Source organism: uncultured Alsobacter sp. (assembly GCF_945952055.1).
GTDB lineage: Bacteria > Pseudomonadota > Alphaproteobacteria > Rhizobiales > Beijerinckiaceae > Alsobacter.
The window spans coordinates 54677-167770 of the sequence record NZ_CAMFHB010000003.1 but is presented as its reverse complement, the minus strand read 5'-3'; the positions used below and the strand labels follow the sequence as shown (position 1 = coordinate 167770).

At 68.6% G+C, this 113094-nt stretch carries 100 protein-coding genes, 1 tRNA gene and 4 pseudogenes (2 of these 105 only partly in view); 53 read left to right on the top strand and 52 right to left on the bottom strand.

The window, feature by feature from the left end:
• Both Q0Q47_RS03620 and dnaK read right to left on the bottom strand, forming a co-directional pair.
• Nucleotides 1-98, bottom strand: partial view of a nucleotidyltransferase family protein gene (locus tag Q0Q47_RS03620; protein WP_293854515.1) — the start only. It extends 193 nt beyond the left edge of the window; only the first 98 of its 291 coding nucleotides appear in the window; its start codon is at nt 96-98; its stop codon lies beyond the left edge, outside the window.
• A 56-nt stretch (nt 99-154) separates the two neighbouring features.
• On the bottom strand, nt 155-2065 hold the full coding sequence (gene dnaK / locus Q0Q47_RS03615) for a molecular chaperone DnaK (RefSeq protein WP_293854512.1): 1911 nt from the start codon (nt 2063-2065) through the stop codon (nt 155-157).
• A gap of 275 nt (nt 2066-2340) precedes the next feature.
• Between dnaK and Q0Q47_RS03610 the strand changes: the two genes are divergently transcribed.
• Both Q0Q47_RS03610 and Q0Q47_RS03605 read left to right on the top strand, forming a co-directional pair.
• Nucleotides 2341-3357 (top strand): hypothetical protein, encoded by a 1017-nt coding sequence (locus Q0Q47_RS03610; RefSeq protein WP_293854510.1) that lies wholly within the window; start codon nt 2341-2343, stop codon nt 3355-3357.
• A gap of 71 nt (nt 3358-3428) precedes the next feature.
• Complete coding sequence (locus Q0Q47_RS03605) at nt 3429-6236, top strand: [protein-PII] uridylyltransferase (RefSeq protein WP_293854506.1); 2808 nt, start codon at nt 3429-3431, stop codon at nt 6234-6236.
• A 24-nt stretch (nt 6237-6260) separates the two neighbouring features.
• Here Q0Q47_RS03605 and gshB read toward each other — a convergent pair whose 3' ends face one another.
• From gshB to rsmI, 3 genes are all read right to left on the bottom strand, one after another.
• Complete coding sequence (gene gshB / locus Q0Q47_RS03600) at nt 6261-7208, bottom strand: glutathione synthase (RefSeq protein WP_293854503.1); 948 nt, start codon at nt 7206-7208, stop codon at nt 6261-6263.
• Nucleotides 7209-7284: 76 nt separating this feature from the next.
• Nucleotides 7285-7665, bottom strand: coding sequence for a YraN family protein (locus Q0Q47_RS03595; RefSeq protein WP_293854500.1), 381 nt, complete (start codon nt 7663-7665; stop codon nt 7285-7287).
• Nucleotides 7666-7669: 4 nt separating this feature from the next.
• Nucleotides 7670-8581, bottom strand: a complete 912-nt coding sequence (gene rsmI, locus Q0Q47_RS03590; protein WP_293854497.1) for a 16S rRNA (cytidine(1402)-2'-O)-methyltransferase — start codon at nt 8579-8581, stop codon at nt 7670-7672.
• A gap of 229 nt (nt 8582-8810) precedes the next feature.
• On the opposite strand from rsmI, the gene Q0Q47_RS03585 reads away from it, so the two are divergent.
• Nucleotides 8811-9962 (top strand): penicillin-binding protein activator, encoded by a 1152-nt coding sequence (locus Q0Q47_RS03585; RefSeq protein WP_293854494.1) that lies wholly within the window; start codon nt 8811-8813, stop codon nt 9960-9962.
• A gap of 19 nt (nt 9963-9981) precedes the next feature.
• Here Q0Q47_RS03585 and Q0Q47_RS03580 read toward each other — a convergent pair whose 3' ends face one another.
• The 4 genes from Q0Q47_RS03580 to rph form a co-directional block, all read right to left on the bottom strand.
• Nucleotides 9982-10248 carry a hypothetical protein gene (locus tag Q0Q47_RS03580; protein WP_293854492.1) on the bottom strand — a complete coding sequence of 89 codons (267 nt, stop codon included), beginning with the start codon at nt 10246-10248 and terminating at the stop codon, nt 9982-9984.
• Between the two features lie 82 nt (nt 10249-10330).
• Nucleotides 10331-11494 (bottom strand): radical SAM family heme chaperone HemW, encoded by a 1164-nt coding sequence (gene hemW / locus Q0Q47_RS03575; protein ID WP_293854489.1) that lies wholly within the window; start codon nt 11492-11494, stop codon nt 10331-10333.
• Between the two features lie 129 nt (nt 11495-11623).
• Nucleotides 11624-12256, bottom strand: coding sequence for an RdgB/HAM1 family non-canonical purine NTP pyrophosphatase (rdgB, locus tag Q0Q47_RS03570; RefSeq protein ID WP_293854486.1), 633 nt, complete (start codon nt 12254-12256; stop codon nt 11624-11626).
• A gap of 32 nt (nt 12257-12288) precedes the next feature.
• Nucleotides 12289-13002 (bottom strand): ribonuclease PH, encoded by a 714-nt coding sequence (gene rph, locus Q0Q47_RS03565; protein WP_293854484.1) that lies wholly within the window; start codon nt 13000-13002, stop codon nt 12289-12291.
• 253 nt (nt 13003-13255) lie between these two features.
• Between rph and hrcA the strand changes: the two genes are divergently transcribed.
• Nucleotides 13256-14338 carry a heat-inducible transcriptional repressor HrcA gene (gene hrcA / locus Q0Q47_RS03560; RefSeq protein WP_293854481.1) on the top strand — a complete coding sequence of 361 codons (1083 nt, stop codon included), beginning with the start codon at nt 13256-13258 and terminating at the stop codon, nt 14336-14338.
• Between the two features lie 4 nt (nt 14339-14342).
• Here hrcA and Q0Q47_RS03555 read toward each other — a convergent pair whose 3' ends face one another.
• Entirely contained in the window at nt 14343-15158 is an 816-nt protein-coding gene (locus tag Q0Q47_RS03555) for an undecaprenyl-diphosphate phosphatase (protein WP_293854478.1), read from the bottom strand.
• A gap of 156 nt (nt 15159-15314) precedes the next feature.
• Between Q0Q47_RS03555 and Q0Q47_RS03550 the strand changes: the two genes are divergently transcribed.
• From Q0Q47_RS03550 to Q0Q47_RS03540, 3 genes are read left to right on the top strand one after another with little or no spacing between them, the layout of a single operon-like run.
• On the top strand, nt 15315-16007 hold the full coding sequence (locus Q0Q47_RS03550; protein ID WP_293854474.1) for a glutathione S-transferase family protein: 693 nt from the start codon (nt 15315-15317) through the stop codon (nt 16005-16007).
• Nucleotides 16008-16030: 23 nt separating this feature from the next.
• Nucleotides 16031-17128: a tRNA epoxyqueuosine(34) reductase QueG gene (queG, locus tag Q0Q47_RS03545; RefSeq protein WP_293854471.1), complete on the top strand. Its 1098-nt coding sequence runs from the start codon at nt 16031-16033 to the stop codon at nt 17126-17128.
• Entirely contained in the window at nt 17125-18009 is an 885-nt protein-coding gene (locus tag Q0Q47_RS03540; RefSeq protein ID WP_293854468.1) for an SDR family oxidoreductase, read from the top strand. The genes queG and Q0Q47_RS03540 overlap by 4 nt, the downstream gene beginning before the upstream one ends.
• 7 nt (nt 18010-18016) lie before the next feature.
• On the opposite strand, the gene Q0Q47_RS03535 is transcribed toward Q0Q47_RS03540, so the two are convergent.
• The 15 genes and pseudogenes from Q0Q47_RS03535 to Q0Q47_RS03465 all read right to left on the bottom strand — a co-directional run bounded on the left by Q0Q47_RS03535 (nt 18017) and on the right by Q0Q47_RS03465 (nt 34495).
• Nucleotides 18017-18952, bottom strand: coding sequence for a GNAT family N-acyltransferase (locus tag Q0Q47_RS03535; RefSeq protein ID WP_293854465.1), 936 nt, complete (start codon nt 18950-18952; stop codon nt 18017-18019).
• 114 nt (nt 18953-19066) lie between these two features.
• A complete protein-coding gene (locus tag Q0Q47_RS03530; RefSeq protein WP_293854463.1) occupies nt 19067-21214 on the bottom strand; it encodes a PAS domain-containing hybrid sensor histidine kinase/response regulator in 2148 nt (715 codons plus the stop codon).
• Between the two features lie 92 nt (nt 21215-21306).
• A pseudogene (locus Q0Q47_RS03525) lies at nt 21307-22206 on the bottom strand (YifB family Mg chelatase-like AAA ATPase); the annotation flags it as partial.
• A 15-nt stretch (nt 22207-22221) separates the two neighbouring features.
• Complete coding sequence (locus tag Q0Q47_RS03520; RefSeq protein ID WP_293854460.1) at nt 22222-22605, bottom strand: hypothetical protein; 384 nt, start codon at nt 22603-22605, stop codon at nt 22222-22224.
• 109 nt (nt 22606-22714) lie between these two features.
• Complete coding sequence (locus Q0Q47_RS03515) at nt 22715-26707, bottom strand: phage tail tip lysozyme (protein ID WP_293854780.1); 3993 nt, start codon at nt 26705-26707, stop codon at nt 22715-22717.
• Between the two features lie 2 nt (nt 26708-26709).
• Nucleotides 26710-28860, bottom strand: coding sequence for a hypothetical protein (locus tag Q0Q47_RS03510; RefSeq protein WP_293854457.1), 2151 nt, complete (start codon nt 28858-28860; stop codon nt 26710-26712).
• Between the two features lie 239 nt (nt 28861-29099).
• Nucleotides 29100-29312, bottom strand: coding sequence for a hypothetical protein (locus Q0Q47_RS03505; protein WP_293854455.1), 213 nt, complete (start codon nt 29310-29312; stop codon nt 29100-29102).
• The gene (locus Q0Q47_RS03500) at nt 29309-29608 is read right to left on the bottom strand and encodes a hypothetical protein (protein WP_293854452.1); all 300 of its coding nucleotides are present in this window, start codon (nt 29606-29608) and stop codon (nt 29309-29311) included. Before Q0Q47_RS03500 ends, Q0Q47_RS03505 begins: the two co-directional genes overlap by 4 nt.
• An 87-nt stretch (nt 29609-29695) precedes the next feature.
• On the bottom strand, nt 29696-29854 hold the full coding sequence (locus tag Q0Q47_RS03495) for a hypothetical protein (RefSeq protein ID WP_293854449.1): 159 nt from the start codon (nt 29852-29854) through the stop codon (nt 29696-29698).
• Between the two features lie 101 nt (nt 29855-29955).
• Nucleotides 29956-31026 (bottom strand): hypothetical protein, encoded by a 1071-nt coding sequence (locus Q0Q47_RS03490; protein ID WP_293854446.1) that lies wholly within the window; start codon nt 31024-31026, stop codon nt 29956-29958.
• Nucleotides 31027-31037: 11 nt separating this feature from the next.
• On the bottom strand, nt 31038-31379 hold the full coding sequence (locus tag Q0Q47_RS03485) for a hypothetical protein (RefSeq protein ID WP_293854444.1): 342 nt from the start codon (nt 31377-31379) through the stop codon (nt 31038-31040).
• Nucleotides 31376-31702: a hypothetical protein gene (locus tag Q0Q47_RS03480; RefSeq protein WP_293854441.1), complete on the bottom strand. Its 327-nt coding sequence runs from the start codon at nt 31700-31702 to the stop codon at nt 31376-31378. The genes Q0Q47_RS03485 and Q0Q47_RS03480 overlap by 4 nt, the downstream gene beginning before the upstream one ends.
• Nucleotides 31699-32217, bottom strand: coding sequence for a hypothetical protein (locus Q0Q47_RS03475; protein WP_293854438.1), 519 nt, complete (start codon nt 32215-32217; stop codon nt 31699-31701). The genes Q0Q47_RS03480 and Q0Q47_RS03475 overlap by 4 nt, the downstream gene beginning before the upstream one ends.
• A 36-nt stretch (nt 32218-32253) precedes the next feature.
• Nucleotides 32254-32961, bottom strand: a complete 708-nt coding sequence (locus Q0Q47_RS03470; RefSeq protein ID WP_293854436.1) for a hypothetical protein — start codon at nt 32959-32961, stop codon at nt 32254-32256.
• Between the two features lie 562 nt (nt 32962-33523).
• The gene (locus Q0Q47_RS03465) at nt 33524-34495 is read right to left on the bottom strand and encodes a hypothetical protein (RefSeq protein WP_293854433.1); all 972 of its coding nucleotides are present in this window, start codon (nt 34493-34495) and stop codon (nt 33524-33526) included.
• Nucleotides 34496-35215: 720 nt separating this feature from the next.
• Between Q0Q47_RS03465 and Q0Q47_RS03460 the strand changes: the two genes are divergently transcribed.
• Both Q0Q47_RS03460 and Q0Q47_RS03455 read left to right on the top strand, forming a co-directional pair.
• A complete protein-coding gene (locus tag Q0Q47_RS03460; protein WP_293854430.1) occupies nt 35216-35611 on the top strand; it encodes a hypothetical protein in 396 nt (131 codons plus the stop codon).
• Between the two features lie 393 nt (nt 35612-36004).
• Nucleotides 36005-36655, top strand: coding sequence for a helix-turn-helix transcriptional regulator (locus tag Q0Q47_RS03455; RefSeq protein ID WP_293854427.1), 651 nt, complete (start codon nt 36005-36007; stop codon nt 36653-36655).
• Between the two features lie 8 nt (nt 36656-36663).
• Here the strand turns inward: Q0Q47_RS03455 and Q0Q47_RS03450 are convergent, their stop codons facing one another.
• The 3 genes and pseudogenes from Q0Q47_RS03450 to Q0Q47_RS03440 form a co-directional block, all read right to left on the bottom strand.
• Nucleotides 36664-38136 carry a recombinase family protein gene (locus Q0Q47_RS03450; RefSeq protein WP_293854424.1) on the bottom strand — a complete coding sequence of 491 codons (1473 nt, stop codon included), beginning with the start codon at nt 38134-38136 and terminating at the stop codon, nt 36664-36666.
• A gap of 39 nt (nt 38137-38175) precedes the next feature.
• Nucleotides 38176-38817, bottom strand: a pseudogene (locus Q0Q47_RS03445) (magnesium chelatase domain-containing protein); the annotation flags it as partial.
• 155 nt (nt 38818-38972) lie between these two features.
• The gene (locus Q0Q47_RS03440; protein WP_293854422.1) at nt 38973-40190 is read right to left on the bottom strand and encodes a PQQ-dependent sugar dehydrogenase; all 1218 of its coding nucleotides are present in this window, start codon (nt 40188-40190) and stop codon (nt 38973-38975) included.
• Between the two features lie 180 nt (nt 40191-40370).
• Here Q0Q47_RS03440 and Q0Q47_RS03435 point away from each other — a divergent pair, with 180 nt between their 5' ends.
• Together Q0Q47_RS03435 and Q0Q47_RS03430 are read left to right on the top strand one after the other, a co-directional pair.
• Nucleotides 40371-41249, top strand: a complete 879-nt coding sequence (locus tag Q0Q47_RS03435) for a DMT family transporter (protein ID WP_293854419.1) — start codon at nt 40371-40373, stop codon at nt 41247-41249.
• A gap of 89 nt (nt 41250-41338) precedes the next feature.
• Nucleotides 41339-42220 carry a DMT family transporter gene (locus Q0Q47_RS03430; RefSeq protein WP_293854416.1) on the top strand — a complete coding sequence of 294 codons (882 nt, stop codon included), beginning with the start codon at nt 41339-41341 and terminating at the stop codon, nt 42218-42220.
• A gap of 97 nt (nt 42221-42317) precedes the next feature.
• Here Q0Q47_RS03430 and Q0Q47_RS03425 read toward each other — a convergent pair whose 3' ends face one another.
• From Q0Q47_RS03425 to Q0Q47_RS03395, 7 genes are all read right to left on the bottom strand, one after another.
• A complete protein-coding gene (locus tag Q0Q47_RS03425) occupies nt 42318-43046 on the bottom strand; it encodes an SDR family oxidoreductase (protein ID WP_293854414.1) in 729 nt (242 codons plus the stop codon).
• Between the two features lie 13 nt (nt 43047-43059).
• Nucleotides 43060-44691: an FGGY-family carbohydrate kinase gene (locus Q0Q47_RS03420; RefSeq protein WP_293854411.1), complete on the bottom strand. Its 1632-nt coding sequence runs from the start codon at nt 44689-44691 to the stop codon at nt 43060-43062.
• A gap of 17 nt (nt 44692-44708) precedes the next feature.
• A complete protein-coding gene (locus Q0Q47_RS03415) occupies nt 44709-46151 on the bottom strand; it encodes an FAD-dependent oxidoreductase (protein ID WP_293854408.1) in 1443 nt (480 codons plus the stop codon).
• Nucleotides 46152-46228: 77 nt separating this feature from the next.
• Nucleotides 46229-47524, bottom strand: coding sequence for an ABC transporter substrate-binding protein (locus Q0Q47_RS03410; protein WP_293854406.1), 1296 nt, complete (start codon nt 47522-47524; stop codon nt 46229-46231).
• Between the two features lie 14 nt (nt 47525-47538).
• Nucleotides 47539-48372, bottom strand: coding sequence for a carbohydrate ABC transporter permease (locus Q0Q47_RS03405; protein WP_293854403.1), 834 nt, complete (start codon nt 48370-48372; stop codon nt 47539-47541).
• Nucleotides 48362-49237 (bottom strand): carbohydrate ABC transporter permease, encoded by an 876-nt coding sequence (locus Q0Q47_RS03400; RefSeq protein WP_293854400.1) that lies wholly within the window; start codon nt 49235-49237, stop codon nt 48362-48364. Before Q0Q47_RS03400 ends, Q0Q47_RS03405 begins: the two co-directional genes overlap by 11 nt.
• Before the next feature lie 52 nt (nt 49238-49289).
• A complete protein-coding gene (locus tag Q0Q47_RS03395; RefSeq protein ID WP_293854396.1) occupies nt 49290-50345 on the bottom strand; it encodes a LacI family DNA-binding transcriptional regulator in 1056 nt (351 codons plus the stop codon).
• A gap of 180 nt (nt 50346-50525) precedes the next feature.
• Between Q0Q47_RS03395 and Q0Q47_RS03390 the strand changes: the two genes are divergently transcribed.
• From Q0Q47_RS03390 to Q0Q47_RS03370, 5 genes are all read left to right on the top strand, one after another.
• Complete coding sequence (locus tag Q0Q47_RS03390; RefSeq protein ID WP_293854393.1) at nt 50526-51755, top strand: MFS transporter; 1230 nt, start codon at nt 50526-50528, stop codon at nt 51753-51755.
• 143 nt (nt 51756-51898) lie between these two features.
• Nucleotides 51899-52786 (top strand): transporter substrate-binding domain-containing protein, encoded by an 888-nt coding sequence (locus Q0Q47_RS03385; RefSeq protein ID WP_293854391.1) that lies wholly within the window; start codon nt 51899-51901, stop codon nt 52784-52786.
• A gap of 46 nt (nt 52787-52832) precedes the next feature.
• Complete coding sequence (locus Q0Q47_RS03380; RefSeq protein ID WP_293854388.1) at nt 52833-53504, top strand: amino acid ABC transporter permease; 672 nt, start codon at nt 52833-52835, stop codon at nt 53502-53504.
• Nucleotides 53501-54160 (top strand): amino acid ABC transporter permease, encoded by a 660-nt coding sequence (locus Q0Q47_RS03375; protein ID WP_293854385.1) that lies wholly within the window; start codon nt 53501-53503, stop codon nt 54158-54160. The genes Q0Q47_RS03380 and Q0Q47_RS03375 overlap by 4 nt, the downstream gene beginning before the upstream one ends.
• A gap of 2 nt (nt 54161-54162) precedes the next feature.
• Nucleotides 54163-54945, top strand: a complete 783-nt coding sequence (locus Q0Q47_RS03370; RefSeq protein WP_293854382.1) for an amino acid ABC transporter ATP-binding protein — start codon at nt 54163-54165, stop codon at nt 54943-54945.
• Nucleotides 54946-54959: 14 nt separating this feature from the next.
• On the opposite strand, the gene Q0Q47_RS03365 is transcribed toward Q0Q47_RS03370, so the two are convergent.
• A complete protein-coding gene (locus Q0Q47_RS03365) occupies nt 54960-55748 on the bottom strand; it encodes a hypothetical protein (protein WP_293854379.1) in 789 nt (262 codons plus the stop codon).
• A 179-nt stretch (nt 55749-55927) separates the two neighbouring features.
• On the opposite strand from Q0Q47_RS03365, the gene Q0Q47_RS03360 reads away from it, so the two are divergent.
• From Q0Q47_RS03360 to Q0Q47_RS03350, 3 genes are all read left to right on the top strand, one after another.
• The gene (locus tag Q0Q47_RS03360; RefSeq protein ID WP_293854377.1) at nt 55928-56377 is read left to right on the top strand and encodes a cupin domain-containing protein; all 450 of its coding nucleotides are present in this window, start codon (nt 55928-55930) and stop codon (nt 56375-56377) included.
• 153 nt (nt 56378-56530) lie between these two features.
• The gene (locus tag Q0Q47_RS03355) at nt 56531-58078 is read left to right on the top strand and encodes a 5'-nucleotidase C-terminal domain-containing protein (protein WP_293854374.1); all 1548 of its coding nucleotides are present in this window, start codon (nt 56531-56533) and stop codon (nt 58076-58078) included.
• Between the two features lie 72 nt (nt 58079-58150).
• Nucleotides 58151-58564 carry a hypothetical protein gene (locus Q0Q47_RS03350; protein WP_293854371.1) on the top strand — a complete coding sequence of 138 codons (414 nt, stop codon included), beginning with the start codon at nt 58151-58153 and terminating at the stop codon, nt 58562-58564.
• A 6-nt stretch (nt 58565-58570) separates the two neighbouring features.
• Here Q0Q47_RS03350 and Q0Q47_RS03345 read toward each other — a convergent pair whose 3' ends face one another.
• Complete coding sequence (locus tag Q0Q47_RS03345; protein ID WP_293854369.1) at nt 58571-59962, bottom strand: MFS transporter; 1392 nt, start codon at nt 59960-59962, stop codon at nt 58571-58573.
• Between the two features lie 123 nt (nt 59963-60085).
• Here Q0Q47_RS03345 and Q0Q47_RS03340 point away from each other — a divergent pair, with 123 nt between their 5' ends.
• From Q0Q47_RS03340 to Q0Q47_RS03320, 5 genes are all read left to right on the top strand, one after another.
• The gene (locus Q0Q47_RS03340; protein ID WP_293854366.1) at nt 60086-61009 is read left to right on the top strand and encodes a LysR family transcriptional regulator; all 924 of its coding nucleotides are present in this window, start codon (nt 60086-60088) and stop codon (nt 61007-61009) included.
• A gap of 87 nt (nt 61010-61096) precedes the next feature.
• Nucleotides 61097-62323, top strand: coding sequence for an FAD-dependent oxidoreductase (locus Q0Q47_RS03335; RefSeq protein WP_293854364.1), 1227 nt, complete (start codon nt 61097-61099; stop codon nt 62321-62323).
• A 418-nt stretch (nt 62324-62741) separates the two neighbouring features.
• Nucleotides 62742-63875 (top strand): TRAP transporter substrate-binding protein, encoded by a 1134-nt coding sequence (locus Q0Q47_RS03330; protein WP_293854361.1) that lies wholly within the window; start codon nt 62742-62744, stop codon nt 63873-63875.
• 107 nt (nt 63876-63982) lie between these two features.
• Complete coding sequence (locus tag Q0Q47_RS03325) at nt 63983-64516, top strand: TRAP transporter small permease subunit (RefSeq protein WP_293854358.1); 534 nt, start codon at nt 63983-63985, stop codon at nt 64514-64516.
• 25 nt (nt 64517-64541) lie between these two features.
• Entirely contained in the window at nt 64542-66200 is a 1659-nt protein-coding gene (locus tag Q0Q47_RS03320; RefSeq protein WP_293854354.1) for a TRAP transporter large permease subunit, read from the top strand.
• A 151-nt stretch (nt 66201-66351) separates the two neighbouring features.
• Here the strand turns inward: Q0Q47_RS03320 and Q0Q47_RS03315 are convergent.
• Nucleotides 66352-67116, bottom strand: a pseudogene (locus Q0Q47_RS03315) (glycerophosphodiester phosphodiesterase).
• Nucleotides 67117-67410: 294 nt separating this feature from the next.
• Between Q0Q47_RS03315 and Q0Q47_RS03310 the strand changes: the two are divergent.
• The 3 genes from Q0Q47_RS03310 to Q0Q47_RS03300 all read left to right on the top strand — a co-directional run bounded on the left by Q0Q47_RS03310 (nt 67411) and on the right by Q0Q47_RS03300 (nt 69083).
• Nucleotides 67411-68376 carry an ABC transporter substrate-binding protein gene (locus Q0Q47_RS03310; RefSeq protein ID WP_293854351.1) on the top strand — a complete coding sequence of 322 codons (966 nt, stop codon included), beginning with the start codon at nt 67411-67413 and terminating at the stop codon, nt 68374-68376.
• A gap of 224 nt (nt 68377-68600) precedes the next feature.
• Nucleotides 68601-68677 (top strand) — tRNA-Arg (locus tag Q0Q47_RS03305).
• Between the two features lie 175 nt (nt 68678-68852).
• On the top strand, nt 68853-69083 hold the full coding sequence (locus Q0Q47_RS03300; protein WP_293854348.1) for a hypothetical protein: 231 nt from the start codon (nt 68853-68855) through the stop codon (nt 69081-69083).
• A gap of 29 nt (nt 69084-69112) precedes the next feature.
• Here Q0Q47_RS03300 and Q0Q47_RS03295 read toward each other — a convergent pair whose 3' ends face one another.
• The 5 genes and pseudogenes from Q0Q47_RS03295 to Q0Q47_RS03275 all read right to left on the bottom strand — a co-directional run bounded on the left by Q0Q47_RS03295 (nt 69113) and on the right by Q0Q47_RS03275 (nt 74044).
• Nucleotides 69113-69475 carry a hypothetical protein gene (locus Q0Q47_RS03295; protein WP_293854346.1) on the bottom strand — a complete coding sequence of 121 codons (363 nt, stop codon included), beginning with the start codon at nt 69473-69475 and terminating at the stop codon, nt 69113-69115.
• Nucleotides 69476-69787: 312 nt separating this feature from the next.
• Nucleotides 69788-70842, bottom strand: a pseudogene (locus Q0Q47_RS03290) (IS256 family transposase).
• A gap of 326 nt (nt 70843-71168) precedes the next feature.
• Nucleotides 71169-72497, bottom strand: a complete 1329-nt coding sequence (locus Q0Q47_RS03285) for a type II toxin-antitoxin system HipA family toxin (protein WP_293854343.1) — start codon at nt 72495-72497, stop codon at nt 71169-71171.
• A complete protein-coding gene (locus Q0Q47_RS03280) occupies nt 72497-72751 on the bottom strand; it encodes a helix-turn-helix transcriptional regulator (protein WP_293854340.1) in 255 nt (84 codons plus the stop codon). Before Q0Q47_RS03280 ends, Q0Q47_RS03285 begins: the two co-directional genes overlap by 1 nt.
• A 186-nt stretch (nt 72752-72937) precedes the next feature.
• A complete protein-coding gene (locus Q0Q47_RS03275; protein ID WP_293854338.1) occupies nt 72938-74044 on the bottom strand; it encodes an alpha/beta hydrolase in 1107 nt (368 codons plus the stop codon).
• Between the two features lie 167 nt (nt 74045-74211).
• Between Q0Q47_RS03275 and Q0Q47_RS03270 the strand changes: the two genes are divergently transcribed.
• Nucleotides 74212-74805 carry a septation protein IspZ gene (locus Q0Q47_RS03270; RefSeq protein WP_293854335.1) on the top strand — a complete coding sequence of 198 codons (594 nt, stop codon included), beginning with the start codon at nt 74212-74214 and terminating at the stop codon, nt 74803-74805.
• A gap of 32 nt (nt 74806-74837) precedes the next feature.
• Here Q0Q47_RS03270 and Q0Q47_RS03265 read toward each other — a convergent pair whose 3' ends face one another.
• Entirely contained in the window at nt 74838-75431 is a 594-nt protein-coding gene (locus tag Q0Q47_RS03265; RefSeq protein ID WP_293854332.1) for a thiamine pyrophosphate-dependent enzyme, read from the bottom strand.
• A 4-nt stretch (nt 75432-75435) separates the two neighbouring features.
• Complete coding sequence (locus Q0Q47_RS03260; protein WP_293854330.1) at nt 75436-75969, bottom strand: thiamine pyrophosphate-binding protein; 534 nt, start codon at nt 75967-75969, stop codon at nt 75436-75438.
• Nucleotides 75970-76291: 322 nt separating this feature from the next.
• Here Q0Q47_RS03260 and bcsA point away from each other — a divergent pair, with 322 nt between their 5' ends.
• Genes bcsA through Q0Q47_RS03240 form a run of 4 tightly spaced genes read left to right on the top strand, consistent with a single transcriptional unit; the run spans nt 76292 to nt 83646 of the window.
• Nucleotides 76292-78466: a UDP-forming cellulose synthase catalytic subunit gene (gene bcsA, locus Q0Q47_RS03255; protein ID WP_293854326.1), complete on the top strand. Its 2175-nt coding sequence runs from the start codon at nt 76292-76294 to the stop codon at nt 78464-78466.
• A gap of 37 nt (nt 78467-78503) precedes the next feature.
• Entirely contained in the window at nt 78504-80828 is a 2325-nt protein-coding gene (locus tag Q0Q47_RS03250; protein ID WP_293854323.1) for a cellulose biosynthesis cyclic di-GMP-binding regulatory protein BcsB, read from the top strand.
• A complete protein-coding gene (locus Q0Q47_RS03245) occupies nt 80825-81967 on the top strand; it encodes a glycosyl hydrolase family 8 (RefSeq protein WP_293854321.1) in 1143 nt (380 codons plus the stop codon). Before Q0Q47_RS03250 ends, Q0Q47_RS03245 begins: the two co-directional genes overlap by 4 nt.
• Nucleotides 81946-83646 carry a tetratricopeptide repeat protein gene (locus Q0Q47_RS03240; RefSeq protein WP_293854318.1) on the top strand — a complete coding sequence of 567 codons (1701 nt, stop codon included), beginning with the start codon at nt 81946-81948 and terminating at the stop codon, nt 83644-83646. Before Q0Q47_RS03245 ends, Q0Q47_RS03240 begins: the two co-directional genes overlap by 22 nt.
• A 197-nt stretch (nt 83647-83843) precedes the next feature.
• On the opposite strand, the gene Q0Q47_RS03235 is transcribed toward Q0Q47_RS03240, so the two are convergent.
• The 4 genes from Q0Q47_RS03235 to Q0Q47_RS03220 form a co-directional block, all read right to left on the bottom strand.
• Entirely contained in the window at nt 83844-84761 is a 918-nt protein-coding gene (locus Q0Q47_RS03235) for a LysR family transcriptional regulator (RefSeq protein ID WP_293854315.1), read from the bottom strand.
• A gap of 62 nt (nt 84762-84823) precedes the next feature.
• On the bottom strand, nt 84824-85780 hold the full coding sequence (locus Q0Q47_RS03230; RefSeq protein ID WP_293854313.1) for a glutathione S-transferase family protein: 957 nt from the start codon (nt 85778-85780) through the stop codon (nt 84824-84826).
• A 27-nt stretch (nt 85781-85807) separates the two neighbouring features.
• A complete protein-coding gene (locus tag Q0Q47_RS03225) occupies nt 85808-86653 on the bottom strand; it encodes a VOC family protein (protein ID WP_293854310.1) in 846 nt (281 codons plus the stop codon).
• A 103-nt stretch (nt 86654-86756) separates the two neighbouring features.
• Nucleotides 86757-87152, bottom strand: a complete 396-nt coding sequence (locus Q0Q47_RS03220) for a carboxymuconolactone decarboxylase family protein (protein WP_293854306.1) — start codon at nt 87150-87152, stop codon at nt 86757-86759.
• A 171-nt stretch (nt 87153-87323) separates the two neighbouring features.
• On the opposite strand from Q0Q47_RS03220, the gene Q0Q47_RS03215 reads away from it, so the two are divergent.
• The 8 genes from Q0Q47_RS03215 (at nt 87324) to Q0Q47_RS03180 (ending at nt 95550) form a co-directional block, all read left to right on the top strand.
• On the top strand, nt 87324-87947 hold the full coding sequence (locus Q0Q47_RS03215) for a class I SAM-dependent methyltransferase (RefSeq protein WP_293854303.1): 624 nt from the start codon (nt 87324-87326) through the stop codon (nt 87945-87947).
• 146 nt (nt 87948-88093) lie between these two features.
• The gene (locus Q0Q47_RS03210) at nt 88094-89062 is read left to right on the top strand and encodes a helix-turn-helix domain-containing protein (protein WP_293854301.1); all 969 of its coding nucleotides are present in this window, start codon (nt 88094-88096) and stop codon (nt 89060-89062) included.
• A gap of 132 nt (nt 89063-89194) precedes the next feature.
• Nucleotides 89195-90712, top strand: a complete 1518-nt coding sequence (gene adh, locus Q0Q47_RS03205; protein WP_293854298.1) for an aldehyde dehydrogenase — start codon at nt 89195-89197, stop codon at nt 90710-90712.
• A gap of 148 nt (nt 90713-90860) precedes the next feature.
• The gene (locus tag Q0Q47_RS03200) at nt 90861-91637 is read left to right on the top strand and encodes an alpha/beta hydrolase (RefSeq protein WP_293854295.1); all 777 of its coding nucleotides are present in this window, start codon (nt 90861-90863) and stop codon (nt 91635-91637) included.
• 117 nt (nt 91638-91754) lie between these two features.
• Nucleotides 91755-92126: a hypothetical protein gene (locus tag Q0Q47_RS03195; protein WP_293854293.1), complete on the top strand. Its 372-nt coding sequence runs from the start codon at nt 91755-91757 to the stop codon at nt 92124-92126.
• 25 nt (nt 92127-92151) lie between these two features.
• On the top strand, nt 92152-92961 hold the full coding sequence (locus Q0Q47_RS03190) for a hypothetical protein (protein ID WP_293854289.1): 810 nt from the start codon (nt 92152-92154) through the stop codon (nt 92959-92961).
• A 49-nt stretch (nt 92962-93010) separates the two neighbouring features.
• Nucleotides 93011-94441 carry an arylsulfatase gene (locus Q0Q47_RS03185; protein ID WP_293854286.1) on the top strand — a complete coding sequence of 477 codons (1431 nt, stop codon included), beginning with the start codon at nt 93011-93013 and terminating at the stop codon, nt 94439-94441.
• 98 nt (nt 94442-94539) lie between these two features.
• Nucleotides 94540-95550 (top strand): AraC family transcriptional regulator, encoded by a 1011-nt coding sequence (locus Q0Q47_RS03180; RefSeq protein WP_293854283.1) that lies wholly within the window; start codon nt 94540-94542, stop codon nt 95548-95550.
• A gap of 115 nt (nt 95551-95665) precedes the next feature.
• Here the strand turns inward: Q0Q47_RS03180 and Q0Q47_RS03175 are convergent, their stop codons facing one another.
• Entirely contained in the window at nt 95666-97963 is a 2298-nt protein-coding gene (locus Q0Q47_RS03175) for a cytochrome c3 family protein (RefSeq protein ID WP_293854280.1), read from the bottom strand.
• Between the two features lie 102 nt (nt 97964-98065).
• Nucleotides 98066-98779, bottom strand: a complete 714-nt coding sequence (locus tag Q0Q47_RS03170; protein WP_293854277.1) for a TetR/AcrR family transcriptional regulator — start codon at nt 98777-98779, stop codon at nt 98066-98068.
• A 162-nt stretch (nt 98780-98941) separates the two neighbouring features.
• Between Q0Q47_RS03170 and Q0Q47_RS03165 the strand changes: the two genes are divergently transcribed.
• The 9 genes from Q0Q47_RS03165 (at nt 98942) to Q0Q47_RS03125 (ending at nt 107253) form a co-directional block, all read left to right on the top strand.
• Nucleotides 98942-99847, top strand: coding sequence for a shikimate dehydrogenase (locus tag Q0Q47_RS03165; protein ID WP_293854274.1), 906 nt, complete (start codon nt 98942-98944; stop codon nt 99845-99847).
• A complete protein-coding gene (locus tag Q0Q47_RS03160) occupies nt 99844-100386 on the top strand; it encodes a TRAP transporter small permease (RefSeq protein ID WP_293854272.1) in 543 nt (180 codons plus the stop codon). The genes Q0Q47_RS03165 and Q0Q47_RS03160 overlap by 4 nt, the downstream gene beginning before the upstream one ends.
• Before the next feature lie 5 nt (nt 100387-100391).
• On the top strand, nt 100392-101675 hold the full coding sequence (locus Q0Q47_RS03155; RefSeq protein ID WP_293854777.1) for a TRAP transporter large permease subunit: 1284 nt from the start codon (nt 100392-100394) through the stop codon (nt 101673-101675).
• 47 nt (nt 101676-101722) lie between these two features.
• Nucleotides 101723-102730, top strand: coding sequence for a DctP family TRAP transporter solute-binding subunit (locus tag Q0Q47_RS03150; RefSeq protein WP_293854269.1), 1008 nt, complete (start codon nt 101723-101725; stop codon nt 102728-102730).
• Between the two features lie 165 nt (nt 102731-102895).
• Nucleotides 102896-103828, top strand: coding sequence for an alpha/beta hydrolase (locus Q0Q47_RS03145; protein WP_293854267.1), 933 nt, complete (start codon nt 102896-102898; stop codon nt 103826-103828).
• Between the two features lie 136 nt (nt 103829-103964).
• A complete protein-coding gene (locus Q0Q47_RS03140; protein WP_293854264.1) occupies nt 103965-104687 on the top strand; it encodes a PIG-L deacetylase family protein in 723 nt (240 codons plus the stop codon).
• Nucleotides 104684-105376, top strand: coding sequence for a 4-carboxy-4-hydroxy-2-oxoadipate aldolase/oxaloacetate decarboxylase (locus Q0Q47_RS03135; RefSeq protein WP_293854260.1), 693 nt, complete (start codon nt 104684-104686; stop codon nt 105374-105376). The genes Q0Q47_RS03140 and Q0Q47_RS03135 overlap by 4 nt, the downstream gene beginning before the upstream one ends.
• A gap of 28 nt (nt 105377-105404) precedes the next feature.
• On the top strand, nt 105405-106310 hold the full coding sequence (locus tag Q0Q47_RS03130; RefSeq protein ID WP_293854257.1) for an NAD(P)-binding domain-containing protein: 906 nt from the start codon (nt 105405-105407) through the stop codon (nt 106308-106310).
• Nucleotides 106300-107253 (top strand): catechol 2,3-dioxygenase, encoded by a 954-nt coding sequence (locus tag Q0Q47_RS03125; protein ID WP_293854255.1) that lies wholly within the window; start codon nt 106300-106302, stop codon nt 107251-107253. Before Q0Q47_RS03130 ends, Q0Q47_RS03125 begins: the two co-directional genes overlap by 11 nt.
• A 190-nt stretch (nt 107254-107443) precedes the next feature.
• Here Q0Q47_RS03125 and Q0Q47_RS03120 read toward each other — a convergent pair whose 3' ends face one another.
• Nucleotides 107444-108286, bottom strand: coding sequence for a DUF1194 domain-containing protein (locus Q0Q47_RS03120; RefSeq protein WP_293854252.1), 843 nt, complete (start codon nt 108284-108286; stop codon nt 107444-107446).
• A 180-nt stretch (nt 108287-108466) separates the two neighbouring features.
• Between Q0Q47_RS03120 and Q0Q47_RS03115 the strand changes: the two genes are divergently transcribed.
• The 4 genes in view from Q0Q47_RS03115 to Q0Q47_RS03100 are tightly spaced (at most 46 nt apart) and all read left to right on the top strand, a layout consistent with a single transcriptional unit that may run on beyond the window.
• Nucleotides 108467-109459 (top strand): BMP family ABC transporter substrate-binding protein, encoded by a 993-nt coding sequence (locus tag Q0Q47_RS03115; RefSeq protein WP_293854249.1) that lies wholly within the window; start codon nt 108467-108469, stop codon nt 109457-109459.
• A 46-nt stretch (nt 109460-109505) separates the two neighbouring features.
• Nucleotides 109506-111044, top strand: a complete 1539-nt coding sequence (locus Q0Q47_RS03110) for an ABC transporter ATP-binding protein (protein ID WP_293854246.1) — start codon at nt 109506-109508, stop codon at nt 111042-111044.
• Nucleotides 111041-112141 carry an ABC transporter permease gene (locus Q0Q47_RS03105; RefSeq protein ID WP_293854244.1) on the top strand — a complete coding sequence of 367 codons (1101 nt, stop codon included), beginning with the start codon at nt 111041-111043 and terminating at the stop codon, nt 112139-112141. The genes Q0Q47_RS03110 and Q0Q47_RS03105 overlap by 4 nt, the downstream gene beginning before the upstream one ends.
• A 1-nt stretch (nt 112142) precedes the next feature.
• A protein-coding gene (locus Q0Q47_RS03100; RefSeq protein WP_293854241.1) for an ABC transporter permease crosses the window boundary here: on the top strand, nt 112143-113094 show its 5' portion. It continues 20 nt past the right edge of the window; the window shows 952 of its 972 coding nt (coding positions 1-952); the start codon lies at nt 112143-112145; its stop codon lies beyond the right edge, outside the window.

Sequence of the window (113094 nt, the reverse complement as noted above, 5' to 3'; positions counted from 1 at the left end):
GCCACGGACCCGAAGACACGAGGGTTCTGGACCCGGTAGCGCGTGAACGCTTCCCGGATGGCTTCGCGCTTTTCATTCAACGCGACCGAGGGTTTCAAGCCCCACCCCCTGCAGAGAACGGCCGGCCGGATCACTCCGGCCGGCCGTGGCCGTTTTACGCCCGCTTCTTCTTGTCGTCGTCGCCGACCTCGCGGAAGTCCGCGTCGATGACGTCGTCCTTTTCGCCGCCCTGAGCACCGGCGTCACCGCCGGCGGCGCCCTGGGAGGCTTCGTACATGGCCTGGCCGAGCTTCATCGAGAGCTGGACGAGGTCGTTCGTCTTGGCCTTGATGTCCTCGACGTCCTCGGTGGCGAGCGACGCCCGGAGCGCCGTCACGGCCGACTCGACCGCCGACTTGTCCGCCGCGCCGGCCTTGTCGCCGAGCTCGGACAGGGACTTCTCGGTCTGGTGGATCATGCTTTCGCCCTGGTTGCGGGCCTCCACCAACTCGCGCCTCTTCTTGTCGTCCGCGGCATGCGCCTCGGCGTCCTTCACCATCTTGTCGATGTCGGACTCGCTGAGGCCGCCCGACGCCTGGATGCGGATCACCTGCTCCTTGCCCGTCGCCTTGTCCTTGGCGGACACGTTGACGATGCCGTTGGCGTCGATGTCGAAGGTGACTTCCACCTGCGGCACGCCGCGCGGCGCCGGCGGCAGGCCGACGAGGTCGAACTGGCCGAGCAGCTTGTTGTCTGCGGCCATCTCGCGTTCGCCCTGGAACACCCGGATCGTCACGGCGGTCTGGTTGTCCTCGGCGGTCGAGAAGACCTGGCTCTTCTTCGTCGGGATGGTCGTGTTGCGGTCGATCAGGCGCGTGAACACACCGCCCAGCGTCTCGATGCCCAGCGACAGCGGGGTCACGTCGAGCAGCAGCACGTCCTTCACGTCACCCTGCAGCACGCCCGCCTGGACGGCGGCGCCGATGGCGACCACTTCGTCCGGGTTGACGCCCTTGTGGGGCTCCTTGCCGAAGAACTGCTTCACGACGTCCTGGACCTTCGGCATGCGGGTCTGGCCGCCGACGAGGATGACCTCGTCGATCTCGGCCGCCGTCAGGCCGGCGTCCTTGAGCGCCTTGCGGCAGGGCTCGATGGTCTTCTGCACGAGATCGTCCACCAGCGCCTCGAACTTGGCGCGGGTGAGCTTCAGCGTCAGGTGCTTCGGACCGGAGGCATCCGCCGTGATGTAGGGCAGGTTGATCTCGGTCTGCTGCGCGGACGACAGCTCGATCTTCGCCTTCTCGGCCGCCTCCTTGAGGCGCTGCAGGGCGAGCTTGTCCTTCTTCAGGTCGATGCCGTTTTCCTTGCGGAACTCCTCCGCCAGGTATTCGACGAGACGCATGTCGAAGTCTTCACCACCGAGGAACGTGTCGCCGTTCGTCGACTTCACCTCGAACACGCCGTCGCCGATCTCGAGGATCGACACGTCGAAGGTGCCGCCGCCGAGGTCGTAGACCGCCACGGTGCCCGTCTTCTTCTTGTCGAGGCCGTAGGCGAGCGCAGCCGCCGTCGGCTCGTTGATGATGCGCAGCACCTCGAGGCCGGCGATCTTGCCGGCATCCTTGGTGGCCTGGCGCTGAGCGTCGTTGAAGTAGGCCGGGACGGTGATGACCGCCTGCGTGATGCCGGTGCCGACGAAGGCCTCGGCCGTCTCCTTCATCTTCTGCAGGATGAAGGCGGAAATCTGGGACGGAGAATAGGGCTTGCCGTCCGACTCGACCCACGCGTCGCCGTTGCCGGCCCGCGAGATCTTGTAGGGAACGAGACCCTTGTCCTTCTGCGTCATCGGATCGTCGTAGGTGCGCCCGATGAGACGCTTGATCGCGAAGAAGGTGCGCTCCGGATTCGTCACCGCCTGGCGCTTGGCCGGCTGGCCGACGAGGCGCTCGCCTTCGTCCGTGAAGGCGACGATGGACGGTGTCGTCCGTGCGCCTTCCGCATTCTCGATGACCTTCGGTGACGTGCCTTCCATGATGGCCACGCACGAGTTGGTCGTACCGAGGTCGATTCCAATGACTTTTGCCATGTTCTATCCCCTTTCGCGGCGAGACCACCGGGCCCCGTAGGCGCTCCGGCCGTGGCCGCCCTCCTGGCCGTCTGACGACGGCTTTCGGGGCGGTCGGTCCCCTCAGAATTCGCGGTTTCCCGCGTTCCGGCGGTATATAAGGAGGGGCCTATTAGCGTGCAAGGCGCGCCGACAGCAAAGCTTCGCCAATCTGACCGGGACGTGATGGACGGCGGATGTTCGCGCGCAGGCTTCACTATCGCAGGATTGCACTCGGCTTGATAAAGGTTGGGACCATGTCGTCTCGCTCCCTGATTCCCGCCCACGCGGCCCGGCTCGTCCTCCTCCTCGCGGTCACGCCGTTCCTGCAGGTTTCCTCCGCCACGGCGCAGCTCCTGCTGCCCGGGTCGCAGCCCCCCGTGCCGCCGGCCTCGGTTCCGGGCGGGGCACCCGTCCCGGCTCCCGGCCAGGTCCCGGGCGGCGGGGTGCCCGGGGTCCCGCAACAGCCCCCGAAACCCAGGCCCCCGGCGGCGCCCCCCAAGGTCGCGGCCGAGACGTCCGTTATCGGCAAGACCCTGGCCTTCAACGGCACCAAGGGCCGCCTGATCATCGACCGGCGGGACAAGACCAACCTCCAGGTCACGCTGATCGCCGTCGGAGACAAGATCTCCAGGCCCGGCGAGGCCTGCGGCATCGACCTCGGCGCGGGCAAGCCGCTCGAGCTCACCCCGGCCGGCAAGCCCGAGGGCGTTCCGCGCTACCGCGTGGCGATCCCGGCCTGCGGGATGGACCTCGACCTTCTCGACGGCGCGGTCCTCGTTTCGGGGCCGGCCGCGGCCTGCCCGTTCCCGGAAGGCGACTGCAAGATCGACGTCCGCGGCCTGTGGGGCCCCTCGCCAGGAACCCTGGAGAGCCAGGCCCGTGCCATCGAGAGCGACCGGGCGCGCGCCGACAAGGCCGTCCAGGAGAACTTCCGGGCTCTTCTGGCGCGCACCCAGGGCAAGAACGAGGTCAAGTCGGTCGCCGCCGAGCAGGCGGGCTTCACCTCGGAGCGCGAGACGGTCTGCCGGGACTATTCGCGCGAGTCGGTGCACGGTTTCTGCGCCGCCCGGTTCACCGAGCTGCGCGCATCGGAGCTCGCGGCCCGGGTCGTCGCACTGGGCGGCCCACCTCCCGCACCCAAGCCGGCGCGTCCCCGCCCGCCGGCCGCGCAGCCGGACCAGGCAGCCGGTGCGGCCCCGCCGCCGCCCGTCGCCGCCGCCCCCGCACCGCCCCCGCCGAAGCCGAAATCGTTCTTCGACATCTTCCGGTGAGATCCCGGCGCCGGGAATTTGACGGGTCCTGACAAAGCGGGCACCTATGCCGCAGCGTCAGGACCACGACCATGCCCGCCCCCAAGCTGCTCACCGCCCACCCGCCGCCCGTCTTCGATCGCAAGGCCCTGCAGAGCGGCGTCCGGCGAGCCATCGAGGAGGCCGGGCCGGACGGAGCGGCCCGCCGCGCCGCGATCGTCGGCGTGCTGCGCGAGGTCCTGGGCGAGGGACGGCAGCAGGCACGCACCCTCCTCGAGAAGGAGCGGCACGGACTGGCCTGCGCCTGGCGCCTGTCGGACCTCATGGATGCCCTGGTCACCACGCTGTTCGACGTGGCCGTGGGCGAGCTCTACCCCGCCGTCAACCCGTCGACGGCCGAAAGGATGGCCATCGTGGCGGTCGGCGGCTACGGGCGCGGGACGCTGGCCCCGGGATCCGACGTCGACCTCCTGATCCTGCTGCCCTACAAGGCCTCGCCCTGGTCCGAGAGCGTGGTGGAGGTCATCCTCTACGCGCTGTGGGACCTCAAGCTGAAGGTGGGGCACTCGGTCCGCACGGTCGAGGAATGCGTGCGCGAGGCGCGCACGGACATGACCATCCGCACCGCGCTGCTGGAGGCGCGACTGCTGTGCGGCGACACCGCGCTCTACGCGGACTTCCAGCAGCGCTACGAGCGGGAAGTCGTCCAGGGCACCGCCGCGGCCTTCGTGACGGAGAAGCTCGCCGAGCGTGAGCGTCGCGTCTCGCGGGCGGGCACATCGCGCTACCTCGTCGAGCCCAACGTCAAGGACGGCAAGGGCGGCCTGCGCGACCTCAACACGCTCTTCTGGATCGCGAAATACGTCTACCGCGTGAAGACCTCGGCCGATCTCGTGTCCGCGGGCCTCTTCGACCAGGAGGAGAGCGAACTCTTCTCGCGCTGCGAGGAGTTCCTGTGGCGCGTGCGCTGCGAGATGCACTTCGTCACCGGCCGGGCGGAGGAGCGCCTGAGCTTCGACCTGCAGCGGCAGATCGCCGAGAAGATCGGCTATGCGGGCCACGGCGGCCTGTCCTCCGTCGAACGCTTCATGAAGCGCTACTTCCTCGTCGCCAAGGACGTGGGTGACCTCACCGCCATCGTCTGCGCCGCCCTGGAGGCCCGCCACGCCAAGCCGCGGGCCATGCTCGACCGCCTCGTCGGCCGCTTCCGGCGCACCGGGCGGGCCATCGCCGAGAGCCGCGACTTCGTCATCGACAACGACCGGCTCAGCGTCGCCAGCGAGGACGTCTTCGTCCGCGACCCGGTGAACCTGGTCCGGCTGTTCCACCTGGCCGATCGCCTCAACCGCGCCATCCACCCGGATGCCACGCGCCTCGTGACGAGGTCGCTCAAGCTCGTCGACGCGCGGCTGCGCAACGATCAGGAAGCCAATCGCCTCCTGGTCGACATCCTGCTCTCCAAGAACGCGCCCGAGGTCATCCTGAGGCGCATGAACGAATCCGGGCTGCTCGGCCGGTTCGTGCCGGAATTCGGCCGGGTCGTGGCGATGATGCAGTTCAACATGTACCACCACTACACGGTGGACGAGCATCTCATCCGCTCGATCGGCATCCTCCACGAACTGGAGGCGGGGCGGCTGAAGGACGAGACGCCGGTCGCCCACGAGATCTTGCCGACCATCCGCAGCCGGCCCGTGCTGGCGGTCGCGCTGTTCATCCACGACATCGCCAAGGGACGTCCCGAGGATCACTCGACCGCCGGCGCCCGCATCGCGCGCAAGCTCTGCCCACGGCTGGGCATGAGCGAGGCCGAGACCGACGCCGTGAGCTGGCTGGTGGAGTATCACCTGCTGATGTCGACGGTCGCGCAGAGCCGCGACCTGTCGGACCCTCGGACGATCGAGACCTTCGCCGCCACGGTTCAGACGCTGGAGCGGCTCAAGATGCTGCTCGTGCTCACCGTCTGCGACATCAAGGCGGTGGGACCCGGCGTGTGGAACGGCTGGAAGGGCCAGCTCCTGCGCACGCTCTATTGGGAGACGGAAATCGTCCTGGCGGGAGGTCACTCCGCCATCGACCGCGCGCAGCGCGTCAAGCGCGCCCAGGACGAGCTGCGCCGCGCCCTGCCGAACTGGTCAGACCCCGACCTCGACGCCTATGTCGGGCGCCACTATCCGGCCTACTGGCTCAAGGTCGACATCGCCCGCAAGATCAAGCACGCGGCATTCCTGCACGCGGCCGAGCAGCAGATGCGCTCGCTGGCGACCGAGGTGGCGACCGACGGCTTCCGCGGCGTCACCGAACTCACCATCGCGGCGCCCGACCATCCGCGCCTGCTGGCCATCATCACGGGGGCCTGCGCCGCGGCCGGCGCCAACATCGTCGACGCTCAGATCTACACCACCACGGACGGCCTGGCGCTGGACACGATCTTCGTCTCGCGCGCCTTCGACCGGGACGAGGACGAGCTGCGCCGCGCCGCCCGCGTGGCCCAGCACATCGAGCGGGCGCTCAAGGGCGAAATCCGCATCGCCGAGGCGGTCGCCGCGCGCACCCCCGACAAGGCCCACTCGAAGGCCTTCAGCGTGCCGCCCGAAGTGCTGCTCGATAACCAGCTCTCGACCCGCTACACGGTGCTCGAGGTTTCTGGCCTCGACCGGCCGGGCCTGCTCTATGAGCTCACCACCGCGCTCGGCAAACTCAACCTCAACATCGCCTCCGCCCACATCGCCACCTTCGGCGAGAAGGCCGTCGACGTGTTCTATGTCACCGACCTCACCGGCACCAAGGTGATGAACGCCACCCGCCAGGCGGCCATCCGCCGCGGCCTGCTCGACGTGCTGCAGGCCGTTCCGGTCGCCAGGGATGCGGCCAAGGCGAAGGCGGTGGCGGGGCGGTGAGACCGCCGATCGACTGAAGCGGTCTCAGCTGCGCCCGACCTTGTCCTCGATGCACTCCCAGATCGACACCGCGAGGTCCGGGCCGCCGAGGCGCTTGATGGCGCGAAGGCCCGTGGGCGATGTCACGTTGATCTCGGTGAGGTTGCCGTGGATCACGTCGATGCCGACGAAGAGGAGCCCCTTGGCCTTGAGATAGGGGCCGATGCGCGCGCAGATCTCCTGCTCACGTGGCGTGAGATGTGTCGTCTCGGCGGCTCCGCCGCGCACCATGTTGGAGCGGATGTCGTTGGCCGCGGGCACGCGGTTGACCGCGCCCAGCGCCACGCCGTCGACAAGGATGATGCGCTTGTCGCCCTCGGTGACCTCCGGGAGGAATCGCTGGCACACCCAGGGCTCGCGGAACGTGACCGAGAACAGGTCGAAGAGCGAGCCGAAGTTCGGGTCGTTGTGGCCGACCTTGAACACCGCCGCGCCGCCGTTGCCGTAGAGCGGCTTCATGACGATCTCGCCATGCTCGGCCCGGAACGACTCGATGGCCGCCTTGTCGCGCGTGATCAGGGTCGGCGGCATCAGGTCGGGGAATTCGGTGACGAAGATCTTCTCGGGCGCGTTGCGCACCTCGGCCGGATTGTTGACCACGAGCGTCTTGGGATGGATGCGCTCGAGAATGTGCGTCGTCGTGATGTAGGCGAGATCGAAGGGGGGGTCCTGGCGCAGCAGCACCACGTCGAAGGTCGAGAGGTCGCGCACCTCGCTCTCGCCGAACGAGACGTGGTTGCCCTTGACGTCCTGGACCGTCACGGGCTGGACCGGTGCCGTGACCTTGCCGTCGCGCATCGAGAGCTTGTCGGGCGTGTAGTAGAAGAGCTTGTGGCCGCGCGCCTGGGCTTCGAGCATCAGCGCGAACGTGCTGTCGCCCGTGATGTTGATCTTCTCGATCGGGTCCATCTGGACGGCGACGGAAAGCGGCATGGCGGTCGTCCTTCTCGAGGTCTTGGGCGGGCGCACCTTCCTCCGCTTCGCGCCGGGAGGCAACTCCCGGAGACGCTCAGTCGTCCATCGCCAGGGCATCGACGATGTGGCGGGGCCAGCGCCATGGCGCGACCAGGACCACGTCGCAGCGCAGGACGAAGCTCTCCGACCAGGGGTTGCGGGCGCACCAGCGGGAGATGGCCCGCATGATCCTGCGCCGCTTCTCCTCGCCGATGGCGTCGGCGGCGGCCCCGAAATCGCCGCGCGCCTTCACCTCGACGAAGGCGATGGTGCGTCCGCGGCGCACGACGAGGTCGATCTCGCCGCCGGCCGCCGTGTAGCGCCGGGCGAGCACCGCATAGAACTTCAACGAGAGAAAGACCGCAGCGACCACTTCCGCTTGCAGGCCCCAGCGCAGCGCGGCCCGGCGGCTGGCCGGGTCGCGCCGGGGGGCCATCGGGCTAGTCCTTCACCAGGGCGACGGCGCGGGCGTAGACGCGCTTGCGCGGCAGGCCGGTCTCCTGCGCCACCACCGCCACCGCGTCCTTCACGGAGAGGGTCTTGAGCTGCTTGGCGAGCAGGGCGTCGAGATCCGTGTCGTCGCGGGGTTCCGATCCGCCCGCCGGCGCGGGTCCGATCAGCACCACGATCTCCCCCTTCGGCGTGGGCTCCTGCGCATAGGTCGCGGCGAGATCGGGAAGCGCGCCCCGGCGCACGCTCTCGAAGAGCTTGGTGAGTTCGCGCGCCACGGCCGCGGGGCGGGCGCCCAGGACCTCGGCCGCGTCGGCCAGCATCTCCGCGACGCGCCGCGGGCTTTCGAAGAACACGAGGGTGCCGGGGATGTCGCGCAAGGCCTCGAGCCGCTCGCGCCGCGCGGTCGCCTTGGGCGGCAGGAAGCCCTCGAAGAAGAACCGGTCGGTCGGCAGGCCCGCCACGACCAGCGCGGCGAGCACCGCGGAAGGGCCCGGCACGGTGGTCACGGCATGGCCCGCCTCGACCGCCGCACCGACGAGCTTGAACCCGGGATCCGACACCAGCGGCGTGCCGGCGTCGGAGACCAGCGCCAGCGCCTCGCCCGCGGCCAGGCGCGCCAGGACCTTCGGCCTCATCTCCTCGGCATTGTGCTCGTGGTAGGGCAGCAACGGCGTCGTGATCCCGTAGTGCGCAAGAAGCGTGCGCGTGACCCGGGTGTCCTCGGCCAGGATCGCGCTGGCCGCCGCAAGGGTCGACAGCGCGCGGAACGACACGTCGCCCAGGTTTCCGATCGGCGTCGCGACGACATGCAGCCCCGCGGCGATGCCCTGGGCCTCGGCGCGGATGCCGAAGGCGGTGAAGGCGGACGGAGCCCCCCCTGTGGCCCGGCTGCTGCTCATGGAACGATTCTCGTCATGGGCGGACCATGCCACGAGGTCCGGGGCTTCGCAAAAGCGTATCGATCAGGTTAACTCACCGCGTGTGGTCTCCAGGATACGGCTGCACCTTGGACGAGCAGAGACCGGGATCGCGGCGGATTCCGGCCGGGCGAGGAGGAAGAGCGTGCGCATCGAGAGCTGGACCGGTCACGCCGGAATACCCATAGCCCGGCGCCTGAAGGCCTTTGGCATGGCCGCCTTCGCGGCGATTGGCCTCGCCGGATGCAACACGAGCGGCCTCCCGGGCCTGGATTCGCTCAGCAGCAACCCGGCTCCGCAGACCGCGCCCCAGCAGGCGGAGATTCCGGTGATCCCGGGCAAGGTCCGCGTGGGCCTGATCCTGCCGCTGACGGCGCCGGGCAATGCCGGCGTCGCGGGCGCAGCGCTCAAGAACGCCGCCGACATGGCCATCGCCGAGTTCAATGGCTCGAAGGTCCAGCTCCTGGTCAAGGATGATCGCGGCACGCCCGACGGCGCGCGCGAGGCGGCGCAGCAGGCCTTGGCCGAGGGCGCCGAGATCATCGTCGGACCGCTGCTCGCGCCCTCCGTCCAGGCCGTCGGCCAGGTGGCGCGCGGCGCCAACCGGTCCGTCATCGCCTTCTCGACGGACGCCACCGTGGCCAGCCGCGGCGTCTACCTCCTGAGCTTCATGCCGGAGTCGGACGTCGACCGCATCGTCGAGTTCGCCGTGTCGCGCGGGAAGAAGTCGATCGCCGCGCTCATCCCGAACTCCGCCTACGGCAACGTGGTCGCCGCCGCGTTCCAGGAGGCGGCCGCAAGGCGCAATGTCCGCGTGCCGGCGCTCGAGCGCTACGACCGCGGGACCCTGGACGGCGCCGTCCGTCGCATCGCCGCCGTGGGCGACCAGGCCGACGCCCTGTTCGTGCCCGAGAGCGGCGACGGCATGGCCGCGGTGGGCCAGGCCCTGACCACGGCCGGCATCTCGTCCCAGCGGCTGCAGCCGCTCGGCACCGGCGTGTGGGACGACCCGCGCGTGCTGTCGGTGAAGGCCATCCAGGGGGGCTGGTTCTCGGCCCCGGAAAAGGCCGGCTTCAACGCCTTCGCCAGTCGCTATCGCGCCCGCTTCGGCACGGAACCGACGCGCATCGCCTCTCTCGCCTACGACGCCGTGTTCCTGGTGGACGCACTCTACGGCAAGCTCGGCTCGCAGGGCTTCAGCGATGCCACCCTCACCAACCCCGAAGGCATCGTGGGCACCGACGGGCTGTTCCGCTTCCGGCAGGACGGCACCAACCAGCGCGGTCTCGCCGTGCTGCAGGTCGGAGGAGGCTCGGCCCAGACGATCAGCCCGGCCCCCAGGGCCTTCTCTCCGGGAACGTGAGCGCCGGCACCCTGTCCGACTACTTGAGCCAGCCAGGCATCGCGGTGGCCACGACGCCCAGCGTGATCATGTAGCAGAGGAGGAGACCCAGCTCTCCGACGTCCCTCCTCGGGTTCAAGCGGAAGAGCCTGTCATCGTCGTCCGTGTCGGGGAGCCATGCGAAGGTCTTGCGCAGATAGGCGCCGATCGACGCGGTCGCCCACCTGTAGAGGACCAGAAGCACCAGCCAGAGAATGAAAGAGGCTGCGAGGACGGGCAGCCACATCAGGAACGTCTTGATCGTCATGGCTCAAAACAACGTCTGAAAACAGACGGATCCTGAACGTGACGCGGTTGAGAAACCGTCTACGAGGCGCTCTGCGGAACGGTCAGGCTGCGAGGTCCGCCACGATCGCGTCGAGCACCGGGAACCCCTCCCGGGTGACGCGGATGCGGCCGTCCTCGGTCGTCTCGACCAGGTCGTCCGCCTTGAGCTCCGCGATCCGGGCCCCGTCGAGCGGACGCCCGGCCAGCAGGGCGAAGCGGGTCGGGTCGATCCCCTCGGTCAGCCGAAGCCCCATGAGCAGGAACTCGTCGCCCTCCGCCTCGGCGGAGAGGCGCTCGGCGTCGACGACGCCATGGCCCACCCGCTCGACCTGCGCGAGCCAGGTTTCCGGATCGAGTTCGGTCGCGAGCGCGAAGCGGCCCGTGGGCGTGGCCAGCCGGGCATGGGCACCGGGCCCCACGCCGGCATATTCGCCATAGCGCCAGTAGACGAGATTGTGCCGGCATTCGGCGCCCGGGCGGGCATGGTTGGAGATCTCGTAGGCCGGCATGCCGTGCTTCTCGCAGATCTCGCGGGTCACGTCGTAGAGGGCGCGGGCAGCGTCGGCCTTCGGCATATCGAGCTTGCCGGCGTCGCGCAGGCGCTCGAACACCGTGCCGGGCTCGATCGTCAGCTGGTAGAGCGACAGATGCTCGGCAGCCCTCGCGATCGCCTCCTCCAGTTCCGCGGCCCAGGCGGCCGGGGTCTGGTGGGGACGGGCATAGATGAGGTCGAAGGAATAGCGGTCGAAGATCGAGGAGGCCGTCTCGACGGCCGCCATCGCCTCGCGCGCGGAATGCAGCCGGCCGAGCGCCCGCAGATCGGGATCGTTGAGGGCCTGCACGCCGAGCGAGACGCGGTTGACCCCCGCCGCCCGGTAGCCACGCAGCCGGTTCGCCTCGACGCTGGTGGGATTGGCCTCGAGCGTCACCTCGACCCTCGGATCGACGGACCAGTGGGCCGCGATGGCGTCCAGGACGCCCGCGACCGTCTCGGGCTTCATCAGGGACGGCGTACCACCCCCCAGGAAGATGCTGGTGACGGTGCGCCCGGGGGTCATTTCCGCCTGGTGCGCGATCTCGCGCTCGAAGGCGGCGACGTAGCGCGGCTCGTCGATGCGCTCGCGGCGAACGTGGCTGTTGAAATCGCAATAGGGGCACTTCGACGCGCAAAACGGCCAATGGACGTAGACGCCGAAGCCCGCGTCGAACGGGAGATGATGGGTCATGGGCGGAGGTGTGGGCCTTCTGCGCCGCGAAGGCAAGGTCGTAAAAGCATCAGGATTGAACGCCGCGCCGTCGCGACGGGACAGCGTTCACCCCCGGTAACCGTCCTCGCGCAAATCGACGCTGGCGGCTCAGCGCGCGAGGCATTTTTCCGACAGGAGCACGAAGGCCCTCGCCCGATGCGACAGGCCGAGCCCCAGCGGGGGCAGCCCGTGCTTCTCCTCGGCGGTCATCTCGCCGAAGGTCCGCGCATGGCCGTCGGGCAGGAACATCGGATCGTAGCCGAAGCCGGCATCGCCCCGCGGCGGCCAGATCATGACGCCGTCGACGCGTCCCTCGACCTCTTCCAGATGCCCGTCGGGCCAGGCGACGCACAGCGCCGAGACGAACCACGCCTTGCGGTCGCCGGGCGTGAACGCGTCGCGCTCCCGCAGCGCCGCTTCCACCTTCTCCATGGCATGGGCGAAGTCCTTGCCCGGACCGGCCCAGCGGGCCGAGTAGATGCCCGGGGCCCCGTCGAGCGCGGCGACGCAGATGCCGCTGTCGTCGGAGATGGCCGGCAGGCCGCTGGCCTGCGTTGCGGCCTCGGCCTTGATGCGGGCGTTGGCGCGGAAGGTGTCGCCCGTCTCGTCGGGCTCGGGCAGGCCGAGCTGGCCGGCCGAAACGGCCTCCACGCCGTAGGGCGCCAGGAGATGCTGCATCTCGACGAGCTTGCCGGCGTTGTGCGTCGCGATGACGACGCGACCCGTCAGGATACGGCCCATGGCGGAACCTCTCGTGGTGAACGGCCGCGCCCTCAGGCGACGGCGAGCTTCTGCAGGTCGACCAGACGCGAGATGCCGCCGCGGGCGAGCGCCATCAGCGCCAGGAACTGCTGTTCGCTGAACGGCTTGCCTTCCGCCGTGCCCTGCACCTCGACGATGCCGCCCGTGCCGGTCATGACGAAATTGGCGTCCGTCTCGGCGCCGGAGTCCTCGGCGTAGTCGAGGTCCAGCACCGGATTGCCGTTCGCGATGCCGCAGGAAATGGCGGCGACGTGGTCCTTGAGGACGCCGGAGCCGATCATCGAGCGGCCGCGCATCCATTCCAGGCAATCGTGCAGGGCGACCCAGCCGCCCGTGATCGACGCGGTCCGCGTGCCACCGTCGGCCTGCAGCACGTCGCAGTCGACGACGATCTGCCGCTCGCCGAGGCCACCGAGGTCGACGACGGCCCGCAGCGAACGCCCGATCAGCCGCTGGATCTCATGCGTGCGCCCGGACGGCTTGCCCGAGGTGACCTCGCGGCGGGTGCGCTCATGGGTCGCGCGCGGCAGCATGGCGTACTCGGCCGTCACCCAGCCCTTCCCCGTCCCGCGCAGCCACGGCGGACCACGCTCCTCGAGGCTCGCCGTGCACAGCACGTGGGTTTCCCCGAACTTCACCAGGCACGATCCTTCGGCGTAGCGGGCGACGCCACGTTCGAGGCTCACGCGGCGCAGTTCGTCGGCGGCTCGTTTGGACGGGCGCATGATCACTCCCCGGGGTCCGGCGCGAACCGGACGGGCCCGCGCGACGGCGCCCTTCTAGAACATGCCGCGGCGTCGCGAAACCCGGCTTTTCGTGCCTGGGACTTGGCACGAATCCGTTCCTGGTCCGAAAGTGTCGGGCGCAATCGCCCTCAACCGGCCCTGGACGTCTTGATCGCGGGCGTCCGCATCCCCAATCTTGGATCGCCGCCACCGCGGCCAAACCGCGGCCAAGACCGACCGCCAGGACAGGACCATGACCGGAGACGTCCCGCTTCGCCCCCGGAGCGCCCTCGTCGACATCAACGAGCGTTCGCGCGAGATCTTCCGGCGCATCGTGGAGAGCTATCTCGCCACCGGCGAGCCCGTGGGCTCGCGCAATCTGTCGCGCATCCTGCCGATGACGCTGTCTCCGGCCTCCGTCCGCAACGTCATGTCGGACCTGGAAGCCGCCGGCCTCATCTACGCGCCCCACACCAGTGCCGGCCGGCTGCCGACCGAGGTCGGCCTTCGCTTCTTCGTCGATGCGCTGATGCAGGTCGGCGACGTCTCGACGGAGGACCGGTCCCGGATCGAGGCCGAGGTCCGGGCCGCGGGCCAGGGCAAGACCACCGAGGGGCTGCTGTCGGAAGCCTCGGCCCTTCTCTCGGGCCTGTCGCGCGGCGCCGGCGTCGTGGTGACGACCAAGGCGACGGCGCGGCTCAAGCACATCGAGTTCGTGCGCCTGGACGCGACGCGGGCGCTGGTGGTTCTCGTCAGCGACGACGGCAGCGTCGAGAACCGCCTGCTGGACCTGCCGCCCGGCCTGCCCGCCTCGGCCCTCGTGGAAGCCTCGAACTACCTGTCCGCCCGCGTGCGCGGGAAGACCCTGATCGAACTCGCCGGGGAGTTGGAGACGGAGCAGCGCCGCGCCGAGACCGAACTCGACACGTTGACCGCGCGGCTCGTGGAGAGCGGGCTGGCCAGTTGGAGCGGCCAGTCCGAGACGCGCCAGCTCATCGTGCGCGGCCAGGCCAACCTGCTCGACGACCTGCGTGCGGTCGAGGACCTGGAGCGCATCCGCCTCCTGTTCGCCGACCTGGAGACCAAGAAGGACGTGATCGACCTGCTGTCGCGCGCCGAGCAGGGCGAAGGCGTGCGGATCTTCATCGGGTCGGAGAACAAGCTGTTCTCGCTGTCCGGCTCGTCGATGATCGCCGCGCCGTTCCGCGACGCCAGCCACCAGATCGTGGGGGTCGTGGGCGTGATCGGCCCGACGCGGCTGAACTATGCCCGCATCGTCCCGATGGTCGACTACACGGCGAAGGTGGTGAGCCGGCTGCTCGAAAGCGGGCGCTGAGCGTTCAGCCGACCACGATCCAGGCGGCCAGGCCCAGCGAGCCGACGAGGATGCGCCACCAGGCGAAGAGCCCGAAGCCGCGGGCCGAGACGTAGCCGAGCAGACCGCGCACGACGATCAGGCCCGACACGAAGGCGGCGACGAAGCCGATGCCGATGACCGTGAGGTTGTGGACGTCGAGGGTCTTGTAGCTCTTGAAGAGGTCGAGCGCGAAGGCGCCGACCATCGTCGGCATGGCCAGGAAGAACGAGAACTCGGCGGCCGCGCGCTTGTCCGCGCCCAGCAGCATGGCCCCGACGATCGTGGCGCCCGAGCGCGACACGCCTGGAACCATGGCCAGGCATTGGCAAAGGCCAATCTTCAGGTACATCGACAGGGGAAAGCGCGTCGCGTCCTTCTGCTCGCCCTTCAGGGGAAGCTGGTCCACGACGATCAGCACGAAGCCGCCGACGATCAGCGCGATGCTGACGATGAGCGGGTTGAACAGCACGTTCTTGATGAAGTCGCGGAGCACGAAGCCGATGATCGCGGCGGGCAGGAACGCGATCAGGACCCCGATCACGAAATTGCGTGCGTCCCGGCTTGACGGAAGGGCGATGGCGATGTCCAGCAGCTTCCGGAAGTACACGAGCAGCAGGGCCAGGATCGACCCGAGCTGGATCAGGACCGCGAATGTCTTGTCGAACACCGGATCCGCGAAACTGAGACCCAGGAAATGCTCGGCGAGGAGCAGGTGGCCCGTCGAGGAGACGGGGAGGTACTCGGTGAGCCCCTCCAGGATGCCGAGCAGGATGGCCTTCACTTCGGGCATGAGTTCCATGGGACATCCGCCGGTTGGGTTCGTCGATTCGCGCCACGAATCGGTTGTCGTCGCAGCGTGGCGGTTTTATACGGGGGCCCCGCACCGCGCCAACCTCTTCGGGCGGCGCGCGCCCATGCCACGCTCCCGCCCTTGTTGGAGTCCAGAGCCGCAGCCATGGCGACGCTCTTCCACCACCCGTTGTGTCCGCACTCGCGCTTCATCCGGCTCGTGCTGGGGGAGTTCGGCCTCGAGGCGGGTCTCGTCGAGGAGCGCACCTTCGAGCGCCGCGAGGAGTTCCTGCAGATCAACCCGGCCTGCACCACGCCGGTTTTCGTGGAAGAGCAGATCGGTCCCGTTCCGGGCGCCACGGTGATCGCGGAGTATCTCGACGAGACGCGCGGCCTGGCTCTGGGCGAACGGCGCCTGCTCCCCTCCGACCCTGCCGGACGGGTCGAGGTGCGGCGCCTGGTGGAATGGTTCAATCACAAGATGTTCGACGAGGTCAGCAATTATCTCGTCACCGAGAAGGTCATGAAGCGCTTCATGCCGACCGACCTCGGGGGCGGCGCGCCGGACATGAGCGCCATCCGCGCGGCGCGCTCCAACATCCGCTATCATCTCGCCTATGTCGGCTGGCTCACCGGCAAGCGCAACTGGCTTGCCGGCGACCGCCTCAGCTATGCGGACCTCGCCGCGGCGGCCCAGCTCTCGGTCGCCGACTACCTGGGCGACGTGCCGTGGCACGAGAACGAGATGGCGAAGCAGTGGTACGCCCGGATCAAGTCCCGCCCCTCTTTCCGGCCGCTGCTGGCGGACCGGGTGCTGGGCTCGGAACCGTCGGCCCACTACGCGGACCTGGACTTCTGACGCCCGCCGACCTGCGCGCCTTCGTGGCGCAGACGGCCCAGCGCGAAGGATTCGACGCCTTCGGCGTGACGATACCCGACGCCATTCCCGACGCGCCCGCGCGTCTGGCGGCCGCCCTCGCGGCCGGGTACCACGGCGACATGGCGTGGATGGAGGAAGCCCCCGAACGCCGCGCCGCGCCCGCGCAGCTGTGGAGCGAGGTCCGCAGCATCGTCATGCTGGGCATGAGCTACGCCCCAGCGTCCGATCCCATGGCGACGCTGGAGCGGCCGGACCGCGGCACGATTTCCGTCTATGCGCGCTCGCGCGACTATCATGACGTGATCAAGGGCAAGCTGAAGCAGGTCGCCGGCGCCCTCGCCGCCCGGGCCGGGGCGCAGGTGAAGGTGTTCGTCGACACGGCGCCGGTGATGGAAAAGCCCCTCGCGGCGGCGGCGGGGCTCGGCTGGCAGGGCAAGCACAGCGTGCTCGTGTCGCGCCAGAACGGATCCTGGCTGTTCCTCGGCGCCATCTACACCACCGCCGAACTTCCCCCCGACGATCCCGGCCGCGACCATTGCGGCACCTGCCGGCGCTGCCTCGCGATCTGTCCGACGGATGCGTTTCCGCAGCCCTACGTGCTGGATGCGCGGCGGTGCATCGCCTACCTCACCATCGAGCACAAGGGACCGATCCCGCGCGAACTGCGATCAGGGATAGGCAACCGGATCTTCGGCTGCGACGACTGCCTCGCCGTGTGCCCGTGGAACCGCTTCGCGCGGTCGGCCCGGGAGCAGAAGCTCGCCGCGCGCGACGACCTCGACGCCCTGCCGCTGGCCGACCTCGCCGCCCTGGACGACGCCGCCTTCCGGCGGCTCTTCGCGGGAACGCCGGTCAAGCGCACCGGCCGCGACCGCTTCGTGCGCAACGTGCTCGTCGCGATCGGAAACAGCGGTGAGAAGGATCTCGCGGCGGCGGCCGAGGCTAGGCTCGACGATGCGTCGCCCCTCGTGCGGGGGGCAGCGGTCTGGGCACTCTCCCGGCTCGTACCTGGAGACACCTTCGCCGGCCTGCGGGCCGCGCGCGAGCCCGTGGAAACCGATCCCGCCGTGCGGGACGAATGGATGAGCGCAACCGCATGAACCTCGTCGTCTTCGGCCATGGCTATTCGGCCGCCCGCTTCGTCGCCCTCAACCGCGCCCGCTTCTCCGCCGTGTCCGTGACCACGCGCTCGGCGGAGCGGGCCTCCGCCCTGCAGGGCGGCGGGCTGTCCGCGCGACGCTTCGGACCCGACGGCACCGATCCCGGCCTGGCCGACGACGTCGCGGCAGCCGGCGCGATCCTCGTCTCCGTGCCGCCCGACGCGCAGGGCGATCCCGTGCTGCGGAGCTTCGGGGAGGCGATCGCGGCGGCCAGAGGCCTGCGTTGGATCGGCTATCTGTCGACGGTCGGGGTCTATGGCGACCACGCCGGCGCGTGGGTGGACGAGACCACGCCGTGCCGGCCGGTGAGCGAGCGATCGGTGCGCCGCGTCGAGGCGGAAGAGGGCTGGCTCGCCCTGGGCCGCGAGGCGGGCATTCCGGTCCACGTGCTGCGGCTCGGCGGCATCTACGGGCCCGGCCAGAACGCCCTGGTGAACCTGCGCGACGGAACCGCCCGACGCATCGTCAAGGCCGGGCAGGTCTTCAGCCGCATCCACGTCGACGACATCGCCGGGGCCACCGCCGCATCGCTCGACCTCGCGCTGGCCCGCCCCGACCAGGCCGGTGTCTGCAACGTCGTCGACGACGAGCCCGCCCCGCCGCAGGACGTGGTCGAATACGCGGCCCGCCTCATGGGCCTGCCCGTGCCGCCCGACCTGCCGTTCGAGACGGCCACGCTGAGCCCGATGGCGCGCAGCTTCTATGGCGAGAACAAGCGGGTGGCCAACCGTCGCCTGCACGAGGTCTTGGGCTACGCCCTGCTCTACCCGACCTACCGGGAGGCCCTGCGCGCCCTCTGGGAGGCTGGCGAGGGCCGCTGATCCCGCGTCAGGCCGCGTGGCGCGTGGCGTCGGCCCCGAAGTGGCCGATGTAGCGCGGATTGATGAAGGACACGGGCAGCACGATCAGCACGTCGGTCGTGCCGAACTGGCGGTCGATCACCGCCTGCTCGCCCACGCGGGCGCCGATGCGCAGGTAACCCTTCACCAGCGGCGGCAGCGCGTGCAGCGCCTTGCGCTGGTCGACGGCGGAGGCCGGCAGCAGGTCCATCGGCTCGCCGCGCCCCGGCAGGGCCGTCGCCCTCCAGGCCTCGGGGGCCCGCGCGTGATGGTGCAGGAACGACAGCGCCAGGGCGTGCTTCGACGGATCCACGCCCTCGAGGCTGGCACAGCCGAACATGACGTCGATGCGGTGGTGGCGCACATAGGTCCAGATGCCGTGCCACAGCAGCTCGACCGTGCGCTTGTCGCGGTAGGGCGCCAGCACGCACGAGCGACCGAGCTCGAGAAAGCGCTGGCCGGGATTGGCGGCGAGCAGCGGCGCCACGTCGAACTCGACCTGGGTGTAGAAACCGCTGTAGCGCTCGGCCATCTCCTGCCGCAGCAGCCGGTAGGTGCCCACGATCCTGGGCTTGCGCAGGCCCGTACCGGAGGGCGCGTCATGGTCGATGACGAGCAGGTGGTCGCAGATGAGGTCGAAGGCATCGATGTCGCGGCGCTTCAGCCGGGACATCATGTCGGGGATGGCCGACATCTCCTCGAAGAACACGCGGTAGCGCAGCCGCTGGGCCTTCTTGACCTCCTTGCGCGTGACCGCGAGGCGCACCTCCAGCGAACCGATGCGGCCCAGCGTCCCGGTGAGGCCACCGGCCCGCTCGAGCGGCTCGGCGAAGACACGGGCCAAGCCGCCATGGGCCGGAGCAACGCCCGGCCCCTCGTCGCGACGGGCCGAGAACGGACGCGGCAGGCGGGGGCGAGGGAACATGGCGTTTCGTCATCCTGGCAGCGCCGCGAGTCGGCGCCTGAACGCAAGGTAAGCTGAAGCACGGCTCTCGGACAGGATTGTGACAGTGTGACGGGCGCGTGAAGCGCCGCGGCGTCAGGCGCTGAGCGCCTCCGGCGTCTTGGCGGCCACGGCGGCCACCAGCGAGGGCTCGTCCACCGGCTTGGCGACCACCTCGTCCATGCCGGCCGCCAGGGCCTCGCGCCGGTCGTCCTCGCTGGCGTTGGCCGTGAGCGCGACGATGCGGGCGGGCGGCAGGCCGTATTCGGTTTCGATGCCGCGGATCCGGCGCGAGGCCTCGTGTCCGTCGAGCCCGGGCATGCGCACGTCCATGAGGATCGCGTCGAACCCGCGCACGCCCGTCTCCAGGCTGTCGCGGAAGCGATCGACCGCGAGCAGGCCGTCGCGGGCCCACGTCACGGAGGCCCCGTGACGCTGCAGCAGCCGCGTCGCCAGGAGGGCGTTGATGTCGTTGTCCTCGGCGAGGAGGATCGAGAGGCCCGCGAGCGCCGTGCCGGTGACGGTTGGAGACGCGGCGGGCCGCGAGGCGGTCCGGACCTTCGGGGCGATCGGGTGCACCGAGTCGAGCTGCTGCAACAGGGAGCGCTCGCGCACCGGCTTCACCAGATAGCCGTCGAATCCGGCCGCGGCCGGGGGCCCGAACGAGCGCCGCTCGAACGGGGAGAGCAGCACGATGCGGCGCGGCACGCCCGCGGCGCTGGCGGCCGCGGCGAGCCGGCGCGCATCGTCCTCGCCGACGGCCCCGTCCACGACCATGATGTCGAAGGGCGCCTTGGGCGTGAGCGTGGCGAGCGCGGTGGCGACGTCCGGCTGCAAATCGATCCGCAACCCGGCGGCCGCGAGGCGGGTGCGCAGGTAGGGAGCCTCGAAGGGCGCGCGCGACACGATGAGCACGCGGCGGCCGTGCAGGTCGGGGGCCGGCGGCCGCTCGCGGATGCCGGGAGCCTGCGGGAGCAAAATGGCGAAGCTGAAGGTAGAGCCGCGGCCCGTCTCGCTGGTGACCGTGAGCTCGCCGCCCATGCCGGCGACGAGACGGCGCGAGATGGCGAGCCCGAGCCCGGTTCCCTCGTGGCGGCGCGAGGCGGATCCGTCGACCTGCTCGAACTCCTCGAAGATGCGGTCGAGCCTGTCGGCCGGGATCCCCGGACCGGTGTCGGAGACGGAGAAGCGGACGCGATCGCCGTCGCGCGACACGCTCACGCCGACGCCGCCCTGGTCGGTGAACTTCACCGCGTTGCCGGCGAGGTTCAGGATCACCTGGCGCAGGCGTGCCGCGTCCCCCACCACCTCGCGGCTGAGGTCGCTGCGGATCAGGCTGGCGATCTCGATGCCCTTGCCCTGCGCGCGCGGCGCCAGGAGCTCGACGGTGCCCTCGACCAGCGCCGCCAGGTCGAAGGGCTGCTCGACCAGGTCGAGCTTTCCCGCCTCGATCTTCGAGAAGTCGAGGATCTCGTCGAGGATCGACAGCAGCGCCTGGCCCGATGTCCGCACCGCCTGGACATAGGTCTGCTGTTCCAGGTCGATCCGCGTGGCGAGCAGGAGGTCCGTCATGCCGAGAATGCCGTTCAGCGGCGTGCGGATCTCGTGGCTGACGGTGGCCAGGAAGCGGGACTTGGCCTCGTTGGCGGCCTCGGCCTTGCGCCTGGCCTCCGCGAGTTCGGCCTCGGCGAGGCGGCGGTCGGTGACGTCGCGACCCACCCACTGGGTCTCCCGTCCCAGGCGGCCGTTCTCGGCATGGGTCTCGATCCATGAGATCCAGCGCAGCCCCGTCGCGGTCTCGACCTGCTGGTCGATGGCCACCGCGCCGCCGTCGGCCGGCCTGGGCGGCAGGGTCTCGCGGATGGGCAGGGCATGACGGGTGCCGATGAGGCTGGCGGACGTCTTGCCGGCCGCCGTGGCGTAGGCCGCGTTGACGAAGGTGAGGCGGCCATAGCCGTCGCGCCGGACGATGAGGTCGTCCTGCCCTTCCACGAGGCTGCGGTAGCGCTCGGCGCTCTCGGAGAGATGGAGCGCTTCCTGTTCCAGCGCGTCCTGGTCCTGCCTGAGCTTGGCGGCATGGCGTTCGAGGCGCACGTGGTCGCGGATCAGGATCACGAGCCCGGCCAGCGCGGCCACGGCTACCGCGGCGAGCACGTAGAGGGCCAGCGACGTCCAGCCGCCGTCGGTCGCGGCGGCGATCGTGCCACGCAACACGGGCTGGAGGTCGGGGGCGGTCGCATCCATCGGCATAGCTCTCTGCCGCGACAATCCCTGGTTTTGATTGAGAAATCGTGAGAGCGGCCGATCGACTGCCGTTCAGCGTGCGGGCCGGTGGCTCAGGCGCCCACCATGTCCGCGGCCCCGCGGTAGGACAGCGCCTCCGCCAGGTGGGCCCGGCCGACCTTCGCGTCGCCATCGAGATCCGCGAGGGTCCGGGCGACCTTGAGCACCCGGTGATAGCCCCGCGCCGTCATGCGCAGCTGGTCGGCCGCCTCGCGCAGGAGGCGGACGCCGGAGGGTTCCGCCGCACAGACAACGTCCAGGGCGCCCACCGGGCAATCGGCGTTGGTGCGCACGCCGTCGAGCCCGAGGTCGCGATAGCGCGCCGTCTGCGCGGCGCGGGCGCGCGCCACCCGGGCCGCGACGGCGGCGCTGTCCTCGGCGGCGGGGGGCAGCAGCAGGTCGGCGGGACTCACGGCCGGCACCTCGAGCCGCAGGTCGATGCGGTCGAGGAGCGGGCCCGAGAGGCGCGCCTGGTATTGCGCCATGCAGCGATCGTTCTCCTGCCGCTTGCAGGTGTAGCCAGGTTCTCGGGCGTAGCCGCACCGGCACGGATTCATCGCCGCCACGAGCTGGAACCGCGCCGGATAGACCACCCGCCGGTTGGCGCGCGACAGCCAGATCTCGCCCGTCTCCAGCGGCTGGCGCAGGCTGTCGAGCGCCTGCGGGGCGAACTCCGGCAGCTCGTCGAGGAACAGCACGCCGTGGTGCGCGAGCGAGGCCTCGCCGGGCTTGGCATGGAGACCGCCGCCGGTCAGCGCGGCCATCGACGCGGAATGATGGGGGGCCCGGAAGGGGCGACGGTCGGTGAGGGCCCCGCCCGCGATGAGGCCGCCGACCGAATGCACCATCGACACCTCCAGGAGCTCGGCCGGCTCCAGGGGCGGCAGGATGGACGGCAGGCGCGTGGCCAGCATGGACTTGCCGGCCCCCGGCGGTCCGGACAAAAGCCTGTTGAGGTCAATGGACCCCTACGGTTGAGGGGGTAAGCCGGCCTCCGCTCGGTACTTGTTGATCGCTGTTCGGCATAGCCGCTTCACTTCGTCGTAGACGATCCACGCGGCTGGCTTGTCCCAATCGACCGTCTGCTGCTGGTAACGAGTCTCGACCAGTTGGCGAAGCATCGAACTATCTAACTTCAAGCTGATGGTGCAGTCGCGTATTCCAGCCCAAAGCGACATGGCATCGGAGTCATTCGGCTTTACGATGCCAAACGCGCCATCGAAGGCGCCAATGGCTACCCCTTCCTTCTGCGCTGTACCCATGCCACGCCATGCTGCGTAGTTCTCGACGTACATCGCTTCCGCCGACGATGAAGCGAGACAAAGTGCAAGAACGATCCAGTGGGCCTTCATGGTAGTCTCCTAACTGCTTGGCTTGCCTATCATCGCTGAGAGGCAGCAAAAAAACAGGGGGACCACCAGCCCCCTCTCGGAAAGCCAGTGATCCCCCTGCGGGTCTTCTTCAGCGCCGCTTGGCGTCGTTGTGTTCCGGCAGCCCGTCGATGAGCATCCCGAACAGTTCGGACAGCCCAAGCGCGTTCTGGAACGGCAGCAACTGCCACAGCCCCTTCGCCTCGGCCTGGGTGAACTTGTCCCCGAACGGCGCCTGAGCCAGCCCACCGATGCCCTTGAGGCCCTTGTCCACCATCGACACCACCGGGTTGCCCGAGACGGCACCGGAGGCCAGCCCCGAGTTGCGGAAGCCGTCGAAGGTCGGCTTGAAGCCCACCACCCCGGTGAGGGTGTCCCAGGCTGCCGGGATGACGGATGCCTGTCCCGACAGGTTGAACCCTGCCAGCGCCATCCGGCTCCACGAACCCTCCTTCTCCCAAAGCTCGTTGACCTTGTCCGTAGCGCCGGAGGCGTTCAGGGCAGCGGCCTTGATGCCGAGCTTGGTGGTGTGGACGACAGCGCCCAGGGCCATGGAGAGGGCGAAGGAGGCAGCCGCCTCCCCGTCCCGCATGTTCAGGGAGTACAGGGTCTGCTTCGACCATGCGCCGGCCATGAAGGAGCGAAACTGGGTCAGGAGCTTGAACGTGTCCCCGTGCATGAACAGCGGCAGGTTGCCGATGTCGTTCTGCTGAACGATCTTCCGGGTTGCCCGGTAGGCAGCCATCTCGAAGGCAGCGCGGGCCTCCTGGTCCGTCCAGTTGTCCAGGCCCAGGGTCCTGATGTTGGTGCCCGAGACGGCTCCCTCGACGCTCCCCGCGTGCTTCTCGGCCTGGGCCTTGATGCGCTTGAACAGGTCGTCGTCGATCCCGAAGGAGTTCAAGCGGGTCATGGAGAAGCTGGGACCGGTGTCGAAGATCGTATCCACCATCTTCGCCACGAAGCCACGGGCGGCGAGGTTCTGGAGCGCGCTGTCCACGTGCCGGAACCCCGAGATGGTCGAGGTGACCCGCTTGCCGTACTGAAGCGCCGTGTCGATGCCCTGCTCCACCCGGTTGCCAGCCAAGAGGTTGTCACCGTGGACATCGGCCACCCTGTCCCTTGCCAGCGACCGGAGATGGTCGGTGCCAGGAGACAGCATGTGGTCGAGTTCCGCGATGAACTGGGGATCGAGCTTCCCACCCTTGGCGTCCGAGATGATCTTCCGCACGACCGGGAGGGAGCCAACGGTGGCCCTCACGCCAAGCGTGCCCACCACGTTGCCCAGTTCGGGGACCTGAGCGAGACCCACCCGGTTCATGAGGCGGATGTAGTTCAGGTCACGGACACGGCGTGCCCATTGGGAGGCGGTGGCGTTCTTCCACTGCCCATCGATCGGTCCCCCGGTGATGAGGCCATAGACGGTCTGGAGACGATCCACGTCCGTCATGGCAGCGTCCACCTTCGAGGGGTCCATCTCGTCCTGAACCTGCTTCACGCGGTTCATGAGGGTGTCCCACTCGCCGCGTGAGGTGACCCCATCCACGAGGAACTCGGGGACGGTGGGATCAGCGTCCACCTCGACCTCACGGGTGGCCCTCACGAGCTTCCCATTCTCGATCTTCGTGAACTCCTCCGTCTTCTTCACGGTCCCCTTCGCGAACTTCGGGTTCTTGATCCGAAGCAGCGACATGGCGACCTGACCGGACATCAGGCGGGCGTACTGGTTGAACAGGTTCCCGGCGTCCTTCTCGAAGAAGTCGGCCACCCTCAGGTCCACAGTCTGGCCCGTGTGGCGGTCACGGACAGCCATCGTGAAGTTCTCATCGATGGGCGTCCTGCGCTTGGCACGGGACACCTTCCCGGCATCGCTGTCGTCCCTCTTGGACATGGCCGCGATGATGCGCTCCACATCCCCGTCCGTGGCACCGTCGATGCCGTGGAGGAGGTCACGGAGGGCCTCGTAGTCGCCACCCTTGAGGGTCTTGGCGGCGCCACCTTCCAGCCCCGCCTTCATCTCCGAGATGCGCTTCACGTAGCCCTTGGCGACACGGCGGGCGATCTCGTCATCGAGGTCAGGGGTGAAGCCCCGGATAGCCTGATGGAAGAGGTCTTCCACCTGTCGCGTCCCGAAGCGGTCGATGTTCTCGGCCACGGCGGTGCGGTCCACGATGCGGGGGACGTAGTTCGGGTTCTCCTCGATCTCATCGAAGCCCTTCACGGCCCTACGGGTGGTCCCATCGAGCACGCCAGGATTGCGGGCGGTGTCCGCGATCTCCGCGAAGAGCTTCCGGTACACGTCGGCAGCCTTGGCGATGTGAGGGTCCACGGGAGTGGTCGGGTCGGTGGCACGGATGGCGTCAACAACGGCCTCGTTGAAGGCCGAGCGACCCTTCTCCTTCTCGAACCAGTTCCAGCCCTTGGCCTCCGCGAACTTCTCGAAGAGGGGCTCCACCTCCGATGCGGCGGTGTGCTCCCACGAGCGGAGGAGCTTGCCCTGCCACTCGCTCACCGCGATGGCCGAGACCTCTCCCCGCTTGCCCACCGCGTCTTCCACGAGGTTGGCGCCGAGGGCACGGGTGACGGGGTTCTCGGACCTTTGGAGGGTGGCCGAGACATCGTATCGAGCCTTGCCAAAGGCAGGACCCGAGAAGCTCTCAGCCGAGGCAATCCAATCCGCTGCGTTGGCGTTCAGGCTGTCCACGCCATGGGCGAAGGCGGCGCCAGCATCACCGGCAGAGCCAGCGGTGGGCAGACCGGCAGCACGTCGTCCGATCTCCTCCAAGGCAGCGGCCTCACGGGCCACGCTCTTTGACGAGAGGAACCCTGAGCCAGCGCCCAGGACGAGCCCCAGCCCAGCGGCAACCGCGATGTCCGAGGTTTCCCCGAGCGGGTTCCCGAAGGCCGAGGGGACCTCCGAGACAGCATTCCCCAAGGCGGCACCGAGTGCCTCCCGAGCGATGATCGCCCGGCGGGTGGAGGCACCAATGGCAGCCACCTTGCCCACCCCGAGACCCAGAGCGAGAGACGGGATGTCGGCTGCTCCTTCGAGGAGGTTCATCCCGAAGGCATAGCCACCACCACCGGATGCGTACCGGCGTTGGCGGTCCATCTCCTTCTCAAGCTCTTGCCTGATCCACGCCGCGTGGCTCTCTGAGCGAGCATCGGAGAACTTGCCCCAGTACTCCTCGGGGAGCCCCTTCGTGACCTCCTTGTGGAGATCCTTGGTCATGCGGAAGTTGGGGTCTTCCTCATAGCTGTTGCCGGTGATGAGGCGCCCAGTGTCGCGGATGGTGGGCTGCTGAGAGACGGCATCCCACGTGTCCTCATACCAAGCCCGGCCCCACTTCTTCTCGTTCTCCCGCTCGATGTCTCGCCGTTCATAGTCGGGCATCACTGAGGGGGACTTCACATCACCCGAGGTGGTCGGGAGGACAGCCCCGGTGCCCAGGGAAGCCCGCTTGGCAGCCTCGGCCTCACGAGCCGTGCGCCAGTCCCGGTAAGCCCCCACGGTCGGGTACTTCTCAAGGAACGGGTTGTCCTTGATGACCTGATCACCCCATCCCGCCTTCTGGCTGTTGAGGGTGTCCCGAAGGGAAGCGGAGGGGTCCACGTCGTCACCGATGGTAGGCAGCGCGACCCCCGTCAGCCGGGCCTCGAACTGACGACCGAGCTTGATCCGGCGAGGAAGATCCGGCGCCCACGTCGGGTTGTCCCTGGACCACCCGCCAGGACGCTCGAAGCCGATGAAGGCGCCGGCAGCCTCTTCGAGGGTGCGGGCCTGACGGAGGCGGTCACCGGCAGCCTTCTCGGTGGTGTTCAACTCGTGGACGATGAAGAGGGCCTGAGCGCGGGGGTCGTAGACATCGAGCCCCTTCTCAGCAGCGAACCGGCGAAGGTTCGTCTGGCGCCCTTCACGCCACTGAGCGACCCCGAGAGCGGCCTCCCCGGAGTTCCACCCACGGGTGTTCACGTCTCCCTTGTCCAGGCTCTCGCCCAGGAGGTTGGACATGGCACCCATTGCTTGTTCGTGAGTGAACCCTCCGTCGTCGCGGAGGGTCTGGTAGATCGTGCGAGCGTTGTTCATGGTCACTTGCCCTTCCTCAGGATCTCGTCAGGACCCGGCAGGACGGGGGGGACGAACTTCTCGTTGTCTTTCTGGCGCTGGGCGTTGGCGTCCATGCGCTGGGTCTTCTTGCTGTTGGCAGCGTCGATGGCCTTCTGGCGTTCAGCCTCCACGCGGCGGTTCTCGTCACCCGCGAGGTCGCGAGCGGAGAATGACCTCATGCCCCGGTTGGCGACGGGGAGCCGGGTGGCCTTGTCGATGATCTGGTACGAGCCAACGCCGTTCCCCACCGGGACAATGGCGAGATCCTCAGGCTTCACGCCCTCACGCTCACCGTTGGCCGAGGCATAGGCAGCCAGCCGCTCCTTCACCCGCGAGGCGAACCACGGAGGGGTATGGTCGTCGGTGCGGACAGCGAAGCCGTTGATGACCACGTGGCTCTTCTGGAACCGCTCCGTGGCCTTCTCGATGGCGGTATCGGCGTCGAGGCCAGCCACCGCATAGGTCCGAGCGATAGAGAGGATGGACCCGGCAGCGTAGTCCCGGTTCTCGACCGAGGTCCCACCGATGCCGAACCAGCCACCACCGATGGACAGCCCCTTCACCTTCTTGTCGATCTCCGAGACCTTCACCCGGTTCGCCTTGGTGTCCACCGAGGCAGGATCGTTGTGCGCGGTGGCCGCGTTCATGATCGCCTGACCCTCATCAAGGCCCAGGTCGGTCACGCCCACATCCACCATCTCGTAGAAGTTGCGCTGGTCGTCGTTCAGGTACTGCCCGATGACCGCTCCGTGGGTGGTCTTGAGCTTCCGGTACATCGCCACCCCGGCCTTGACCGAGTTGGGAATGACACCAGCGGCGACGTTGGAGGGAGAGGCGGCGCCAATCCCCGAGGTCATTACCGACTTCCATTGGCGGTTGATGATGCCGTTGTTGGCTCTCCAGTCGGCCTCCTCCACGAACCGCATCTCAGGGTCTTTGCCCTGGTACTTGCGGTCGAGCTCAGCGACCTTCCGGCCCTCGATGACCTTGATCTGCTCATCACGGGTGATGACGGCTTCCTGCCCCTTCCGGTCGATGATCCGCTGATCTTCGACAAGCGGAAGGTTGCCCCGCTCAGCAGCGGCATAGCCGGTGTCCTCGACCTCGCGGCGCTGGGCATATTCGGCCTGGGAGGCGTTCTCTTCCCGGCGGGCTTTCTCGAGTTCGGCGGCAGCCTGAGCGCGCACCGAGCGGCTCGTCTCGACCATCGAGCGGAACTGGGGGTCCGTCATGGAGCCGGGGTTGAGCTTCCGGTAGCTGGTGAGGTCGTCTTCGTTCAGCTTCCCTTCGCGGGCCTGATCCCAGAACTTGTTGATGGGCTCGAAGCCCCGCTCCTTGTTGACCTCATCCCGGCGCTTGTCCGCGTGACGGAGGATGCCCAGGACATCGGTGGCGTACTCGGCCTTGTCAGCGATGGCGCCGAGCTTGACCCCATCACGGCCCACCCGCTGGTGTTCCAGCATCCCCTTCACGAAGTCGTACTGGCCCTCGTCAGCCAGAACCTTCATGGCCTTCAGGAGAGCCTTCTCCTGGTCCTTGAAGTTGACCCCGAGGAACGCCTTGTCCCCGGCGGTCATGGTGGAGATGGCCTCCATGGCATCAGCCGCGTTCCGGCCCTGGGCGATCATCTCGCGAGCGGTACCAAGCTGCCGTTCGTAGACGCCCTGGTTGATGTCCTGAATGGCAGCCTCGGTCTTCACCTGAGCCTGTCCGACACGGAGCCGGTTGGCGGCACCTTCGGTGGCCTGACGGTATCCGGCGATGAACTGAGGGTCGTTCTTGTAGGTCTCGAAGTCCGTCGAGGTGCGCGAGGAGATCGCACCATCGAGATCGAAAGCGGTCTTGTCACTCTTCTCGTACTCGCCACCGATGTCCGTGATGGCCGAGAGCCCCGCGCGCTGCCCCAACTGGAGCATGTACGCCTTGCGGTTGACCTCGCCCTTTAGGTCGGGGTCCGTGTCGATGATCGCGCGGGCCTCATCGAGGCTCTTCACCTTCGCCAGCTTGGAGGCAGCGAGGGAGGGAGCGTTCTCGGCAGCATCCTTCGTGGTCACCTCGGAGAGGGCCAAGAGCGACGGGGAGAGGCGACCAAGGCTGTCTGCAAGACGGATGAGGCTGTCGTCCACCTTCATGGCGGGAGCCGGGCGGTTGTACGGGTCCACCGGGCGAGCGGTGGGAGAGAGACGCTGGGAACGCTGTTCCGATCCGGGGATGGGAACATGACGTTCAGCACGGGAAACGTCGGGGCGGTCAGAGGTCGCAACCTGAAGACCGGGGACGAATGAAGGCATGGAAAATCCTTGGCCCACGCATGGGCGGTAAAGGGGATGAGGGAGTGAGTGAGGTCAGTTCACTCAATCCGATTGTGTGGTCAGTTCAGCTTGGAGCCGTGGAGCTTCGAGAGTTCCTCGAACGGGGGCACACCCCAGTCCGTCATCTCCTTGTCGAGGCACTGGAGCGCCATCTCGAAGACATCCTGAGGGGACTTCTCGGGGGCGCCGGTGAGGCGCATGGCGAGCCGGTAGCGGATGAAGACGCGCTGAGCGGCTTCGCTGAGGTGGAGTTCGTTGTCAGACCTGTTCACCGGGAGGCCCCCAGCTTCGGGTTGAAGGGCTTCCACTTCACGAAGACCGGCCCGTGCGGGCTGTCCTTCACCGTCAGGCGTGCGGCGGCACCCACGGTGGACCGCATGGCGATCTCATCGGAGCCCTGGTGGCGCATGACGATGGGTGTGGAGGGTCTGGCACCGCGACGGAGGAAGTACCGAGCGGCATCGAAGAAGGGGGTGGCGGTGGTGACGAGACGTTCCCCAGTCGCGGCGTTGATGGCCGTGAAGCGGGTCGGGTTCTTCGTCTTGATGACGGTGATCTCAATGGTCATGGGGCAAGGGCTTCTGAAACAGAAAACCCCCGGCACCTGTGGGGGCACCGGGGGCGAGAGAACTTCCATCAGTGATGGAACCGAAGGTCAGATGTGTCCTGCCTCGACGGCCTGACGGATCGTGAAGGGGTGCGGGCTGATGTCGGGGAAGAACAGCCGAACCGGCTCCCCACCCTCCCACACGATGGTCCCGCCACGGGGACGGGAGCGGATGGTGTCCACGATGGTGGCCTTGGCGTAGTCCACCAGGGCATCGAGGTGTTCAGCCTCACGCCTCGCGAGGGCCTCAGGGCTGGAGGAACGGGGAGCCGGGACATGCCCGACACCCCACACGAAGTCCCCGCCCGTCACCGGCCCGACACCGTCACGAGCCCAGCACGGATGGCCGAAGCCCACCCGTACGTCCGGCCTCCGATCTGGAGGACCGGGAGGCCATCGTTGCCCTTGATGACTTCCACACCGGGACCGAGGTCGGCACCGAAGAGAAGCTCGGGGGAGTGACGGTCGATGCTCTCCACGTACTGGGTCGCCAGCTTCGCATAGGAGGCCGTGGAGCGGCTCGTGACGTGCTCCGTGATAGCCCGTGCCAGTTCGGTCTCGTGGCCGTTCTGGGCTGCCCACTCACCGAAATGGGACATGTCGTTCACGCCCAGCTTGGAGAGGGACTTGGCAGCCTGGGCCTCGAACTCACCACGCACACCCTCGATGAAGCGCGAAGCGTCGGCGGGCTCCATGCCAGCCTGAGAGGCCAGACGCCCCACCAGGGCTTCCGAGACAACACCCTCACGGGCGATGGCGTCCACGATGGCAAGCTGGGTGCTGGCGTCGGTGACCTCAACCAGGGCGCTGATGCCATCCTCGACGGCACGGGAGAAGCTCTCCACCGGGGGACCTTCGGGGGCAGCCTCAGGGGAACCTTCGGCAGCCTGGGCGGGGGACTGAGGGGGAGCAGCCACCTCGACCCAGCCACCGGCCTCCTTGCGCAGCAAGCCCATCTGCTCCGCGACGGCCACGGTGGTCTTCATGCCACCCACATCCACGAGGTCATCGTGCTTGAGGTTGGCGGGGGAGATCACCGAACCGAAGGCACTTCGAGCGGAGCCCAGCACGGTGCCATCGGAGGGGGTGGCGGTGGAGGCACGCTGGACACCAGCCTGATGCACAACACCGTCATGCATGTTCATGCGGACCACGCCAGGGCGCCGAGCGTTGCCTGTCGGGGCAACCTGAGCGCGATCATCGGAGAAGGCATCCTCGGACACCCCGAACTGGACCGAGGCGACCCCGGCGGACTTGTTGGAGGCGTGAGAGGGGCGTGAAGTGGGGAGATCGTTGCCGAAGTTGATCCGAGTGCGTCCGAATACGTCCTTGCTGGAGGGTTCGGGGGTCTCGGAGGAGAAGGAGGAGGAGAAGGTCATGGCGGGGGCTTTCAGGGCTTGGAGTTCAGTACGGTCTTCGCGCGTAGGCAAAGCATCGTGAGGCGGTTGACTTGAGCGTCGGTCAGCATCGCAAGGAGGTGACCGGGGATGTAGTCGCGGGTCACGTTGCACGAATAGATGATGCTCTGAACGAACTGAGCATCCCCGTTCAAACTCCCGTCATACCCTGACGAGATGTCTTCGCAGTCTCGCAGGAGGTTCAGACCGTGCGCACCGGGGATGGTTTTCTCGGGATAGATAAGGCAGTCCCACTGTCGGCTTGTGAAGACTTCACGGGTCTCGCGGTTCACTCGGGTCTCGGCAGGGAAAGCGGAGGCGCCGTTCATGGTCATGCCCTTCCGTGCTTGGAGTTCATGAGGGCGCGCGACCTGAGGCAGATGACCTTGATCTGGGCTGCCTGGGCGTCGGTCAGCATCGCGATGAGGTGACCGGGGAGGTAACGGCGGGTCTTCAGGCGAGCGCGGACCACGTACTCCACGAACTTCTTCTCATCGCGCGACAGCAAGTCGGGTTCGGAGAGCAGGGCTTCGCAGTCGGTGAGAAGGTTGAGGCCATGCGCCCCCGGCTGGTTCTTCTCGGGGGCCAGGACACAGTCCCACTCGCGGTTCGTGAAGACTTCGCCGGTCTCAGGGTTGGTGACGGTTTCGGTGATCATGGGAGGAGTTCTCGTTTCAGCTTGTTGACCCTCCGCGAGTTCACCCGGCGGGCGTACTGGCGATGCTTCTTCACGGAGGCCCGCTGCTTCCGGCGGGTTTCCGTGATGTCTGGGTCGTCGGGGTTGAAGGGGTTGCAGTGGCCCTCCTTCCATAGTGCCGCCACGTCAGGGGCGACCTCGGAGGCCCACTTCATCAGGGTGTTGGGCGAGATGCCGAGGCGATCTGCCAGGAGGTAACAGGGGATCAAGCTCCCACGAGCGGTGCGGTGACCACCGGAGGACAGGAGAGCCACAACGGCCTCCTTCTTCGCGGCGTTCTCGGCCTTTGTCTTCGGGCCTCGCACCCTCACGGCCTCGGCCCACTCGGGGTGGTCCTTGGTGATCCAATCGCGGAGCGTGCCCTGGGGGATGTCGAGGATACGAGCGACTTCGTAGAGTGAACGGAAGGTGCCCTTACGGGGGTCCTTCGCGTGGCCCTCAGCGATGAAGAGGGCGAAGCGTTCTTTCGGGGTCAATGTCTTGGGTTCTGGAAATGGGACGGCCCCTGTAGGTCAGGGGCTCTCGTCTTCGACGGTGATCTCACTCACCATCCGGTTGAAGTCTCGGCGTGCCTCATCATCCTTCTGCTTCTTCTCTTCGAGCTTCTGAACGATGGCGAGGGCGATGGTGCCGAACACGGTGTTGATCCACTCAGCCACACGCTTCGTGGAGGCTATCGGCAGGGCGATGTAGTTGGCAGCACGCACCTTCCCGTTGGGGTGGTAGTAGTAGACCGCGTGGCTCTTCGTGAGCGCCCTCACCCGGCGAACCAGGGTGAAGTTGAAGCCCTCGTCAGACTTGAACCGATGGGGTCGCTGCGCCCGGTAGAGGTGCATCCCGATGATGATCGAGAGAACCTTCATCGGTTCGACCTCTTCCTTGATCGCAACGAAGCTCTCAGCGGCAGCCTTCACGGTCTTGTCCATGGGCTGACCGCGTGTCCATTGCGCCATCACCTCGTCAGCCTTGTCCCCGGCAAGCTGCCAACGGCGGAAGAGCGTCTCCCAGAGCGGCTTGTAGCGGTTGGCTTCGAGGATGCGCCTTGCGTGATCCTCGTAAGGACGTAGCTCGGTCTCCGTGACAGCCGATTGCTCGGGGTGACCGTTACGGACCCGGTTCTGGCGGTGCTTCGAGCAGAGGACGCCGAAGCGCCCGTCGTTGTGGGTCTCACATCCGGGGACAAGGCACGTGAACGCCTTTCCCGTGCGTCCATGTGGCATGGCCGGGGTTCCTTATTGGGTTCGGGGATTTGCTGTGGGGCTGGGTGACAGTGCTGACACGCCCCCTCCGATCTCCGTGAAAGGAAGACCGAAGGGGGCAGCGCGCACCCTCGCCAGGGAATGGGAAAACTGGTGGTGTCCCGCGATGTCACGGGAACAGGTCTCAGACAGGCAACCTAATGTGTACCTGAAGACCACTGGAGTGGGATGACAAGATCCTCTGACGAGGGAAGACCAAGAGCACCATCACCCATCTCTCACACCCTGTTTCAGGGGAGACCAAGGATGGTGGTACTGATGGTTATATCAGGAGGACATCTGTCTTACCTCTTCATAGAGGGGATAGATGGTTGAACCTGATGGTGCTTATCAGGGGATTGATAGTGGTGGTGATTGTTCACACAACTCTCAGTTACACTTCAGGAACCTTCATCAATCTATTAGGTCGTTCGTCGCTTCGCTCCTCACTATTGTAGCGTCGAGTTACGCGACCAGCCCGCGCGAGGGCGAGCCGGTGTCGCCACCAGCCCGCCTCCGGGTTCTCCATAGTTGTGTCGTCGAGTTACGCGCCCGTCACCTGAGCCTTCAGCTTCGCCCGCCGCTCTCGCATGTAGGCAGCGCGCTTCGCCTTGAACTCCGGGTCGTCCTTCCGCTTGGCGTTATGCTTCCGATCACGGTCCTTCTTGAGCCCCTTCGCAGTCCACCCGATGCGGAGGTGGAGGAGCTTCTCCGTCACCTTTCCCTCAGCCAGCTTGAGGGTGTGGAGGGCAGCATCGAGGCCTCTCCCTTCGAGGCAGCGCATGGCGGCGTCCTCCTTCTCCAGGATGTCGGAGTGAGCCTTGATGGCCTCGTACTCCTCCACCGTCTCAGGGATGCGTCCGAGTAAGTCCTCGCCGTACTTGAAAGCAGCCTCCTCGAATGAGGCGAACCGCTTCCCGGCGAGCCTGTTGGCCCTGTAAAGGGACAGCTTGGCTTCCTTGCGGGCCAGATCTGCATCCCTCTCGGCCTTCTTGCGGGCCTTCGCGGCTTCCTCGGTCTCGGCAGAGATGGCGTAGCGTTCCCAACCAGGGAAGTGGAGCTTGCCCTTGATGGCAGCCAACCATTCCTTCTCGTCCAAGCCTTCCAGCCAAGCCGCCTCGGCCTTCTTCCACTCCTTCATCTCGATCTCGAAGGCGCGCTCCTCAGGCGTCATGGCAGCCCACCGCTTGGCAGCCCAGCGGGCAGTGGTGGCCTCGTAGTCGTAGAACTCACGCTTGATGACATCGCATTGGTGATCCCAGAGGAACCACTCGATGGTGCGAACTTTCTCGGTCTCTTTCACCGGAAGCGTGTAGGTCATCCCCAGCTTCCGCTTGTCATACTCGGCGCGGTAGGCGGATCGCTCCTCGGGTGCGAACTCACCCCAGAGCTTGGCGTGGTACTTGGCGGGCATGGGTGGGTACGTGGGCTTCTCGTCTTCGAGGGCGTGAAGCTCGTCGTCAGTGTAGATGTCCACGATGGCGTAAAGGTCGTCGCGGTCGTCTCGGTTCTTCATCGTCTGTCATCCTTCGACCCTCGCACGAGGGCTGGTGCTGGTCGTGTTGAATGAGCGGAGTGGGGCCGCTCGGTTTTCTAGGGGATGTGGAAGCCTTGCTGACCTATCCTGGCGTTCGCACAATATTCTTCGACTTCGGAGGAAGCGTTCTTTCTCCTTAAGATGGCCCAATCGACAAGTGACTGAAAATGCAGGGTTTTCTTGGCTAGCCGGCAACGGTAGAAAATTCTAAGATTATCGGCAAACGTCGCACAATGTTGCGCGAAGGGGCCAGATTGTCGCACGGACAGGCCAGACACCCACCCAGACACAGAGACACGAAAGAACGTCAGCGACTGACCGACCGCCAGCCCACCTCCGCACCCCTTCCGAGCCCCTCCCCACCCCTGCCAATGACCTCAACAGGTCAAGGTGTGGGACATCTGATCCGTCATCCGACGCGATAGCGGGCAATCTCAAGGGCTTGCGTGGTGGATGTGGCACGAGGTGTGGCACCGAGGCCCACTGAGGATGCCTCTCCCTCAGCCACCAAGCCCCCGGATCGCGCCTGTTTCCCCGCGCGCGTGCCGATACCGCGTGCCCGTGCGGGAACACCGCGCGCGGTCCAGGCGGGGCCACGGGGGGGACGCGCGACGGCTCGATGATGAATACCCGGAAACATTTTTCGGCCGCCCCAAACGGGTCTATCCTGACCCCTGGAGGTGGCCGAGGTTCGGGACGATGAAGCAACTCGGGATGGAAGCGCGCGGAACGCAACTCCTGGCTGAGCTCAAGGACCTCATCGAGCGGATGTGGCTCCTTCAGCCTCGCGAGCAGGCGTACGCCATGTACTACCTGGAGCGTCTCATCTCGACCGTCGATGATCAATACGGAGGCGTCTCCGAGCTATCGTCTCAGCAGACGAAGGATCTTTCCGAGGAACTCCGCACGACAGCCACCACGTTCGGGGGGCGTGACCCTGGGCGGGGGTACGCTATGGCCTTGTGCAGCCTCTACGTGGAAAGCCACCACGTCCCCGGCCCGGATGCTGCAGCGGTTCGGGTGACCTTAACGACGACAATCGACGACTTGAGGAAGGCGGCAAAGGACGAGGCGACATACGTGAGATTGCACTAAGTATCCCCCCTCGAATAGCAATCCACCCTCGCGTTAGTCACGGCTGATACTGTTGTAAACCGCCCAGTCTTCGCTCATAGCTATTCCGTCAACTGGGGGAACAAGCCATGACACTCGATCTCTTCCGTCACTTCTTCGTCTTCGAACTCATCTCCGGGGATCTCTACATCAAGGCCGGTCGCTTCGAGATGGCCTGGACCAAGGTTCACGGGTTCACCTGGGGGTGACCCACCCCCCCTCACCGGATGAGGGCTGTAGCTTGCGACGGGGGACTCAGGGACGGCCATCTCTGGGTTCCCCGCTACTACCCTACCGGGAAACGTAAGCGGGCCTGTACGGGGCTGTGGGGCGTCAGATACGCTCCAGTGGCGGTGGTCGGGACGAGAGGTAAAGATGATCGACGAACAACAGCTTCGAGAATGGTTCATCGAGGCCATGAAGAAGTCCGGCATCTCCCAATCGGAGATGTCCAGAAGGCTTTCAGCCCATCTCAATCGGGTGTTCCATGTCACTTACGTGAACAGGATCGTCATGGGCCAACGGCAGATAGGTGGCGATGAGCTCCTCGCTATTCGAGACATACTGAGTGTTGCGCTTCCGAGCGAGCAACCCAGCGAGGTCAAACCACCAGAAGAGGAGGATGAGCTTCCAGAACCTGCGTCTTTCCTGCGCCTCGCCCGATCCTATGCCGCCGCCGCACGTTATCTCGAACCGCATCAGGCGCAGCTCAAGCCAAGATACCCAATGTGGTATTTGGCCTCTCATGCCATCGAACTTAGTCTGAAAGCAGTCTGTTTAGCGGTCGGGCAGAACCCTCGGAAGTACGGCCACGACATCATGAAGGCGGCCCGCGCGGTAGCGAGGCTTGCACATGTCGAATGGACGGATGACGACTTAGATCGCTTTCACTTCATGAGTTCAGTGGCAAGCGATCATGCTCTTCGGTATGTAGACACGAACTACCGTGTCAACTTTTCGGACGAGTTGGTGGAGTGGACTTTTTCAGTCGTTGATCGATGTGCGAAGAAACTCGGGAAGGGATGAAGATCGCCTCACTCCTCCTCCTTCGGCCACCTGAACATCACCTCGGTGGTCCCATCATTCCTCCATTGCATCCCGAGGGTGCCCTGATGGGGATGAACCACGACACCGTCGAAGAGCGTCCGCAACACCTTGGAGTTCACGAGCCCACCGGCAAGCTCTTCGAGCGCCGTCTCACGAGGCAGGGGAACGGGTGAGACAGACAGGGAGGACATCTCCTTCACGATCTCAGCCTTGGCCTCTTCGGTCCTCGCCAAGCGTTCCTTGAGTGCCTCCGAAGGGGTCGTGATCAGGAGGTCGATGACGCCACTGATCTCCTGATCGATGGCGTTGACTTGCTCCTCCAACTCCCGAAAGCGGGCCTCGACCTTTGCATCAGCATCAGGGTACTCGCTGGCGATCTTCGAGCCGTTGCGGGTGATGGCCTCTTCGATGTCTCGCTGACGCACCGAGTGGTACTGGCAGCCCAAGCCCATTTTGGCCTGAGAGCAGACGTACGAGACAACGCCCTTACGCCCCTTGTTCACGCGGGTCATGGCAGAGCCACAGAGCCCGCACCGCACCAGCCCCGCGAGGGCGTTAGGGGTGGCGCCCTTCATCATCGTGCGCCCACCAATGCGTCCCCTCATCGCCTCCTGAACGGCCTCGAAGTCCTCCCGAGAGACGACGGCAGGGAAGTAGTTCTCGACCGGCTCCTGGGGCAGCCGGGAAACCTTCCCGTCTTCGTGCGCCATGATGTGCGGGGTGTAGGTACCGATCACAGCCGGGTTGTGGAGGATCTTCACGATGTAGGAGCGGTGCCAGTGCTTGCCGCGACCGAAGACCGGAACGCCCTCTTGGTTGAGCCGATAGGCAACCTGATGCTGCCCTACGCCTTCGAGGATCATCGCGAAGATGCGCTTGATGACCTCCACCCGCTCAGGGATGCCCTCGAAGCGGTTCTCATCCCTGTTCAGCCGTAGCCACGCAGGGGAGATGGAGGTGAGCGGCTTGTCCTTCACCTTGGCACGCTTGGCGTCCCACGCGGCCTTGAGGCGGCGAGCCTTCATGAGGCTCTCCTCGTTGGCCCGGATGAAGATGATGATGGCGAACAGGAACTCGAAGCCGTCGAGGGATGCCTCGGTGTACCGCTTGCCATCGGACAGGGTCACCACGTCGACCCCTGCCTCCACGATGTCTTCGAGGATGCGGACGGCCTTGCGAGCGGTCTGGCGAGAGATGCGGTCGAGGCTCTCCACAAGGAGCACGGAGCCCTTCGCAATCAGCCCCGTCTGGACAGCCTCTCGGAACTCACCCAGCCTCCCCGCCTCCACGTTCTTGCCCCGGTACGCGGATGTTCCGAGGTCGTGATAGGAGGTCTTGGTGTCGAGCGTGAGCCCGTGGGTGCGGCAGTAGTCCTCAGCCAACCGGGCCTGACGGCGGAAGCTGTCCCCCTTCATCTGCTCAGGGGTCGAGAAGCGGAGATACGAGTAAGCCTTGGTCATGGACGCCTCCATACAGCGGGGGTCCAATGTCTACAAGGGCAGGAGATTGTGACGGCCGCCGGCCGCGACCTCCAGCGCCCGCTTCGCCGTCTCCTGGCCACGCACGTCGCGCAGGTCCGGCGGCGTGCCCTGGATCGCCCGGATGCCGGGCATGGGCTTGGCCAGCACCTGCGTTCCGCGGAAATGATTGGCCAGCTGGATCAGCGAGCGCGGGGCCAGGATCGCCATGTCGCCCCCGGCCCACGCCGCCTCCGGCCCGCAGGCGGCCGGGCAGACGAGACCGTGGCCGCGCGCCTGGGCGGCGATGGCCGCGGGCAGCACGCCCGCCACCGGCGCGATGCTCCCGTCCAGGGACAACTCGCCGAGCACGGTGAAGCCCTCCAGCGCGTCCGGCGGGATCGCACCGATGGCCGCCATCACGGCAAGCGCGATCGGCAGGTCGTAGTGGCTGCCTTCCTTCGGCAGGTCGGCGGGCGCGAGGTTCACGGTGATGCGCTTGTGCGGCAACGCCAGCCCGGAGGCCATCAGCGCCGCGCGGACGCGCTCGCGCGATTCCCCCACGGCCTTGTCGGCCAGGCCCACGACGTTGAAGACCACCTTGCCGGGCATGATCTGCACTTGCGCGTCCACGGGCCGCGCCTCGATGCCCTCGAGAGCGATGGTCGAAACGCTGTTCACCATGGACCGGGATCCGGGGCGACACGCAGACGAGGCACGACGGACCCTCGCAACAACGGAGAGGTCCGATCATGAAGCGGCTCGCAGGTCGCGAAAACCGAGCGCGGGTTGAACTCGTCGGCCGAGCCGCCGCGCCGCAATCCCTGCGGGGGCTTGCGCTACTTCCCCCGCGTCACCCGGATCAGCGCACCGTTCTGGGCGTCGGTGAGGAGCATGACGGAGCCGTCGCGCGCCACCGCGACGTCGCGCACGCGGCCGATTCCCTGGAGATGGCGGGCCTCGCCGGTCACGCGACCCTTGTCGAGCGTGAGGCGGACCAGGGCGCGGCCGACGAGGCCGCCGATGAGGGCGCTGCCGCGCCATTCCGGGAACATGTCGCCCTGGTAGAAGGCCATTCCGCTGGGCGCGATCACCGGGTCCCAGTAGTAGACGGGCTGCTCCATGCCCTCCTTCGCCGTCAGGCCGGCGCCGATGGGCTGCCCGCTGTACTCCTCGCCATAGGTGATCACGGGCCAGCCGTAGTTGCGCCCGGGCTCCACGCGGTTCAGCTCATCGCCGCCGCGCGCGCCGTGCTCCACGGTCCACAGGGCGCCGTCCGGTCCCAGCGCGGCGGCCTGGAGGTTTCGGTGGCCCCACGACCAGATTTCCGGGAGGCCGCCCTTGATGGTCGGATTGCCCTTCGCCGGGCCGCCGTCCGGATCGATGCGCAGCACCTTGCCGAGGTGCGTCCCCACGTCCTGGGCCAACTGCCGCGGCTCGATGAGGGAACGCTCCCCGGTGGTGACGAACAGGGCCCCGGAGCGGTCGAAGACGAGCCGCGAGCCGAAATGCATCGACGATTTCCAGGCAGGCTGCTGCCGGAAGATGACGCGGACCTCGTTCATCTGGGCACCGTCGGACGACAGCACGCCGGTGGCCACCGCCGTGGCGTTGCCGTCGGCACCGCGAGGCTCGGCGAAGCTCCACCAGACGCGTCGGCTCTGCGCGAAATCGCTTCGGACCGCGACGTCCAGGAGACCGCCCTGCCCCGACGCGAACACCTCGGGCAGGCCCTTGACCGGAGGCGACAGCGTGCCCTGGCGATCGACGATGCGCAGGCGGCCCGGGCGCTCCGTGACGAGCCAGCGCCCGTCCGGCAGTTCGGCCATGCCCCAGGGATTGACGAGCCCGCCGACGACCACCGTCGTGGCCAGGGGGATGGAGTCCGCGATCACGGGAGCCCTGGTCTGGCCCTCGAAGGCGGGACGCTGGCCCGCCGCGTTGGGAGGCGCGGCGTTGAAGTTCTGCGCCCGGGCCGCAGCGCCGGCGAGAACCAGCAGGCCGGCGGCCAGGAGCGACGTGCGCAGCGCCGCCGAGGACGAAGGTTGCGTTCCCAAGGAGTGTTCCTTTCGCGGTAAGGGCGGATGCGGCCGCGGGCTTGCATGTGCAAGACCCTACGTGGTGTCGTGGGAACGCCCTGGCAATGGATCCGCGACGCCGATAAGGCCTTGGCCCCGTGCGGCAAAGAGCGCTACACGAGTCTCGTCCCACAAGTCCCCCCAGGTCGAACACGTTCCATGGAGCAGCCGCGCGAACACCAGCCCGTGAAGGGCGTGCTCCTCGTCGCGTCCGCGCTGTTCTTCCTGGCGACCATGGACGCAGCCACGAAGTTCCTGTCGCAAAGCATGGCCGTGCCGCTGCTGCTGGGAATCCGCTACGGCGTGACCGCCCTGCTGGTCGTGGGGGTATTCCTGCCGCGGGTGGGGCTTGCTGGCTTCAGAACGCGGCGCACGGGGCTCGTCGTCCTGCGCAGCCTGTGCCTGGTCACCTCGTCGCTCGTCTTCGCCACCGGCCTCAAGAGCATCGGGCTGGCCGAGGCGACCTCGATCGTCTTCACCGGTCCGATCCTGCTGATGTTCGCCGGCCGCGCCTTCCTCAAGGAGACCATCGGGATCCTGGGCTGGATCGCGGCCGTGCTGGGCTTCGCCGGCGTGCTCCTCGTGGTGCGCCCGGGCGGCGGGGTCGATCTCACGGGAGCCATGCTCGTCGCCGTGTCGTCCGCGCTCTCGGCCGTCTATCACCTCATGTCGCGCACCCTGGCCCGCACCGAGACGACGGTCGCCATGATGGTCTATGCCAACGTCATCGGCGCCGTGGTCTTCGGCTCCACCGTGCCGGGCCTGTGGCCGGCGGAAGGTCTCACCGGCGCCCAGATCGGGCTGCTCGCGGTCTCGGGCGTGCTGGCGGCCGTCGGCCATTTCATGATCACGGCCGCCTACCGCTATGCGCCGGCCTCCCTGCTGGCGCCCGCGAACTACGTGCAGTTGCTGTGGACGGTGCTGCTCGGGCTTGTCGTTTTCGGCACCGTGCCAGACGCACTGGCCGCGCTGGGCATGCTGGCCATCGCCGCGGCGGGCCTGCTGACGGCCTTCAGGGCGCGGCTGCAGGCAAGCTGAGCACCCATGCCCGCAGCCGGTATCCAGCCGCCGGCGCAATGGTGTAGACGAAGCAAAGCCTCGCCCGCCCAGACGGTTCACACCCTCCCATGGAGCAGCACCGCGATCACCAGCCCGTCAAGGGCCTGCTGCTCCTGGCGACCGCGCTCCTGTTCCTCGCGACCACGGACGCGATCACAAAGTACCTGACGCAGCTTCTCGCCCTGCCCGTGATGCTGGCCGGGCGCTACGTCGTGTCGGCGGTGCTGGTCGTGTGCGTGTTCGTCCCGCGGCAAGGCCTGGCGGTCACGCGCACGCGGCGCAAGGGGCTGGTGCTGGTGCGCAGCGCCTGCCTGGTGCTGTCGTCGGTCGCCTTCGCCTCGGGCCTGAAGCGGATCGGGCTGGCGGAAGCCACGTCGATCGTCTTCCTCGGCCCGATTCTGCTGATGTTCGCGGGCAAGCTCGTGCTCAAGGAGACGATCGGCCTGCTCGGCTGGGCAGCCGCGGCGCTCGGCTTCGGGGGCGTCCTGCTGATCGTCCGGCCAGGGGGCGACGTCGACATGACGGGCGCGCTGTTCGTGGTGGGGGCCTCGCTGCTCTCGGCGGGATACCACCTGCTGTCACGCTCGCTCGCCCGCACCGAGACCACGGTCGCCATGCTGGTCCAGGCGAACGTCATCGGTGCCATCGCCTTCGCGGCCGTGGCGCCGGCCTACTGGCCGGCCGAGGGCCTCACCTGGCCGCTGGCCCTGATCCTCGTGGCGTCGGGCACGCTGTCGGGGGTCGGGCATTTCATGCTCACGTCGGCCTATCGCTACGCGCCCGCCTCGTTCCTGGCGCCCGGCAACTACGTCCAGTTGCTCTGGGCGGTGCTGCTCGGCCTCGCGGTGTTCGGCACCATCCCCGACATCCTCGCCATGGCGGGCATGCTCGCCATCGCCGCGGCCGGCCTGCTGACCGCGTTCCGGGCGAGGGCGTTGCGCACGTCCTAGAATGTACGACCTGATTGCATCATGTCGGACGCTCTACGCTCTTGATTGAGCATCCTCTGTTTCCACCGACCGGAAGCCACTCGGTGGGATGACGCTCCTAGAGATCGGTGCTCTGGGGCAGGATGACGAGATCACGGATCGTGACGTTGCGCGGCCGGGTCAACATGAAGTGGACGGCCTCGGCCACCTCCTCGGGCTCGATCAGGCCGCCCCTGGCCTTCTCGGCCTCGAGCTTCTCCTTCGGCCAGTCGGCGATCAGGGCCGTCACGACCGGACCGGGCAGAACGGCACCGACACGCAGGCCATGCGGGATGACCTGGCGCCGGGTGGTGTGGACGAAGGCCTGCACGGCATGCTTGGAGGCCGTGTAGATCGGCTCCCAGACCACCGGCACCACGCCCGCCACCGAACTGGTGACGAGAATGTCACCGGTCTTGCGCTCGATCATGTGTGGCAGAACCGCGCGGATCGTGCGGAACACGGCATTGACGTTGAGCGTGAGCATGCGATCCCAGGCATCCGGATCGCCTTCGGCCGCGATGCCGCCGACATAGGACCCGGCATTGGCGTGGAAGATGTCGAGCTGTCCGCCCCAGGCGAGGATCTGCGGCAGCATGCCTGCGACGGAGGCGGGCGACGTGACGTCGACGACGAGCGGCAGAGCCTGCGGGCCAAGTCCCTGCGTCGCCTTGGCGAGGGCGGCCTCGTCCCGGTCGACGAAGGCGACGCGGGCGCCGGCCGCGACGAGGCGCCGGGCACAGGCGAGACCGATGCCCGACGCGGCTCCGGTGATGGCGGCGACCTGGCCGCTGAGGGACTGGTTCACGGGGTGTCTCCGGTCATGATGCGGGAGCCGCCAGCAGGCTCGCGCGCCGCGCAGCCCGTTGCAGGTCCTCGAAGATGGAAAAGCGCAGTGCGTGCCGGGCGGCGACGTCGCCACCGGCCGGTTGGAAGGTCGCGCCGCACGGCGCGGCCATGGCCGTCATCGCCGCGGACAGGTCGCCATGCTGGCCCGCCGCGGCGGCGCCCAGCATGGCGGCGCCGAGCAGCACCGGGTCGGCGCCCTCGGGCACGAGGACGGGCAGGCCGGAGCAATCGGCGAGAAGCTGGCGCACCAGCCCATCCCGGCCCGCGCCGCCGCTGAGCACGATGGCGTCGATGACCGCCCCGGCGTCGCGGCTGACCGTCAGGATCTGCCGCAGGCCGTAGCCGATCCCGAGGACGGCGGCGACGTAGAGCGCGACGAGGCTGTCGACGTCCCGCTCCATGCCCAGCCCGGCCACGATGCCGCGCGCGCCGGGATCGGCGTGCGGGGCGCGGTTGCCGAGGAAGTCGGGCACGACGACGAGCGAGCCCGCCAGCGTGTCGGCCTTCGAGGGATCGTCGACGGCCCGGGCCGCGCGGGCGGCCAGCCAGTCGGCGAGCCCCTGGCCATCGGCTGTCGCCAGCGCCGTGGCTTCCGACGCGGCAGGATGGAGGGACAACACCCTCTCGATGGCCGCGCCGGCACTCGACTGCCCGCCCTCGTTCAGCCAGAGGCCGGGCACCATGGCATTGAAGTAGGGTCCCCACACGCCGGGCACGAACAGCGGATCGCGGGTCGAGGCCATGGTGCAGGCGGAGGTGCCGAACACATAGGCCAGGCGGCTCAGCATCGTGCCGTGCGGCGAGCGCGTGCCCACCGATCCGACGCCACCCGCATGCGCGTCGATGAGGGCCGCGCCGACCGGCGTGCCGGGCCGCAGGCCGAGTTCTCCGGCGGCACGGACGGTGAGCCCGGCCGCGAGCGGCGTGCCGGCCGGGACGATCTCGGTGCCAATCCGGGCGAACCCTTCGTCCGCGAGGTCGCCGAGCCCGATGCTGCGGAAATAGTCCGCGTCCCACCGGTTCTCATGGGCGAGATAGGTCCACTTGCAGGTCACCGTGCAGGTGGAGCGGGCGAGCGATCCCGTCGCGCGCCAGGTGAGCCAGTCCGGCAGGTCGAAGAACTGCCACGCCCGTCCGTAGGTCTCCGGCAGGTGTTCCTTCAGCCACAGGAGCTTGGGCGTCTCCATTTCCGGCGAGATGCGGCCACCGACATAGGCCAGCACCGCATGGTCGCCGGCATTGATCCGCTCGGCCTGGGGAACGGCGCGATGGTCCATCCAGACGACGATGTCGCGCTCGGCCTGCCCGTGGGGACCCACGGGCAGGGAGGCCCCGTCCTGTCCCACGACCACGAGCGAGCAGGTGGCATCGAACCCGATGCCCGCCACGGAGGCGGCCAAGACCCCGGCCGAGGCCAGGGCCTCGCGCACGCTGGCGCAGACGCAGCGCCAGATGTCGGCGCTGTCCTGCTCGGCGATGTCGGCGCCGTCCAGGTGCAGCGCGATGTCCCGCCGTGCCACGGCGAGGCAGCGTCCGGCCCGATCGAAGACGCCGGCCCGCGCGCTGCCGGTCCCCACGTCGATGCCGATGAAGTGCTCGGTCATGGCGGGCTCGCCTCCCGTCAGGCCGCGGCGCTGCGTCCGCCGGGCAGCGCGCGGGTGCCGTCGGGGTTGCGCAGGTACACGCCGTGCTCGAGCTGCTGCCGGCGCAATTCCTCGACGTCGATGTCGGCCACGGCCCGGTTGCTGCGCACCGACATCTTCGCGGCGCGCCCCGCCGCCTCGCCCATCGCCATGCACGTCGCCATCACGCGGATGGCGCCCATGGCCTCGTGCGTGGCGGAGATGCTGCGCCCGGCCACCAGCAGGTTGCGCACCTTCTGCGGCACGAGCGAGCCGAAGGGGATGTCGTAGCAGTCGCCGCACCAGATCAGCGTGCAGCCGTCATCGGCGGGCCGATGGATGTCGATGGGGTAGCTGGCCACCGCGATGGCGTCGTCGAAGTGCTTGCAGGCCAGCACGTCGTCCTGGGTCATGACGTAGCGCCCGACGATGCGACGCGTCTCCCGGATCCCGATGAAGGGGGCCGTCTTGGTGAAGTAGGCCTTCTCGAAGCCCGGCACGTAGTTGACGAGGTAGGTGACGATGTCGTCGATCTGCGCCCGCCCCTCGATCTCGCCCTTGGTGAGGCTGCGGGCATCGGTGCCGTCCGTGCCCTTCACGCGCGTCATGTTGATCCACACCTCGCCCTTCTTGAGGCCGGTGATGATGATCGTGCGCTCGTTGGGGATCTTGAGGCCCCGCTCTTCCTTGGCCTTCGCCATCAGCTCGCGCAGGCCCACCACGATGAACTGGTGGTTCTGGCCGAAATACTCCGCGGGGATGAAGTCGGTGAGGTAGGTGCGGGCCTGGGGCGGGGCATTGGCGATGCTCATGCGCAGCGCGTCCGTGTCGACGCCCGCCAGGCAGAACATCAGGGTCGGGGGCTGCATGCCGCCCTGCGCATTGCCCTTCTCGGTCGGCACCCCGGCGCGGAAGGCCACGTCGGCATCGCCGCTGCAGTCCAGGACCACCTTCGCCAGGATGGCGTTGCGCCCGCTCTTGCTCTCCACGATCACGCCGCGGATGTCGTCACCGTCCATGATCGCGTCGGAGAAGAAGGTGTAGAACAGCACGTCCACGCCCGCCTCGGTCAGCATCTCCAGGGCGACCGTCTTCACGGCCTCGGGCTCGACCAGCGTGATGCCCATGTGCAGCGGGCACGGCCGGTGCTCGCTGGCGCCGTCGCGCTCGCGACGCAGGCGCTGGATGAACTTCTCCGGCAGGCCGTCGATGATCTGGTTGCCCTTCTGGCCCAGGAAGCCCAGCACCGGCAGGCCGATCGTCATGTTGCCGCCGACGAAGCTCCGGCTCTCGATGAGCCCGACGCGCAGGCCGTCCTCCGCGGCCGCCAACGCCGCCGTGATGCCGGCGGGACCGCCGCCGACGACGAGCACGTCGTATTCGACCGAGACGGGAATGGAGCGGGCCGGTTCGAGAATGGTACGGATCTGGGTGTTGGACATGGGTCGGATATCCTGGGGTGCGGCACGTGGGGGAAGCGGCCCCCGGACGTCCGGAGGCCGCCGCGGTTCTGTCTCGGTCAGGCGGGCATCAGCGGCTTGACCCGCTCGACGATCGCGGCCACGGCCTCCTTCACGGGCTTGCGCCCGATCACGGCGAGCTGCACCTCCTCGAGGAAGGTGGCCTGGGCTCGGGCCGCCTCGGGGAACGGCGGGAAGGCGCCGCGGGCGTCGGCCAGGACCTTCGCCTCGACGGCGGCGACGGGGTTCTTCGCCTTCAGCTGCGCGTCCGCGTAGCTCGACACGCGCACCGGGCCGTTTCCGTTGATGGCCATGCCGAGCGTCACGCGCTTGCTGGACACCTCGCGGATGTAGCTCCAGGCGAGGTCCTTGTTCCGGGCGTTCTTGGGGATCGACATGGCCCAGGCCTCGACCACGGACGCCATGGGCATCTTGCCCTTGAGGCCGGCCGAGATGGGGAACTCGATCGCCTTGATCTTGCCCGGGAACTTGCTCTGGTCCGCATTGTTCAGCTGCGCGAAGCGGGCGAAGGGCAGGACCGTGAAGGCGGCGCGCCCCTGCTGCAGCCAGGTCACCTGGTCGTCGTTCTTGGTGGTGGCGTAGCTGCGCGGCAGCGCGCCGGCCTCGAACAGGGCGCGCAGCGCGGCGAGGCCCGCCTCCATGGCCGCCGGGTTCGGCACGAGGCGGAACTGGCCGTCGATGAAGTCGCCGCCGAAGGCGCGCGCGAACATCACGGGGAACACGGCGAGGTCGCTGGCCAGCACCATCCCGGTCACGGGCGTGCCCGCCTTGGAGGTGAAGGTGAGCTTCTTCGACTGCTCGATCAGCTCCTCCAGCGTGGTGGGCGGCGCGGCGATGCCGGCCTCCTCCAGCAGCGCCTCGTTGTAGAAGAGCCCCTGCGTGGCATGGCGCACCGGGATGCCGATGAGCTTGCCGCCCACCGTCATGCCCTGCACGAGGCCCGGCGCGATGTCGGAGAAGTCCTCGATGGGGTTCTTCTTCTGCCAGTCGTCCAGCGGCTCGAAGAGCGCGGCGACCTGCGCCGTCGGGCGGTTGTCGATGAGGTAGCCGACCCCGAAATCCGTCTCGCCGAGGCTCGCCTCGCGGAAGAGGCGGTCCTGCAGGGGATTGGAGTCGAAGGTGGTGAAGGCGAGCTCGGCATCGCTGGCCTTCTGCCAGTCCTTGAGCAGGTCGCCGTCGCCGGTGCCGAGCACCGTCTGGTGCACCTTGTGGCTGAGGATATTGAGCGTCTTGCCGGCCGCCCGGCCGGGGCCCGCGGCGATGAGGGCCGCGCCCGCGGCCATGGTGCCGAGGACGGCGCGACGCGAGGGCAGTGCCTTGAAGTGATCGGTCATGGTTTCCTCCCTTTTTATCCCTTCGTGGCTCCGGCCGTCAGGCCGGCCACGAGGTGTCGGTTCATGAAGATGACGAAGAGCAGCACGGGCACGAGCTGCACGGTCGAGGCGGCGAACAGGATTCCGTAGTCCACCCCGTCGATGGATCCGATCATCTCGGAGATCACCAGCGGGGCCGTCTTCGCCCGTGTCGCCGTGAACACGAAGGCGAAAAGGAACTCGTTCCAGGCGTACACGGCGACGAAGACGCTGACGGCGAGGATGCCCGGCGCGGCGAGCGGCACGATGACTTGCCACAGGATGGTGAGCCGGCCTGCGCCGTCGATGGAGGCGGCCTCGTCGAGCTCGCGCGGGATCTGCTCGATGAAGGTGCGCATCAGGATCGTGCCGAGCGAGACGAAGAAGGTGGCGTAGAGCACGATCAGCACGAGGTGCGTGTCGTTGAGGCGCAGCGCGTTGACGATGGGGAACAGCGGCAGCGTCACGACAATGGGCGGGATCAGCCGCACGATGACGAGGCCGGCCATGCCTGCCTGCATCCAGCGCCCCGCATGGCGCGCATAGGCATAGCCGGCAATGGTGCTGGTGAGCACCGCGAGCGCGGTGGCGCCGGCGGTGACGATGGCACTGTTGGCGAGGCCGGCGAAGAACGCGCCCCAGGAGTGCCACAGCTCGGCATAGTGCTTGAGCGTCGGCGTGAAGAGGAGCTTGGGGGGCACCGCGAAGATGTCCTGCCCGGGCTTGAAGGACGACACCGCGATGAACGCGATCGGCAGCAGCGACCAGACCAGGATGGCCGCGACCGCGACCGCCTTGCCCGCGCCGACGAGGGCCCGCTCAGTGCGCATGGGACGCCCCGCTGCGCCGCAGCACGAGGGCGTAGAGCCCCGCCAGCAGCAGCGATGCGACGACCATGATCCACGACGTGGCGGCCGCCGGCCCGAAGGCGTTGAAGGTGAACGCCTCCTGGTAGAGGTAGATGGCCACGACCTCGGTCGAGCGCGCCGGACCGCCCTTGGTGAGCAGCCAGGCTTCCGAGAAGAGGCGGAAGGCGAAGATGTAGCGGAACAGGAGCGCGATCACGATGGCCGGCATCAGCAGCGGCATCGTCACGCGCCTGAAGGCCTGCCAGCGGGTCGCACCGTCGATGCGCGCCGCCTCGTAGAGCTCGCCGGGCACGGCGAGCCGGGCGGCATACAGGATCACGAAGGTGAACGGCAGGTGCAGCCAGACGGTGAGCAGGCCGATGAGCACGAGCGCGTGCGAGGGCTCGTAGGCCCAGTCCAGCGTCGGCAGGCCCCAGGCCCGCAGGGCGAGCGTCACCGGCCCCGCATCGGGATCGAACAGGAAGCGCCACATCACCACCGCGGTCACCTCGCTGACTGCATAGGGCGCCAGCACGGCCACGAGCAGGAAGCGGCGGAAGGGCAGTCCGCTGGCGAAGAGCAGCGCCATGCCCAGGCCCAGCAGCAGCTCGACGTGCACGGCGACGAGGACGAGCAGCACGGTGTTGAGGAGAGCCTGCCGGAATGCGGGATCGGCCAGGACCTTCAAGTAGTTGGCGAGGCCTACGTAAACCGGCGCCTGGCCGAACGTCGACGCGCTGAGGCTCAGCCAGACGACATAGAGCGACGGCAGCACGATGACGCCCAGCACGAGGGCGTGGACGGGTGCCAGCATCGGCCATACGCGAATGGGCTTTGTCGCCTCCACCAAGTCCTCCTGGTCTCGTTGTCCTGCGTCCCGCGACCCGGGCCGCGATGCTTCAGCTGTCCTTGACGGCCCGCAGCTTCACCGGGCCTCGCCGAACCGGCGCCGGGGCCGCGCTCTCCGCCGGCGGCGCGCGCAGCGTCATGGTGGAATCCCGCACCTGCAGGCTGGTGCCGAGCACGATGGCGCGGGGCGGCTCAGCCTCCCCCGCCATGCGCAGGCGCAACCGCTCCCAGGCCGCGGCGGCCATGTCCCCGATCGGCTGCCGGATCGCGGTCAGTCCGGTCCGCCGCGCGCTCATCCAGGGATAGTCGTCGAAGCCGATCACCGAGACCGGATCGGGAATGTCGATCCGCAGCTGCGCCAGCGCCGAGAGAGCCGACAGCGTGGTGACGTTGGTGAGACCGATCACGGCCGTGGGCCGTTCGTGGCGCTCCAGCCAGTGCCTCAGGATCTCCGCCCCGCGCTCGGCGTTCGATCCGAGCTCGATCACCGTCGGCTCCCGCTGGACCGTGGCCCGCATGAGGTCGGCCGCGCCGGCGATGCGCTCGCGGATGGGCGAGATGGAGAGGTGCGAAGCGGCCACCAGCACGTCGCGGTGGCCCAGCGTGATGAGGTGACGAGCGGCGATGCTTCCCGCATCCCGGTTGTCGATGGCCACCGTGTCGACCACGGAGCCCTGCGGCGGCACGCGGTCGGCGAACACGATGGGGAGCCGGGCCACTTCCTCGGCCAGCACCGGCGGAACCGCATCGGAGCACGGGACGACGATGAGCCCGGACGGGCGCCAGGCGAGCATGGCCCGCAGCCGCGAATGCTGGATGCCGACGTCGTCGCGCGAACTCGCCACGATGATGTCGTAGCCGTCGGCCTGGGCGAGGACCTCGATCTGCGAGACCAGGGAGGTGAAGAACACGTCGTCGAGATCGGGGACGAGGACGCCGACGACCTTGGCCTGGCCCGAGCGCAGTTGGGATGCCGCCCGGTCGACCTCGTAGGCGAGCTCCCGCGCCGCCTTGCGCACCCGCTCCTGCAGGTCGGCATTGACGGGCTTGTTGCCGCTGAAGACGTTCGAGACCGTGGCGATCGACACGCCTGCGCGGGCCGCCACGTCCTTGATCGTCGGTCGTTTCCGTCCCATCGGGCACGCCTGTTAAACGTTTTTCTGGAAAAACGTTTAACAGGCGTGTCGGCCCCTGGCAAGCCGGAACGTCCTCTGGCCGCGGGAGCCTCGCAAGGACGTGGAGGGCCGGCCCGCGACGGACTAGTCTCGAGACAGTGGGAGGATGGAATGGCCGAACCGGGATATCGCTGGGTGATCGTGGCGGCGGGCGGCCTCATGGGCTGCATCGCCATGGGGTCGCTGTTCTCCCTGCCCGTGCTGCTCAATCCCATGGCGGCCGCCACGGGCTGGTCGCGCACCGGCATCTCCGCCGCCATGACCTTCGCCTTCCTGGCCATGGCGGTGAGCGCCATGGGCTGGGGTGCGCTGTCGGATCGCTTCGGCGCGCGGCCGGTGGTCTTCGCGGGAGGAACGCTGTTTTCCGCCAGCCTGCTGCTCGCCAGCCAGGCGGCATCGCTCCTCCACTTCCAGCTCGCCTTCGGCGTCATGGCCGGTTGCGCGGTCGCGGCCTTCTTCGCCCCGACCATGGCCACGGTGACGGCCTGGTTCGAGACGCGCCGCAGCCTGGCGGTATCGCTGGTGTCGGCCGGCATGGGGCTCGCCCCCGTCACCATGTCACCGCTCGTCGCCCAGCTGGTCGAAAGCCGGGACTGGCGCACGGTGCTGATGGTGCTGGCCGCCATCGTGGCGGCGACCACCCTGCCGCTGTCGCTCCTGCTGCGGCGCCCCCCGGCCCTCTCCGCGAGCAGGACCGGCGGCGCGGGGATGGCCGGTGCCGATGCCGTGCCGCCAATGAGCGTGCGCCAGGCGGTCACGTCGGCCCCGTTCCTGGTGCTCGTCTTCACCAACTTCTTCTGCTGCGCGACGCATTCGGGACCCATCTTCCACACGGTCAGCTACGCCGAGCTGTGCGGCATCGGCACCGTGGCGGCGGTGTCGATCTACTCGCTCGAGGGGATCGCCGGCATGGGCGGGCGCATCGGCTTCGGCCTGCTGGGCGACCGGCTGGGAGCCAAGCCCGTGCTGGTGGCCGGCCTTCTGGCGCAGGCCTTCGGGGCGCTCGGCTATTTCTTCGCCGGCACGCTCTATGAATTCTACGTCGTCGCGGCCGTGTTCGGCTTCGTCTATGCGGGCGTGATGCCGCTCTATTCGGTGCTGATCCGCGAGAACTTTCCGCTGCGCATGCTGGGCACCATCATGGGCGGCACCGGCATGGCCGGCGGTCTCGGCATGGCGACGGGCCCCGTGCTCGGCGGCTGGATCTTCGACCGCACCGGCGGATACGGCGCGCTCTACATCACGAGTTGCGCCATGGGTGTCGGCGCCTGCCTGATCGCCATGTTGTTCCGCCCGTTCCCGAAGGCTGCGGCTCCCGCGCCCTCGCCGCGACTTGCGTGAGGGCGCCACCCGCGGAGCCTCAGCGCGGCAGCGCGCACCGGCCATGCAACCGGTCTCTTGCTTGAACCTTGACGACCTGTAAGCTGACCTTTGCTCGCGCGTGGCGATGGGCCTCGCGATCTCGAGCGAGGGGAGGATCGATCATGGACGATGCGCAGGACGGCGCCGCTGGCCGCCGTGGCTTTCTGAAATTCGGTGCCCTTGCAGCAGCGGGCACCGCTGCCGTGGCCGCGTCGCTGTCGGCCGAGAAGGCCGCGGCGCAGGCCGCCGGCGCCAGCACGCTCCGCACCGTGCTCGACCGCGGCAAGCTGATCGTCGGCACGGGCTCCACCAACGCGCCGTGGCACTTCGAGGACGAGAAGGGCCAGCTCACCGGCATGGACATCGCGATCGCGCGGATCCTGGCCAAGGGCCTCTTCGACGACGTGAACAAGGTCGAGTTCGTCCGCCAGGAACCGGCGGCCCGCATTCCCAACATCGCCACGGGCAAGGTCGACATCGTCATCCAGTTCATGACGGTCTCGCCGGCCCGCGCCCAGCTCGTGAACTTCTCGCGGCCCTACTACGTCGAGGGCGTCGCCCTGCTGACCTCGGTGAAGGGCAAGTACAAGACGCACGACGAACTCATGAAGGCCGGTTCGGCCGCCAAGGCGTCGGTGCTGCAGAACGTCGATGCCGACCAGCTGGTCAAGCAGGCCCTGCCGCAGGCGCAGGTGCTGCAGCTCGACACGCAGGCCAACGCCATCCAGGCCCTGGAGTCGGGCCGTGCCGACGCGGCGGTGGTCGACCTGTCGACGGTGGGCTGGCTGGTGAAGCGCAATCCCGACCGCTACCTGGACTCGGGCTTTCACTACAACACGCAGCTCTATTCCTGCGCGATGCGGCAGGGCGACCTCGACTTCCTGTCCTTCGTCAACACCACGCTGAACGTGGCCATGCACGGCCACCAGACCGAGATCTACGACAAGGCCTTCATGGACTTCTTCGGCACGACGCCGCCCCGGCGCGTGCCGGGCTTCCCGATCATCTGAGCGGGTCGTCCCCCGCCGGTCGACCGGCGGGGGACGCTGCCTCATCGTGAACTACCACATCAACTTCAACTTCGTCTGGAAGTACGCGGACAAGCTCTATTGGGGGCTCGTCCTCTCGATCGAGCTCGCCTTCATCTCGATCCTGATCGGCTGCGTGATCGGGCTGGCGCTGGCGGTCGTCTACAACGACGGTCATCCCTGGCTGAAGCGCGTGGTCTCGGCCTATGTGGAGGTCGTCCGCAACCTGCCGCTGCTGCTGCTTATCTACCTGATCTTCTACGGCATTCCCTCCATCGGCGGCTTCGCCTTCGACGCCACCGAGAGCTTCGTGCTGACGCTGTCGCTCTATGCCGGCGCCTACCTCGTCGAAGTGTTTCGCGCGGGCCTCGCCGCAGTGTCGCCGGGCGTGATCGACGCCGGCAAGGCCATCGGCCTCACGGCCTGGCAACGCTTCGCCTATGTGCGGTTTCCCACGATGCTGCGCATCGTGCTGCCGTCGCTGTCGAACGCCTTCATCTCGCTGTTCAAGGATACCTCGCTCGCCTCCGTGATCGCGGTGCCCGAGCTCACCTTCGGCGCCAACTGGATCAAGACGAACACCTTCCGCGCGGTGGAGGTGTGGATCGTCGTGGCCGGCGTCTACCTCGTGGTGGGCTGGATCCTGCTCGCCGCGCTGCGCCTGCTGGAGCGCGTCCTCATGCCGGGGCGGCGCACATGAGCGGGGCCTTCCAGTTCGTGGTCACCACCCTGCCCTTCCTGTGGCAGGGCCTTCTCGTGACGCTGTGGGTGTCGCTCGCGGTCGTGCTGATCTCCCTCGTGACGGGTGGGCTCGCCGGCATCGGGCTCACCTACGGGCCCTGGTGGGTCCGCCTGCCGCTGCGCATCTTCTCCGACATCCTGCGCGGCACGCCGCTGCTCGTCGTGATCTTCACGATCTACTACCTGCTGCCCTTCGCGGGCCTCAACATGCAGCCCATGCCCTCGGTGATCCTGGCGCTGGTCGCCTTCAAGACCGCCCATGTCGGCGAGATCACGCGCGGCGCGATCCAGTCCATCCCGCCGGGCCAGACGGACGCGGGCAAGGCGATCGGCCTCACCTTCGCCCAGCGCCTGCGCTGGGTGATCCTGCCCCAGGCCGTCCGGCGCTTCCTGCCGCCCTGGGTGAACTCGGTGACAGACACCGTGAAGGGCTCCTCGCTGGTGTCGCTGGTGGGCATCGTCGATCTGATGCTGGCCTCCCAGCAGGTCATCGGCCGCACCTACGAGCCCATGCCGGTCTATCTGCTCGCCGCGGTCATGTACTTCGTCATCAACTACGCGCTCAGCGCGACGAGCCGCCGGCTCGAGACCCGCTTCGCCTACATCCGGGAGTGAGCATGACCGATCCTCTCGTCCGCATCACCCAGGTGAAGAAGTCCTTCGGGTCCACGCTGGTGCTCGACGGCGTCGACCTCGACGTGCCGAAGGGCGAGGTCGTCGTCGTCATCGGCCCGTCCGGCAGCGGCAAGACCACGCTGCTGCGCTGCATCAACGCCCTGGAGACCTACGACGACGGCTCCATCAAGGTCGACGGCGTCGAGATCGGCTTTCGCGGCGAGCCCGGCGGCCCGCGCAAGCGCCGCAGCGACGGCGAGCTCGCCCGCATCCGGGCCGACATCGGCATGGTGTTCCAGCAGTTCAACCTGTTCCCGCACCTCACCGCCGTCGAGAACGTGATGCTGGGCCTCACCAAGGTTCGCGGCATGCCGCCCGCGCAGGCGCGCGAGAAGGCTCTGCACTGGCTCGACCGGGTCGGCCTGTCGCAGAAGACCGCCAACCTGCCGAGCCAGCTCTCCGGCGGGCAGCAGCAGCGCGTGGGCATCGCCCGCGCCGTGGCGATGGACCCCAAGGTGCTGCTGCTCGACGAGATCACCTCCGCCCTCGATCCCGAGCTGGTGGGCGAAGTTCTGTCGGTCGTGCGCGGCCTCGCCGCCGAGGGCATGACCATGGTGGTGGTGACCCACGAGATGACGTTCGCGCGCGACGTGGGCACCCAGCTCGTCTTCATGGACCATGGCCACAAGATCGCCGAGGGCCCGCCCAACGAGATCCTGCGCCGCTCGGACAACGAGCGGCTGCGCTCGTTCCTGTCGCGCATCGAGTTCCGCCAGGACGGCTGACGGCCGGCCTCGCCTCACGTGAGGTCGATGCACGCCGCCACGAGCGACGCCAGATGCGCGACGCTGCGCTCGGCATTGAGCTGCGTGACGCAGTCCCACCGCGACGCGAGGCGCCAGACGCTCTCGTAGGCGCTCATCCAGATCTTCGGGCGCCCCTGGAACGTCGCGGAATAGCGGTAGTCGAACTGGTGCAGCAATCGGCCAGGCGCCGCGAAGGTGACGTCGACCCGCACGCTCCCCGCCGGCAGGGCGGCATCGTAGCGGACGGTTTCCTTGTCGACGCGGGTTCCGGTCGCCCCGAAGGCCCGGCCCATGGTGTCGTCGAGGATCCTGCGCAGGCGGCGGGGCTCGACGGGCACGACCTCGTCGAGCGTTGCCGCGACCACCGCTGCCGGGCCACGCGCCGCCGGGTCGTCCGAGAGATCGGCAAGACCACCGGGGGCGCCGGCCGCCGCGTCCTTCAGCATGGTGGAGAGAAGCTTCACCGGGGTGACGCGCAGGTCCAGCCCCCTGCGGGGCGGCGCGACCATGGCCATGCGCGGTCCGAGGAATCCGGCGACCAGGGGAAAGCCGCGAATGACGTCGTGGATCTCGGCATTGCTGGCTGGCGGCTGGGCGACCAGGCGTTCCTCCAGGCTCGACAGGTCGTCGGCAAAGGCCAGCCGATCGGCCTCGCCCAGGCCGTCGATGTAGAGGACCAGCTTGATCGCCTCCGTGGTCGGGCAACCGCGCAACAGCGGAAAGCCCTGCAGGGCCTCGCGCCGGCGGTGATCCCGCAAGTCGGGGAGTGCAAATCCGTGCATCCGGCTGGCCCTCGAACGATGCGCCTGGAAAGGCTGCGCTCACGCTGCGACGGCACGCTAACCCGGCAGGGGTGGAGAAATCGTGAGGCGAATCCCAGGGAGAACCGCGCGCGGAAAGTGCTGGAAGTGGCCGCCGGTCGGTGCATGATCGCTGCCGGCCAGAACGACGGGAGGGCACGATGAGCGAACTCGACAAGGGCATCACGCGCGAGGGAGAGGGCTTCCAGGGCAGGTCCTGGAACATCCTCGGCCAGACCTATTTCCCCAAGGCCACGTGCGACAGCACCTTCGCCTTCGAGACCAACAGCGATCCCGGCCAGTTCGTGCCGGTGCACGTGCACCCCACGCAGGACGAGTTCATCCTGGTTCTCGATGGCGTCCTGGACCTGAAGCTCGACGGCGTGTGGACGCAGGCCAAGGCCGGCGACCTCGTGCGCATGCCGCGCGGCATCCCGCACGGCTATTTCAACAAGTCCGACAAGCCGGCCCGCGCGCTGTTCTGGGTGTCGCCGGCCCGCAAGCTCGAGGCCTTGTTCAACGCGCTCGACAACCTCACCGACATCCCCAGGGTCATCCAGCTCTCGGCCGAGCACGAGGTCGACTTCCTGCCGCCCGAAGCCAGCGCCTGACGCGCCGGAACCGGCGGCGGAGACCGGGCCTGCCGCCGCCGGCGCGCCGGGCCGCGGCGGCGGCCGCGCGCTTCAGCGCGGCCTTGTGCTGGTGAGACGCCCCACGATATCGTTGGCCGACAGCCAATTCAGTTTCAGCGAATGGAGCCACACATGAGCGGCATCAACCGACGCCAGGCCTTTCAGATTGCCGTAGCCTCCGGCTTGGCCGCGACCACGATCCTGGCCGACAGTGCCGACGAGGCCCTGGCGCAGGCCGCATCCCAGGGCGTGACGCCCACCTGCCGGCTCCTGCTCGTCAACGACATCTACAAGATGAGCGAAGTGGGTGGCCGCGGAGGCTTCGCCCGCCTGGCCGCGATTGCCCGCGCCGAGCGCGCCAAGGGCGTTCCGATGCTCTATGCCCACGCCGGCGACATGTACTCGCCGTCCCTGATGTCGGGCTTCGACCAGGGCGCGCATACCGTCGAACTGCTGAACGTCGTGGCGCCGGACGTGTTCGTCCCGGGCAACCACGAGTTCGATTTCGGCAAGGAGAACTACCTGAAGCGGCGGTCCGAGCAGAAGGCGCTGTTCATGGCCGCCAATCTGCGCTCCGCGGACGGCACGCAGCTGCCCGGCCACGAGGACCGCAAGATCTTCGACCTGGGCCCGCTGCGGGTGGGCGTGTTCGGCGTGGCGCTGGAACAGACGCCCCTGATGTCGTCGACCGCCGGCTTCAAGTTCTCCGACGAGATGACCGCCGTCCGCGAGCAGTCGAAGGCGCTGCGCGAAGCCGGCGCGGACATCGTCGTCTGCGTCGCCCACACGGACTTTGCCCGTGACGTCGAGATCTTCCGTTCGCGCCAGGTCGACGTGCTGCTGAGCGGCCACGACCACGATCTCCGGCTCATCTACGACAATCGCGTGGTGATGGTGGAGTCGGGCGAGGAAGGCGAGCACGTCACGGCGATCGACATCTACGCGACCATCGCCGATGTCGGCGGCAAGCGCACGGTGACCTGGCGGCCGAGCTTCCGCACGATCGACAGCGCCCTGGTGACCCCGGATCCGGAAGCCCTCACCATCGTGAAGAAGTACGAGGCCGAGCTCTCCCGCGAACTCGACGTGAAGATCGGCGTCACCACCGTCGACCTCGACAGCCGCAGCGCGACCGTGCGCTCCCAGGAGGCCGTCATCGGCAACCTGATCGCCGACGCGCTGCGCGACAGCACGGGAGCCCAGGTCGCGATCACCAACGGCGGCGGCATCCGCGGCAACAAGCAGTATCCGTCGGGCGCCACGCTGACGCGGCGCGACGTCCTCACCGAGCTGCCGTTCGGCAACGCGACGGTCATGGTCGAGATCACCGGCAAGGACATCAAGGACGCCATCGAGAACGGCCTGTCGCAGATCGACTCCCGCGCCGGTCGCTTCCCGCAGGTCTCGGGCATGACCGCGACGGTGGACATCAAGCAGCCGGTGGGCTCGCGGGTCCTCTCGATCGAGATCGACGGCAAGCCCCTCGATCCGGCGGCGAAGTACACGGTGGCCTCCAACGACTTCATGCTCACCGGGGGCGACGGCTACACGTCCCTGGGCCGCGGGCGGACGCTCATCGGCAAGACCGACGGCACGCTGATGGCCAACGTGGTGATGGGCTATGTCCGCAAGCTCGGGACGGTCCAGAACAAGATCGAGGGACGCATCGTCCAGAAGTGACGCTGCGCCCCCAACCGCTCCGATCCGCTCACGTCGGCGCGTGGGCGGAGGGCAACGTCGAGGATGATGCTCATGTCGACGCGGTGGATCGCGGCCCTGCTCGCCCTTGCCGTTCTGGTGCCGGCGACGGCGAAGGCCGCGCCCCGCTACAAGCTCGACCGCGACCGCCAGCGCGTCGTCGAGATCACCAATCTCGGCGGTGCGACCGGATGCCTGCCGGCCAAGGTGGCGGGTACGGTCGTGTCGCAGGAGACCGATCCTCGCGGCCTCCTGTCAGGCGTCACCGTCGAGGAGGCGGATGGCACCGAGAGCTACGCCAACGTGCACGAATTGCCGGCGGCGCAGATGAGCGCCGCCGATCTCAAATGGATCCGGCAGGGCTTGGACCAGCTTCTCGCCAAGGGCGCGCGCGTCGACCTGCAGGTGGGTGCCTGCGGGGCCTCCGGCAGCGTGCTGGTGATCAAGTCCATCCGCCCGCTGCGGTGAACGCCCTTACCGGGCCGGGGCGGCGCGGCGGACGACCGCGAGGGTTGCGCCCAGCATGACCGCCGCGAGGCCGAACACGGCATGGCTGCCAGCCTCCGACGGCGTGCCGGCCGCGGCGGGATCTCCCGCGAAGGCGGCGTAGACGGCCCCCAGCAGGGCCGCGCCGGTGATCAGGCCGAGGTTTCGCGAGAGGCTCAGCATCCCCGACACCGCACCGCGCCCTTCGGCGTCGGCGGCGCGCATCACCGTCGTGGTGTTGGCGGCCTGGAACAGCGCATAGCCCGCCGTCAGGACCACGAGCGGCACCACGTAGCCGGCAACACCGAGCCCCGCCGGAACGACCGCCAGCGACGCGGCGGCGGCGACCATCCCGGCGAGACCGGCGGGCGCGACCCGATGGCCGCCGAAGCGGTCGACGAGGCGACCGGCCGGCACGCCCGCCAGCGCCGAGACGATGGGTCCGCACGACATGGCGAGGCCCGTGGCGGCGGCATCGAGGCCGAGGACGGCCGACAGGTGGAACGGACCGACGACGAGGGTCGCCATGACCACGCTCGACACCACGGCGGACGCCGCGTAGCCCGCACGCAGGACCCCGTCGCGCAACGAGGCCAGGGGCACGACCGGCACGGGCGCACGCCGTTCGATGCGCAGGAGCACGACGGTGGCCGCGACGGCCACTGCCGCCAGTCCCGCCGTCACCGGGCCGGAGGCGCCACGCCCCCCGGTCATGGCGAGCGCAAAGGCGGAGAGTGCGACCGCCAGCACGATGGCGCCCGGCCAGTCGAAGCGGGCGTGGGCCGACGGCGAGACGGCCCGGCCCCGGGGAAGCAGGGTCCAGGCACCCAGGGCGACCGCCGCCCCGATCGGCGCCTGGGCCAGGAGGACGCCCCGCCAGCCCAGCGCGGCGACCAGCACGCCGCCGACCGCCGGGCCCAGCGCGGTGCCGATGGCCGACATCGTCCCGATGAGGCCCATGGTCGACCCGAGGCGCTCGGGACGCGACACCTGCGGGACCAGGGCGAGCGACACGGCGATCATGGCCGCGGCCCCTGCCCCTTGGGCCGCCCGTGCGGCGACCAGGATCGCGAGACCCGGCGCGCATCCGCCCGCCAGCGACGCTCCGGCAAACAGCAGCAGGCCCAGCACGAGGACGCGGCGCTGCCCGACCCTGTCGGCCAGGCGTCCGACGATGACGGCGAGCGCCGTCATGGCGACGAGGTAGGACAGGACGATCCACTGGACGGCCCCGAAGGACGCGCCCAGGTCGTCCGCCACGGCGGGCAGGGTGACGTTGGCGCTGCTGGTTCCGAGCGAGGCCAGGAGGGTCGCCGCGGCCAGCGCGGCGAAGCCTCCGTGCGCGGAACCCGCGGCAGGGCGTGCGAAGGGGAATGGCATCGGAAGACCTCCAGGACGACGGACTGGAGATCACCATCGGCCCCATGCAGACATGGCGGAAGGCGCAACGGTTGCATTGAATCAGTGCATCCAACGCCATACATAGACGTGGGGGATCACGCGATGGCCAGGCCGGACCTCAGCCAGCTCACGACTCTCGACGTCCTGCTCGAGGAGGGCAGCGTCGCCGGCGCGGCACGCCGGCTCCGGCTGAGCCCATCCGCCATGAGCCGCGCGCTCGCCCGGCTGCGGGTCGCCATGGGCGATCCCCTGCTCGTGCGCGCCGGCCGGGACCTCGTGCCAACGCCCCGCGCGCTGGCCCTGCGGGAGCAGGTGCGGCGGCTGGTGGAGGAGGCCGAGGCGGTGCTGCGCCCCTCCGTGGCGCTCGATCTCGCCGGGCTGTCGCGCACCTTCACGATCAGGACCAGCGAGGGCTTCGTCGAGACGTTCGGCCCGGCGCTCCTGCGCCGTATCGAAACGCAGGCGCCCGGCGTCGGCCTTCGCTTCCTGCCGAAGGACGAGCGGGACAACGACCGGCTCCGTGACGGGTCCGTGGACCTGGAGACCGGGATCCTGCGCGCCACGAGCGGGCCGGAGCTGCGCGCCCACGCCCTGTTCCGCGACCGCTTCGTCGGCGTGGTCCGCGCCGGACATCCCTTGGCCGGCAGCGCCTGCGACCGCGACCGATACGTCGCGGCCCGGCATGTCGTCGTCTGGCGGCGCGGCCGGGAGAAGGGGCCGGTCGACCGCGCCCTCGAGGACATCGGCCTCGGGCGCGCATCGGCCGCCATCGTCGGCGGCTTTGCCGAAGCCATCGGCATCGCCCGCCAAACCGACCTCGTCGCCACCGTCCCGGCGCGGCATACGGAGGGGCTTCGAACCGGCATGCATGCCTTCGCGCTGCCGTTTCCCGTGCCCGAGATCACCGTCTCGCTGATCTGGCACCCGCGCATGGAGGCCGATCCGCCCCATCGCTGGCTTCGCGGCCTCGTCCTGGACGTGTGCGGATCCAAGGCACCGGGCCGGGCGGCGCGGGGGAAGGCCTGACCACTGGCCCGCGAGGCCGGGACGCGCCGACAGCGGGCGTCGTCATCGGCCTTCACCTCGGCTATGGTCCGACAGCGGGAGGGTTCGATGGTCGATCGCATCGTCGTTGCAGGGGGCGGGTTCGCCGGCTTGTGGGCGGCCGCAGCCGCGGCGCGGGCGCGGGACCTCGCAGGGCGATCCGCCGAGACCCTCGACATCGTCCTCGTCGATCCTTCGGCCTTCCACACGATCCGCGTGCGTTGCTACGAGGCCGACCTCGCCCCGGTCCGCATCCCCCTGGCCTCGTTGCTCGATCCCATCGGCGTGCGGCACGCGCCGGCCGAGGTCGTCGGCATCGATCCCGCCGGTCGCACCGTCACCCTCTCGGGGTCCCCGACGCCCCTGCCCTACGGGCAACTGGTGCTCGCCACCGGGAGCGCGCTCGCGCCCCCGCCCGTGCCGCTTCGCGGCCCGACCTTCGACGTGGACACGTTTGCCGGCGGCGAGAGGCTCCACGCCCATCTCCTCGCACTCGGCGCCGGCGCCGCGACCGGGAGCGCGCGCACGGCCGTCGTGGTGGGTGGCGGCTCGGTCGGCATAGAGATCGCCTGCGAACTGCCCGGCCGCCTTCAGGCGCTGTTCCCGGGTGCCGGAGCCATCCGCGTGGTCCTGATCGACCGCGGCGAGGCGGGGTCCTGGATGGGACAAGGCGCGCCGCGCGTCCGCGAGGCCCTTGCCGCCTGCGGGGTCGAGATCCTGTCGCACACGCCTGTGGCCTCGATCGACCCCGACGGCGTCACGCTCGGCGACGGCAGCCGGATCGTCGCGTCGACGGTCGTCCTGGCCACGGGCATGCGCGCCAGTCCGATCGCGGCCACGCTCGGCGTGCCGTGCGACCGGCAGGGTCGCCTGAGCGTGGATCGCTTCCTCGCGGTCGAGGGCCTCGCGGCGGTGCACGCGGCGGGCGATTGCGCCAGCGCGCTGGCGGACGATGCCGGGCACCGCACGCTGATGTCGTGCCAGCACGCCCGGCCCATGGGACGCATCGCCGGGCACAACGCCGCCTGCGACCTCCTGGGGCGTCCCGACGAGCGCGTGGCCTTCTCCGCGCCCGACTACGTCACCGTGCTCGACCTCGGCCCCCAAGGCGCGCTCTACACGTCGGGGTGGGACCGGGACACGATCGTCGCCACGGGCGACAAGGCCAAGGGCGTCAAGCGGACGATCAACGGCTCACGCATCTACCCGCCGGATCCCCCGACCCGCGAGGCGATGTTCGCCGCGGCGGCCCCGATCATCCAGGCACGCCCCGCGGCCGCATCCGGGACCGCGTGACGACCGCTGCCCCGCAGGGCAGCGGAGTGGCCCGCTGGCCGTGCCCTCGCCAGGGATGTCGAAGAGGCCGATCTCATCGGTCACGCCGCGCGGACCCTCATGGGGCGCGGTGGGACGATTTTTCGGGCCCCCGGCGCCGGGGTCTCGCCAGCCGAATGAGGCCTCGTCGCCGGGAACGTTCGCGCTCTGATCGCCCACGTAGCGCCCCCACAACGCAGCGTCATCGCAGTCGCTAAACCCCTCGATACAAACGTGAAATCGAGCGTGGCGAGAAGATGAAATTTTTGCGTTCGAGTCCCTTGACCGAAAACTGAGCCACGCCATCTCTGCTCAAGACGCACGCCTGACATGCATTCAGTGCATGTCTGAGGGTGTCGCTCGCCTCTGTTTTCAAACAACCAGATCGTCAGGAGGATTCATGTCTCGCGATACCAGGAACGATCCGGGCAAGCTCGGTCGCCGCAAGTTTCTCGCCGGCTCCGCGCTGATCGGCGCCGCCGCGGCCTCGACGCTGGCCAAGCCGGCACTCGCCAGCGGCACCATCGAGCTTCGCATGGTGTCCTCGTGGCCGAAGGGCCTGCCGGGCGCCGGCACCGGCGCCGAGCGGCTTGCCAAGACCATCGAGGACATGTCCGGCAACCGCATCAAGATCAAGTTCTTCGCCGCCGGCGAACTCGTGCCCGCGCTCAAGTGCATGGACGCCGTCATGGACGGCACCGCCGACCTGGGCCACGACGCGTCGTTCTATCACCACGGCAAGAGCCCGGCGTTCTCCGTGTTCTTCGCGGTGCCGTTCGGCATGACCGCGCAGGAGCAGGCTGCCTGGGTGTACCATGGCGGCGGCTGGCAGCTCTGGGATGAGCTCAACCAGAAATTTGGGATCATCTCCTTCCCGGCGGGCCAGACGGCGGCGCAGTCGTTCGGCTGGTTCAAGAAGGAGATCAACAGCATGGAGGACTTCAAGGGCCTCAAGATGCGCATCCCGGGGCTCGGCGGCGAGCTCCTCAAGCGCGTCGGCGGCTCGGCGGTCCTGCTGCCCGCGGGCGAGATCTTCTCGGCGCTGCAATCGGGAGCGATCGACGCGGCCGAATTCATCGGCCCGCTGAACGACCTCGCGCTCGGCTTCCACCAGGTCGCGAAGATCTCCTATGGACCCGGCGTCCAGGAGCCCGGCGGCATGATGCAGCTGATGGTCAACCGCAAGAAGTACGAGGCCCTGCCGAAGGACCTCCAGATGATCATCCGCATCGCGTCGCAGTGGATGCACGAGGACATGAAGGTCGACTACGACATCGGCTCGGGTCGTACGATGGAAGTGCTGCGCACGCAGCACAATGTCCGGTTCCTGCGTCTCAACAACGACGTCCTCGCCGGGCTCGGCAACGCCTCAGGCCAGCTCGTCCAGGAGATGATGGACACGGGCGACGACCACATGAAGCGCACGCTGAAGAGCTATCTCGCAGCGCGCGACAACACCATGCGGTTCCTGCGCTTCAACGAGCAGGCTTTCCTCAACGCCCGCACGTTGCAGTTCAAGTTCCCGGTCGCCTGAGCGATCCGGCCCATCCCCATTGAGCCGGAGACGGACGGCGGGCCCGAAGCTTCCCTCGGGTCCGCCGGTCCTCGACGCGCGTCACGTCCTGATCTCCGGGTTGAAGCATGAAGTCCATCGAGTCCTTCGTCCATGGCGTCGAGACGCTCAACGGCTGGGTCGGCAAGGCCGTCGCCTGGCTGGCGCTCGGCACGGTGCTGGTCTGCTTCGCGACCGTCTACCTGCGCTATGCGCTGAACACCAATTTCACCTGGCTCCAGGAAGCCTATGTCTGGCAGCACGCGGCGGCCATCGTGCTCGGCGGCGCCTACACGATGATGACCGGCGGCTTCGTCCGGGTCGACATCTTCTACGCCAGGATGTCCCCACGCCGGCGCGCCCAGCTCGACATGGCCGGTACCATCCTGTTCCTCTTTCCGTTCATGGCCGTCGTCGGCTGGGCCTTCTGGCGCCACTTCTGGAGCGCTTTCGTCACCGGCGAGGGATCCCCGAATCCCGGCGGCCTGCCGGCCTGGTGGCTGCTCAAGGGCACGCTCGTGATCTTCGTCGGCCTGATCGTGCTGCAGGGTTGCGCGATGATCGGACGCTCCCTGCTCGTCCTCGGCGGCCGCGAAGAGTTCGCCGGCAAAGCCTCCCACTGACCACGCCCGAAGGACGACGATCGCCATGTGGGATCCCGCCATTGCCGGCCAGGTTCTGGCCGCCCTCTTCTTCGTCACCATCCTCGTCGTCCTGATGTTCGGCTACATCGTGGCCTGGACGCTCGGCGGCCTCGCCGTGATGTTCGGCCTGCTGGGCTGGTGGATCGGCGCCTTCGACCCCGCCCTGTTCCAGGGCCTGGCGTCGCGCTTCTTCGGCGTCATCACCAACCCGGTCCTGATCGCCGTGCCGCTGTTCATCTTCATGGGCGTCGTGCTCGAACGCTCGAAGATCGCAGAAGTACTGCTCACCACCATGGGACAGCTCTTCGGCTCCATCCGGGGCGGTCTCGGCATCTCTGTCGTCATCGTCGGCACGCTGCTGGCCGCTTCCACGGGCGTCGTCGGCGCGACGGTCGTCGCCATGGGCCTCCTCGCGCTGCCGGCGATGATGCGCGCGGGCTACGATCCCAAGCTCGCCACCGGCGTCATCTGCGCGGCGGGAACGCTCGGCCAAATCGTTCCGCCCTCGACGGTGCTGATCTTCGTCGCCGACATCCTCCAGGGCGCCAATGCCGCCGCCCAGCTCGCCAAGGGCAACTTCGCGCCCGACACCGTGTCGGTCGGCGACCTCTTCGCCGGGGCCTTCATCCCCGGCATCGGACTTGCGGTGATCTACGCGCTGTGGGTCATCTTCCGGGCCGCGGTCGACCCCAAGTGCGCGCCCGCCCTGGTCATGACCGCCGAGGAGCGCGCGGGCCTCGGCCGCCGCGTCGTGGTGGCCCTCATTCCGCCGCTCGCGCTGATCGTCGCCGTGCTCGGCTCCATCATCGCTGGCGTGGCGACCCCCACCGAATCCGCCTCGGTGGGCTCGATGGGCGCGCTGCTGCTCGCCATCATCAAGCTCCTGGCCGACCGCTATCTGAAGGGGCACTCGCCGGCGGACCTGGAGAAGAACCTCTTCTTCTTCTGGATCGGGTTCCTGGCGCTGATCGGCGTGATCGTGTGGCTCGGCGGCGCCTTCGGCCTGCTCACGATGCTGCTCGTGATGATCGTTGCCGCAATGGTGCCGGTCGTCGCCTCGGCGGAGCTGCGACGCGACTTCTTCGAGACGCTGTTCGAGAGCTCAAAAGGAACGATGACCATCACCTCCATGGTGTTCGTCATCCTCCTCGGCGCCTCGGCCTTCGCCCTCGTCTTCACCCGCATGGGCGGCGAGGACCTCGTCCGCGGCTTCCTGGCGACCATGCCGGGCGGTCAGACGGGCGCGGTGATGCTGGTGATGACCATCATGTTCGTCCTCGGCTTCTTCCTCGACACCTTCGAGATCATCTTCATCACGGTGCCGATCACCGCGCCGATCCTGATCATGATGAACGTCGACCCGATCCTGCTCGGCGTCCTCATCGGCCTGGTGCTGCAGACCTCGTTCCTCACGCCGCCCTTCGGGTTCGCGCTGTTCTACCTCAGAGGGGTGGCCCCGCCCTCGATCACCACGTCGATGATTTACCGCGGCATCGTCCCCTTCGTGATCATGCAGGTGATGGTGGTGATGCTGGTCTGGGCGCAGCCGAAGCTCGCGACGGGACTCCCCAACTACCTCTTCCGCCAGTCCGAGGCGCAGAAGAAGAACGGCGCCCCGCCGCCCGCCTTCAACAGCGACCAGCCGGAATCGGACGGGGGCTGATCGCGCAAAAGCACAGCCTGTGGGGGCCATGCCGGGCGCCTCCACAGGGTTGCGCGAGGGCCGTCACGGACCGGCACTCCGCATGCTGCAAGAGGCCACCGGCTGTTGCCCATGGCCGGCAAACAGCAAGCCACCCTCGATCGATGGACGGTCAGTCGAACGAGCGCACGTAGTCGATGAGCCAGTCCGGCCAGTTGATCGTCATGCCGTTGCAGCCCAGCTCCGCGGCCGCGATCATGTCCTCCCGGCTCGCGATGCCGGAACTGCGCGCTTCGAGGCCCAGGCCGTGTGCCAGGTCGACGATGTCGCGGGACTGGTTCCTCGCATTGAGCGTGATCATCGAGAAGCCGTTGTCGGCGCAGCGCTCGACGGCACCGCGCGGATCGGTCCGCAGCAGGTCCTCGGGTGCCCAGGCGATCCTGAGGCGCGGCTCCAGCGCTTTCGCGCGTTTCAAGCCGGCCTCATCCTCGATGGAGAAAAGGAAGGCCTGTCCCGCCAGCCCACGCGACTGGAGCGCCGCGACGACGGCCTCCGGCAGGCCCGGCATCGGCTTCTTCAATTCGAGATGGTAGGTCAGCGATGTCCCGAACGTGTCCAGCAGGTCGTCGAGGGTGATCAGCCGTTCACCGGCATAGTCACGATCCCACGACAGCTTCGGATCGTGCCAGGACCCGGCATCCAGTTGCTGGAGTTCGGCCAGCGTGAAGTCCTCGGGCAAGCCCGTTGCGTTGCTGGTGCGGTCGAGCGTCTCGTCGTGAAAGAGCAGGAGACGGCCGTCCCGCGTGAAGGCGACGTCGGTCTAAACCTCGGTGGCCCCCATGTCGACGGCCCGGCGAAACGCCGCCATCGTGTTCTCCGGCGCGTAGCCGCTCGCGCCCCGGTGGGCGATGATCCTGAAGGGCTGTGCAAGAGCCATGGGAACAGCCTCATCACGAGGAGACGCGCCTGTCCAAAACGGTCGCACGGCCCCGTGTCCTCGTCCACACCCACCGCGGCATGCAGTGGCTGCGGTTACGGTGGAACGATGGGCGCGGCGGCGAGGATCACGGCACCTTGGGGCCGCGCATGACCGGACCGGTCCTGAAAACCGACTCGGTTCGCGTCCCTCCTGGCCACCTCATTGTATTGGCTCGGGTCTGGCCGCATCATGTGGCGGGCCACCGATGACCTTGGCATCGCGCCGGTTGTCCGCCGGGCAAGGGTTCGCGGAATGCTCAATCGTCGCGTCATGGCTTTCGGTTCGACCGCGCTTTTGCTGACGACCTCGGCCAACGCTCAGGCGCCGGGGCGCATCTACCGCGTCGGATACATGTCGCTCACGCCGCGAGAGACGTGCGATCACATTCTTGCCGGCCTCGCCCAGCTGGGGTTCGTGGACGGGAACAATCTGACTGTCGATCCGAGTGGCGCCAGCCTCGCGCCCGCCGCGCTGGAGGACCACGCGAGAACCCTTGTCGGCTGGAGGGCGGACGGGATGTTCTGCGCCGGCGACGCCACCGTCGTCGCGGCTCAACGCGTGACGCGGAACATCCCAATCGTTGCGCTGGCGGGAGATCTCGTCAAATCGGGGTTTGCGGCGTCCCTGAACGCACCCGGAGGCAATGTGACGGGCATCAGCCTGCTGTCTCCGGAACTGGACCGGAAGCGTGTCGAGCTACTGTCCGACCTCCTGCCGCAAGGCAGGACGTTCGGCGTTCTGGCCGATCCGATCTCCTCAACCGAAGCCGACGTGGAAGCCTTGCGCCTCTTCGCAGGCAAGCGTGGTCTCAAGCTCGACGTGGCCTGGACGGAAGACGTGGCGGGTGTGGAACCGTCGTTCATGCGGCTGAAGGACGCCGGCGTCGACGGCATCATCCAGCTCTCCTCGGCCATTTTGTTCGGCGGCCGCCACCGCCTCAGCGAACTCGGCCGGGACTGGTCGGTGCCTGTCATGCACCAATGGCCGTCCACCGCCCGCGAGGGAGGTCTCATCGGCTACGGACCCGACTTGCCCAAGCTGGCACGCAACGTCCTCGCCCCGATGTTCGCGCTCATCTTCGGTGGCGGCAGCCCGGCAAGCATCCCGATCCAGCAACCGACCATCTTCGAGCTCGTCATCAACATCGAGGCGGCGGCCAAGATCGGCATGTCGGTCCCACCGGGCCTGCTCGCCAGAGCGGATGATGTGATCGAGTAAGGTTCCAAGTGGAGGAGCAGTGCGGCTCGAAGTCGCTTTGGCCTCTCCCTCGGTGGTTCATCTCCGCAGACCACAGAGCGGTTCCACGCGTCTTTAGTGGCGCACCCGACACGCTTCGATGTCTGACGGTCGCCGCGGCACGCGCCTGCCACGAAGCTTCCCCCACACCCACCATTGCCCGCGCCGTCGCAATCGGCTAGACAAAGCGGGCTTGCCACAAGCATGCACCCGTAGCTCAGCTGGATAGAGCGTTGCCCTCCGAAGGCAAAGGTCACACGTTCGAATCGTGTCGGGTGCGCCAATTTTTTCAACGGTTCAACTGGCAGGCGATCCAAATCGTCCAGTATGCGTCAAATAAGCGCTTGCGTACGCCGGCGGACAAGGGCGGCTGGATGGCACTCATTCGCCAGCTGGTTGGTTGCGAATAGCGCCGTCCGGCTGGCAGTCTCAGACCATTGCCGGCATGAGATTGCGTCATGACGATTTTCGTTGAGGGGAAGGACCCGCTTGGGCCTGTACCGCCCGGAGTTCACGCGCCGCGAATCGTGGACGCCGTGCCGCTCACCGAAGGGGACATGGAAGCTCAAGCCGAGACCAAGCAGGCGGCCATCGGCGGTCTTTTCCTCGTCCCGATACTCCTAGCTCTGGCGTCGATCGTGATTCAGCGGCTATGGGCGCGGCGTTGGACCGCTGGCGATCGGAAGTGAAAAGGCGCCCCGAAGAACGCCTCATCACATCACTCCTTGGCGTCGCTCATTAGCCGACAGCGCCCCTCGTGCCGGTTCTTGAATTCCTCTTCAGGCTCCATCCAGACCCCTCTAACACCATAGCCGCCGTCACTTGGCGGAACCCAGATCCAGTTCTGCGCAACTCGGCTCGGGCGTTCTGGCTCTGCGCTCGCCGTGCCCTGCGCGTACTCCATTCCTCGTGCCACTGACAGTCGCTGCCACGCGGCGCATTCGGTGGTCAGGCATTTCGTCCCCGCCGCCGCGGTGCCGTCTATGTCCCGGTTGACCGCGGCCTTGCCGGGAGCGTTGTCGGGTATGATGCGTGCGAATGGGCACCATTTGCGCGCCATGACGCGCTCGTCGATTCTCATCTGCAACCCCTTTGTTCGGAATCGAGGGTGACGCTCCCACAACGGGACGCCAGGCGAATCTCGCCTCGTTAGAGGGTAGCAGCGGCCCGCATGTCGACCATCAGCGGGATCGCCACAAATCCGTGGATAGCTGGCACTGATGTCCCTGAGCCCCCCTCTTGCGTAGAATACCGAAAATCCGGCGAACTGTCGGAGCCAGGTCGTGGGCAAGATTGCACCGGGCGGCATAGACCGAGATGCCATCCGCGATGACAGGTCGTGTCCCCTGGAGTGGTGCACGAGCACCGGCCCTCGGCAGGGCCCGAGGGTTGATCAGGCAGCCACGGCGGACAACCTGAGAATGGGATCATCGCTCAGTGCGGCGAGGGACTCCAGACTCATGTAACGGCGGCTGACGGCCCACTCGTCGAGCGGGTTGGTCGAGGCGATCTGTGCCCAGTGATCGCGTGGGAACGTCATGTAGTCCAGCACGTCGTCACGTGCGCCGTCCATCAGTTCGCCGAGCTTGGGGAACCGTTCGCGCAGGGCATCGGCCACCTGACGCCATTGCGCGTGAGCAGCCTCTGCCGTGTTCTGGGCGAAGATCGTCTTCAGCATGGCGACCGCCGCCGGTCGCTGCTTGGGCGGCACAGCGGCGAGAGCGTTGCGCAGCCGGTGCACGCGGCACCTCTGGTGGGTGGCGCTGAACACCTTCGCCGCAGCTGCCCGCAGATCCTTGTGGTCGTCGGCCACGACAAGCTTCACGCCACGCAGGCCCCTTGTCGGCCAAGGGAGCGCAGAAAGGCATTCCAGAAGGGCTCACCCTCCGAAGCGCGGGTGGCAACACCAAGGTACTCGCGGAGCACGTCCGTGTTCACGCCGACGGCGACTATCACGCCAACCGAGACGATCCGCAGGTAGGGCCAGGCTCCTTCGATGGGAGGAGACAGGAAGGCGTTCACGCGCTTGTCGATCTCTTCGCAAAGCCGGCTGACCTGGCTCTTCGAGATGCCGGAGCCTCCCATCGCCTTGACGAGGTCGTCGATCGCCCGTGTCGAGATCCCGTGCACGTAGGCCTCCTGTATGACCGCCGTGAGTGCCTTCTCCGCCGTGCGTCGCGGCTCCAGGAACGTCGACAGGTAGGAGCCCTTGCGCAGCTTCGGGATCGCCAGGTCAATGCGACCGGCCCGTGTCTCCTAGGCCCGATCGCGATAGCCGTTCCTCTGCGTCAGGCGATCTGGGCTGCGGACCCCCGCTAGCGCACCGGTCCTCGCCTCGACCTCCAGTTCCATCATGCGGTCGGCCGCAAAGGCCAACAGCTCGCGGACAAGATCGCTGTCCGCCCCCTTCTCGATCAGCTCAATCAGGGCCATCCTGTCGTCGGTCATCGTCGTCACCTGCATCAGGTTCAGCTTCGCAACCGAACCCTAGCCGAAGACCGGCGATGAACACCTCAGCGGCGGCCCGCTCCTACACCACTCCAGGAGACATGACCGACGTGAGCGTCGTAGAACGAACCAGGCGCTTGGACCGCAGGCCGGGCCTGGTCGCGGGCGGCCACACGGCTGACACCTGAGATCCCGCGGCTTGGGCCATTGCGCCACGCGGTATAGCGCACGGCGCGAGGCGTGAACCGGGCATTGTTTGACAAGTTGACGGTGGGCGTAAGGGTCGGGCCGTGCACTCCTCGCCAGACGTGGCTGCTCGCGAGGTGTCAGGCGTCCACGCCGCCTACCAGTAAAGCTTCGATCAGCCGCGTGCGGTCTGCCAGCCCAGCCAGCGTGGAGTCCACGAGCTGCGCGGGGAAGCCCCCGGGCAGCGCCGCGACGACGGACTCCGCCTGCCGGACGGCGCTCGCCGCGATCTCCTCGAAGATGCCGATCATGGCCGGGGTGCCGACACCCGCCTTGTCCGCCGTTTGCAGGAAGTGGCGGGGCACGATCTCGTGGATGGCATAGTGGCGGTTGTCGCCCACGGACATGGCGAGCTTGAACCTTCTGCGGGGGATCTGGTCGGCGTCGAGGCTCGGCTGGGCCGTCAGCACGTCGTAGAGGGGCGTCATGCGGAAGCGCCCGCCTGCCCCCAGGAACACGCTGAAGTTCTTGGCGTGGCCGTCCGTCGCGGCGAGCAGCCAGAAGATGACGTTGGCGCGCATGAACGTCGTGATGTCGGCATCGGGCCTGTCGCTGCCCCTCAAGAGATCGACGATCTCGCGCAGGCCGGGGCCACCGTCGGCCTGGTATTTCCGCGTCGGCGGGACCGACAGGGCCTGGCACGTATCCTCCTGCGGCAGCCGCAGCAGGCGCCCGTCCCGGGTCCACAGGCGGTCGAAGCGCTCGACCAGCAGTGTGCGGCGCCCGCCGAAATCCGCGATCTCCACCTGGGCCGTCGGCACGCCGAACGCGGCGAGCAGCTTCAGGCACAGGTACTCGTTCTCGACGCTGTCGGAGAGGTCGACGCCGTTGGGGAGCTGGCCGATCTGCGGCTTGAGGATGTGGGTGGTGGCACTGGTCCCCAGGGGCTTGAACCACCGGCCGTCCTTGCGCAGCAGGGCGGTCTTTTCCTGCGCCCCGGCGATCGAGATGCGGAAGTCCTCGTCCTCGCCCATGCCCAGCGGGGCCGTCGCGAGGTTCCTGATGATGTCGGCGATCTCCTCGTCGGTCACCGGGTTGCCCTCGACGCCACCGGCGGGGCCGGGATCGACGCCGTCGGGCAGGAACTGCAGGGCACCGACGCAGTCGTGGCCGAGCGCGGTCAGCAGGCTGTAGGCATCGGTACCAGCCGCGCCGACCCGCTCCGCGATGCGCCTTCGGATCGGATCGCTGTCCGGCAGCAGGTTGTCGAACACATTGATGACCGGGGCCCCGACATAGCGGTCCTCGCGCAGAGGCAGGGAGAGCGACACCGGAAAGGCGCTGGGCCACTCGAGCCAGTCGGACCCGTACCGGAAATCGATCGCGCCGCTCGTCTCGCGACGCAGGACGCCGACGGGGCGGCCGTTCAGGAACACGTTCAGAGGCGCATGGGTCGGCCGGCGGGCCATCAGAAAAGCGCCTCGATGTCGGCGGGGCCGCCCTGGCTGCGGGGCCTGACGACGAGTTCGAGGTCGAGGGCCGCCAGGGCGGCCATGAGCGTGCGCAGCTGGATCGCGGGCTCCCCGGCCTCGAGCCGGGACACCGTCGCCTGGCGAAGATGAATGCGGTCGCCCAGTCCGCCCTGCGTCAGACCCCGCTGCTTGCGGACGCGGCGCAGGACGGCGCCAAGCTGCTTTTCGGTGCGGACGATGGGATCGGTCATGGGCGCCTCCTGGCGATCATATACGCGATCACGTATAAAGCTTCAATATACGAATTTGCGTATGAAATCGAATTATACGCATACGCGTATTAAAGCAGGTTATACGCGAGCGCGTATGAAGCGCGACTGCACGGCACGAGCCGGATCGCCACGGCCGGCCACAGGGCGAGTGCCGCAGGGGCAGACTCAGCCGGCGAGATGCCGCTCGAGGAAACGGGCGATCTCGGCGAAAGCCTCCTCGGTTTCCGGGGTGAAGGGCTTCAGGAACTGGGCGTGGCTTTGCGCCTCGAACACCTGCAGCGCTGCTTCCACGCCCGCCTGACGCAGCTTGCGATGCGTCCGCACGGTGTCGCTCAGCAGGAGATCGCGCGTCCCCGAGGTCAGGATGGCCGGCGGGAAGCCCGAGAAGTCCCCGTTGATCGGCGAGATCAGGGGATCGCGCAGGTCCCGCCCGCCGGCGTAGAGCAGGGCCGCCGCTCCGACCCAGCCGTCCATGGACCCCAGCACGTTGTCGACGAGCGCGTTGGCGAAGAGCGTGTCGCCCGTCCGCGTCAGGTCGGCCCAGGGGCTGCCCGGCGCGATGGCGGCCGGCAGGGGAAGACCCTGCTGCCGGGCGCGCAGCAGCGTCGCGAGCGTGAGGCCGCCGCCGGCCGAGGTGCCGAAGATCGCCATCCGCTCCGGCCGGTTGGTGGCCAGCAACGCGGTCCACACGGCGATGGCATCGTCCAGCGCCGCGGGGAACGGGTGGTCGGGCGCCATGCGGTAGTCCACCGACACGACGGTATACCGGCCATAACCGGCCATCATCATGCCCTCCCCGGCCCCGACCTCGCCGGGGTAGAGCACGTATCCGCCGCCGTGCAGATGCATGAGGACGCGGCCGCGACGGGCCTCCGGCATGTCGGTCGGCGTGGAGACGAACACCGGCACCCCGCCGAGCACGGTCCGTTCGAGAGTGACGCCGAGCCGCGTCCGGACGGCCTCGAGAGCCGGCCCGGCATGGGCGCCGCTGGCCTCGGCGAGCGCCCTCCAGCCGGCGGCGTCGGAGGGCACGCGATCCCAGCCCGCCGGCAGCGGCGCGGCGACGGCGGGCTTCAGCGCCTGGCTCACCGTGTCCGGCACCGGCAGCGGCCGGGCAGGGATCTCGCGCGCGCCCGGCACCACGCCGCCTCCGGTCGACTGGGCGGCGGCGCCGAGGGAGCGTGGATCGACGACGCCGGGCAGCAGCCCCATCGTCGCAGAGCCCAGCAGCAGCCCACGGCGCGAGAGCGCCCATCGTCCCAGCCTGCGCATCGTCATCTCCCCGCCGGCAGGGCACGCGCCCGTCTGGCAACCACGACGGGCCGCGATCGTCCTGGCCCCCGGCAACGATGACGGCATCGCCGGGCTTCGCGCAAGGCACTGGCGGGGCAGCGGCCGGCACGGTATGGACACGACGACATTTCAGACGATCATTTTCCATGACCCCTTTCCTGCAGGCGCTCTCCTTTCTTCTCCAGGACCTCGCCGCCACGCTCGTCTTCGCGGTGCTGTTCGCCGCCACCGGCAACACCGTCCTCGCCGCGCTCGCCGGCACGGCGGTCGGCCTCGCGCAGATCGCGTTCCAGCTGTTGCGCGGCAGGCCCGTGCAGTCCCTGGAATGGCTGAGCCTCGTCGTCGTGCTGGCCGCGGCGGCCGGCACCCTCCTCACGGACGATCCTCGCTTCATCCTGGCCAAGCCCACCGTGGTCTACGCGGCCATCGGCGTGGTGATGCTCAAGCGAGGATGGCTCCTGCGCTACCTGCCCGCCATCGCACGGCGGGTCGCGCCCGACATCGCCATCGCGGTCGGTTATGCCTGGTCGGGGCTGATGTTCGTCTCGGCCGCCGTCAACGGCGCCGTCGCGCTCGCCTTCAATGTCCCGACATGGGCGCTGGTGATGCCGGCCTTCGGATTCGCCAGCAAGGCGATCCTGTTCCTGGCCGGGTTTGGCGCGCTGCGGCTGACCGTCAGGCGGCGCCTGCGCGCCATGCCCGCGGCCGACCGCGAGGCCCTGCTGAAGGACGCCCGCTGAGCCGCGGCGCAGGCGGGCGACGTTCGCCCGTCTCAGTTCGGCGCCAACCCCAGCGCCGCCCGGAACCGCGTCTTGAGGGCCACGGCGTCGCGGATCGGGAGCGAACGCGGCGGGTTCACCGACCGCACCTTGATCACCGCCAGACGCGGCCCGTCCGCCGGGCGGGCCAGCGCCTCGCAGACCTGCGCCAGGCCGGCCGCGTCCGACACGGTCACGGCGGACGCGAAGCCGCAGGCCGTCGCGACGCCTGCCAGGTCCACCCCGCGCCCGGTGTGGCTCGCCTGCATGCCGGTTTCGCCGAAGTGCTGGTTGTCGATGACGGCGATCGCGAGGTTGCGCGGTCCCCCCGCACCGATGGTGGCCAGCCCACCCATGCCCATCAACTGCTCGCCGTCGCCCGTCACCACGAGCACGCGGCGGTCGGGACGCGCCTGCGCGAGTCCGAGCCCCATCAGCGCCGCGCCACCCATCGCGCCCCACAGGTAGAAGTTGCCGTCGTGGTCGCCGGCCGCATGGACGTCGTAGGCCGGCGAACCGAGACCCGTGACGACAAGCATGTCGCCGCGGTCGCGCAGCAGAGCGGCGACGACGTCGCGGCGGGCAAGCTGGGGCTCTGTCGTCGTCATCGCGTCACCACACCTTGCGGCCGAGCAGCCGCTGTCCGATCAGAACGGCGACCTGCTGGTCGGCCGTGAAGGCGAGCGCGGCAGCCGACTCCACCGACTCGACCAGGTCCCGTGCGGTCTCGGCCCGCATCACGGTGACGCCCATCGCCTCGAGCGTCGGCTGCGTGGCGCGGCTCATCGGCACCTGCCACGGGTTGAACTCGGCCCACTCCCCGCGCATGGTCACGAGCATGAGCAGCGGGAACCGGCCCATCGCCGGCAGGGACAGCATGTTGATGCAGTTTCCGACGCCGCTGGACTGCATCAGCACCACCGAGCGTCCGCCTCCGAGCCACGCGCCGGCGGCGACGGCGATGCCCTCCTCCTCGGTGGTCAGGACCGTCGCGGTCACCTCGGGATCCGCGGACAGCAGGCGGATCAGCGCGGCATGGCCCGCATCCGGCACGTAGGACATGTGCCGCACGCCGGCCGCCTTCAGGACGCGGTGAAGCTCCTCCGGCCAGTCCTCATCCCGTCGCTCCGCAGTCTGTGCCGTCACGCCGCCCTCCCGGTCCGCCCGACAGCATCTTTGAACCGCGCAACGGGGGAAGTCGAGCCCAGGCCGCTTCGGTCCATCCGGTGCTCCTCCGCCATTTGCGAGCGCGCAGGAGGCCTGCCCAATCATCCGGCGCAACGCCCTGAGAACAGTAATAAATGGCGCCAAAAGCGGCAGTTTGCATCGCCAGAAGATGAATCGAATTTAGCAGATTGATTGCATTAACGATGCGCTGCAGCAGAGCTTGCTCTGCTACGCCTCTATTCATATTCAAAGGCTGCAATCCTCGGATGCAACAACAACCTAAAGTTGAGTGGTCAGAACCATGCAAGTTGGGGCTATCAGGCTCGCGACGACGCTCGCGCTCGCCGTCGTTCTCCTCGCCGTCGCTGCACAACCACTCAGCGCCGCATCCCAGGCCGCCATCGGCATCGCCGGCGTCGCAGCGATGATCGGGATCAGGCTGCTGCGACTGCAGGGTTACTGGCGCCATCTCTTCTACGTCATCGCGGGCATCCTGATCGTCCGCTACGTCTACTGGCGCACCACGAGCACGATCCCCTCGTCTGCCGAACTCGAGAACTTCATCCCGGGCGTCATCCTCTACGGCGCCGAGATGTTTTGCGTGATGTTCCTGTTCATCAACCTGTTCGTCATCGCCGGGCCGGTGACGCGCCGAAAGGCGCCGCTCCTGTCGCCCGAAGACGCCCCCACGGTGGACGTCTTCATCCCGACCTACAACGAGCCCAAGGACATTCTCATCGCCACGCTGGCATCGGCCAAGGCGATGATCTACCCGGCGGACAAGCTCACGGTCTACCTGCTCGACGACGGCGGCACGGACCAGAAGGTCAACGATCCCGATCCGGACGTGTCGGAGAAGGCCGCGGAACGGCGCCGCGACCTTCAGGACCTGTGCGCGGAGCTCGGCGCCGTCTACCTGACGCGGCCGTTCAACGAGCAGGCCAAGGCCGGCAACCTTACGCACGCGCTCGGCCACTCGAAGGGCGAGCTGATCGCCGTGTTCGACGCCGACCACGCGCCCGCCCGCAACTTCCTGCAGCTCACGGTAGGCCACTTCAGCACCGACGATCGCCTTTTCCTGGTGCAGACGCCTCACCAGTTCCTGAACCCCGACCCGATCGAGCGCAACCTGGGCACCTTCAAACGCATGCCGTCCGAGAACGAGATGTTCTACGGCATGATCCAGAAGGGCCTGGACAAGTGGAACGCGGCGTTCTTCTGCGGCTCGGCGGCCCTCCTGCGTCGCACCGCGCTGGAGGAGGCGGGCGGCTTCTCCGGAGCGTCCATTACCGAAGACTGCGAGACGGCACTGGAACTGCACTCCCGCGGCTGGCACAGCCTCTACGTGGACACGCCGCTGGTGGCGGGCCTGCAACCGGAAACCTTCGCCGCCTTCATCGGCCAGCGCTCGCGCTGGTGCCGCGGCATGCTCCAGATCCTGATCCTCAAGAACCCGCTGTTCCACGCGGGCCTCACAATGGCCCAGCGGATCTGCTACCTCTCGAGCTCGATGTTCTGGCTATTCCCACTGCCGCGCACGATCTTCCTGCTCGCGCCGCTGATGTACCTGTTCTTCGACCTGCAGATCTACAACTCGACACTCGAGGAATTCTGCGCCTACACGATCAGCTATCTCGCAGCATCGCTCATCATGCAGAATTACAACTACGGCCAGTTCCGCTGGCCGTGGGTGTCGGAACTTTACGAGTACGTTCAGACGATTTACCTCCTGCCCGCCATCGTCAGCGTGATCCGCAACCCGCGCCGGCCGGTCTTCAACGTCACCGCCAAGGGCGTGACGACGGAGGAAGACAGTCTGTCCGAACTGGCGTGGCCCTATTTCGCGGTCGTCGGCGTCCTGCTGCTGGCACTGGCGATCGGCGTGATGCGGTTCAACGCCGAGACCGAGGCACGTGGCATGCTGGTGATCGTCAGCATCTGGAACCTGCTGAACCTCGTGATCGCGGCCGTGGCCCTTGGCGTCGTCTGCGAACGGCGCGAGCGGCGCCGGGCGCAGCGCCTGCCGATCGAATGGCGCGGATCGCTGGTCAGCGGCACCACCACCGTCCCCGTCATCATCCGGGAGGCGTCGATGGGCGGTCTCAAGCTTCTGCCGGCCGCGAGCCAGACGGCTCTCCCGCTGCGCAAGGCCTGCGAACTGACCATCGAGACGCGCGGCGGCCGTCCGCCCGCGATCTTCCACGGCATCGTCGTCAATGCTCAGGGCGACAGCACGCAGCGCATCTACGGATGGAGCTTCACGGAGCTCAACACCGAGGGCACGCGGCTCATTGCGGAACTCATGTACGGCGATCTCGGCCTGCTGAGCCGGATCCGCCTGGGACGCCAGCGCGTGCGCAGCCTCCTGGTCGGAACGGCTGAAGTCTTCGCCTGGAGCATCACCTACCTGACGCGCGGTCTCTACTTCGCCGTGTTTCGCCGGCCGGCAACGGGCCCGGGACCGGGAGGGGCGTGAGCCCCCTCCCCTTGTCGCTCGATCAACGGATGACCCCATGACCAGCCGCCTCACGCCCGCTCTCGTCGCGCTTGCCCTGTCCGCGATCTTCCAGACCTCTGCCGGGCCTGCCCAGTCTCAGACGCCGACCACGGTGGTGGCGTCCGGCGCCCTTCGCCTCCTGCCTCTGCCGCTGCGTGCGTCCCGGCTCGGGGGCGAGCTCGATACGCGCATCATGCCGGTCTTCGTGTCGGCCCGCGATGCATCGCAGCCAGCCACGCTGCAGCTGAGCTTCATGAATGCCCTCACGGTCCTGCCGGAGCTGTCGCGGATCAGGATCAGCATCAACGATGTGCCTGTCGGCGAGCGCCTGCTGACGGCGACGGAGAGGCCGGAGACGCTGATCGTCGAGGTTCCGCGTGGACTTCTGGAACCTGGCTTCAACGCCGTGCGCATCAGCGTCGACCAGTCCCACCGCCTCGATTGCTCGCGCAGCGGCAGCTACGAACTGTGGACCCAGATCCTGCCCGAACAGTCGGGACTGCAATTCGCCTCAGGCCCGGGCGAGATCCGCGACATCCGCGAGCTGGCCGCCACGCCCGTGTCCCGGACGGGCCGTGTCAGCCTGCGTCTGCGCACCCGGCCCGATGCCGACGCCGCCACGATGACGCTCTTCGCGCGCATGGCCCAGGCCGCGGTTCTCGCCGGCCGCTTCGACAAGACCGACATCGAGATCAATCCCGACCCCGGCCTCGACCCCGGGATCGACCTCGTCGTGGTGCAGGGCCTCGAGGGCGCACGCCAGCCCTTTGCCGTCTCGCATGACCTGCGCACGGACCGCGTGACGCTCACCGTCTCCGGCGCCAACGAACGCGACCTGGAGGCCTCGCTCGCCAACCTGGAGCAGCGGATCGCAGCCCTGCGCCCCACCGGCAGCGCCGCTGGCTTGCGCGCGCTGGATGCGGCGAACGGCGTTCGGCTGGACGGTGGCGAGACGCTGCCACTCTCCGCCCTGGGCCTCTCAACCGTGCGCTTCTCCGGTCGCTACATGCGCCAGAGCGTCAAGGTGCAGATGCCCGCCGACTTCCTGCCCGGCGACTACGGTCGCATGATCATGAAGCTCGACGGCGCCTATGCCGCGAACCTCGCTTCGACCAGCGCCATCAGCGTGCGCGTCAACGGCACGGTGGTCGGCAGCCTTCCCCTGGCCCGGCACCGCGGGGACGTGTTTTCCAAGCGCGCCGCCTATCTGCCCCTCACCGCGTTCAAGCCGGGCGTCAACGCGATCGAGATCGAGGCCGAGACGACCGACGAGGGCGAGACGCGCTGTCTCGCCGCGCAGCAGAACACCAGCCGCGAGCGGCTGCTGCTGATGCAGACCGGCGAACTCGAGGTGCCACGCCTGGCCCGCATCGCGACGTTCCCATCCCTGTCCGGCGTCCTGGCCGGGGCGCTCCAGGCCGTCTCGCCGGAAGGACGGCTGACGGTGTTCATGCCCAGGCCGTCTGCGGAACTCGCGCGGTCCACCGTGGCGCTCGTCGCCAAGATGACGTCCGTCACCGGCCGCATCTCGCCGCTCACGCTGAAGTACCAGAAGCCCGACGGATCCGTGCCGCATCCTCTGACGATCGGCGGTTTCCGAGACGTGCCAGCAGCGACGTTGTCGGCGGCAGGCGTTGAGCCGGGCGACCTGAACCGGGTGTGGAGCCTGTCTTCGGATCTCGGCACACCCATGCGCTTCGCCAGCCTCGCGGCGCCCCGCGCCGCTGCCGTCACGGCGTCTGATGCGCCTTCGTTCGTCCTGCCCGTGGCCGGCTCGGGCGAACTGGTGGGCCCACGCGAGGGACCGCTCATGGCGCCGGGCGCTACCATCGCGCGGTTCTCGGCGACGTCCTCCGGGCTCATCGAACAGGCTCTCACCGCGACCGGACTGCGGGGCTACTCCAATGCGATGGACAAGCCGTCGCCATCCCGCCTGCTCACGCCGGCGAGTTCGCTGCTGATCAGCCAGGACGCCGACAGGACGGGACTCGACACGAGCTGGAAGCTGCTGCCGCAGATCGCGTCCTCGACCGTGATCACCGGACCGACGAACGCGCTCATCGAGGCCAGCCTGCGCGAGATGCTGGCGGCGGACCTTTGGCAGGACCTGGTCGGACAGGCCGGCGTGTTCAACAGGCCGACGGCGTCCTTGCGCTCGCTCGCCGCCGAACCGCGCGACTACGTCGTGACCGAGGAGCTGATGCCAGGCAATGCCCGGCTGATCGTGGCGGGCTGGATGTCGCGCAACGTCCCCGTCTACATCGGCCTTCTCGCAATCCTCGCGGTGCTTCTGGCGGCAGCGTTGCAGGCCTGCGTGCGCCATGCGGGCGTCAAGGCATGACGAGGCTGAAGATCGCGGCGGCGGTCTTGGCCGGCGCGGCGCTCGCCTTCACGGCCGGCAACCTGGCCGGCCGAAAGGACGGACAGGTCGCGGCCTCCGCGCCCGCACCCGTTCAGGCGGCCGCTGCGCAGGAGGCCCCCGCACCGTCGGTGCCCGATGCCTGGCTCACGAGCGCGTGGCCGGCCTACAAGACAGCCTTCGTCCGCAACGGGCGGGTCCTAGACGACGTCAACCGGGTCTCGCACAGCGAGGGGCAAGGCTATGGCATGCTCATCGCGACACTCGCGGACGACCGTGAGGCTTTCGATGAAATCTGGGCCTGGACGCGGCGTGAACTGTTCATCCGCAACGACGGGCTCGCGGCCTGGCGCTGGGAGGAGCGGGCCAGTCCCCACGTCACGGACGCCAACAACGCGACCGATGGAGACATCCTGATCGCCTGGGCGCTGGCGGAGGCCGCTGAGCGGTGGAAGTCGGCCGACTATGCGCAGGACGCCAGACAGATCGTCTCCGCCGTCGCCCGCAAGACCCTGGCGCGCTGGCAGCGCGGCACCGTCATCCTGCCGGCCGCCACGGGCTTCGGCGCCGGCGACCAGAGCGACGGTCCCGTGGTCAACCTGTCGTATTGGGTGTTCCCCGCGTTCGACCGGCTTGCCCGGACTGCTCCGGACGTCCCGTGGGCCGAGTTGCGGGCCAGCGGCCTGCTGCTCGCGCAGGCGGCCCGGTTCAGCCTGGTCAGGCTGCCGCCCGACTGGCTGTCGCTGGCCGGGACCGAGCCAAAGCCGGCACAGGGCTTTCCGGCGCGCTTCGGCTACAACGCCATCCGCATTCCGCTCTATCTGGCCTGGGCTTCACGCGGCGACGCCGAGCCCCTGCGCCCGTTCGCCGGGCTGTGGAACGAAGCACGCTCGCTCGGGCCGTTCGAGATCGACCTGACCACCGGCGAGGCGGTGAGCACGATGGAAGGGGCCGGCTATCGCGCGGTCGCCGCCCTCGTGTCCTGCGCGCTCGACGGACAGCCGATGCCGGCCTCGCTGCGCACCGTTCCCATCCAGACCTACTACTCGACCACGCTCCACATCCTGGCTCTCGCCGCCACTCAGCAGGGATACGCCCAATGCCTATCAAGACCCTCCTGATTGCACTCCTGTCCGCCACCGCCCTGACCCTGCCGGCCTCGGCGCAGGACGCATGGACGGGTCTTTCGGCAGGACGTCCCGTTGGGACGACGAGCGTGTCGGTACCCGGTCAGGCTGGCCTGGCCGGCCGAGTGGACGAGGCGACCCTGCGCGCGCTCGCCGCGCGCAACGACATCGCCGGGGTCGCGGCCGAGATCCGCAAGCTGCGCAACGAGAACCCGAACTGGACACCGCCGCAGGATCTTTTCGAATCCACGCCGGACCCTGCCGAAGAACAGCGGCTCTGGGCGCTGTTCGGCCAGGGCAAGCTCGACGAGATCCCGTCCGTGATCGCTCTGATCCAGGCGGCACGTCCGCAGTGGCGCCCCTCCGCCGACTTCAGCGCGAAGTTCGCCGCCTCGAAGAGCCGGCGCGAGATCGTCGCCGCGTCGGAGGCCGGCAACGCCGTCCAGGTGGTCGCGCTCGCATCGGCCCAACCGGGAATTCTCGTTTGCGGCGAGATGGACGTGCTGTGGCGCGTCGGGGAGGCCCTGGTGAAGACCCGGGCCTCGGACAAGGCCTTCGAGCTCTACAGCTATATCCTGTCGCGCTGCACCGACACGAAGGAGCGGACGGCCACGGTCGAGAAGGCGGCCACCCTGCTCGCGCCCGACCAGGCGGAGAAACTTTTGACCATCGGCCTGCAGGCCAAGGATGCGTCGTCCTTCGAAGCCGTGCGCCGCAACGTCCTGCGTTCGCGCATCGCAAGAGCGATCGACGGCGGTCCGGCCGTGGCAGCCGCCGACCTGGCCGCCTTCGAGGCGTCGGCCCTGCAGGCCCGCCAGGCAGAGGACGTGATGCTGGCCGGTTGGCTGCACTATTCGCGCAAGGAGATGCCGGCGGCGGTGACCAATTTCGAAGCCGCCATGGGCATGGTCACGTCGCCCAAGGCGATCGAAGGATTCATCCTCAGTCACCGGGCGATGGGCAACATAGACGTCGCGGAGCGGCTGGCCTACGACCGCCGCGCGGTCGACCCCGCCATCGCGCGCCTCTACATCGAGATCATGGCGACGGACCTCACCCGTTCGCCGCGGGTCGACATCGATCCGAACCGCATCGCCCGCCTGGAACCGGTGGTCATGGACGGCCGCTCGGCGGTCGGCGCACAGGCCCTGGGCTGGTACCTCTACAATGGCTCACGCTTCGCCGACGCGATGCGTTGGTTCAAGCAGTCGCTCGACTGGGAGCCGATGGAGGCGAATGCCCTCGGCTACGCCCTCACGGCGAACCGCCTGAAGGACGCCGCGACGTTCCGCGCGGCACTCGCCTCCTACGGTCCGCAGTTCCCGGCCGTCGCGGCGCTGAAGCGCATCGAAACCGTCTCGAGGCCGCGCGGCAGCGCCCCCGCCGCACCCGCCGACAACGCATCGAACGCCCTCAGCAGGCAGGCGCTGGAACACTTCAAAGCCGGCCAGTACGAGGCCGCCCTGGCCGCGCTCGACAAGCGCCGCCAAGCCCGCCCCGAGGATCGCGGCCTGTCGATCGTCCGCGCCTGGGCCCTCTACCAGTCCGGCCAGTACGTGAAGGCGAAGGCTCTGTTCGAGGATCTCGACAGCAAGCAGTCCACCCGCGACACCCAGTACGGCAAGTTCTACGCGAGCCGCCAGCTGCTGCCGCCCCAATTCGGCTCGAACTGACAGCCGCCGCCGCGGGTCACGCGTGAGGTCGGGGCAGGTTGCGAGGACTTCGACCGCTCTCCACTGCCGGGCCGAAGGCGCGTCGTGTCCCAACCATGACGATAGTGGCCGGCCCGGCCGCCTACCAACCGGCGAGGCGGCACACTGTCGGCAACGCCAATACAGCGTTGATCGCCAAGAGCCCGCGTTGCCCCCCGTCACCAGCCGCGGTCCCACTCCGGGCCGTCGCGCCAGGCCGAGGCCAGGAAATCGACCAGGGCGCGGACCTTGACGGCCAGATGCCGGGCCGGCGGATAGAGCGCGAAGACGCTCAGCGGGGGTTCCTCCACTTGGGCCAGCAGACGGACCACGCGACCGGCCCGCAGGCTGGGACCGGCGATGAAGCTCGGCACGCGCGCGATCCCCAGGCCGGCCTCGGCGGCCGCCAGGCAGGCCTCTCCGTTCGAGAAGGACATGCGCCCGGCCACGGCGACCACGTCCGGGGTGTCCCGCGCGGCCGTCGAAGGAAACGACCACGTGTGCGGATCCCGGAAATTGGTGTCGACGATGCAGTCGTGCGCGGACAGCTCGCTTGGAGTCCTCGGCTCCCCGTGCTCGGCGAGGTAGGCCGGAGCAGCCACCGCGACGATTCGGGCCTCGCACAGCCGGCGCGCGATCAGGCTGCTGTCGGCCGGCTGGCCGATGCGCACCGCCGCATCGAAGCCCTCGTCGACGAGGTTCACCAGGCGGTCGGTGTAGCTCACGTCGAGCTGGATCTGCGGAAAGGCGCGGGCGAAATCCAGGAGGATCGGGTTCAGGCACAAGGTGCCGAAGGAGGCCGGCGCCGTCAGCCGCAGCCGTCCCGAGGGTGCCCCCGAGGCATTCCGGACGGAGGCCTCCAGGGCGTCGAACTCCTCGAGCAGGGCCTTCACGCGCAGATAGTAGGCCTCGCCGACCTCGGTCGGCGACAGGGCCCGGGTGCTGCGCTTGATCAGTTGCACGCCGAGGTCGGCTTCCAGCCGGGCCACGAGCTTCGAGGCCTGGCCGCTGCTCGTGCCGAGCCGGCGAGCCGCGGCGGCAAAGCTGCCGGTGTCCAGCACGGCGACGAACATGCGGTCGCAATCGAGGCGGTCCATGCGCGGGTCCCAAACCAACGAGAGCCGAAGGTGGCCGCTGCGAAGGCGAAAGGGAAGGTGCTTCAGCGCTCGGGCCGGTCCCACGCGAGCTCGGGGCCGAGGGGGACGATGCCGGTCGGGTTCAGCGTCTTGATCGAGTAGTAGCCGCGCTTGATGTGGTCGATGCTGACCGTGCCGCGCACCCGCGGGATCTCCAGGATACGGCTCAGATAGGCCGTCAGCGCGGGATAGTCGGCGATGCGCTTCCGGTTGCACTTGAACAGGCCGAAATAGGCGGCGTCGAAGCGCACCAGCGTGACGAAGAGGCGGATGTCCGTTTCCGTGAAGCGGTCGGCGAAGAGGAAGGGCCCTCCGGCCGCAAGCCGCGCCTCGAGCCCGTCGAGCGTCGCGAAGACCTGGGCGTAGGCTTCCTCGTAGGCCACCTGCGTGGTCGCGAAGCCCGCGCGGTAGACGCCGTTGTTCAAGCCCCCGTAGAGGTGGTCGTTCAGCGCGTCGATGGCCTGGCGGAGGTCGTCGGGACACAGTTCGACGTCGGTCGCCGCGAGGCTCGCGAAGCCGCTGTCGAACATCCGCACGATGTCGGCCGACTCGTTGCTGACGATCGTGCGACGCGTCTTGTCCCACAGCACGGGAACGGTCGCGCGCCCGGTGAACTGGGGGTCGGCCCGCGTGTAGATCTCGTGCATGAAGGTCACGCCGTTCACGAGATCCCCGTCCGCGGCAGGGAAGCGCCAGCCCTGCTCGGAGAGCTCCGGCTCGACGACCGACACCGACACGGCCTGCTCGAGCCCCTTCAGCGCCCGGGCGATGAGCGTACGCGACGCCCACGGGCAGATCAGCGCGACGTAGAGGTGGTAGCGGCCCGCCTCGGCCGCGAAGCCGCCCTCGCCCGTCAGGCCGGGCGAGCCGTCCGGCGTGATCCAGTTGCGGAAGCTCGACACCTGCCGCACGAAGCCGCCCTTGGCGTCGGTGGCCTGCACGGGCTGCCAGTCGGCCGTCCAGCGTCCGTTCACGAGCATGGTCTTGGCTCCTTCGCCCGGCTGCGCTCAATGCGCCACGAGGGCGACGGACGTGCCCCAGGGGTCGCGCAGCACGAGCCGTTCGCCGTCACCGGCGGCATCGGTCGCCCGCTGGCGCACGGCCTCGATCCGCGATCGGTCGGCCCGGATCTCGACCTCCGCGAGCCCGGTGGAGGGCAGCTCGCGCGGGCCCGCCCCGCGGCTGTTCCAGACGTTCGTCGCCAGATGGTGATGGTAGCCGTCGGAGGCGTAGAAGCTTCCGCCCGGATACCGGCAGGTCAGGTCGAAGCCGAGCACGCCGGCATAGAAGGCCTCGGCCGGGGGAATGGCGCCCACCTGCAGGTGCACGTGGCCGACGGTCGAGCCCTCGGGAAAGCCAGCCCAGGCCCTGGCACCCGCCTGTGCGACGAGATCGTCGATGTCGAGCTGTTCGGTGGTCATCTCCACCTCGTGCCCGTTGCGCCGCCACGTGGCGGCGGGGCGATCGACATAGATTTCCACGCCGTTGCCTTCCGGATCAGACAGGTAGATCGCTTCGCTGACGGCGTGGTCGGACGCACCGACGACAGGCGCTCGCGTGGCGGCGGCGTGCTTCACCCAGCGACCGAGATCGGCTCGGCTCGGCAGGAGGAAGGCTGTGTGGAACAACCCCGCTTCCCGTGGCGACCGGACCCGGGCCGACGCATCGCGCCGCAATTCGAGGAGCACCGCGTCGCCCACGCCCAGCTCGACGCGGTCCCCGTCGCGGCGCAGCACGTGCAGGCCCACGGCGCGCTCGTAGAAGGCCTGCACCGCGTCGAGGTTCTTCACCGTCAGGACCACGCGCCCGAGGGCAAGGTGGCGCGGGCCGTGGGATGTGCCGGTATCGGCCATGGGAGATCTCCGAAGCAGCGTGTCCGCTTCTCTGTCTCACAATCCGGTGGAGACGATTAGAGCCTCGCCCGCGGATGCACCGATTCCATTCTGGAAGGGATCGTCAGCGGTCGAAGGCCGGATCGACCGGGATCCGGTAGCCCGCCGCGAGCCGGTTGGTCTCGTTCGCCATGCCCACGACGGCCATGAGCTCCCCGAACTGGGCCGGCGTCATGCCCGCCTTGGCCGCCGCGGCGCTGTGGCTGGCGATGCAGTAGTCGCAATTGTTGGTGACGCTGACCGCCAGGTAGACGAGTTCCTTCACGAGAGGGTCGAGGGCGCCGGGCGCCATCACCTCGCGCAGGCTGTCCCAGGTGCGCCGCAGGGTCCTTTCGTCGTTGGCGATGTACTTCCAGAAATTGTTGACGTCGGGGACGTTCCTCGCCTGCTTGATCTCGTCGTAGACCGCCTTCACGGCGTCGGACGCGTCGGCATGGTCGATGGGAGCGGGCTTGGGCATCGCGGCTCTCGCTGACTGTCGGGGACATAGGACCGCCGGCGCACCGGCGGGACGCGAACGATAGCCGCTGCGGCCCGCCCGGGTACAGCACTCCTGCCGTGGCGAAGGTCCTTGCTCCCCGCCCGCATCCCGAGGAAGCTTCGCCGGGGATCGGTCGAAAGGCGCCGCAGCATGGCTTCTGGACATCACGAAGGGCCGCTCGGCTCCGTCTACGACGCGAAGGCGCCCGCCGAGGTGGCGGCGCTCTACGACGGCTGGGCCGAGACCTACGACGCCGACATGGCGCGCGCCGGCTATCGCCATCCCTCGGTCGGCCTCGCCCTCCTCGCGCGGCACGCACCGCGCGGCACGGGCCCCGTTCTCGATGCCGGGTGCGGCACGGGTCTGCTCGGCGATTGGCTCGGCATTCTCGGCTTCTCCCCGGTCGAGGGCCTCGACCTGTCGGACGGCATGCTCGCCGTCGCCCGCCGCAAGGGGGCCTATGCGGCCCTGCACCGGCTCGCCCTGGGAGGCGCCCTGCCGTTCCCCGACGGCCACTTCGCGGCCGTGATCTCCACCGGCGTCTTCACCACTGGCCACGTGGGTCCCGAGGGCCTGCCCGAACTCGTGCGGATCGTTCGCGCAGGCGGCCCGATCGTGCTGACCATCAAGACCACCCTGTGGGACGGCGGCTTTGCGCAAGCCGTCGCCGATGCCGCCGGGGTCGCCGTCGCGGAGCGGACGGAGCCCTACGTGTCCATGCCCGGGGAGGCCGGGACGATCCCCTCGCTCGCCGTGGTCCTGCGCCGCCGTTGACACCTCCCGTCGAAGGAAGGGGATGACGGCCGGCGCGATCGGGCGCTATCGGTGATGCGAGCAGCCCGGCAGGCCCCCGTGTCGGCGCGGCCGGACCAAGGGGTCGAAGCACCCCGCAGGGCGAAACACCGCCTCGGGAGGTGCGCATGGCGAGGATGCAGACCGCTCATCATGCCGACCGGATCCATTCGGCGATCCGCTCCGGCGAGGCGGCGAGTTCCGCCCTGGTCGCGTCCTGGCAGCGCTCCTCCCGCCTGCACCGCCTCGATCCCACCGAGCGCCGGTCGCCGCAGCGCCTCGAACAGGCGCGGCTGGAGGCAGCCCGGGACCAGAGCGCGCCGTTGCTGCGGGCCGCGCGCCCGAGCCTCGACCGGCTCTACCAGGCCGTCGGCGGCATGGGGTGCTGCGTCCTCTTCGCCGACCGGGACGGCGTGCCGCTGGAGCGACGCGGGGCCGCGGCGGACGACGAGACCTTCGAGGACTGGGGGCTTTGGCCGGGCACGCTGTGGAGCGAGGACAGCGAGGGCACCAACGGCATCGGCACCTGCCTGGTGGAGCAGCGGGCGCTGACCATCCACAGGCACCAGCACTTCTTCACCCGCAACACCCTCCTGTCCTGCACCACGGCGCCGGTGTGGGACCACGAGGGCCGCCTCGCCGGAGCGCTCGACGTGTCTTCGTGCCGGGCCGACCAGACCGAGGATGTCACCAACCTGGTGGCGCTGGCCGTGGCAGAGGCGGCGCGGCGCATCGAGGCGGAGACTTTCCGCCTGGCCTTCGCCGGCTCGCGCATCGTCCTCGCCTGCGGCGCCGAATGGTCGCCCAACGGCCTTCTGGCCGCGGACAAGGACGACATCGTCGTCGGCGCGACCCGCGCGGCGCGCCAGGCCTTCAAGGGACGGGGAAACCTCGTGGGGACGCCGCTGGCCCTGGCCGACGGCCGCGACGACGAGAACCGCTACAGCGACGAGGTCCGCCACGCCGAGAAGGTGATCCTGGAGCGGGCCCTGTCCCGGGCCAGGGGCAACGTCTCGGCGGCGGCCCGGCAGCTCGGCGTTTCGCGCGCCACCCTCCACCGCAAGATGAGCAAGCTCGCGCTGGATCGACGCGGCTGAGTTATTGCACTGCACAGTGTCTCAACCGTGCGACAGGTCCCCTCGCCGGCCGCCCGCGGCCGGGCTGACACGATGCCCTCCCGATCCGACTGTCGCTGCCGACGCACGACGCGTCGACCGAGGGAGGATCGCATGAACAAGCCCGAACTGCTCCGCTCCACCAAGGCGCCTTTCGCCCCGCGCTACGGCAACTACATCGGCGGCAAGTGGGTCGCACCGAAAGCCGGCCGCTACTTCGACAACACCTCGCCCGTGAACGGCCAGGTCCTGTGCGAGATCGCGCGCTCCGACGCCGACGACGTCGAGGCCGCCCTCGACGCGGCTCACGCCGCGAAGGACGCGTGGGGTCGCACCAGCGCCGCCGAGCGCGCCCTCATCCTCAACCGCATCGCCGATGCGATAGAGGACAACCTCGACCGCCTGGCGCTGGCCGAAACCTGGGACAACGGCAAACCGATCCGCGAGACGACGGCCGCCGACATTCCGCTCGCCATCGACCACTTCCGCTACTTCGCCGGCGCGGTGAGGTCGCAAGAGGGCGCCATCTCCGAAATCGACCACGACACCATCGCCTACCATTTCCACGAGCCCCTGGGCGTCGTCGGCCAGATCATCCCGTGGAACTTCCCGATCCTGATGGCCGTGTGGAAGCTCGCGCCTGCGCTGGCGGCCGGCAATTGCGTGGTGCTGAAGCCCGCCGAACAGACCCCGGCTTCGATCCACGTGCTGCTCGAGGTGATCGGCGACCTGCTGCCGCCGGGCGTGCTCAACGTCGTGAACGGCTTCGGCCTGGAAGCCGGCAAGCCGCTCGCCTCCAGCGGCCGCATCGCCAAGATCGCCTTCACCGGCGAGACCGGCACGGGCCGGCTGATCATGCAGTACGCCAGCCAGAACCTCATCCCGGTGACGCTGGAACTGGGCGGCAAGTCGCCCAACATCTTCTTCAGGGACGTCACGGCCGAGGACGACGACTTCCTCGACAAGGCCATCGAGGGCTTCGTGATGTTCGCGCTCAACCAGGGCGAGGTCTGCACCTGTCCCAGCCGCGCGCTGGTGCACGAGGCCATCTACGACCGGTTCATGGAGAAGGCGCTGAAGCGCGTCGCCGCCATCGTGCAGGGCGACCCGCTCGACCCCGCCACGATGATCGGCGCGCAGGCCTCCGGCGAGCAGCTCGACAAGATCCTCTCCTACATCGACATCGGCCGCGCGGAAGGCGCCGAGGTGCTGATCGGTGGCGGCCGCGCCGAACTGCCGGGTGACCTCGCCGGCGGCTTCTACGTCCAGCCCACCGTCTTCAAGGGTCATAACCGGATGCGGATCTTCCAGGAGGAGATCTTCGGACCGGTCGTCTCGGTCACCACCTTCAGGGACGACGAGGAGGCCCTGTCGATCGCCAACGACACGCTCTACGGGCTGGGCGCCGGCATCTGGACCCGCGACGGCAACCGCGCCTACCGCTTCGGACGCTCCATCCAGGCCGGTCGCGTCTGGACGAACTGCTACCACGCCTACCCGGCCCACGCGGCCTTCGGCGGCTACAAGCAATCCGGCATCGGGCGCGAGACGCACAAGATGATGCTCGACCACTATCAGCAGACCAAGAACATGCTGGTCAGCTACTCCCCGAAGAAGCTCGGCTTCTTCTAAGAGCCGTGCGGGGGTCCGGGCGACGCCCGGGCCCCGGTCCGCCAGCTCACTCATCGTACGACCACGTCTCGACGGTCAGGCTGGGACGGGAGCGCTTGCATCACGCGCCGGATTGACGGCAGTGGTCCGAGCGTCCAATCACCGCGGCATGGACACCACCGATCACCACGTCGAGACACCGGGCGGACGACTGTTCACGCGGTCCTGGGGCGCCGCCGCGCCCGCGCCGGCCATTCTCCTCTTCCACGACTCCCTCGGCTGCGTGGACCTGTGGCGCGATTTCCCCGCAAGGCTCGCGGCCGCCACCACCCTGCGGGTGGTGGCCTATGACCGGCTCGGCTTTGGGCGGTCCGACGCGCATCCGGGACCGATCGGGCCGGACTTCATCCGCGAGGAGGCTCGCACCGCGGTGCCGGCCTTGAGCGAGGCCCTGGGGCTCGGCCCGCTCGTCCTGCTCGGACACAGCGTCGGCGGGGCGATGGCGGTGGCGACGGCGGCAAGCCACGGCGGGCTCTGCCAGGGCGTGATCACCATCGCGTCCCAGGCCTTCGTCGAGGATCGCACGCTGCAGGGGATCTTGGAGGCCAAGGCGGCCTTCGCGGAGCCGGGCCAGATGGAGCGGCTCGCCCGCTACCACGGCGACAAGGCGCGCTTCGTGCTCGAGGCCTGGACGCAGACGTGGCTCTCGCCCGACTTCGCCGACTGGTCGCAGGACGAAGACCTGGGGCGTCTGTCGTGCCCGCTGCTGGCGCTGCACGGCGACCGCGACGAGTATGGATCCCTGGCCCATCCGCAGCGGATCGTCGCCCGGGCGGGTGGTCCGGCCCGGGCCGTGACCCTGGCGGATTGCGGCCATGTCCCCCACCGCGAGAAGCCGGAGCTCGTCATTGCCGAGCTGATTGGCTTTCTGCGTGGCCTAGCTTAAGTTTGATCAACTTCTACGTTCAATTTCACGCATTGGTTGGCGTGAAATGGCAATCGTCCCGAGGGGGCCGGCGCTAGCGTGGCGCGAGTCTCACTGCCACGCTTCAGAGGCCCGCTCTTGTCCTCCCCTGCCACCTCGCTTCTCTCCGGGGCCGCCCTCGTCGCGGCCTTCATCGCCCTGGCGCCCGAGGTGGTTCCCTCCGCCTCCGCCGCCACCGTGGTCCATCGCAACAGGTATGGCGGCGCGACAGCGGTGCACACGCGCCCCGCGCCGCGGCGCGCGGTCGTCGTGGCGCCCGTGCGGCCCGTGCCCGTGGCGCGTCCCTGGTACTGGGGCCGCGTGGTCGCCGGCGTGACGATCGGCACGATCATCGTCGCCAGCGCGGTGGCCGTGGCGCCGAAACCGCCGTCTCCCGAGCTCTGCTGGTTCTGGTCCGACAACACCAAGACCAAGGGCTACTGGAACTATTGCGTGCCCCCGACCCAGTAATCGCATCCGTCGAGCCAGAACCGCCATGCCAAGCCTGATCTCCCGCCTGCTGCTTCCCCTGTCCGCGGCCGCCCTGTCGGCCATCGCCGCGGTCGCGCCGGCCCGCGCCGCCGACCTGCCGAGCCGCGCCCCGGCCATGGCGCCCGCGCCTGTCGTGATGGGGCCGCAGTGGACCTTCACGATGGCGGCCTATCTCTGGGCGACCGGCCTGGAGGGACGGCTGCGCACCCTGCCGCCGCTGCCGGCCGCCAACGTCTCGATCGGCTTCGACCAGGTGGTGAAGAACCTCGACGGCGGCATCATGGCGGCGGGCGAGGCGCAGTACGGCCGCGCCCTGCTGTTCTTCGACCTGATCGCCAGCAAGATCTCGCCCGACAAGACGTTCTTCCCGGCCGGTTTCCCGGCGCGCATCACGGTGGAAAGCGGTTCGACCATCGCGCTGGGCGCGGCGGGCTACCGCATCGTCGACGACCCAGCCTATTCGGTCGACGGGTTCGTCGGCGTGCGCGGCTTCTCGGTGAACACCAAGCTTCGCGTCCAGACGCTGCCTGCCACGCTGGTCCTCAGCGAGAGCGAACAGTGGGCGGACGCCGTGGTCGGCGCCCGCGTCAAGGTGAACTTCAACGAGTCCTTCTACGCCACGCTCATGGGCTTCGCCGGCGGCGGCGGCTCCCGCTACGAGTGGGACGTCTTCGGCGGGCTCGGCTACAACTTCACGAAGAGCGTCTCCGGCTTCGCCGGCTATCGCGCCATGAAGGTCGACTACCGCAACGGCACCTTCGTCTTCGACGCGCTCCAGCACGGGCCGATGTTCGGCATCGTCTCGCGGTTCTGACCCCACCACCGTTCAGTCATTCGCCCAGCATCCCTCGGGGAAGATTACCATGATGCGTATCCTGAAGATCGCGGCCCTGGCCGCATGCGCGGCCTTCGTCGCCGCGCCGCGGCCGGCCTCGGCGCAAGCCGATGCCACCAAGCCCAACATCCTCTACATCCTCGCCGACGACCTGGGCTGGGCCGACCTCGGTTTCCGCAGCCCGGACCTCAAGACGCCGACGCTGGACCAGCTCGCCAACGAAGGCGCCACGCTGGAGCAGTTCTATGTCCAGCCGATGTGCACGCCGACTCGCGCGGCGCTGATGACTGGGCGCTATCCGCTGCGCTACGGCCTCCAGAGCTTCGTGATCCTGCCCGAGCAGACCTACGGCATCCCGCAGGACGAGAAGCTCCTGCCGCAGGTCCTGAAGGAAGCCGGCTATGACACCGCCATCATTGGCAAGTGGCACCTCGGCCATGCCGACCGCAAGCTCTGGCCGCGCCAGCGCGGCTTCGACTACCAGTACGGCGCCCTGATCGGCGAGATCGACTACAACACGCACAAGATCGACGGCATCACCGACTGGTATCGTAACGACAAGAAGCTCGACGAGCCGGGCTACGTCACGACGCTCCTGGGGCGCGACGCGGTTCGCTACATCGAGAAGCACGATCCGAAGCGGCCGATGTTCATGTACCTGGCCTTCACGGCGCCCCACACGCCGCTGATGGCGCCGAAGGAGTACATCGACCGGTTCAAGGGCATCGCGGACGAGAACCGTCGCACCTATGCCGCCATGATCAGCGCCATGGACGACCAGGTGAAGGCCGTGCTCGACGCGCTGAAGAAGAAGGGCATGCGTGACAACACGCTGATCGTCTTCCACAGCGACAACGGCGGCGTGAAGTCGGCCATGTTCGCCGGCCAGATCGCCACCAAGGGCGCACCGCCCGCCAGCAACGGCCCGTTCCGGGACGGCAAGGGCAGCCTCTACGAAGGCGGCACGCGCGCCATGGCGTTCGCCAACTGGCCGGGCAAGATCAAGGCGCAGAAGGTCGATGGCATGATGCATGTCGTGGACATGATGCCGACGCTCGTGGCGCGGGCCGGGGGCAATCTTGCCGGCACCAAGCCGCTCGACGGCATGGACGTGTGGAAGACGATCAGCGAGGGCGCGCCCTCGCCCCGCAACGAGATTGTCAACAACGTCGAGCTGTTCCGCGGCACGGTCCGCCAGGGCGACTGGAAGCTGCACTGGAAGGCGCCTCTGCCGGCCAAGTTCGAGCTCTACAACGTCGCGAAGGATCCGGCGGAAGCGCAGAACGTCGCAGCGGACAATCCCCAGATCGTCGCGGACCTGCGCAAGCGCATCGACACGCTGGCCAACGAGATGAAGCCGTCGATGTTCTTCCAGCAGACTTTCAAGTCCTACATGGGACGCGAACTGCCGACCCCCGTCTTCCCCAACGACGACTCGTTCTTCACAGTCGGTGACTGAATGCGGCAGGCCGGGACTTCGTTGAAGTCCCGGCCTGTGTCAGATACCATTCGCGGCCGGCGATATATTTCCTCCGCGTCGCCGCGAAGGGCAGAACGATGTCCACCCCCGTAGCCCGCGCCGCCATCCTGCACATGCTGCCCGCCTATCTCGGCGAGGCAGGCCTTCGTCCCGACGCCGTGTTCAGCGCCGGCGGGATGAGTGCAGCCGAAACCCAGGCGGGAACGGTGGTCTACCGTGCCCAGATCGCAGCGGTCCTCGAGGCCGCGGCCCGTGCCCTCGGCCAGGCTCACGTGGGTCTCAGCCTGGGCCGGTCGGCGATCCCGGCGCGCCTCGGAAAGGCCGGCCTGGCCCTCGCGTCCGGGCGGTCCATCGCGGAGTGCCTCGATGCCCATGCGCGGCAGATGCCCGCCATGCAGACCCATATCCGGCTCGGCCTGCGCATGGAGTCCGGCGAGGCCGTCTGGGCCCAGAACTTCCATGGCGAGCCGGCGGGCACCTCGCGCATCCTGTGCGAGGGTGCTGCCGCCTTCCACCTGCAGTTCATCCGCTCCCTCGTCGGCTCCGACTGGTCGCCGGCGCGCGTCGTCTTCCCGCATGCGCTGCGCGGACGCCGCGCGGACTACGAGGACTACTTCGGGGCTCCCGTCGTTTTCGGGGAGGGCGAGGAAAGCCGACTGGTCTTCGGCACCGATGTCCTGCGCCGGCGCGTGGTGGTGCCGCCCTCGGTCGCCGGCGAAGACGGCCCGCAGACGCCGGAGCGCGAGCTGATGGCGTTCCGGCTGCGCGAGGAAAGACTTCTGCAGACGCTTCGTGCGCTGGTGACGGCACGCCTCGCCGAAGGTCCCGTGACGCTCACCGCCTCGGCCCGCGTCCTCGGCGTCGCCCAGCGGACGCTGCAGCGCCGGCTGGACGAGGCCGGCATCACCTTCGAGGCAATCGTCGACGACATCCGCAAGGACCTGGCGATGGAGCGCATGCGCGACGGCACCGCCACCGTCACGGAAGTCGCCATGTCGCTGGGCTATTCCGACTCAGCCCACTTCATCCGCGCCTTCCGGCGCTGGACGGGCATGACGCCGTCCGCCTGGCGCGACCTGGAGCCCTAAGGGCGCGCTGCGCAAAGGCGGCATCCGGCTTTTCGCGACGAGCATGCGACCAGCAGGGAACCTGGAGCAGGCTCCGTTTCCATCGACACGAAGCATGCTCAAGGCGCGACCGGCGTCAGCGCCTGAGCCGTGCCGCCAGCCTGGCGATCTCGGGGTCGTCCGGCCGCACGCGGGCAAGGCGTTCGGCCAGGGGCGCCGCCTGCGCGCCGTCATTGGCGCGAAGCGCCGCCTGCAGCAGCGCCGTCAGGAGATTGGCATCGGAGGGGCTGCGGGCCAGCGCCCGCCGCATCACCCCGAGCCCGTCCTCGGCTCGCCCGATGGTCTGCAGGGCCACGCCGTACACATAGGCGTAGCGTCCGTTGCCCGGCTCGCCTTCGGCGGCGCGGCGCAGGTTCTCGATGGCCTCGGCCGTCCTGCGCGAGCGCACGAGCGACAGCCCGAGGGCGTGGTGCAGCGCCGCGCTGTCGGGGCTCAGCGCGAGGCCGTCGCGCAACGTGTCCTGCGCCTCCGCCTCACGACCGAGGCGGCGCAGCAGGTCGGAGAGATTGACTGAGGCCGGCACGGCGGCGGGTTCGAGCCGAAGGGCGGCGCGGTACTCGGCCTCGGCCTCCGCCTGCCGCCCCTGCCGGATCCGGAGCTGCGCCAGGCCGACGCGGGCATCGGGCCTGTCCGCCTCGATCAGCAGCGAGGTCTCGAGTTCGGCCGTGGCCGCGGCGAGCGCGGCGGCGTCCTCCGACGACAGACCCGAGGCGGGCCGGTCGGCCAACAGCAGGGCGGCCGCGATGCGGACCAGGCGCACCGGATCGCGCAGGGCGGTGGACGCCCGCCGCCAGCGAACCTCCGGCGGCTGGCCGTCCTGCTGGCGCAGCGCGGTGGCCCTGACGAGGGGGTCGGGGTCGGCCAGGGCGCGCACGAGCGCCGCGTCGGTGTCGGCCGAGGGCCAGTCGCGCAGGAACTCGACCGCCGTGGCGCGCGCCACGGCCGGCACGACCGGATCGTTGGCCAGGGCCTGAAGACTGTCGCGCGCGGCCGGATCGCCCACGCGCGTGGCGTGGAACGCCCCGGCATAGGTCTGGTGGCCCCGCCGGGTCGGCCCATGCCAGCCCGTCACCGCGTCGGCCGCCCAGCGGGCATCCTTGTCGGCGTGGCAGTCGGTGCAGGCGTTCGGCGTTCCGAGCGTCACCGACAGGTCCGGGCGCGGGATGCGGAAGGAGTGATCGTGCCGGCGATCGACCTGCATGTAGGTGCGCACCGGCATGTGGCAGGACACGCAGTCCGGCGTGCCGGCGCCGGGCTTGTGGCCCGTGTGCCGCACGTCGGCGAAGCGTGCCGCCTCGTGGCACTGCCCGCAGACCGACGCGCCCGCCGCGCGCAGGCGGCCGGAATGAGGGTCGTGGCAATCGCTGCACACGACGCCGCGGGCATACATCAGGCTCTGCTTGAAGGCGTGGTCGTTGAACACCTCGTCGCGCATCTGCCCGTCGTCCTCGAAGAGATCGGGCGTCAGGAGCGACGGGCGATAGGAGTCGGCCAGGGGCCGCCCCGGCGCCCACGTGGACGCGATGGGTCCCCGCCGCGCATGGCAGCGCGCGCACGTCTCCACCTCGTCGCCGGCGGGGCGCGCCACCGACGCCTTCGGGCTGCCGGTCTGGGGATCCGGCGTCCAGTCGACCGGGGCCCTGCGGCCGGCCACGGCCGCGAAGCCCTTGGTCGCGTCGGCCGGCGCGCCGCCCAAACGCGCCCAGGCGACGTGCTTCGCCCCGCCACCGTGGCAGCTCTCGCAGCCGACCCCCGGCTCGGTCCAGGTGCTGCGGAAGGTGTCGGTGGCGGCGTCGTAGCCCTTGTCCATCGCCGTGACGTGGCACTCGGCGCACATGTGGTTCCACCCCTGGAGCAACCGGGTCCAGTGACGCGGATCGGAGGGAGGCACCGGGTCGTCGCCGTAGACGTGGAACCAGCGCTGGCCGCCGGCCTCCTTCGGCCGCGTGTCCCAGGCCCAGGGCAGGACCTGGACACGCCCGTCCGGGAACCGGACGAGGTACTGCTGCAGGGGCGCGAGGCCGAGGACGTCGGTCACCGTGAAGGCGGCCGGCTTGCCGTCGCGGCCCTCCGTCTCGACGACGAAGCGCCCACCCTCCCGGCTGAAGCGCCCACGGCTGCCGCCGGCCTCGACCGACGCGCCCGAGAAGTCGCCCAGCACCGTCGCGTCACTGGCCGGCGCCATGGCATGCGCGTGGTGGGACGAGCGCCAGTCGGCGGCCTGCGCGGCGTGGCATCCCGCGCAGGTTGCACTGCCGACGTGGTCGGCGGCGACGGCCGGCACCGGCTGTCCCTGCGACTGGCCGACCGTGGCGTGGAGAGCAAGCCCGAGAAGGGCACTGAGGAACGCCCCCGCGATCGGGAGCAAGGCCATGCGCATGAAAGACCGACCGCGACGCCGGGCCAGCACCCTCTGCCGACCCTCGGTGCGGGAGCTTAGCAGATCCTGCGGTGGCCGACGCAACGCCGGAGAGGATCAGCTCGTGCCGCGCTTCTTCGGCTTGCGCAGGGCGTAGCGCATGACGGCATCGATGACGACCGATCGCCGGTGGGCCAGGACCGCCGGCTTCGCCACGTCCACGCCGAAGATCCGCGAGAACGTGGCCCGGTTCGACACGTTGAAGAAGCACATGGCGCTGATGATCATGTGCAGGTCGACGACGTCGAGATCGGGCCGGAAGATCTCCTCTTCGACGCCGCGGCGGTAGACGTCGCTGAGCGCGGTCAGCGCCGAGGCGTTCACGGACCGGATGCGCTGGGACAGGTCGAGATGGACGCCGTGGTGGATGTTCTCGTCCATGACGAGCCGGACGAAATCGGGGTTGGCGTTCTGGTAGTCGAAGGTGAACCCCGTGAGCTCGCGCAGCGCCGCATCCGGCGCGAGGCCGGCGAGATCGAGGTCCCGCTCGATGCCGCGGATGCGCGCATAGGCTTCCTCGAGCACGGCGACGAACAGGCCCTCCTTGTCCCCGAAATAGTAGTAGATCATCCTCTTGCTGGTGGACGTCTTGGCGGCGATCTCATCCACGCGCGCGCCGTTGAAGCCCTTGGCCGCGAACTCCGCGGTCGCGACCTCCACGATGTTGCGGCGCACGCCCTCGGGGTCCTGCGTCCAGCCGGTCGCGGTCTTTTCGGCCGGCTTGTCGGCCTTGGCTGCCCGGGGCGCCTTTCGGCGCACGACATCGTCCACGGCGATCCTCCTCTTTGACGGCAGTCTTTCATGACGAACGTGATTTGTACAGTTTCGTACAAAGTGTTTGACTGAACTCACCAGTTCGTCCAATCTCGACCTCAGGCGTCCCGCAGAGGATGCCGGCCGGCGCACGCCGGAGACATCGGAGGAAGGACGCCCATGGCGAAGGCGCACGCCTTGCAGGACGCTGCCGGACCGCATTTGGTCCGTGCTCAGGACACGATCCTGACCGGCCTCATCGGGGCCGCCATCGGCAAGTCCCGCTCCCCCGTCCTGCACCAGAGCGAAGCGGCGGCGCACGGCAAGGTCGGCCTCTACCGTCTCATCGACCTGGACGTCCTCGGTCTCGGACCGGAGGCCCTTCCCGACCTGCTCAGCTCCGCGGAGCGCTTCGGGTTCGCGGGCCTCAACATCACCTATCCCTGCAAGCAGGCGGTGATGGCGCACCTCACCGAACTCTCGCCTCACGCCGAGGCGCTGGGCGCCGTCAACACCGTCGTGCTACGTGACGGCAAGCGGATCGGCCACAACACCGACTGGTCGGGGTATGCCGCCTCGCTGCGGGCCGACCTGCCCGGCGCCGACCTGTCGCACGTCGTGCTCTTCGGCACCGGTGGAGCCGGTGCGGCCGTGGCCTATGCCCTGCTGATGTGCGGCGTCGGCCGGCTGTCCCTCGTCGACACCGACGCGGCCCGGGCGTCGGCGCTCGCCGCGCAACTCGGCCCGCGCTTCCCGAAGGCGGGCATCGACGTCGCGGCGGACCCCGGAGAGGCCGTCCGCGCAGCCTCGGGCCTCGTGAACGCGACCCCCGTGGGCATGGACAAGTTCCCCGGCACGCCGTTTCCGGCCGACTGGATCCAGCCCCGTCACTGGGTCAGCGACATCGTCTACTTCCCGCTCGTCACGGCCCTGCTCGCCGCAGCCCGCAAGAAGGGCTGCCGGACGCTCGACGGCAGCGGCATGAACGTGCACCAGGCGGCAGAAGGTTTTCGCCTGATGACGGGACTGAACCCCTCCCCCGAACGCCTGCGCGCCGTCTTCGACGCCGCCGGAGGTCCCCCATGAGCAAGGTCGTCGACGGGTTCTTCTGGACCCTCAAGGCGGTCAGCGGCGCGCTGCTGGCCGCCATGATCGCCCTGGTCTTCCTGAACGTCGTGCTGCGCTACGCCTTCAACTCCGGCATCGTCGTCTCGGAGGAGCTGGCCCGCTGGTTCTTCGTGTGGCTGACCTTCATCGGTGCCGTCGTGGCGCTGCGCGAGCGCCAGCACCTGGGCATGGACACGCTCGTCAAGATGATGGGGCGCACCGGCCGCAAGGTCTGCCTCGTCCTCAGCCACGCCCTGATGCTCTACGCGACCGGCATGCTTCTGTGGGGCAGCTGGAAGCAGATGCTCATCAACTGGGACATGACCGCCCCGGCGACGGAGCTGTCGACCGCCTGGTTCTACGGAGCCGGCGTCTTCTTCGGTGTCTTCGGGGGCCTCGTGCTCCTGTGGGACCTCTACCTCATGCTCACCAACCAGCTCAGCGACGACGAGCTCATCTCGGTGCGCGAGAGCGAGGACGAGCCCCATCCGGTCGGCCCGACGGCGGAGGGCCGGTGATGACGATGACGATCCCGATCTTCCTGGGAGCCCTCCTCGCCGCCATGGCGATCGGCATGCCCATCGCGTTCGCGCTGATCATCTGCGGCATCGCGCTGATGGCCTACATGAACATGATGGACGCGCAGATCGTCGCCCAGAACGTTCTGAACGGCGTCGACAACTTCGTCCTGCTCGCTGCCCCCGGGTTCATCGTCGCCGGCGAGATCATGAACGCCGGCGGCCTGTCGAAGCGCATCGTGCGCATCGCGGTGACCTGCATCGGCCACGTGCGCGGCGGCCTCGGCTACGTCGCCATCCTCTCCGCGACGATCATCGCCGCGCTCTCCGGCTCGGCCGTCGCGGATGCTGCGGCGCTCTCGGCCTTCCTGATCCCGATGATGGTCGCCGCCGGCCACGACAAGGCGCGCGCCGGTGGCCTCATCGCCTCGGCCGCGATCATCGCGCCGATCATCCCGCCCAGCATTCCCTTCGTGCTGTTCGGCGTGCTGGCGAACGTCTCGATCACCAAGCTGTTCATCGCCGGCATCGCGCCCGGCGTCATGCTGGCGATCGCGCTGTGCATCGCCTGGTACATCGTGGCGCGCAAGGAGAACGCCAAGCCCTTGCCCAAGGCCACCGCGCACGAGCGCTGGCGAGCCTTCGTCGAGGGCTCCTGGGCGCTGGGCCTGCCGGCTATCATCATCTTCGGCCTGAAGTTCGGCGTGTTCACGCCGACCGAAGCCGCGGTGGTGGCCGCCGTCTACGCGCTCTTCGTGGCCATGTTCATCTACCGCGAACTGAAGGTGCGGGACCTCTTCGGCATCTTCGTGCGGGCGGCCATCACCACCAGCGTGGTGATGTTCCTGGTCGCCGCCGCGCTCGTGTCGGGGTGGCTGATCACCGTCTCGGACATCGCCAAGTCGGTCGTCGCCCTCGTCGAGCCCTTCATGGGCAGCCCGACGCTGTTGATGCTGGCCATCATGGTCCTCGTCATGGTCGTGGGCACGGCGCTCGACCTCGGCCCAACGATCCTGATCCTGACGCCGATCCTGATGCCGATCATCAAGGCGGCGAACATCGATCCGGTGTTCTTCGGGGTCCTATTTATCGTCAACAACGCCATCGGGCTCATCACGCCGCCCGTCGGCACCGTCCTGAACGTCGTCGCCGGCGTCGGGAAGATCAGCATGGAGGACGTCACCCGCGGCATCGGGCCGTTCCTCCTCGCCGAAAGCATCGTCCTGTTCCTCATGGTGCTGTTCCCGTGGCTCGTCACGGGTCCGGCCAACTTCTTCCTGGGACGATGAACACCCTCAAGCAGAGCCGGGGCAAAGCCCCCAACGGGAGGACTTCCATGAAGCCAATGATGAAAGCGATCGCCGCCACCTTCGTCGCCACCGGCCTCCTCGCCGCGGCGCCGGGCCAGGCGCAGGTGCGTGACCAGAACTTCAAGCTCGGCGTGCAGGTCAACCTCGACAACGCCCGCGGCAAGACGCTGGTCAAGTTCGCAGACCTCGTGAAGGCGAAGTCGGGCGGCAAGATGAACGTGCAGATCTTCCCGGGCGGCGCGCTCGGCGGCGACCTGCAGACGCTCTCGGCCATGCGCGGCGGCACGGTCGATGCCACGGCCACCGCCACGAGCACCCTCGTCGGCATCGTCAAGGACTTCGCGCTCCTCGACCTGCCCTTCGTGTTCAACAGCGACAAGGAAGCGATGGCCGTGCTCGACGGCGGCTTCTCCAAGCACCTGAACAAGCTGCTCGACGAGAAGGACCTCGTGGGTCTCGGCTACTGGGGCGCCGGCTACCGTCACCTCACCAACAGCAAGCGCCCGGTGAAGACACCCGACGACGTGAAGGGCCTCAAGGTCCGCGTGCTGCAGAACCCGCTGTTCATCGACCTGTGGAAGGCGCTCGGCGCCAACGCCGTGCCGATGCCGTTCCCCGAGGTCTACTCGGCGCTCGAGCAGGGCACCGTGGACGGCCAGGAGAACCCGGCGGCCACCCTCGTCAGCGCCAAGCTCTTCGAGGTGCAGAAGTACCTGTCGCTCACCTCGCACGTCTATTTCGTCGACTCGCTGCTGTTCTCCAAGCCCGTCTGGAACAAGCTCAACGACGACGAGCGCAAGGTGATCACCGAGGCCGCCAAGGAAGCGGAGGCCTATGGCCGCGTCGAGGTGATCGGCGAGGACAAGTCGAACATCGAGGCCATGCGCGCCAAGATGCAGATCAACGAGATCGCGCCCGCCGACATGGACAAGTTCCGCGCCATCGCCAAGCCGGTCGTGGACAAGTACTCCGCCGCCGCCGACCAGGCCTCGGCCAAGGAGCTCTTCGACACGATCGCCAAGGTGCGCAAGTAAGACGCACGACCACGCTGCGTCCTTCGACACGGCCGCTCCGCGGCCTGCTCAGGATGAGGAGATTGGTGGTGTTTCAGCACCCACAACGCCCCTCATCCTGAGCAGCCGCCGCAGGCGGCGTGTCGAAGGACGCACGATCTTTCAGCCCCCGCCGGGACCCACGCCATGACCATCGACGCCTCTCTCCAGCCCTACCTCGACACCTGGAAGGCTGCCTGGCAGCACATGGCGCCGGATGCCCCGATCAGCGCCCGCCGGGCCATGCTCGAGAAACTGGCAACGGAAGCGCGCAAGCCGCTGCCGGACGGGGTCACCAGCGAGGTCGTCACGATCGAAGGCGGCCCCCGGCCCGTCCGCGTCCGCCTGTTCCGTCCCACGGCTCCGGGCCTCCTGCCGGCGATGGCCTACATGCATGGCGGCGGCTGGATGCAGGGCAGCCCCGAGACCCATGACGAGATCGCCGCCTTCATCGCCGCGGAGACCGGCCACCTCGTCGCCAGCGTCGACTATGCGCTCGCGCCCGAGAACCCCTTCCCCGCCGCGGTCGAGGATTGCGCGGCCGTCGTGCGATGGCTGTTCGCACAGGCGCACGCGCTGCGCGTCCGCCCCGACGCGATCTCGGTCGGGGGCGACAGCGCCGGTGCCAACCTCGCCGCCTCCATGACCCTCATGTTCCGCGGAACGGCGCAGGCGCTGAGGGCGCAGGTTCTCTTCTACCCGGCGGTCGACTTCACCCATGACAGGCCCTCGGTTCGCGAGAATGCCGACGGGCCCATCATCACGGCCAAGAGCCTGCCCGGCACCGCCGCGCTCTATCTCCCCGACCCTGCCGATCGCACCAATCCTCTGGCCGCGCCGATGCTGGCGAGCGACCACGCCCATCTGCCGCCGGCCTACATCGCCGTGGCCGAGCACGATCCCCTCCGCGACGAGGGCAAGGACTACGCGGCCGCACTCCGGACGGCCGGCGTCCCGGTCGACCTGCACGACGGAAAGGGCCTGTTCCACGGCTACTTGCGCGCCATGTCCCTGGCGGCCGTCGCCAAGGCGCCGCTCGAGCAGGCCTGTGCCTGGCTGAAGGCGCAGGTTGCCCGCTGATTCCTGAATCAGGTTCAGCAAAGGGCTAAAACAAACCATTTGCTGCACGGACAGACGGGGTCCAGAACGATGCCCGTCCTGTGCCCGGGATCCGGAGCGCAGGGATCGTCCTGTCCCGCTTCACTCCGAGGGTCCCATGAGCACCGGAAAGTCCGGCCTCGTCGTCACCGCCCATCCCGGCGACTTCGTCTGGCGCGCCGGCGGCGCGATCGCGCTGCATGCCCGCAAGGGCTACCGCATGGTCATCGTCTGCCTGTCCTACGGCGAGCGTGGCGAAAGCCAGTGGGCCTGGAAGAAGGCCGACGTCGCGATGGCGGACGTGAAGGCGCAGCGCAAGGACGAGGCGGAGCGCGCGGCGGCCATGCTGGGCGCCGAGATCGTCTTCTTCGACGCCGGCGATTATCCCCTGCGCACGACCCCGGAGATGCTCGACCGCCTCGTCGACATCTACCGTGAGGTGAAGCCCTCCTTCGTGCTCACCCACTCGCTCGAGGACCCCTACAACGTCGATCATCCGGAGGCGACGCGCTTCGCCCAGGAGGCCCGCATCATCGCGCAGGCCGCCGGCCACAAGCCCTCGCCCGACCTCGCCTACAGCGCCCCGCCGGTGTTCCTGTTCGAGCCGCACCAGCCCGAGCAGTGCAACTACAAGCCCACGCTCATCCTCAACATCGACGAGGTGTGGGAGACCAAGCGCAAGGCCTTCGAGATCCTCGCCGCGCAGAAGCACCTGTGGGAGTACTACACCCGGGTGGCGCTGAACCGCGGCATGCAGGGCGGCCGCAACTCCGGCAAGGCCATGACCTACGGCGAGGCCTACCAGCGCATCTTCCCGCAGGTGGTCGAGGAAATCGCATGAAGCCCGTCGTCGTCACCGGCACGCCCCGCCCCGCTGCCGCGCTGGTCGCCCGTCTTGCGGCGCTCGGCGTCGCCACCACCCACGAGGCCATGGGCCGCATCGGCCTGATGAAGCCCTACATGCGGCCGATCTGGCCGGGCGCCCAGGTGGCGGGCAGCGCGGTGACCGTGCTGGCCCAGCCGGGCGACAACTGGATGATCCATGTCGCGGTCGAGCAGTGCCAGCCCGGCGACATTCTCGTCGTGGGCGTGACGGCCGACAACACCGACGGCATGTTCGGTGACCTGCTCGCCACCTCGCTGATGTCGCGCGGCGTGGTCGGACTCGTCATCGACGCCGGCGTGCGTGACGTGAAGTCGCTGACCGAGATGAAATTCCCGGTCTGGCCGCGGGCGATCTCCGCCAAGGGCACGGTCAAGGCGACCCTCGGTTCGGTGAACGTGCCGGTCGTCTGCGCCGGCGCCCTCGTGCATCCCGGCGACGTGGTCGTCGCCGACGACGACGGCGTGCTCGTGGTGCCGCGCAAGGACGCCGAGGCGGCCGCCATTGCCGGTGAGGCCCGCGTCGCCAACGAGGACGCCAAGCGCAACGCGCTCGCCTCCGGCGTGCTCGGCCTCGATCTCTACAAGATGCGCGAGCCGCTGGCGAAGGCGGGGCTGACCTACGTCCCCTGGAAGGGCGAGGACTGAGCCCGCACCGGCGGCACGGAGGAACGGCATGGGAAACGCGCTGCGGATCGCCTTCATCGGCTTCGGCGAAGTGGGACAGCTTTTCACGCGCCAGCTCGCGGCACGGCCAGACGTGACGCTCACGGCCTGGGACATCCAGTTCGCCGGTTCTGGCGGCGCGGCGATGAAGGCCCGGGCCGCGGACGGCGTGACGCCCGCCAACGACGTGGGCGAGGCTTGCCGTGGCGCCGCGGTGGTGATTTCGGCCGTCACCGCCGACTCGGCGGTCGACGCGGCGCGACAGGCCGCACCCCACCTGAAGCCCGGCCAGCTCTATGTGGACCTGAATTCGGTCTCCCCGACCACCAAGACGCGCATCGCCGAGGCGCTCGCGCCATCCGGCTGCGACTTCGTCGAGTTCGCGGTCATGGCGCCGGTCGCGCAGCCCGGCATCGCCGTGCCGATCCTGGCCGGCGGCGGACGCGCCGGCGAGATCGCCGGCCTCCTCAATCCGCTCGGCATGGCGATCACGGCCGTCAGCGAGGAGATCGGCGTCGCCTCGGCGACGAAGCTCTGCCGCAGCATCGTCATCAAGGGCATGGAGGCGCTGATGGTCGACCTCGGCCTGGTCGGCGAGAAGACCGGCGTGCTGCCGGCGGTGCTCGCCAGCCTCACCGCCTCCTATCCGGGCATGGACTGGGCGCAGGTGCTCAAGGTCATGCCCGGCCGCGTCCGCCAGCACGGCGTGCGCCGCGCCGCCGAGATGCGCGAGGTCGCCCGCATGCTGGAGGAGAACGGCTTCGACGGCGGGCTCGCGGAGGCCATCGCCCGACGCCACGAGACCTTTGCGGACCCCAAGCCTAAAGACCTGACGAAGCCTGCAGACCTGCCGAAGACGGATGCCCCCGCCGCCGCGGCTTCCACCAGCAGCCGGAGCACCGCCGATGTCGCCTGAACCCATTCTCGACATCGCCCATCTGGGCCATCTCGAACTGCTCACCCCGAAGCTGGAGGAGAGCCGGGCCTTCTTCGTCGACGTCATGGGCATGACCGAGAGCGCCCGGCAGGGTGACTCGATCTATCTGCGCGCCTGGGACGACTACGAGCACCATTCGCTGAAGCTCACCGCGTCGGCGAAGCCCGGCATGGGCCACATGGCCTTCCGCGCGCGCTCGCCCCAGGCGCTCGAGCGCCGCGTCGCCGCGCTGAAGGGTTCCGGCTACGACGTCGGCTGGACGGACGGCGACCTCGGCCACGGCCCGGCCTTCGTCTGCAAGGACCCGGACGGCCACGTCATCGAGCTCTACTACGAGACCGAGTGGTACCAGGCCCCGCCGGAACTGAAGCCTGCCCTGAAGAACCAGGCCCAGCGCTTCCCGGCCCGCGGCGTCAACGTGCGCCGTCTGGACCACCTGAACTGCCTCGCCCAGGACATCCGCGCCAACCGGGTCTTCTTCGAGACCTATCTCGGCTGCCGCCTCACCGAGCAGATCGTGCTCGACGACGGCACCGAGGCCGGCATGTGGATGACCTTCACCAACAAGAGCTACGACTTCGCCTACACCCGCGACGCGACGGGCTCGCGCGGCCGCTTCCACCATCTCACCTACGCGCTCGACAGCCGCGAGGAGATCCTGCGCGCCGCCGACATCTTCCTGGAGCACGGCGTCTTCATCGAGTCCGGCCCGCACAAGCACGCCGTCCAGCAGACCTTCTTCCTCTATGTCTACGAGCCCGGCGGCAACCGCGTGGAGATCGCCAACGCCGGCGCCCGCCTCATCCTCGCGCCCGACTGGAAGACCATCGTCTGGACCGAGGCCGAGCGCAGGAAAGGCCAGGCCTGGGGCATGAAGACGGTCGAAAGCTTCCACCACTACGGCACGCCGCCGGTGGAGTGAGCACGCCATTTCCCTGAATCGAAGCTCAACCCCTCCGCACGTCCTGCCCGGGCTTCGGCCCGGGCATCCACGACTTTGCCGGGGAAGGTTGCGTCTCCCCGCCGAAGTCGTGGGTGGCCGGGCCAAGCCCGGCCAAGACGGTGGAGAGATGCAGGCTGGATGAGTGGCTTGGCCGTAAGAAGCGTGGCCCTCAATTCCCCCAGCGCTGCTGCCAGCTGCGCTCGCCGAAGGTGCAGGAGGAGCGCGGCTTCTCGACCTGGGCCGGAATGACCCGCGCCGGCAGCTCGGCGGGAGGAACCAGCGCGATCTCCAGCAGGATCTTGGTGCGGATGGCGTCGGCGAACTGGTTGCGTTCGCGGATCGGGATCACGAACGAGCCCGGGCCGCCGATGACGCAGTCGGAATAGTACTCGTCCAGGTGCTCGACCTCCGGATAGCCGAAGTTCGGCCGGTTCAGCATGATCGGCAGGCCGTTGATGGTGATGCCCTTGGCGACCGCGTCGTCGCGGGCCTGGGTCACCGGGCGTCCCTGGTTGTTGGAGCCGTCGCCGGAGACGTCGATCACCCGCTTCAGGCCCTGGTAGCCGTTCCGGTCGAACAGCGGCACGGAGAAGTCGATCGCCCCCGAGATCGAGGTCCGGTACAGCCGCCGCGTGGGCTGAACTTTGAGCTTGCCGACGAAGACCTGCGCCGAGGCGAGGTCCTCGATGACGTGCCAGTCGACCACGACGTCCTGGGACGTGGCGCCGGCCCATTCGACATAGGTGACGGCGATCTTGCCGTTCACACCCTTCTTGATCGCCGCCAGGATCTCCGGTGACGTGATCGCCTGCATGTAGCCTTCGCGCTGGAGGGCCTGCTCCTCGGGGTCCATGGAGTAGGAAATGTCGACGGCCAGGACGAGCTCGACGTCCACCTCGCTGGGGCCGTCCTTGGCCAGCGCCTGCTGGCCGGCCGCGCCGAGCAGGACTGCCGCGACGGGCAGCCACCTCAGGCGGCTCGCCAAGTGCCGGATTGCGAGGCTCAGTTGCATCACGACCTCCCGCTCAACGTCGCAAGAGTGTGCCCCAGCCCCTCGGGATCGCCAATCACGATCACATGTCGATTGGACGCTTCACCTGCGCCGAGCCGCGTGCCATCCTTGGGCATCAGCGACCCGGTCGACCCGTTCGGCCGGCGAAGTCGCGTGGATCGAGAGGGAAGGGGTTACCACATGCGTTCTTGGGTCATCGGCATCGCCGCCGCCGTCGGATTTGGCGGGATGGCTGCTGCACAGGAAGTGAAGCCGGCGATCGTCTACGACCTCGGCGGCAAATTCGACAAGTCGTTCAACGAAGGCGTCTACAACGGCGCCGAGCAGTTCAAGAAGTCCACGGGCGTCGACTACCGTGACTTCGAGATCCAGAACGACGCCCAGCGCGAGCAGGCCCTGCGGCGATTTGCCCGGGATGGCTTCTCCCCCATCGTCGCCGTCGGCTTCAGCCAGGCGAGTGCGGTCGAGAAGGTGGCCAAGGAATTCCCGAACGTGAAGTTCACGATCATCGACATGGTCGTCGATGCCCCGAACGTGCAGTCGGTGGTGTTCAAGGAGCAGGAGGGCTCGTTCCTCGTGGGCCTGCTGGCCGCCAAGGCCTCCAAGACCGGCAAGGTCGGCTTCGTCGGCGGCATGGACATTCCGCTGATCCGCCGCTTCGCCTGCGGCTACGTGCAGGGCGTGAAGTACGCCAACGGCTCGGCCGAGGTGTTCCAGAACATGACCGGCACCACCGGCGCGGCCTGGAACGACCCGGTGAAGGGCGGCGAGCTGGCCAAGGCCCAGATCGACCGCGGCGCCGACGTCGTCTACCACGCCGCCGGCGGCACCGGCATCGGCGTGCTGCGCGCGGCCGCGGACGCCGGCAAGCTCGGCATCGGCGTCGACTCCAACCAGAACGGCCTGCACCCGGGGAAGGTGCTGACCTCGATGCTGAAGCGCGTCGACACGGCCACGATCACCTCCTTCACCCAGGCGAAGGAAGGCAAGTGGAAGGCCGGCGTCACGGTGCTCGGCCTCGCCGAGAGCGGCGTCGGCTACGCGCTCGACGACAACAACAAGGCGCTGATCACGCCGGACATGAAGGCCGCCGTGGACAAGGCCGCCGCCGACATCGTGTCGGGCGGCATCAAGGTCCACGACTACATGTCCGACCAGAAGTGCCCGGGCTGATGCTCGACCGGGGCGGGGCCACCCGCCCCGCCATCGGAGTCCCGGCATGACCGGCAGGCCGCCAGCCATCGCGCTCGCCGGCATCGACAAGCGCTTCGGCGAGGTCCACGCCAACAAGGCCGTGGACCTCGTTGTCGCCGCCGGCTCGATTCACGGCATCGTCGGCGAAAACGGCGCCGGCAAGTCGACCCTGATGTCCATCCTCTACGGGTTCTACGAGGCCGACGCGGGCGAGATCCGCGTTGCCGGGCGACCCGTGAACATCCGCGCGCCCCGCGAGGCCATCGCGGCCGGCATCGGCATGGTCCACCAGCACTTCATGCTCGTGGAACCCCTGACGGTTCTCGACAACGTGATGCTCGGCGCCGAGGGCGGTGCCCTGCTGGCCGGCGGGGCCCGGCGCCTGCGGGCCGAACTCGACCGGCTCGGGCGCGACTACGGCCTCGTCATCGATCCCGACGCCATCGTCGGCGACCTGCCGGTGGGGCTCCAGCAGCGCGTGGAGATCCTCAAGGCGCTGGTGCGCGGCGCCGACATCCTCATCCTCGACGAGCCGACCGCGGTGCTGACGCCGGAGGAGGCCGACGCGCTCTTCCGCCTCCTCAAGATCCTCGCCTCGGAGGGCAAGACGGTCATCCTGATCACCCACAAGCTGCGGGAGATCATGGCCGTCACGGACATGGTGTCGGTGATGCGGCGCGGCGAGATGGTCGCGACGGTGCCGACCAGCGGGACCTCCCCCTCCCAGCTGGCGGAGCTGATGGTGGGACGGCGCGTGCTGTTGCGGGTCGACAAGGCGCCCGCCTCGCCGGGCGCGGTGCGGCTCGCGGCCGAGGGCATGACCGTGCGCGACGGCCAGGGCACGCCCCGCGTGGACAATGTCAGCCTGTCGCTGCGCGGCGGCGAAATCGTCGGCATCGCCGGGATCGCCGGCAACGGGCAGAGCGAACTGCTCGAGGCGCTCGCCGGCATGCGGCCGCTGGCCGCCGGCCGCATCCTCGTCGACGGAACGCCGCTCGCCGCAGACGAGCTCGACCCGCACAAGCTGCGCGGCCGCGGACTGCTGCACGTTCCGGAGGACAGGCTGCGCATGGGCCTCGTCCCGCCGTTCGAAGCCTGCGAAAGCGCCATCCTCGGCTTCCAGCAGGAAGACCGCTACGGCTCGGGCGTCATCATGGACCGCGCCGGCGTGGTCGCCGACACGGCGAAGAAGATGGAGGACTACGACGTGCGTCCCCGCGCGCCGCTCCTCAAGACGGCGAAATTCTCCGGCGGCAACCAGCAGAAGCTCGTTCTGGCCCGGGAGATCGAACGCCAGCCGCGCGTCCTGCTCGTCGGCCAGCCGACCCGCGGCGTCGACATCGGCGCCATCGAGTTCATCCATCGCCGCCTGGTCGCACTGCGCGACGAAGGGGTCGCGGTGCTGCTCGTGTCGGTGGAGCTCGAGGAGATCATGGCCCTGTCCGATCGGATCGTCGTGATGTGCGGCGGCCGCATCACGGGCGAGCGGCGGCCGCAGGACACCGACGAGCGCGACCTCGGCCTGCTGATGGCGGGCGTGGACGAACGGGCGGAGGCCGCATGAGCGCGGCCCCGATCGAACTGCCGCGCTGGGTCGACCTCGTCCTGGTGCCGATGCTCGCGGTGGTGGCCGCGTTCTTCGTCGCCGGTCTGGTGGTCCTGGCCATCGGCGAAAACCCGCTCCAGGCCACGGCCCTGCTGCTGCGCGGCGCGCTCGGCAGCGGCGAAGGCATCGGCTTCACGCTCTACTACGCCACCAACTTCATCTTCACGGGCCTGGCCGTGGCGGTCGCCTACCATGCCGGGCTCTTCAACATCGGCGGAGAGGGGCAGGCCACGCTGGGCGGGCTCGGCGCGGCGCTCGTCTGCCTGAACCTGGAAGGCCTGCCCGGCTGGCTCCTCGCCCCGCTCGGCATCCTGGCCTCCGCCGCCTTCGGCGCGGCCTGGGCCCTCATCCCCGCCTACCTGCAGGCCAAGCGCGGCAGCCACATCGTCATCACGACGATCATGTTCAACATGCTGGCGTCGGCCCTCATCGTGTATCTGCTCGTCAACGTGATGGGGCGGGCGGGCTCCATGGCGCCCGAGACGCGCCCGTTTCCCGCCGCCTCGCACATCCCCTTCATGCACGTGGTCCTGCAGGGGCTGGGCTTTCCGGTGCCCGCCTCGCCGCTGAACCTGTCCTTCGTCCTGGCGCTGGCGATGGCCGTGCTGATGTGGGTCGTGATCTGGCGCACGCGGCTGGGCTATGCCATCCGCACCGTCGGCGCCAACCCCACGGCTGCGGTCTATGCCGGCATCCCGATCGCGCGGATCACCGTCATCGCGATGCTGATCTCCGGCGCGCTCGCCGGCCTCGTCGCGGTCAACGAGATCATGGGCGTGCAGGAGCGGCTCCTGCTCGAGTTCACCGCGGGCGCGGGCTTCATCGGCATCGCCGTGGCCCTGATGGGCCGGTCGCACCCGCTGGGCATCGTGCTCGCCTCGATCCTCTTCGGCGTGCTCTACCAGGGCGGTACCGAGCTCGCCTTCGAGCGCCCGGCGATCACGCGCGACATGATCGTGACGATATCGGGCCTCGTGATCCTGTTCGCGGGCGCGCTCGACGGCATCTTCCGCCGGCCGCTCGCCCAGTTCTTCGCGCGGCGAAAGGGGGCCTGAGATGGATTGGCTCTCCACGGGCATCGCCGTCTTCGACAGCGGCGTCCGGCTTGCCGTCCCCCTGCTGTTCGCGTGCCTCGCCGGCCTCTGGTCCGAGCGCTCGGGCGTCGTCGACATCGGGCTCGAGGGCAAGATGCTCGTGGCCGCCTTTGCCGGCGCCGCCGCGGCCCATGCCACGGGCAATGCGTGGGCGGGCCTCGGCGCGGGCATCCTCGTCTCGACGGCCTTCGCGCTGGTGCACGGCTTCGCCGCCATCAGCCAGCGCGGCAACCAGATCGTCTCCGGCGTCGCGGTGAACATGCTGGCGGTCGGGCTCACGGCGCTCGTGGGCAATGCCTGGTACAAGCAGGGCGGACGCACCCCGCCGCTGGAAGGAGCGGCACGCTTCGAGCCGATCACGCTGCCGGGCGCGGATGCGATCCGCGGCGTACCGATCGTCGGGCCACTTTATGCCGACGTGATCTCCGGCCACACGGTGCTCGTCTACATCGCGGTGCTGGCCACCGTCCTCACCGCCTGGGTCCTGGCCCGGACGCGCTTCGGGCTGCGGCTGCGTGCCGTGGGCGAGAACCCCGCCGCCGTCGACACGGCGGGCATCTCGGTCATGGGCCTGCGCTACACCGCCGTGGTGCTGGCCGGCGTCCTGTGCGGCCTGGGCGGCGCCTACCTGTCGGTGGCGCAGGCGGCCGGGTTCCTCACGCAGATGACCGCGGGCAAGGGCTTCATCGCGCTGGCCGCGCTGATCTTCGCCAAGTGGCGGGCCTGGCCGGCGCTCGCCACCTGCCTGCTCTTCGGCCTGCTCGACGCCGTGTCCATCCGCCTGCAGGGCGTCGTGGTGCCGGGGATCGGACAGGTTCCCGTCCAGGCGATCCAGGCCCTTCCCTACGCGCTGACGGTGGTGCTGCTGGCGGGCTTCATCGGCCGCGCGATCCCGCCGCGGGCGTCCGGCCTGC

Bases quoted from the DNA above. Each gene is read 5' to 3' on its own strand.
- dnaK (WP_293854512.1), bottom strand. From the start codon at position 2,065: ATGGCAAAAGTCATTGGAATCGACCTCGGTACGACCAACTCGTGCGTG.
- Q0Q47_RS03610 (WP_293854510.1), top strand. From the start codon at position 2,341: ATGTCGTCTCGCTCCCTGATTCCCGCCCACGCGGCCCGGCTCGTCCTC.
- Q0Q47_RS03605 (WP_293854506.1), top strand. From the start codon at position 3,429: ATGCCCGCCCCCAAGCTGCTCACCGCCCACCCGCCGCCCGTCTTCGAT.
- gshB (WP_293854503.1), bottom strand. From the start codon at position 7,208: ATGCCGCTTTCCGTCGCCGTCCAGATGGACCCGATCGAGAAGATCAAC.
- Q0Q47_RS03595 (WP_293854500.1), bottom strand. From the start codon at position 7,665: ATGGCCCCCCGGCGCGACCCGGCCAGCCGCCGGGCCGCGCTGCGCTGG.
- rsmI (WP_293854497.1), bottom strand. From the start codon at position 8,581: ATGAGCAGCAGCCGGGCCACAGGGGGGGCTCCGTCCGCCTTCACCGCC.
- Q0Q47_RS03585 (WP_293854494.1), top strand. From the start codon at position 8,811: ATGGCCGCCTTCGCGGCGATTGGCCTCGCCGGATGCAACACGAGCGGC.
- Q0Q47_RS03580 (WP_293854492.1), bottom strand. From the start codon at position 10,248: ATGACGATCAAGACGTTCCTGATGTGGCTGCCCGTCCTCGCAGCCTCT.
- hemW (WP_293854489.1), bottom strand. From the start codon at position 11,494: ATGACCCATCATCTCCCGTTCGACGCGGGCTTCGGCGTCTACGTCCAT.
- rdgB (WP_293854486.1), bottom strand. From the start codon at position 12,256: ATGGGCCGTATCCTGACGGGTCGCGTCGTCATCGCGACGCACAACGCC.
- rph (WP_293854484.1), bottom strand. From the start codon at position 13,002: ATGCGCCCGTCCAAACGAGCCGCCGACGAACTGCGCCGCGTGAGCCTC.
- hrcA (WP_293854481.1), top strand. From the start codon at position 13,256: ATGACCGGAGACGTCCCGCTTCGCCCCCGGAGCGCCCTCGTCGACATC.
- Q0Q47_RS03555 (WP_293854478.1), bottom strand. From the start codon at position 15,158: ATGGAACTCATGCCCGAAGTGAAGGCCATCCTGCTCGGCATCCTGGAG.
- Q0Q47_RS03550 (WP_293854474.1), top strand. From the start codon at position 15,315: ATGGCGACGCTCTTCCACCACCCGTTGTGTCCGCACTCGCGCTTCATC.
- Q0Q47_RS03540 (WP_293854468.1), top strand. From the start codon at position 17,125: ATGAACCTCGTCGTCTTCGGCCATGGCTATTCGGCCGCCCGCTTCGTC.
- Q0Q47_RS03535 (WP_293854465.1), bottom strand. From the start codon at position 18,952: ATGTTCCCTCGCCCCCGCCTGCCGCGTCCGTTCTCGGCCCGTCGCGAC.
- Q0Q47_RS03530 (WP_293854463.1), bottom strand. From the start codon at position 21,214: ATGGATGCGACCGCCCCCGACCTCCAGCCCGTGTTGCGTGGCACGATC.
- Q0Q47_RS03520 (WP_293854460.1), bottom strand. From the start codon at position 22,605: ATGAAGGCCCACTGGATCGTTCTTGCACTTTGTCTCGCTTCATCGTCG.
- Q0Q47_RS03515 (WP_293854780.1), bottom strand. From the start codon at position 26,707: ATGAACAACGCTCGCACGATCTACCAGACCCTCCGCGACGACGGAGGG.
- Q0Q47_RS03510 (WP_293854457.1), bottom strand. From the start codon at position 28,860: ATGAAGGTGGACGACAGCCTCATCCGTCTTGCAGACAGCCTTGGTCGC.
- Q0Q47_RS03500 (WP_293854452.1), bottom strand. From the start codon at position 29,608: ATGACCATTGAGATCACCGTCATCAAGACGAAGAACCCGACCCGCTTC.
- Q0Q47_RS03490 (WP_293854446.1), bottom strand. From the start codon at position 31,026: ATGACCTTCTCCTCCTCCTTCTCCTCCGAGACCCCCGAACCCTCCAGC.
- Q0Q47_RS03485 (WP_293854444.1), bottom strand. From the start codon at position 31,379: ATGACCATGAACGGCGCCTCCGCTTTCCCTGCCGAGACCCGAGTGAAC.
- Q0Q47_RS03480 (WP_293854441.1), bottom strand. From the start codon at position 31,702: ATGATCACCGAAACCGTCACCAACCCTGAGACCGGCGAAGTCTTCACG.
- Q0Q47_RS03470 (WP_293854436.1), bottom strand. From the start codon at position 32,961: ATGCCACATGGACGCACGGGAAAGGCGTTCACGTGCCTTGTCCCCGGA.
- Q0Q47_RS03465 (WP_293854433.1), bottom strand. From the start codon at position 34,495: ATGAAGAACCGAGACGACCGCGACGACCTTTACGCCATCGTGGACATC.
- Q0Q47_RS03460 (WP_293854430.1), top strand. From the start codon at position 35,216: ATGAAGCAACTCGGGATGGAAGCGCGCGGAACGCAACTCCTGGCTGAG.
- Q0Q47_RS03455 (WP_293854427.1), top strand. From the start codon at position 36,005: ATGATCGACGAACAACAGCTTCGAGAATGGTTCATCGAGGCCATGAAG.
- Q0Q47_RS03450 (WP_293854424.1), bottom strand. From the start codon at position 38,136: ATGACCAAGGCTTACTCGTATCTCCGCTTCTCGACCCCTGAGCAGATG.
- Q0Q47_RS03435 (WP_293854419.1), top strand. From the start codon at position 40,371: ATGGAGCAGCCGCGCGAACACCAGCCCGTGAAGGGCGTGCTCCTCGTC.
- Q0Q47_RS03430 (WP_293854416.1), top strand. From the start codon at position 41,339: ATGGAGCAGCACCGCGATCACCAGCCCGTCAAGGGCCTGCTGCTCCTG.
- Q0Q47_RS03420 (WP_293854411.1), bottom strand. From the start codon at position 44,691: ATGACCGAGCACTTCATCGGCATCGACGTGGGGACCGGCAGCGCGCGG.
- Q0Q47_RS03415 (WP_293854408.1), bottom strand. From the start codon at position 46,151: ATGTCCAACACCCAGATCCGTACCATTCTCGAACCGGCCCGCTCCATT.
- Q0Q47_RS03410 (WP_293854406.1), bottom strand. From the start codon at position 47,524: ATGACCGATCACTTCAAGGCACTGCCCTCGCGTCGCGCCGTCCTCGGC.
- Q0Q47_RS03405 (WP_293854403.1), bottom strand. From the start codon at position 48,372: ATGCGCACTGAGCGGGCCCTCGTCGGCGCGGGCAAGGCGGTCGCGGTC.
- Q0Q47_RS03390 (WP_293854393.1), top strand. From the start codon at position 50,526: ATGGCCGAACCGGGATATCGCTGGGTGATCGTGGCGGCGGGCGGCCTC.
- Q0Q47_RS03385 (WP_293854391.1), top strand. From the start codon at position 51,899: ATGGACGATGCGCAGGACGGCGCCGCTGGCCGCCGTGGCTTTCTGAAA.
- Q0Q47_RS03375 (WP_293854385.1), top strand. From the start codon at position 53,501: ATGAGCGGGGCCTTCCAGTTCGTGGTCACCACCCTGCCCTTCCTGTGG.
- Q0Q47_RS03370 (WP_293854382.1), top strand. From the start codon at position 54,163: ATGACCGATCCTCTCGTCCGCATCACCCAGGTGAAGAAGTCCTTCGGG.
- Q0Q47_RS03365 (WP_293854379.1), bottom strand. From the start codon at position 55,748: ATGCACGGATTTGCACTCCCCGACTTGCGGGATCACCGCCGGCGCGAG.
- Q0Q47_RS03360 (WP_293854377.1), top strand. From the start codon at position 55,928: ATGAGCGAACTCGACAAGGGCATCACGCGCGAGGGAGAGGGCTTCCAG.
- Q0Q47_RS03355 (WP_293854374.1), top strand. From the start codon at position 56,531: ATGAGCGGCATCAACCGACGCCAGGCCTTTCAGATTGCCGTAGCCTCC.
- Q0Q47_RS03350 (WP_293854371.1), top strand. From the start codon at position 58,151: ATGTCGACGCGGTGGATCGCGGCCCTGCTCGCCCTTGCCGTTCTGGTG.
- Q0Q47_RS03345 (WP_293854369.1), bottom strand. From the start codon at position 59,962: ATGCCATTCCCCTTCGCACGCCCTGCCGCGGGTTCCGCGCACGGAGGC.
- Q0Q47_RS03340 (WP_293854366.1), top strand. From the start codon at position 60,086: ATGGCCAGGCCGGACCTCAGCCAGCTCACGACTCTCGACGTCCTGCTC.
- Q0Q47_RS03335 (WP_293854364.1), top strand. From the start codon at position 61,097: ATGGTCGATCGCATCGTCGTTGCAGGGGGCGGGTTCGCCGGCTTGTGG.
- Q0Q47_RS03330 (WP_293854361.1), top strand. From the start codon at position 62,742: ATGTCTCGCGATACCAGGAACGATCCGGGCAAGCTCGGTCGCCGCAAG.
- Q0Q47_RS03325 (WP_293854358.1), top strand. From the start codon at position 63,983: ATGAAGTCCATCGAGTCCTTCGTCCATGGCGTCGAGACGCTCAACGGC.
- Q0Q47_RS03320 (WP_293854354.1), top strand. From the start codon at position 64,542: ATGTGGGATCCCGCCATTGCCGGCCAGGTTCTGGCCGCCCTCTTCTTC.
- Q0Q47_RS03310 (WP_293854351.1), top strand. From the start codon at position 67,411: ATGCTCAATCGTCGCGTCATGGCTTTCGGTTCGACCGCGCTTTTGCTG.
- Q0Q47_RS03300 (WP_293854348.1), top strand. From the start codon at position 68,853: ATGACGATTTTCGTTGAGGGGAAGGACCCGCTTGGGCCTGTACCGCCC.
- Q0Q47_RS03295 (WP_293854346.1), bottom strand. From the start codon at position 69,475: ATGAGAATCGACGAGCGCGTCATGGCGCGCAAATGGTGCCCATTCGCA.
- Q0Q47_RS03285 (WP_293854343.1), bottom strand. From the start codon at position 72,497: ATGGCCCGCCGGCCGACCCATGCGCCTCTGAACGTGTTCCTGAACGGC.
- Q0Q47_RS03280 (WP_293854340.1), bottom strand. From the start codon at position 72,751: ATGACCGATCCCATCGTCCGCACCGAAAAGCAGCTTGGCGCCGTCCTG.
- Q0Q47_RS03275 (WP_293854338.1), bottom strand. From the start codon at position 74,044: ATGCGCAGGCTGGGACGATGGGCGCTCTCGCGCCGTGGGCTGCTGCTG.
- Q0Q47_RS03270 (WP_293854335.1), top strand. From the start codon at position 74,212: ATGACCCCTTTCCTGCAGGCGCTCTCCTTTCTTCTCCAGGACCTCGCC.
- Q0Q47_RS03265 (WP_293854332.1), bottom strand. From the start codon at position 75,431: ATGACGACGACAGAGCCCCAGCTTGCCCGCCGCGACGTCGTCGCCGCT.
- bcsA (WP_293854326.1), top strand. From the start codon at position 76,292: ATGCAAGTTGGGGCTATCAGGCTCGCGACGACGCTCGCGCTCGCCGTC.
- Q0Q47_RS03250 (WP_293854323.1), top strand. From the start codon at position 78,504: ATGACCAGCCGCCTCACGCCCGCTCTCGTCGCGCTTGCCCTGTCCGCG.
- Q0Q47_RS03245 (WP_293854321.1), top strand. From the start codon at position 80,825: ATGACGAGGCTGAAGATCGCGGCGGCGGTCTTGGCCGGCGCGGCGCTC.
- Q0Q47_RS03240 (WP_293854318.1), top strand. From the start codon at position 81,946: ATGCCTATCAAGACCCTCCTGATTGCACTCCTGTCCGCCACCGCCCTG.
- Q0Q47_RS03235 (WP_293854315.1), bottom strand. From the start codon at position 84,761: ATGGACCGCCTCGATTGCGACCGCATGTTCGTCGCCGTGCTGGACACC.
- Q0Q47_RS03230 (WP_293854313.1), bottom strand. From the start codon at position 85,780: ATGCTCGTGAACGGACGCTGGACGGCCGACTGGCAGCCCGTGCAGGCC.
- Q0Q47_RS03225 (WP_293854310.1), bottom strand. From the start codon at position 86,653: ATGGCCGATACCGGCACATCCCACGGCCCGCGCCACCTTGCCCTCGGG.
- Q0Q47_RS03220 (WP_293854306.1), bottom strand. From the start codon at position 87,152: ATGCCCAAGCCCGCTCCCATCGACCATGCCGACGCGTCCGACGCCGTG.
- Q0Q47_RS03215 (WP_293854303.1), top strand. From the start codon at position 87,324: ATGGCTTCTGGACATCACGAAGGGCCGCTCGGCTCCGTCTACGACGCG.
- Q0Q47_RS03210 (WP_293854301.1), top strand. From the start codon at position 88,094: ATGGCGAGGATGCAGACCGCTCATCATGCCGACCGGATCCATTCGGCG.
- adh (WP_293854298.1), top strand. From the start codon at position 89,195: ATGAACAAGCCCGAACTGCTCCGCTCCACCAAGGCGCCTTTCGCCCCG.
- Q0Q47_RS03200 (WP_293854295.1), top strand. From the start codon at position 90,861: ATGGACACCACCGATCACCACGTCGAGACACCGGGCGGACGACTGTTC.
- Q0Q47_RS03190 (WP_293854289.1), top strand. From the start codon at position 92,152: ATGCCAAGCCTGATCTCCCGCCTGCTGCTTCCCCTGTCCGCGGCCGCC.
- Q0Q47_RS03185 (WP_293854286.1), top strand. From the start codon at position 93,011: ATGATGCGTATCCTGAAGATCGCGGCCCTGGCCGCATGCGCGGCCTTC.
- Q0Q47_RS03180 (WP_293854283.1), top strand. From the start codon at position 94,540: ATGTCCACCCCCGTAGCCCGCGCCGCCATCCTGCACATGCTGCCCGCC.
- Q0Q47_RS03175 (WP_293854280.1), bottom strand. From the start codon at position 97,963: ATGGCCTTGCTCCCGATCGCGGGGGCGTTCCTCAGTGCCCTTCTCGGG.
- Q0Q47_RS03165 (WP_293854274.1), top strand. From the start codon at position 98,942: ATGGCGAAGGCGCACGCCTTGCAGGACGCTGCCGGACCGCATTTGGTC.
- Q0Q47_RS03160 (WP_293854272.1), top strand. From the start codon at position 99,844: ATGAGCAAGGTCGTCGACGGGTTCTTCTGGACCCTCAAGGCGGTCAGC.
- Q0Q47_RS03155 (WP_293854777.1), top strand. From the start codon at position 100,392: ATGACGATCCCGATCTTCCTGGGAGCCCTCCTCGCCGCCATGGCGATC.
- Q0Q47_RS03150 (WP_293854269.1), top strand. From the start codon at position 101,723: ATGAAGCCAATGATGAAAGCGATCGCCGCCACCTTCGTCGCCACCGGC.
- Q0Q47_RS03145 (WP_293854267.1), top strand. From the start codon at position 102,896: ATGACCATCGACGCCTCTCTCCAGCCCTACCTCGACACCTGGAAGGCT.
- Q0Q47_RS03140 (WP_293854264.1), top strand. From the start codon at position 103,965: ATGAGCACCGGAAAGTCCGGCCTCGTCGTCACCGCCCATCCCGGCGAC.
- Q0Q47_RS03135 (WP_293854260.1), top strand. From the start codon at position 104,684: ATGAAGCCCGTCGTCGTCACCGGCACGCCCCGCCCCGCTGCCGCGCTG.
- Q0Q47_RS03130 (WP_293854257.1), top strand. From the start codon at position 105,405: ATGGGAAACGCGCTGCGGATCGCCTTCATCGGCTTCGGCGAAGTGGGA.
- Q0Q47_RS03125 (WP_293854255.1), top strand. From the start codon at position 106,300: ATGTCGCCTGAACCCATTCTCGACATCGCCCATCTGGGCCATCTCGAA.
- Q0Q47_RS03120 (WP_293854252.1), bottom strand. From the start codon at position 108,286: ATGCAACTGAGCCTCGCAATCCGGCACTTGGCGAGCCGCCTGAGGTGG.
- Q0Q47_RS03115 (WP_293854249.1), top strand. From the start codon at position 108,467: ATGCGTTCTTGGGTCATCGGCATCGCCGCCGCCGTCGGATTTGGCGGG.
- Q0Q47_RS03110 (WP_293854246.1), top strand. From the start codon at position 109,506: ATGACCGGCAGGCCGCCAGCCATCGCGCTCGCCGGCATCGACAAGCGC.
- Q0Q47_RS03105 (WP_293854244.1), top strand. From the start codon at position 111,041: ATGAGCGCGGCCCCGATCGAACTGCCGCGCTGGGTCGACCTCGTCCTG.